At 58.7% G+C, this 112,894-nt stretch carries 100 protein-coding genes and 22 pseudogenes (2 of these 122 running past the window's edge); 68 read left to right on the top strand and 54 right to left on the bottom strand.

The features are described 5' to 3' along the window. From WGT02_RS23595 to WGT02_RS23575, 5 genes and pseudogenes are all read left to right on the top strand, one after another. Window positions 1-378: the end of an ABC transporter ATP-binding protein gene (locus WGT02_RS23595; RefSeq protein ID WP_024316004.1), read on the top strand. 723 nt of this gene lie to the left of the window's left edge; only the last 378 of its 1,101 coding nucleotides appear in the window; its start codon lies beyond the left edge, outside the window; it ends in the stop codon at window positions 376-378. A gap of 78 nt (window positions 379-456) precedes the next feature. Beyond that, window positions 457-1,461 (top strand): LacI family DNA-binding transcriptional regulator, encoded by a 1,005-nt coding sequence (locus WGT02_RS23590; protein ID WP_024316003.1) that lies wholly within the window; start codon window positions 457-459, stop codon window positions 1,459-1,461. 180 nt (window positions 1,462-1,641) lie between these two features. Beyond that, window positions 1,642-1,788, top strand: coding sequence for a hypothetical protein (locus WGT02_RS23585; RefSeq protein ID WP_263623043.1), 147 nt, complete (start codon window positions 1,642-1,644; stop codon window positions 1,786-1,788). Window positions 1,789-1,920: 132 nt separating this feature from the next. Next, window positions 1,921-2,668, top strand: a pseudogene (locus WGT02_RS23580) (HEPN domain-containing protein); the annotation flags it as partial. A gap of 286 nt (window positions 2,669-2,954) precedes the next feature. After that, a complete protein-coding gene (locus WGT02_RS23575; RefSeq protein WP_225039976.1) occupies window positions 2,955-3,527 on the top strand; it encodes a PfkB family carbohydrate kinase in 573 nt (190 codons plus the stop codon). Here the strand turns inward: WGT02_RS23575 and WGT02_RS23570 are convergent. The 3 genes and pseudogenes from WGT02_RS23570 to WGT02_RS23560 all read right to left on the bottom strand — a co-directional run bounded on the left by WGT02_RS23570 (window position 3,457) and on the right by WGT02_RS23560 (window position 6,207). After that, a pseudogene (locus WGT02_RS23570) lies at window positions 3,457-4,709 on the bottom strand (Zn-dependent hydrolase). The gene WGT02_RS23575 and the pseudogene WGT02_RS23570 sit on opposite strands and share 71 nt — an antisense overlap. Window positions 4,710-4,718: 9 nt before the next feature. Then, window positions 4,719-5,363: a TenA family protein gene (locus WGT02_RS23565; RefSeq protein ID WP_208247031.1), complete on the bottom strand. Its 645-nt coding sequence runs from the start codon at window positions 5,361-5,363 to the stop codon at window positions 4,719-4,721. A 1-nt stretch (window position 5,364) separates the two neighbouring features. Beyond that, window positions 5,365-6,207, bottom strand: coding sequence for a BtpA/SgcQ family protein (locus WGT02_RS23560; RefSeq protein ID WP_208247029.1), 843 nt, complete (start codon window positions 6,205-6,207; stop codon window positions 5,365-5,367). A gap of 25 nt (window positions 6,208-6,232) precedes the next feature. Here WGT02_RS23560 and WGT02_RS23555 point away from each other — a divergent pair, with 25 nt between their 5' ends. Further along, window positions 6,233-7,144: a ribokinase gene (locus WGT02_RS23555; protein ID WP_037124808.1), complete on the top strand. Its 912-nt coding sequence runs from the start codon at window positions 6,233-6,235 to the stop codon at window positions 7,142-7,144. A gap of 24 nt (window positions 7,145-7,168) precedes the next feature. Here WGT02_RS23555 and WGT02_RS23550 read toward each other — a convergent pair whose 3' ends face one another. The 8 genes from WGT02_RS23550 to WGT02_RS23515 all read right to left on the bottom strand — a co-directional run bounded on the left by WGT02_RS23550 (window position 7,169) and on the right by WGT02_RS23515 (window position 13,740). Continuing rightward, window positions 7,169-7,939, bottom strand: coding sequence for a glutamine amidotransferase (locus tag WGT02_RS23550; RefSeq protein ID WP_208247027.1), 771 nt, complete (start codon window positions 7,937-7,939; stop codon window positions 7,169-7,171). Between the two features lie 30 nt (window positions 7,940-7,969). Then, window positions 7,970-9,034 (bottom strand): phosphotriesterase, encoded by a 1,065-nt coding sequence (locus tag WGT02_RS23545; RefSeq protein ID WP_208247026.1) that lies wholly within the window; start codon window positions 9,032-9,034, stop codon window positions 7,970-7,972. Between the two features lie 7 nt (window positions 9,035-9,041). Continuing rightward, window positions 9,042-10,043 carry an ABC transporter permease gene (locus tag WGT02_RS23540; protein WP_208247024.1) on the bottom strand — a complete coding sequence of 334 codons (1,002 nt, stop codon included), beginning with the start codon at window positions 10,041-10,043 and terminating at the stop codon, window positions 9,042-9,044. Then, entirely contained in the window at window positions 10,040-10,858 is an 819-nt protein-coding gene (locus tag WGT02_RS23535) for an ATP-binding cassette domain-containing protein (RefSeq protein ID WP_037124801.1), read from the bottom strand. Before WGT02_RS23535 ends, WGT02_RS23540 begins: the two co-directional genes overlap by 4 nt. Next, window positions 10,855-11,802, bottom strand: a complete 948-nt coding sequence (locus WGT02_RS23530) for a substrate-binding domain-containing protein (protein WP_208247022.1) — start codon at window positions 11,800-11,802, stop codon at window positions 10,855-10,857. Before WGT02_RS23530 ends, WGT02_RS23535 begins: the two co-directional genes overlap by 4 nt. 38 nt (window positions 11,803-11,840) lie before the next feature. Beyond that, a complete protein-coding gene (locus tag WGT02_RS23525; protein WP_037124797.1) occupies window positions 11,841-12,863 on the bottom strand; it encodes a LacI family DNA-binding transcriptional regulator in 1,023 nt (340 codons plus the stop codon). Between the two features lie 293 nt (window positions 12,864-13,156). Next, complete coding sequence (locus WGT02_RS23520; protein ID WP_208247019.1) at window positions 13,157-13,486, bottom strand: type II toxin-antitoxin system RelE/ParE family toxin; 330 nt, start codon at window positions 13,484-13,486, stop codon at window positions 13,157-13,159. Further along, window positions 13,486-13,740: a type II toxin-antitoxin system ParD family antitoxin gene (locus tag WGT02_RS23515; RefSeq protein WP_208247017.1), complete on the bottom strand. Its 255-nt coding sequence runs from the start codon at window positions 13,738-13,740 to the stop codon at window positions 13,486-13,488. The genes WGT02_RS23520 and WGT02_RS23515 overlap by 1 nt, the downstream gene beginning before the upstream one ends. Window positions 13,741-14,180: 440 nt before the next feature. On the opposite strand from WGT02_RS23515, the gene WGT02_RS23510 reads away from it, so the two are divergent. The 4 genes from WGT02_RS23510 (at window position 14,181) to WGT02_RS23495 (ending at window position 16,787) form a co-directional block, all read left to right on the top strand. Continuing rightward, window positions 14,181-15,062, top strand: a complete 882-nt coding sequence (locus WGT02_RS23510; protein ID WP_208247015.1) for an NmrA family NAD(P)-binding protein — start codon at window positions 14,181-14,183, stop codon at window positions 15,060-15,062. Window positions 15,063-15,086: 24 nt separating this feature from the next. Continuing rightward, on the top strand, window positions 15,087-15,461 hold the full coding sequence (locus tag WGT02_RS23505) for a hypothetical protein (protein ID WP_208247013.1): 375 nt from the start codon (window positions 15,087-15,089) through the stop codon (window positions 15,459-15,461). Between the two features lie 64 nt (window positions 15,462-15,525). Next, window positions 15,526-16,242, top strand: a complete 717-nt coding sequence (locus tag WGT02_RS23500) for an SDR family oxidoreductase (RefSeq protein ID WP_208247011.1) — start codon at window positions 15,526-15,528, stop codon at window positions 16,240-16,242. An 83-nt stretch (window positions 16,243-16,325) separates the two neighbouring features. After that, window positions 16,326-16,787, top strand: a complete 462-nt coding sequence (locus WGT02_RS23495) for a MarR family winged helix-turn-helix transcriptional regulator (protein ID WP_208247009.1) — start codon at window positions 16,326-16,328, stop codon at window positions 16,785-16,787. A 473-nt stretch (window positions 16,788-17,260) separates the two neighbouring features. Here the strand turns inward: WGT02_RS23495 and WGT02_RS23490 are convergent. From WGT02_RS23490 to WGT02_RS23470, 5 genes and pseudogenes are all read right to left on the bottom strand, one after another. Next, window positions 17,261-17,433, bottom strand: a pseudogene (locus WGT02_RS23490) (alpha-ketoacid dehydrogenase subunit beta); the annotation flags it as partial. Between the two features lie 261 nt (window positions 17,434-17,694). Beyond that, window positions 17,695-18,711, bottom strand: a complete 1,017-nt coding sequence (locus WGT02_RS23485) for an ABC transporter permease (protein WP_208247007.1) — start codon at window positions 18,709-18,711, stop codon at window positions 17,695-17,697. Next, on the bottom strand, window positions 18,708-20,237 hold the full coding sequence (locus WGT02_RS23480; protein WP_339151218.1) for a sugar ABC transporter ATP-binding protein: 1,530 nt from the start codon (window positions 20,235-20,237) through the stop codon (window positions 18,708-18,710). The genes WGT02_RS23485 and WGT02_RS23480 overlap by 4 nt, the downstream gene beginning before the upstream one ends. A 29-nt stretch (window positions 20,238-20,266) precedes the next feature. Further along, window positions 20,267-21,277, bottom strand: a complete 1,011-nt coding sequence (locus tag WGT02_RS23475; protein ID WP_208247004.1) for a sugar ABC transporter substrate-binding protein — start codon at window positions 21,275-21,277, stop codon at window positions 20,267-20,269. A gap of 149 nt (window positions 21,278-21,426) precedes the next feature. Continuing rightward, window positions 21,427-21,529 (bottom strand): annotated as a pseudogene (locus tag WGT02_RS23470) (erythrose-4-phosphate dehydrogenase); the annotation flags it as partial. Between the two features lie 761 nt (window positions 21,530-22,290). On the opposite strand from WGT02_RS23470, the gene WGT02_RS23465 reads away from it, so the two are divergent. The 8 genes from WGT02_RS23465 (at window position 22,291) to WGT02_RS23430 (ending at window position 29,158) form a co-directional block, all read left to right on the top strand. Next, on the top strand, window positions 22,291-23,364 hold the full coding sequence (locus tag WGT02_RS23465; RefSeq protein ID WP_208247002.1) for a 2,3-butanediol dehydrogenase: 1,074 nt from the start codon (window positions 22,291-22,293) through the stop codon (window positions 23,362-23,364). 410 nt (window positions 23,365-23,774) lie between these two features. Next, on the top strand, window positions 23,775-24,077 hold the full coding sequence (locus WGT02_RS23460) for a Dabb family protein (protein WP_208247000.1): 303 nt from the start codon (window positions 23,775-23,777) through the stop codon (window positions 24,075-24,077). Next, window positions 24,074-24,334, top strand: a complete 261-nt coding sequence (locus WGT02_RS23455; protein WP_375679492.1) for an ATP-binding cassette domain-containing protein — start codon at window positions 24,074-24,076, stop codon at window positions 24,332-24,334. The genes WGT02_RS23460 and WGT02_RS23455 overlap by 4 nt, the downstream gene beginning before the upstream one ends. A 228-nt stretch (window positions 24,335-24,562) precedes the next feature. Continuing rightward, complete coding sequence (locus WGT02_RS23450) at window positions 24,563-24,853, top strand: YciI family protein (protein WP_113236894.1); 291 nt, start codon at window positions 24,563-24,565, stop codon at window positions 24,851-24,853. 45 nt (window positions 24,854-24,898) lie between these two features. Beyond that, a complete protein-coding gene (locus WGT02_RS23445; RefSeq protein ID WP_208246996.1) occupies window positions 24,899-25,969 on the top strand; it encodes a maleylacetate reductase in 1,071 nt (356 codons plus the stop codon). 19 nt (window positions 25,970-25,988) lie between these two features. Further along, window positions 25,989-26,921 carry an intradiol ring-cleavage dioxygenase gene (locus tag WGT02_RS23440; RefSeq protein ID WP_208246994.1) on the top strand — a complete coding sequence of 311 codons (933 nt, stop codon included), beginning with the start codon at window positions 25,989-25,991 and terminating at the stop codon, window positions 26,919-26,921. Between the two features lie 337 nt (window positions 26,922-27,258). Further along, on the top strand, window positions 27,259-28,056 hold the full coding sequence (locus WGT02_RS23435) for an SDR family NAD(P)-dependent oxidoreductase (protein WP_208246992.1): 798 nt from the start codon (window positions 27,259-27,261) through the stop codon (window positions 28,054-28,056). 217 nt (window positions 28,057-28,273) lie between these two features. Beyond that, entirely contained in the window at window positions 28,274-29,158 is an 885-nt protein-coding gene (locus WGT02_RS23430; protein WP_208246990.1) for a sugar phosphate isomerase/epimerase, read from the top strand. A gap of 296 nt (window positions 29,159-29,454) precedes the next feature. Here WGT02_RS23430 and WGT02_RS23425 read toward each other — a convergent pair. Together WGT02_RS23425 and WGT02_RS23420 are read right to left on the bottom strand one after the other, a co-directional pair. After that, window positions 29,455-30,358: pseudogene (locus WGT02_RS23425) on the bottom strand (LysR family transcriptional regulator). A gap of 143 nt (window positions 30,359-30,501) precedes the next feature. Then, window positions 30,502-30,726 (bottom strand): annotated as a pseudogene (locus tag WGT02_RS23420) (hypothetical protein); the annotation flags it as partial. A 292-nt stretch (window positions 30,727-31,018) separates the two neighbouring features. Here WGT02_RS23420 and WGT02_RS23415 point away from each other — a divergent pair. The 3 genes from WGT02_RS23415 (at window position 31,019) to WGT02_RS23405 (ending at window position 33,868) form a co-directional block, all read left to right on the top strand. Next, window positions 31,019-31,873, top strand: a complete 855-nt coding sequence (locus WGT02_RS23415; RefSeq protein WP_208246984.1) for a sugar phosphate isomerase/epimerase — start codon at window positions 31,019-31,021, stop codon at window positions 31,871-31,873. 2 nt (window positions 31,874-31,875) lie between these two features. Further along, window positions 31,876-32,790: a LysR family transcriptional regulator gene (locus WGT02_RS23410; RefSeq protein WP_208246982.1), complete on the top strand. Its 915-nt coding sequence runs from the start codon at window positions 31,876-31,878 to the stop codon at window positions 32,788-32,790. Window positions 32,791-32,914: 124 nt separating this feature from the next. Beyond that, a complete protein-coding gene (locus WGT02_RS23405) occupies window positions 32,915-33,868 on the top strand; it encodes an SDR family NAD(P)-dependent oxidoreductase (RefSeq protein ID WP_208246980.1) in 954 nt (317 codons plus the stop codon). On the opposite strand, the pseudogene WGT02_RS23400 reads toward WGT02_RS23405, so the two are convergent. Both WGT02_RS23400 and WGT02_RS23395 read right to left on the bottom strand, forming a co-directional pair. After that, window positions 33,809-34,931, bottom strand: a pseudogene (locus tag WGT02_RS23400) (metallophosphoesterase). The gene WGT02_RS23405 and the pseudogene WGT02_RS23400 sit on opposite strands and share 60 nt — an antisense overlap. A gap of 99 nt (window positions 34,932-35,030) precedes the next feature. Further along, window positions 35,031-35,417 (bottom strand): hypothetical protein, encoded by a 387-nt coding sequence (locus WGT02_RS23395; RefSeq protein ID WP_024319068.1) that lies wholly within the window; start codon window positions 35,415-35,417, stop codon window positions 35,031-35,033. A 341-nt stretch (window positions 35,418-35,758) separates the two neighbouring features. Between WGT02_RS23395 and WGT02_RS23390 the strand changes: the two genes are divergently transcribed. The 14 genes from WGT02_RS23390 (at window position 35,759) to WGT02_RS23325 (ending at window position 49,313) form a co-directional block, all read left to right on the top strand. After that, entirely contained in the window at window positions 35,759-36,529 is a 771-nt protein-coding gene (locus tag WGT02_RS23390) for an SDR family NAD(P)-dependent oxidoreductase (protein WP_024319067.1), read from the top strand. A 283-nt stretch (window positions 36,530-36,812) separates the two neighbouring features. Then, window positions 36,813-38,141: a histidinol dehydrogenase gene (gene hisD / locus WGT02_RS23385; RefSeq protein WP_024319066.1), complete on the top strand. Its 1,329-nt coding sequence runs from the start codon at window positions 36,813-36,815 to the stop codon at window positions 38,139-38,141. Window positions 38,142-38,145: 4 nt separating this feature from the next. After that, complete coding sequence (locus WGT02_RS23380; protein WP_208246976.1) at window positions 38,146-39,159, top strand: zinc-binding dehydrogenase; 1,014 nt, start codon at window positions 38,146-38,148, stop codon at window positions 39,157-39,159. 36 nt (window positions 39,160-39,195) lie between these two features. Beyond that, window positions 39,196-39,927: a histidine utilization repressor gene (gene hutC, locus WGT02_RS23375; RefSeq protein WP_024319078.1), complete on the top strand. Its 732-nt coding sequence runs from the start codon at window positions 39,196-39,198 to the stop codon at window positions 39,925-39,927. A 32-nt stretch (window positions 39,928-39,959) separates the two neighbouring features. Next, the gene (locus tag WGT02_RS23370) at window positions 39,960-41,249 is read left to right on the top strand and encodes a hypothetical protein (RefSeq protein WP_024319079.1); all 1,290 of its coding nucleotides are present in this window, start codon (window positions 39,960-39,962) and stop codon (window positions 41,247-41,249) included. Window positions 41,250-41,252: 3 nt separating this feature from the next. Continuing rightward, complete coding sequence (locus WGT02_RS23365) at window positions 41,253-41,657, top strand: alpha-hydroxy-acid oxidizing protein (RefSeq protein WP_024319080.1); 405 nt, start codon at window positions 41,253-41,255, stop codon at window positions 41,655-41,657. Between the two features lie 131 nt (window positions 41,658-41,788). Next, entirely contained in the window at window positions 41,789-42,805 is a 1,017-nt protein-coding gene (locus tag WGT02_RS23360) for an ABC transporter substrate-binding protein (protein WP_024319081.1), read from the top strand. Between the two features lie 24 nt (window positions 42,806-42,829). Continuing rightward, on the top strand, window positions 42,830-43,690 hold the full coding sequence (locus WGT02_RS23355; protein ID WP_208246974.1) for an ABC transporter permease: 861 nt from the start codon (window positions 42,830-42,832) through the stop codon (window positions 43,688-43,690). Window position 43,691: 1 nt separating this feature from the next. After that, entirely contained in the window at window positions 43,692-44,474 is a 783-nt protein-coding gene (locus WGT02_RS23350) for an ABC transporter ATP-binding protein (protein ID WP_024319083.1), read from the top strand. A gap of 60 nt (window positions 44,475-44,534) precedes the next feature. Then, on the top strand, window positions 44,535-45,716 hold the full coding sequence (locus tag WGT02_RS23345; protein ID WP_208246972.1) for an amino acid aminotransferase: 1,182 nt from the start codon (window positions 44,535-44,537) through the stop codon (window positions 45,714-45,716). 879 nt (window positions 45,717-46,595) lie between these two features. Then, window positions 46,596-46,910, top strand: a complete 315-nt coding sequence (locus WGT02_RS23340) for a helix-turn-helix transcriptional regulator (protein ID WP_024319179.1) — start codon at window positions 46,596-46,598, stop codon at window positions 46,908-46,910. Further along, window positions 46,907-47,278 (top strand): SRPBCC domain-containing protein, encoded by a 372-nt coding sequence (locus WGT02_RS23335; RefSeq protein ID WP_024319180.1) that lies wholly within the window; start codon window positions 46,907-46,909, stop codon window positions 47,276-47,278. Before WGT02_RS23340 ends, WGT02_RS23335 begins: the two co-directional genes overlap by 4 nt. Window positions 47,279-47,322: 44 nt before the next feature. Then, entirely contained in the window at window positions 47,323-47,946 is a 624-nt protein-coding gene (locus WGT02_RS23330; RefSeq protein WP_208246970.1) for an ATP-dependent Clp protease proteolytic subunit, read from the top strand. A 306-nt stretch (window positions 47,947-48,252) separates the two neighbouring features. Next, window positions 48,253-49,313, top strand: a protein-coding gene (locus WGT02_RS23325) for an IS630 family transposase (protein ID WP_208245220.1) whose coding sequence is annotated in 2 segments (ribosomal slippage) — window positions 48,253-48,745 and window positions 48,745-49,313 — 1,062 coding nt in all. Because the reading frame shifts where the segments join, the coding sequence is not laid out codon by codon here. 40 nt (window positions 49,314-49,353) lie between these two features. Here WGT02_RS23325 and WGT02_RS23320 read toward each other — a convergent pair. Then, window positions 49,354-50,085 carry a hypothetical protein gene (locus WGT02_RS23320; RefSeq protein WP_141652651.1) on the bottom strand — a complete coding sequence of 244 codons (732 nt, stop codon included), beginning with the start codon at window positions 50,083-50,085 and terminating at the stop codon, window positions 49,354-49,356. A 1,205-nt stretch (window positions 50,086-51,290) separates the two neighbouring features. On the opposite strand from WGT02_RS23320, the pseudogene WGT02_RS23315 reads away from it, so the two are divergent. Beyond that, window positions 51,291-52,241, top strand: a pseudogene (locus WGT02_RS23315) (IS630 family transposase). Window positions 52,242-52,256: 15 nt separating this feature from the next. Here the strand turns inward: WGT02_RS23315 and WGT02_RS23310 are convergent. Next, window positions 52,257-52,555, bottom strand: a pseudogene (locus tag WGT02_RS23310) (transposase); the annotation flags it as partial. Window positions 52,556-52,889: 334 nt separating this feature from the next. On the opposite strand from WGT02_RS23310, the gene WGT02_RS23305 reads away from it, so the two are divergent. The 13 genes and pseudogenes from WGT02_RS23305 (at window position 52,890) to msuE (ending at window position 68,463) form a co-directional block, all read left to right on the top strand. Beyond that, on the top strand, window positions 52,890-53,474 hold the full coding sequence (locus WGT02_RS23305; protein WP_024318178.1) for a TetR/AcrR family transcriptional regulator: 585 nt from the start codon (window positions 52,890-52,892) through the stop codon (window positions 53,472-53,474). Then, window positions 53,471-54,073, top strand: coding sequence for a 2-hydroxychromene-2-carboxylate isomerase (locus WGT02_RS23300; RefSeq protein WP_024318177.1), 603 nt, complete (start codon window positions 53,471-53,473; stop codon window positions 54,071-54,073). Before WGT02_RS23305 ends, WGT02_RS23300 begins: the two co-directional genes overlap by 4 nt. Window positions 54,074-54,179: 106 nt before the next feature. Then, window positions 54,180-55,555: pseudogene (locus WGT02_RS23295) on the top strand (FAD-binding oxidoreductase). 42 nt (window positions 55,556-55,597) lie between these two features. Continuing rightward, window positions 55,598-57,907 (top strand): molybdopterin guanine dinucleotide-containing S/N-oxide reductase, encoded by a 2,310-nt coding sequence (locus tag WGT02_RS23290; RefSeq protein ID WP_024318176.1) that lies wholly within the window; start codon window positions 55,598-55,600, stop codon window positions 57,905-57,907. Window positions 57,908-58,082: 175 nt separating this feature from the next. Next, on the top strand, window positions 58,083-59,735 hold the full coding sequence (locus tag WGT02_RS23285) for an ABC transporter substrate-binding protein (protein ID WP_208246969.1): 1,653 nt from the start codon (window positions 58,083-58,085) through the stop codon (window positions 59,733-59,735). Window positions 59,736-59,768: 33 nt separating this feature from the next. Beyond that, window positions 59,769-60,779, top strand: a complete 1,011-nt coding sequence (locus WGT02_RS23280; RefSeq protein ID WP_024318174.1) for an ABC transporter permease — start codon at window positions 59,769-59,771, stop codon at window positions 60,777-60,779. Further along, window positions 60,776-61,624, top strand: coding sequence for an ABC transporter permease (locus tag WGT02_RS23275; RefSeq protein WP_024318173.1), 849 nt, complete (start codon window positions 60,776-60,778; stop codon window positions 61,622-61,624). The genes WGT02_RS23280 and WGT02_RS23275 overlap by 4 nt, the downstream gene beginning before the upstream one ends. Beyond that, window positions 61,603-63,311 (top strand): annotated as a pseudogene (locus WGT02_RS23270) (ABC transporter ATP-binding protein). Before WGT02_RS23275 ends, WGT02_RS23270 begins: the two are co-directional and overlap by 22 nt. Next, window positions 63,308-64,399, top strand: a complete 1,092-nt coding sequence (locus WGT02_RS23265; RefSeq protein WP_208246965.1) for an LLM class flavin-dependent oxidoreductase — start codon at window positions 63,308-63,310, stop codon at window positions 64,397-64,399. Before WGT02_RS23270 ends, WGT02_RS23265 begins: the two are co-directional and overlap by 4 nt. Before the next feature lie 140 nt (window positions 64,400-64,539). Next, complete coding sequence (locus WGT02_RS23260) at window positions 64,540-65,643, top strand: LLM class flavin-dependent oxidoreductase (RefSeq protein WP_024318171.1); 1,104 nt, start codon at window positions 64,540-64,542, stop codon at window positions 65,641-65,643. Continuing rightward, window positions 65,643-66,839: an acyl-CoA dehydrogenase family protein gene (locus WGT02_RS23255; RefSeq protein WP_208246963.1), complete on the top strand. Its 1,197-nt coding sequence runs from the start codon at window positions 65,643-65,645 to the stop codon at window positions 66,837-66,839. Before WGT02_RS23260 ends, WGT02_RS23255 begins: the two co-directional genes overlap by 1 nt. 2 nt (window positions 66,840-66,841) lie before the next feature. Then, window positions 66,842-67,825, top strand: coding sequence for a ketopantoate reductase family protein (locus WGT02_RS23250; RefSeq protein ID WP_024318169.1), 984 nt, complete (start codon window positions 66,842-66,844; stop codon window positions 67,823-67,825). A gap of 53 nt (window positions 67,826-67,878) precedes the next feature. Next, window positions 67,879-68,463 (top strand): FMN reductase, encoded by a 585-nt coding sequence (gene msuE / locus WGT02_RS23245; RefSeq protein ID WP_208247908.1) that lies wholly within the window; start codon window positions 67,879-67,881, stop codon window positions 68,461-68,463. Window positions 68,464-68,575: 112 nt separating this feature from the next. Here the strand turns inward: msuE and WGT02_RS23240 are convergent, their stop codons facing one another. From WGT02_RS23240 to WGT02_RS23225, 4 genes and pseudogenes are all read right to left on the bottom strand, one after another. Then, on the bottom strand, window positions 68,576-68,905 hold the full coding sequence (locus WGT02_RS23240; RefSeq protein WP_024318167.1) for a hypothetical protein: 330 nt from the start codon (window positions 68,903-68,905) through the stop codon (window positions 68,576-68,578). Window positions 68,906-68,916: 11 nt separating this feature from the next. Beyond that, window positions 68,917-69,339: pseudogene (locus WGT02_RS23235) on the bottom strand (hypothetical protein); the annotation flags it as partial. Window positions 69,340-69,403: 64 nt separating this feature from the next. After that, the gene (locus WGT02_RS23230; protein WP_208246952.1) at window positions 69,404-70,237 is read right to left on the bottom strand and encodes an IS5 family transposase; all 834 of its coding nucleotides are present in this window, start codon (window positions 70,235-70,237) and stop codon (window positions 69,404-69,406) included. Then, the gene (locus tag WGT02_RS23225) at window positions 70,171-71,838 is read right to left on the bottom strand and encodes a peptidoglycan-binding domain-containing protein (protein WP_208246950.1); all 1,668 of its coding nucleotides are present in this window, start codon (window positions 71,836-71,838) and stop codon (window positions 70,171-70,173) included. Before WGT02_RS23225 ends, WGT02_RS23230 begins: the two co-directional genes overlap by 67 nt. Before the next feature lie 423 nt (window positions 71,839-72,261). Here WGT02_RS23225 and WGT02_RS23220 point away from each other — a divergent pair. After that, a protein-coding gene (locus tag WGT02_RS23220; RefSeq protein ID WP_208245220.1) for an IS630 family transposase occupies window positions 72,262-73,322 on the top strand; the annotation gives its coding sequence in 2 pieces (ribosomal slippage) (window positions 72,262-72,754 and window positions 72,754-73,322; 1,062 coding nt in all). 386 nt (window positions 73,323-73,708) lie between these two features. Here WGT02_RS23220 and WGT02_RS23215 read toward each other — a convergent pair. Continuing rightward, window positions 73,709-74,769, bottom strand: a protein-coding gene (locus WGT02_RS23215; protein WP_112334090.1) for an IS630 family transposase whose coding sequence is annotated in 2 segments (ribosomal slippage) — window positions 73,709-74,277 and window positions 74,277-74,769 — 1,062 coding nt in all. Because the reading frame shifts where the segments join, the coding sequence is not laid out codon by codon here. 103 nt (window positions 74,770-74,872) lie between these two features. Here WGT02_RS23215 and WGT02_RS23210 point away from each other — a divergent pair. Continuing rightward, window positions 74,873-76,180 carry a hypothetical protein gene (locus WGT02_RS23210; protein WP_208246948.1) on the top strand — a complete coding sequence of 436 codons (1,308 nt, stop codon included), beginning with the start codon at window positions 74,873-74,875 and terminating at the stop codon, window positions 76,178-76,180. Between the two features lie 361 nt (window positions 76,181-76,541). Here the strand turns inward: WGT02_RS23210 and WGT02_RS23205 are convergent, their stop codons facing one another. Further along, window positions 76,542-76,718 (bottom strand): hypothetical protein, encoded by a 177-nt coding sequence (locus WGT02_RS23205; RefSeq protein WP_208246946.1) that lies wholly within the window; start codon window positions 76,716-76,718, stop codon window positions 76,542-76,544. 456 nt (window positions 76,719-77,174) lie between these two features. Between WGT02_RS23205 and WGT02_RS23200 the strand changes: the two genes are divergently transcribed. Further along, the gene (locus WGT02_RS23200; protein WP_208246944.1) at window positions 77,175-79,199 is read left to right on the top strand and encodes a hypothetical protein; all 2,025 of its coding nucleotides are present in this window, start codon (window positions 77,175-77,177) and stop codon (window positions 79,197-79,199) included. Here WGT02_RS23200 and WGT02_RS23195 read toward each other — a convergent pair. Beyond that, on the bottom strand, window positions 79,088-79,372 hold the full coding sequence (locus WGT02_RS23195) for a LexA family transcriptional regulator (RefSeq protein ID WP_225039569.1): 285 nt from the start codon (window positions 79,370-79,372) through the stop codon (window positions 79,088-79,090). The two genes, WGT02_RS23200 and WGT02_RS23195, sit on opposite strands and share 112 nt — an antisense overlap. Window positions 79,373-79,400: 28 nt before the next feature. Between WGT02_RS23195 and WGT02_RS23190 the strand changes: the two genes are divergently transcribed. From WGT02_RS23190 to WGT02_RS23180, 3 genes are all read left to right on the top strand, one after another. Next, the gene (locus tag WGT02_RS23190) at window positions 79,401-80,516 is read left to right on the top strand and encodes an IS630 family transposase (RefSeq protein ID WP_208245192.1); all 1,116 of its coding nucleotides are present in this window, start codon (window positions 79,401-79,403) and stop codon (window positions 80,514-80,516) included. A 95-nt stretch (window positions 80,517-80,611) separates the two neighbouring features. Continuing rightward, on the top strand, window positions 80,612-82,189 hold the full coding sequence (locus WGT02_RS23185) for a hypothetical protein (protein WP_024318163.1): 1,578 nt from the start codon (window positions 80,612-80,614) through the stop codon (window positions 82,187-82,189). Between the two features lie 58 nt (window positions 82,190-82,247). Further along, window positions 82,248-83,282 (top strand): patatin-like phospholipase family protein, encoded by a 1,035-nt coding sequence (locus WGT02_RS23180; RefSeq protein WP_024318162.1) that lies wholly within the window; start codon window positions 82,248-82,250, stop codon window positions 83,280-83,282. Window positions 83,283-83,417: 135 nt separating this feature from the next. Here WGT02_RS23180 and WGT02_RS23175 read toward each other — a convergent pair. Beyond that, window positions 83,418-83,595: pseudogene (locus WGT02_RS23175) on the bottom strand (DUF3606 domain-containing protein). A 161-nt stretch (window positions 83,596-83,756) separates the two neighbouring features. Here WGT02_RS23175 and WGT02_RS23170 point away from each other — a divergent pair. Together WGT02_RS23170 and WGT02_RS23165 are read left to right on the top strand one after the other, a co-directional pair. Next, on the top strand, window positions 83,757-84,011 hold the full coding sequence (locus tag WGT02_RS23170) for a DUF982 domain-containing protein (protein ID WP_029710602.1): 255 nt from the start codon (window positions 83,757-83,759) through the stop codon (window positions 84,009-84,011). A 160-nt stretch (window positions 84,012-84,171) separates the two neighbouring features. Beyond that, a complete protein-coding gene (locus tag WGT02_RS23165) occupies window positions 84,172-84,465 on the top strand; it encodes a hypothetical protein (RefSeq protein WP_225039978.1) in 294 nt (97 codons plus the stop codon). Between the two features lie 65 nt (window positions 84,466-84,530). On the opposite strand, the gene WGT02_RS23160 is transcribed toward WGT02_RS23165, so the two are convergent. After that, window positions 84,531-84,854, bottom strand: a complete 324-nt coding sequence (locus tag WGT02_RS23160) for a hypothetical protein (protein WP_024319051.1) — start codon at window positions 84,852-84,854, stop codon at window positions 84,531-84,533. A 489-nt stretch (window positions 84,855-85,343) separates the two neighbouring features. On the opposite strand from WGT02_RS23160, the gene WGT02_RS23155 reads away from it, so the two are divergent. Continuing rightward, window positions 85,344-85,511, top strand: a complete 168-nt coding sequence (locus tag WGT02_RS23155; RefSeq protein ID WP_208246942.1) for a hypothetical protein — start codon at window positions 85,344-85,346, stop codon at window positions 85,509-85,511. A 57-nt stretch (window positions 85,512-85,568) separates the two neighbouring features. Here the strand turns inward: WGT02_RS23155 and WGT02_RS23150 are convergent. The 3 genes and pseudogenes from WGT02_RS23150 to WGT02_RS23140 form a co-directional block, all read right to left on the bottom strand. Beyond that, window positions 85,569-85,844 (bottom strand): annotated as a pseudogene (locus WGT02_RS23150) (hypothetical protein). A 9-nt stretch (window positions 85,845-85,853) separates the two neighbouring features. Then, window positions 85,854-86,153, bottom strand: a complete 300-nt coding sequence (locus tag WGT02_RS23145) for a DUF982 domain-containing protein (protein WP_024319049.1) — start codon at window positions 86,151-86,153, stop codon at window positions 85,854-85,856. Between the two features lie 77 nt (window positions 86,154-86,230). Next, window positions 86,231-86,707, bottom strand: coding sequence for an Hsp20 family protein (locus WGT02_RS23140; protein WP_024319048.1), 477 nt, complete (start codon window positions 86,705-86,707; stop codon window positions 86,231-86,233). A gap of 278 nt (window positions 86,708-86,985) precedes the next feature. Here WGT02_RS23140 and WGT02_RS23135 point away from each other — a divergent pair. After that, window positions 86,986-87,886: pseudogene (locus WGT02_RS23135) on the top strand (amylo-alpha-1,6-glucosidase); the annotation flags it as partial. 39 nt (window positions 87,887-87,925) lie between these two features. On the opposite strand, the gene WGT02_RS23130 reads toward WGT02_RS23135, so the two are convergent. Then, window positions 87,926-88,150 (bottom strand): hypothetical protein, encoded by a 225-nt coding sequence (locus WGT02_RS23130; protein ID WP_024319046.1) that lies wholly within the window; start codon window positions 88,148-88,150, stop codon window positions 87,926-87,928. 215 nt (window positions 88,151-88,365) lie between these two features. On the opposite strand from WGT02_RS23130, the gene WGT02_RS23125 reads away from it, so the two are divergent. Then, window positions 88,366-88,842 carry an Hsp20 family protein gene (locus tag WGT02_RS23125; protein WP_024319045.1) on the top strand — a complete coding sequence of 159 codons (477 nt, stop codon included), beginning with the start codon at window positions 88,366-88,368 and terminating at the stop codon, window positions 88,840-88,842. Window positions 88,843-88,933: 91 nt separating this feature from the next. Further along, window positions 88,934-89,443, top strand: coding sequence for an Hsp20/alpha crystallin family protein (locus WGT02_RS23120; RefSeq protein ID WP_024319044.1), 510 nt, complete (start codon window positions 88,934-88,936; stop codon window positions 89,441-89,443). 311 nt (window positions 89,444-89,754) lie between these two features. Here WGT02_RS23120 and WGT02_RS23115 read toward each other — a convergent pair whose 3' ends face one another. Beyond that, complete coding sequence (locus WGT02_RS23115; protein ID WP_208246940.1) at window positions 89,755-90,093, bottom strand: transposase; 339 nt, start codon at window positions 90,091-90,093, stop codon at window positions 89,755-89,757. 113 nt (window positions 90,094-90,206) lie between these two features. Here WGT02_RS23115 and istA point away from each other — a divergent pair, with 113 nt between their 5' ends. Next, on the top strand, window positions 90,207-91,679 hold the full coding sequence (gene istA / locus WGT02_RS23110) for an IS21 family transposase (RefSeq protein WP_208245170.1): 1,473 nt from the start codon (window positions 90,207-90,209) through the stop codon (window positions 91,677-91,679). Continuing rightward, entirely contained in the window at window positions 91,676-92,572 is an 897-nt protein-coding gene (istB, locus tag WGT02_RS23105; RefSeq protein WP_208246937.1) for an IS21-like element helper ATPase IstB, read from the top strand. The genes istA and istB overlap by 4 nt, the downstream gene beginning before the upstream one ends. Window positions 92,573-92,618: 46 nt before the next feature. On the opposite strand, the pseudogene WGT02_RS23100 reads toward istB, so the two are convergent. The 3 genes and pseudogenes from WGT02_RS23100 to tnpB all read right to left on the bottom strand — a co-directional run. After that, a pseudogene (locus WGT02_RS23100) lies at window positions 92,619-93,165 on the bottom strand (IS5 family transposase); the annotation flags it as partial. A 682-nt stretch (window positions 93,166-93,847) separates the two neighbouring features. Further along, window positions 93,848-95,416 (bottom strand): annotated as a pseudogene (locus WGT02_RS23095) (IS66 family transposase). Between the two features lie 74 nt (window positions 95,417-95,490). Next, window positions 95,491-95,763 (bottom strand): IS66 family insertion sequence element accessory protein TnpB, encoded by a 273-nt coding sequence (tnpB, locus tag WGT02_RS23090; RefSeq protein WP_231052124.1) that lies wholly within the window; start codon window positions 95,761-95,763, stop codon window positions 95,491-95,493. 104 nt (window positions 95,764-95,867) lie between these two features. Here tnpB and WGT02_RS23085 point away from each other — a divergent pair, with 104 nt between their 5' ends. Further along, window positions 95,868-96,035, top strand: a complete 168-nt coding sequence (locus tag WGT02_RS23085; protein ID WP_225039980.1) for a hypothetical protein — start codon at window positions 95,868-95,870, stop codon at window positions 96,033-96,035. A 2-nt stretch (window positions 96,036-96,037) separates the two neighbouring features. Here WGT02_RS23085 and WGT02_RS23080 read toward each other — a convergent pair. After that, window positions 96,038-96,217 (bottom strand): annotated as a pseudogene (locus tag WGT02_RS23080) (transposase); the annotation flags it as partial. A gap of 131 nt (window positions 96,218-96,348) precedes the next feature. Here WGT02_RS23080 and WGT02_RS23075 point away from each other — a divergent pair. After that, complete coding sequence (locus tag WGT02_RS23075) at window positions 96,349-96,720, top strand: hypothetical protein (protein WP_024318952.1); 372 nt, start codon at window positions 96,349-96,351, stop codon at window positions 96,718-96,720. Window positions 96,721-96,859: 139 nt separating this feature from the next. Here WGT02_RS23075 and WGT02_RS23070 read toward each other — a convergent pair whose 3' ends face one another. The 4 genes and pseudogenes from WGT02_RS23070 to WGT02_RS23055 form a co-directional block, all read right to left on the bottom strand. Next, window positions 96,860-97,969, bottom strand: a complete 1,110-nt coding sequence (locus WGT02_RS23070) for an AI-2E family transporter (protein ID WP_024318953.1) — start codon at window positions 97,967-97,969, stop codon at window positions 96,860-96,862. A gap of 308 nt (window positions 97,970-98,277) precedes the next feature. Then, a pseudogene (locus WGT02_RS23065) lies at window positions 98,278-98,638 on the bottom strand (DDE-type integrase/transposase/recombinase); the annotation flags it as partial. Next, window positions 98,639-98,989, bottom strand: a pseudogene (locus WGT02_RS23060) (transposase); the annotation flags it as partial. A gap of 864 nt (window positions 98,990-99,853) precedes the next feature. Further along, a pseudogene (locus WGT02_RS23055) lies at window positions 99,854-100,691 on the bottom strand (SDR family NAD(P)-dependent oxidoreductase). A gap of 97 nt (window positions 100,692-100,788) precedes the next feature. Here WGT02_RS23055 and WGT02_RS23050 point away from each other — a divergent pair. Continuing rightward, the gene (locus WGT02_RS23050) at window positions 100,789-101,310 is read left to right on the top strand and encodes a hypothetical protein (RefSeq protein ID WP_024318958.1); all 522 of its coding nucleotides are present in this window, start codon (window positions 100,789-100,791) and stop codon (window positions 101,308-101,310) included. A gap of 364 nt (window positions 101,311-101,674) precedes the next feature. Here the strand turns inward: WGT02_RS23050 and WGT02_RS23045 are convergent, their stop codons facing one another. From WGT02_RS23045 to WGT02_RS23030, 4 genes are all read right to left on the bottom strand, one after another. Continuing rightward, a complete protein-coding gene (locus WGT02_RS23045) occupies window positions 101,675-102,097 on the bottom strand; it encodes a type II toxin-antitoxin system VapC family toxin (protein WP_208246931.1) in 423 nt (140 codons plus the stop codon). After that, a complete protein-coding gene (locus tag WGT02_RS23040; protein ID WP_024318960.1) occupies window positions 102,094-102,348 on the bottom strand; it encodes a type II toxin-antitoxin system prevent-host-death family antitoxin in 255 nt (84 codons plus the stop codon). Before WGT02_RS23040 ends, WGT02_RS23045 begins: the two co-directional genes overlap by 4 nt. A gap of 258 nt (window positions 102,349-102,606) precedes the next feature. Continuing rightward, window positions 102,607-103,032, bottom strand: a complete 426-nt coding sequence (locus tag WGT02_RS23035; protein WP_225039982.1) for an HlyD family efflux transporter periplasmic adaptor subunit — start codon at window positions 103,030-103,032, stop codon at window positions 102,607-102,609. Continuing rightward, window positions 103,026-103,301, bottom strand: a complete 276-nt coding sequence (locus tag WGT02_RS23030) for a plasmid pRiA4b ORF-3 family protein (protein ID WP_263623045.1) — start codon at window positions 103,299-103,301, stop codon at window positions 103,026-103,028. Before WGT02_RS23030 ends, WGT02_RS23035 begins: the two co-directional genes overlap by 7 nt. Window positions 103,302-103,747: 446 nt before the next feature. Between WGT02_RS23030 and WGT02_RS23025 the strand changes: the two genes are divergently transcribed. Beyond that, a protein-coding gene (locus WGT02_RS23025; RefSeq protein ID WP_112334169.1) for an IS5 family transposase occupies window positions 103,748-104,511 on the top strand; the annotation gives its coding sequence in 2 pieces (ribosomal slippage) (window positions 103,748-104,063 and window positions 104,063-104,511; 765 coding nt in all). 167 nt (window positions 104,512-104,678) lie between these two features. Here the strand turns inward: WGT02_RS23025 and WGT02_RS23020 are convergent. From WGT02_RS23020 to WGT02_RS22995, 6 genes and pseudogenes are all read right to left on the bottom strand, one after another. Beyond that, window positions 104,679-105,893, bottom strand: a complete 1,215-nt coding sequence (locus WGT02_RS23020) for an IS701 family transposase (protein WP_208244986.1) — start codon at window positions 105,891-105,893, stop codon at window positions 104,679-104,681. Continuing rightward, window positions 105,844-107,160: an amidohydrolase family protein gene (locus WGT02_RS23015; protein WP_225039984.1), complete on the bottom strand. Its 1,317-nt coding sequence runs from the start codon at window positions 107,158-107,160 to the stop codon at window positions 105,844-105,846. Before WGT02_RS23015 ends, WGT02_RS23020 begins: the two co-directional genes overlap by 50 nt. A gap of 9 nt (window positions 107,161-107,169) precedes the next feature. Then, complete coding sequence (locus WGT02_RS23010) at window positions 107,170-108,519, bottom strand: 8-oxoguanine deaminase (protein WP_024318463.1); 1,350 nt, start codon at window positions 108,517-108,519, stop codon at window positions 107,170-107,172. Between the two features lie 36 nt (window positions 108,520-108,555). Then, complete coding sequence (locus WGT02_RS23005) at window positions 108,556-109,752, bottom strand: amidohydrolase family protein (RefSeq protein ID WP_208246929.1); 1,197 nt, start codon at window positions 109,750-109,752, stop codon at window positions 108,556-108,558. Window positions 109,753-109,770: 18 nt separating this feature from the next. Further along, window positions 109,771-110,808 carry a questin oxidase family protein gene (locus WGT02_RS23000; protein ID WP_024318461.1) on the bottom strand — a complete coding sequence of 346 codons (1,038 nt, stop codon included), beginning with the start codon at window positions 110,806-110,808 and terminating at the stop codon, window positions 109,771-109,773. Continuing rightward, a pseudogene (locus WGT02_RS22995) lies at window positions 110,805-112,254 on the bottom strand (FAD-dependent oxidoreductase). Before WGT02_RS22995 ends, WGT02_RS23000 begins: the two are co-directional and overlap by 4 nt. A 218-nt stretch (window positions 112,255-112,472) precedes the next feature. Between WGT02_RS22995 and WGT02_RS22990 the strand changes: the two are divergent. After that, a protein-coding gene (locus WGT02_RS22990) for a sugar ABC transporter substrate-binding protein (RefSeq protein WP_024318459.1) crosses the window boundary here: on the top strand, window positions 112,473-112,894 show its beginning. It continues 865 nt past the right edge of the window; the window shows 422 of its 1,287 coding nt (coding positions 1-422); the start codon lies at window positions 112,473-112,475; the stop codon falls past the right edge of the window.

Genomic DNA, 112,894 nt, shown 5'->3' with positions numbered 1-112,894 from the left:
GTCGATCTCGACGTCGCCTCGCCCGCCGAACTGGTGGATGCGAAGAATGACATCCGCATTTCGGTTCCGCAACACCGGCAAGTCGAACTGGCGAAGTCCGGCCTTCGCTCCGTCACCCTCGGGCTCCGGCCGGAACATATCAGGCTGCTGGCCGCTGGAGACACACGCACGGGAGCAACGAGCTTCAAGATCGAGGTGTGCCAGTTTCTGGGCTCGGAGACGCTTCTCGACATCACGCACGGGGCCTGCCGGGTCATTGCCAGAGTGGGGCCGGAGGAAACCGCAAGGCAGGGCGAGGAGCGCATCTTCGCGTTCGATATGGCTCACGCCCATTTCTTCGACCCCGATTCGGGGAATAATGTAGCGTTGGATAGATGACGGGCTTGTCTGGTCGAGGCCGCGCCGACTCGATAGACGAGGTGTTTAGAAACACGATTTGACTGAGAAGCAAGGTAAATGGCCACGATTGCCGATGTTGCAAGGATTGCCGGAGTTTCGCAATCCACCGTATCCCACGTCATCAATGGGACGCGATTTGTCAAGCCGGAAACGGAACAAGCGGTGCGTGATGCTGTTGCGCGCACCGGATATACCCCCAACACGCTTGCCCGCGCGTTGGCCCGCTCATCGAGCAACAGCGTCGGCATCGCCATATCAGCGATATCAAATCCCTACTTTGCCGATATCATCCGTGCCGTGGAAAGCGAATGCGCCGCCTGCGGCATGACCGTTTTCCTCGCCGATACGCATGACACACCCGAAAAGGAGCTGGAGGTCGTTCAGGCGCTGCACCAGTTGCGCGTCGACGGGATTATCATCGCGCCCTGCTCGACGGACGGATCTGGCGCGCTTCGCTATCTCGAAGATCATGGCATCCCGACCGTTCTCGTCGACCGGCTGGCTTCCACGAAATTCGATCAGGTCGGCGTGCAGAATGCCAAATCGATGGAGGTTTTGGTCGAGCATCTCGTTGAGCTGGGCCATACCCGGATTGGCATGATCCCGGGGCACACCGGTTTCGCCACGACCTCGGAGCGCATCGATGGTTTCGTGAACGCCGTGCGCCGCGCGAAATTGCAAGCTAGCGAATGCACTGTCGCGCCGGGTTCGAACGATGTGGACAGCGCGGCAAGAGCCACGATTGAGATGATGAGCCGTGCGGTATGTCCGACAGCACTCGTTGCCGGCAACAACATGACGACGATCGGCATTATGCGAGGACTGAAATCGCTTGGCAAACATGTTCCGGACGATATCGCACTCGTTGGATTTGACGATTTCGAATGGGCCGATTGCTTCGAACCGCGCCTGACTGTCATCGCTCAACCCTGCATCGAACTCGGCCGTAGGTCGGCCAAGCTCCTGCTCGACCGGATAAAGGATCCGGGCAAGGCGCCGAAGACAGTGAGGGTGAAAACAAGCCTTATCGTTCGCAACTCGTGCGGATCGGCAAATCGCTGATGTCACGAACGTCGCCTGCCGGACGGAAACATATTGCCGGCAGAACGTGGACACCTAGTCCACGATCCAAGAGTTTCCGGCTGTACATGGAGGAAAATCCTCAGATCGAGTTCTGCGATGCAAGCAAATCTTCGAAGAGGCGTACTGTATCCGCTCTTTGACCTATAGGTAGCCGTTGATATGCTAGCGTTCGATCACATCAAAGACCGCGTCAAATCGATGCATATTGCCCGTTGCGACGGCGCCATCGTCGGCGCCGGTTCAGTCGTCACCCGCGACATCGCGGAAGGCGCAACGGTGGTTGGAAACCCCGCGCGGGAGGTCTGACGGACAAAGCCGCCACTTCGATGATGGGCTCGAAGCGAGTGCCACTGGCGCCGCCGACGGCGAAGGTCGCGTCAGATTGATCCTACCAATCAGCTACCTCCGGCGAAGGGATGCAAGTCTTAGCCGCCTCCCTACGGATCCTACGCCCGGGGTGACTGGGTCGAGGATCGCCTCAGCGGCTACCGCTCCGACTACGACCTATTGATCGTCGTCAACAAGAAGTCCTTTGCCGATGAGCATGACCTCTGGGAAGGCATCGAAGAGCAGCTATTGAAAGAGCAGATCGGCCATCGCATCGACACACCGGTCGTGCCGATCGTCCACACACTCCAGGACGTCAACGATCAGCTCGCCCGCGGACGTCCCTTCTTCGTCGACATCGCCAGAGACGGCATCGTCCTCTACGAGCAGCCTGGCCATCCGCTGGCGGAGCCGAAGCCGCTGACGCCGGAGGAAGAGAGCGCGGAGGCGAAGAGTTACTTCGAACAGTGGCACCAGTTGTCTCAGGAGGCACGAAAGATTGCGGAATTCAGCATTTCCAATGGCTTCTGGCGCGACGGAGCATTCATGCTGCATCAAGCTACCGAACGCGCTTATCATTGCGCCCTGCTGACGCTCACTCTCTATAGTCCCAAATCGCATCGAATAAAGGTGTTGCAGCTCTCAGGCCGAGGGGGTAGACAGCCGACTAATCGCCGCTTGGCCGCGCGACAATCGTTCTTCACGTCGATGCTTCGAGCTGCTGTCCAAAGCCTACGTCGAAGCGAGATATTCGTCGAAATACAAAATCACCGCGGAGGAGCTCGCCTGGCTTGTTGAGCGCGTGAAGGCGCTGGAGGCTGTTGGCGAGGTGATCTGCCGGGAACGGCTTTCTTTGTAGCCATTAATCTTACCGACAACCCGCAACTTGCTTCGGCGGTGGCATTTATGGACCGTCGCCGCCGTCCATTCCAGAGGGATGATACGCGAGTTTGGTATCAAAATACCACATTGCGGCGTAGGAGTTATTATGGAACTTTGGAAAGAACTTTACAGCGCTGGGCTTCCAAGCATTGATCGAATACCTAAGCTATTAGCAAAAACTTCGATAAAAATTGGAATATCGTTTCTTTGACGCCTGCGAAGCCCGCCCATACGCTTGGAGCGCTTCAATTGGCAGGGAAACGATGAAAAAAGGCCGTCCCACGATTACGGATGTTGCGCGCGCCGCCGGTGTTTCGCTCGGTACCGTGTCCAATTTCCTCAACGGGACGGTGCCGGTCAAAGCGGAGACAGCCGAGAAAATTCAGGAGACCATTCAGAAGCTTGCCTATTGGCCAAGCGTGTTCGCGCGTTCGCTGCCGATGATGTCGGCGCGCAAGGTCAAGGCGGCGGAGGGCAATCCGCGGCTGCTCGTCGTCGGCCATATCTGCGTCGATTATCTCTGCCGGGTGCAGGTCCTGCCGCACCGCGACGATCGCGTGGCCGCAAACCATATCGACAAGGCGCTCGGTGGCCCGGCCGCCAATCTGGCCGTCGCCGCCGCGGCCGTCGGCTCGCCCTACGGGCTTCAGGTGGATCTCGCGACTGCCGTCGGCGACGATGCCGACAGCGAATGGGCGATGGCGGAACTGCTGGCGCATGGCGTCAACGTCGAACTGGCCGAATTGAAAATATTTCAATCCAAAATCATGAGTGCCCATTTTTGCTCTCGCAGGCAATCGCGAGCGTGGCCTGCGCAAGCCCATCGCAGCCGATGACGGCATGCGCCCGTTCGACATACTCGGCCTCGTTGTGGCTGAGCCCATCGCGGCACGGAACGAAGATCATCGCGGCCGGCGCGACGCGATTGACGAACAGCGCATCATGAAAGGCGCCTGACAGCATCCGCGTACTTTTGACCTTGCGCGCGCCTGCTGCCTGCTCGATCGTCTGCTGCAACGCGTCGGAAAAAACGCAGGGTGCCATATCGAAGGATCGGGCGATCTCGGCGTTGCAACCCTGCCGCTTCGCTTCCTCCGTTATGCGCGATGTCACGAACCGTTCGATCTCGTCCAGCCGCGATGGTTCGGGATGACGCATATCGACCGTGCAGCGGACCTGATCCGGGATCGCATTGACCGAGCCGGGCTCGGCCGAAATCCGCCCAACGGTGAAACGGGCGTCCGGATCGGCCGGCATCACCGCCTCGTAGAGGCCCGACAGTGCGCAGGTCAGCGCGTGCAGCGGGTCGCGGCGATAGGACAATCCGGTCGTGCCTGCGTGGGCGGTCTGTCCGGTCACCGCCACATCAAGCCAACGCGTGCCCTGGATGCCCTTTACTACGCCGATCGGGATGTCGTTCGCCTCGAGCGAAGGCCCTTGTTCGATATGGACTTCGATATAGGCGTGAAGCGGAAAGCCGAGACGCAGCATCTCGGCCTCCGGCAGGCTCGCAATCGTCTTCGCCAGTTCCTCAGCAAAGTCCGCGCCATCGGTAGCGACTTTGCCCCGCCAGGCGGAAGGGATCTCGCCCGCCGAAAACGCCATGGACCCCATGCAGCCGGGCGCAAAGCGGACCCCTCCTCGTTGGTCCATGAGACCACGACGACGGGACGCTCTGTCTCGATCCCCGCATCCTCCAGGCTCTCCAGCACCTCGAAGGCGGAGAGGGTGCCGAGCGCGCCGTCGAACCGGCCGCCGGCCGGCTGGCTGTCGAGATGACTGCCGATGACCACCGGCGCGAGCGTATCCTTCAGGCCCTTGCGGCGGAGGAAGAGGTTGGCCATCGGATCCTGGAAGACGAGGAATCCCCTCGCCCAGGCAAGCTCGGCCAGAAGCCGCCGCGCGCGTCGATCGCCTTCTGTCAGCGCCTGATGGTTGACGCCGCCCTTCGCCGTGCCGCCGATGGCGGCAAAATCTTCGAGCCGGGCATTGAGACGATCGCCGTCGATATCGAGCATGGCTTTACCTCAGAGATAGGGAGCGTCGTGGAAGGCGATCTCGAGCGCCTGCGCGCGGCCGAAGATGCCGCTGAGGCGGGAGCGTTCCTCCACGCTCATGCCCTCGCCGGCCGCATCCAGCTCCACCTTCAGCCACAGCGCCTGGGCGGCGAAGTCCTCGTGCGCGTGTAGGTCCACCCACTCCTTGAGCAGCGGATCGCTCATCTCGTGGCGGGCGGCGTCCTTCGACCAGGTCCAGTACATCCACTCGGCGGCGAACATGGCCGCCACCGTGTCGAGATAGCCGCCATCGCGGGAGATCGCCAGCATGCCGTCGCGGAACGCGGCTACTTCGGGCATCGTCGTGTCATAGGCCGCGGGATCGATGCCGCGCTCAGTGAAGGTCTTTTCAAAATAGGCGATCTGCTGGTTGGCCAGCGCATCCAGAACGCCGATCAGCCAACGCTTCTGGGCGATCGTCTCAGCCTTGGCGGCGGCAAAGGCAAAGATCGAGATCGCCGTATCGACGAAGGCGCCTTCGAAGACGAGGTAGCGTTCGAAGACCTCCTTCGAAAGCTTGTTCGCCTTGATGTCCTCGACGAAGCGATGGGTCACCATCGCATCGAAGACGGCGGCATTTTCACGCAGGATCTGCTCGGACAGTGTCTCGGTCATATCAGCCTTCCAGACCCGGACGCGCGGCTTCGACGAAGGCCTTGACGCGCGAGAGTTCCACCGGATTCCACCAGACGCCGCCTTCCTTGAGCGAGGACGCGACGATGACGCCGTTGGTGCGCTTCAGGATCTCGACGACGTTGTCCTTGGTAACACCCGAGCCAACGAGCAGCGGCAGATGTGTCGCGGCGCCGATTGTCTCGATTTCCTCCACGGTCGCCGAATTGCCGGTTCGCTGACCGGTGGCGATTACCACATCGGCGTCAAAGAAGGCGAGGTCGCGGGTCAGTTCCTCGATCGTCCGGTCGGCGGTGATCGCGTGGGCGCCATGCTTCACATGGCTGTCGGCGAAGACCTTGATGTGCTCGGCGCGCAGAGCCGATCGGTAGCGCATCGCTTCGGCCGCGCGGCCTTCCATAAAGCCCTCGTTGGCGACATAGGCGTTGGCCCACTGGTTGACACGGATGAACTTGGCGCCGCCGGCCATGGCGATGGCGAAGGCGGGGATCGGGGCGTTTGCGAGCACGTTGATGCCCATCGGGATGCCGGTCGCCCGTCCGATCCTATCGGTGACGACGGACATGAAGGCGGATGTCTCAGGGCCGATATCCTCAGGCTTGGAGAAGGGAATGTCCCCGTGGTTCTCGATGATCAGACCATGCAGCCCGCCTTCGATCAGAGCTTCGGCATCGCGCATTGCCACGTCGTAGATCGCGTCCACGGTCGCGCCGCGGTAGCGGGGGGCACCGGGAAAGGGCGAGCAATGGATCATCCCGATCAGTGCCTTGTCAGTGCAGAATATTTCCCTTATGGCGCTTGAATTATTATCCGAAATCGTCTGCATTTTCGTTTCCTTTCGAAGGCCAGCCATGCCTGCCAATGTTCGTGCTCATGTCATCGGTAACGTCGCTGTCGACGAAACCATATCCGTGTCGACCATGCCGGAAGCCGGGGCTTCGATCCTCGGCCGCGAAGAAACGCGCGACCTTGGCGGCAAAGGTGCGAACCAGGCCGTGGTCATGGCGCGCACCGGCCTGCCCACCACCCTCGTCGCGGCCGTGGGCGAGGATTTCCGCGCCCAGACCATTCGCGATCAACTGGCGCCGGAACCGGTCGAAGCCAAGCTGATCGCGCTTGCCGGCCGTTCCAGCGACTTCTCCATCATCTTCACCACGCCTGATGGCGAAAACGCCATCGTCACCACCACGGATTCAGCCGGTTCGCTGACGCCTGAAGAAGCCATTGCCGCGCTTGACACTGCCGCTGCCGGCGACCTCATGGTCCTGCAGGGCAATCTCAGCCAGGCAACCACCCTCGGCCTGCTCCAGGAAGCCCGCCGCCGCGGCCTCGTCACCGCCTTCAACCCCTCGCCTCTCAGGCCCTATTTCGACGCCTTCTGGCCGCTCATCGATATCGCATTTCTGAACCGGGGCGAGGCGAAGAGCCTCACCGGTTCGTCCGATACGGCAGCGACCGAAAAGCTGCTGCAATCGGGCGTGCGCCACGTCGTTCTGACGCTCGGCAGCGACGGAGCGCTGCTCGCAAGCCGGGCGGCGGCCATTGCCACCATTCCGGCCGTGGCCACCAAGGCGATCGACACCACCGGCGCCGGCGACACCTTCATGGCGGTGGCGCTGGCTTCGGCCGCGGTGCGCGGGGTCGAGCTCGACACCCGTGCCATCGGCCACGCGGCATCCGCCTCAGCGCTGACAGTCAGCCGTCGCGGCACCCGTTCGGCCTTCCCGACCAGCAGCGAACTTAAGGCCATCCTGGCTCACTGAGGGACGCCAGAGGCCGTCAATGCCTCAGCGCTTGTCGCTCAGCCAGCCCAGAATGTTCTTCCAAAGGCGGCCGTAGCCTTCCCATTCACAGAAGGCGGGCGACAGCCAGTGCGGCCCGATATCGGACGTCCAGGCAGCGCTTCGCCCGTTGCCGAACGTCCCGGTGACGAGCAGCGGATGGCCGCCCTGATCATCCGGCAGGCGGGCGACGACTTCGACGTCGGCGCGGTCGCGCACCTCCACCTCGTTGACGCCAAGCAGCAGCGGCCATTGACCGCCCATGCCGGCAACCGTCGGATGGTCCGCCTTGGTGATGACGGCTCCCGTGCCTTCGGGAATCTCGACGCGGTCGTCATAGGGCAGGCAGGTGACGGGGAGAACATCCTCCACCGCCGTGCGGCGCCAGCGCGCCTTGCCGTCGATGCCTTGGAAGGAGAAATAGCCGCCGACCATCAACAGGCCGCCGCCCTTTTCCACCCAGGCCTTGATGAGCTTCAGCCGGTTCGGCACAGTCCTGGAATGCAGCCAGACAGCGGGCGGCAGCAGCAGCGAGTTCGCGCCGATATCCGACAGGATGATCACGTCATAGACGTCGAGCCCCGCCATATCGAAGGGAAATTTTTCGACCGCCTCATGAGCTGGCATGTAGGTCAGCTCATACTCGCTGCCTTCGAGTACTTTCACCAGCGGCTCGGCGCCGAGATGGAAGGTGACGCTGCCGAACTGATCGAAGCCTTTATAATGGGTGGCGGAGCTGACCCAGCTCTCGCCAACGAGGAGGACTTTCTTGGTCATGGTCTTTCCATTTCTATCGTCGTTTTGACATCAGGCCTTGGCCTGGAATACCGATCTCGGATTGTCGCGCATGAGAATGTCGAGCTGTTCATCCGTCAGCCCATGGCGCTTCAGGCGCGGCAGGAAATGCTTGACGATATACGCATAGCCATTGCCGCCGTACCGCGTCAGCATCATCTTCAGGAAGACGTCGTGGGAGAGCAGGATACGATCGATATATCCCTGCTCCACCAGCTTGACGATGGCACGCGCTGCTTCCTCGTCGCTCGGGCACTGAACCTGCTGATCGGCGTAGAAGAAATCCATGCCGATCATGTCATATTCCAGCAAGGCGCCTCGCGAGGCGAGCTCGCCCTGATAGGCAAGATCATCATGCGACGGGTTCATGTGGCAAAGCACGGTGTGGTGAAGGTCCGCCCCCTCTGCCGCCGCGATATCAAGCACCCTGTGGCCCAGCCGGAACCAGCCGGGCAGATGCACCATCAGCGGAAGACCGATGCGCGCCTGCGCCCGCGCCGCCGCCCTCAGCGACTTCTCTTCCTGATCGGTGAAATCCGAGGACACTCCGATCTCGCCGATCAATCCGACCTTGATGTCGGTACCATCGACGCCGGCGGTTGCTTCCTGAACGATCTCGTCGGCGATCTGGTCGATCGTCATGCCGGCGACCTTTGCCGGATGTGACGAGCCGAGATAGTAGCCGGCGCCCATGATGATATTGAGCCCGGAAGCCTGCGATATCCGCTTCAGCGCCCGGGGATCTCGGCCGATACCCTGGCAGGTCGGCTCGACAACCGTGTGGCCGCCATGTGCGGCGAAATCCTTGAGCTCGGTGATGGCCAGCGGCTCATCGTCCAGCGTGATGTTGTGCTTGTTGACGAAGGGATCCTGGCGCAGCTCGCTTAAGATCTCGATGCAGACGAAGCTGTCGGCGAGATACTGGCGCTCCGGCGTCTTAGGTGCATGCCACCAGCAGCGGCAGTCGTTGAGAATATGCTCGTGCATCAGCGTGATGCCGAGAGCGGAAGCAGGGATTGCACCCACTACCGTCATCACCTTGCCCGAGCGCACATGCGCTTCTGAAAGTTCGCTCATGCCGACCTCACTTCCTCTTTCCGCCGAAGCGGAAGTTGGTCGTAAAGATCTTGGTGTTGAGCCAGATTGCCACGAGGATGATGGCGCCAGTCACGATCTGCGTGAAGAAAGGCGAGATGTGCATCAGGACCAGCCCGTTGCCGATAACGGCGATGGTGAGCGTCCCGAGCACCGTGCCGAGAATGCTGCCGCGTCCGCCCATCAGCGATGTGCCGCCGAGGACCACGGCCGCGATGACCTGCAGTTCGAAACCGACGGCTGCGTTGGACGAGCCCGAGCCGAGACGGGCGGCGATCAGAAGTCCGGCCAATGCGCAGGCAATCCCTGACACCATATAGACCGAGGCAACGATCCACTTCGCCGGCATGCCGACGCGGCGGGCCGCCTCGAGATTGGAGCCGACCGCGACGACCTGCCGGCCGTACTTCGTGTAGGCGATGACGACGTAGCCGATCACGGCCACAAGCACGGCTATCAGTGCCGGAACCGGAAGCCCGAGGAACTCGCCCCGGCCGAGCCAGAAAAAGCCGGGCGCATCCTTGATCGGGATCGAATATCCCTGCGTCAGCCACAGCGCGAAACCTCGCAGAATGGAGAGGCCCGCAAGCGTGACGATGAAGGCCGGGATGCCCTGATAGGCAATGAACCAGCCCTGGGCGATGCCCATCAGCGCGCCAAAGGCGATCATGCCGATCACTACAGTTGGCCATGGATAGCCCATGGCCATGATGATCGCCGCCACGGCATTGACCAGCGCCACCTGCGAACCGACGGAAAGGTCTATGCCGCCGGTTATGATGACAAGCGTCATCGCAACCGCGACAACCAGGATAGGAGCCGCCTGGCGCACGACGTTGAGGATATTGCCGAGCGTCAGGAACGTGTCCGTGGTGGCCGAGAAGAAGACAAGGCAAGCGAGGAAGAACACGGTGATCGACAGCACCTGCGCGTGTTCGGAAAGGAAGTCGGCGACCGGCGATCCGGTCGCGCGTTCGGTATAGGCGCTCAATGCTTCTGCCCTCCGACGATGAGCTGCACAAGATCCTGCAGGTCGGTCTTGGCGATATCGCGTTCGGCGACCTTGGTGCCTTCGTACATGACGGCGATACGGTCGCAGACGCGGAAGAGATCCTGCAGACGGTGGGTGATCAGGATGACCGAGACCCCTTTGGCCTTCACCCGGTTGATCAGGTTGAGCACGGCCTCGACTTCCGCCACGGCAAGAGCCGATGTCGGCTCGTCCATGATCAGCACCTTCGGATTGAAGGACGCGGCGCGCGCGATCGCGATCGCCTGCCGCTGACCGCCCGACAGTTTCTCCACCTTGGCTCCAAGCCGTGGGATGCGGATCTCGAGCGCATCGAGCATGGCGCGAGCCTCGGTCAGCATGCGCGCGCGGTCGAGGAACGGCCCCTTGGTCAGTTCGCGGCCGAGAAACAGGTTGCCGACCACATCGACATGGTCGCACAGGCTGAGGTCCTGGAACACCATTTCGATATTGCGATGGCGGGCGTCTGCCGGTCCGCTGAAGCGAACCTCCTGTCCGTCGACGGCGATCGTGCCGTCATCGGGGATATAGGTGCCGGAGATGACCTTGGTCAGCGTCGACTTGCCGGCTGCGTTATCGCCGACCAGTCCCAGGCATTCGCCGGGATAGATGTCGAGATCGACGCCGCGCAGCGCCTGATGCGAGCCGAAATTCTTGCGAATACCCTTCAAGGAAATGCGGGGCTGGCGAATGCCGCCTTCGCCGGACTGCCGGGGGAGGATTTCTCCGCCCCCGGATCCTGCGACAGCGGTTGGGTGCTGTCCGTCAGAGATCATTTGAAAACGGCCCGGTAGGGTTCGACGTTCTCCTTGGTGACGATAGTGATCGGCACTGAGATCGTCTTCTCGACGCTGCCGCCGTCCGAGATCTTCTTGAGGGCATCGACGGCCGCCGCACCCATGGCGGAAGGATCCTGCTGGATCACGGCGGTGACATAGCCCGCGTCGATGCCGGCAATTGCCTGGGCGGTCAGATCCCAGCCGAAGATCTTGACACCAGACTGCTTGCCCTGGCTTTCGACAGCGGCGATGGCGCCCATCAGCGCCGGCTCGCCGGTGGCGTAGACGGCGTTCATGTCGGGGTTGCCGGTGATGAGGTTTTCAGCGGCGGCAAGCGCGTTGTCCTGGATGTTCTGGCCATCGACGACGCCGGCGGTGGTGACGCCTTCAACACCCTTGACGGTCTTTTCGAAGCCTTCCTGGCGGACATTCTGGATGAAGGAGTTCAGTGCGCCGACAACGCCATACTTGGCCTTTCCGTCCATGTTACTCTTCACGTAGTCGAGGAAGAATTTGCCCATGTCGGCACCGGCCTTGGCATTGTCGACGCCGATCTGCGCCTTCTGTGGGCCTTCCGGGAGAATAGCATCGATGGCGACAACGGGAATGCCCGCGGCAGCCGCCTGCTGCACAGCAGGCATGATGCCGTTAACGTCGATGGCAACGACCGCGAGGCCGTCGACCTTCTGCTGGATATAGGTTTCGATGGCGCTGTTTTGCGCGGCCGGGTCGTTGTTGGCGTTGAAGATCACCAGCTTGGCGCCGGCCGCGTCGGCCGCCTTTTGCGCGCCTTCGTTCATCTGGTTGAAGAACAGCGCCTGCTGGTTGATCTGCACAAGCGCGAAGGTCTTTTCAGCGGCAAAGGCACTCCCGAACGAGATACCGGCAAAGACCGTGGTTGCGAGTGCGCTCGTAAACATCCTGCGTGTCAGAATAGTCATGTCTTGTTCCTCTGGTTAGGTTCATCTTCGTTGCTTTTTTATTGTTTCGACGGCGGTGCAACGGAGTTCCGCACGACGATTTCGACCGGCAGCAGTTCCTCGGAGCGCAATGTGTCCGGCTCCTGCCAGTTTGTTTCAAGAAGCAGCGCCAGCGCCCGCTCGCCAAGCGCCCGGACAGGCTGGCGTATGGCGGTCAGGGGCGGTGCGAAGAGATGCAGGGGGCTCACATCGTCGAAGCCGATCACCGAAACCTCGCCGGGAATAGAGACGCCCTCGGCGCGGAACACTTCGATCAACCCGATCGCAATCTCGTCGGAACTGGCGAAAATGCCGGTTGCCGGCTTGCCCTCGTCGATAAAACGGCGCGCCGCCTGCCGGCCGAACTCCACCGTGAAACTACCCTCGTGGCGTGTCAACTGGAACGGCTCCCCCCGCTCCATGAGCGCACGCTCCAGGCCCCGGGAGCGACGGCGCGTGCTGATCATTTGCTGCGGGCCGCCAATATATACCACACGCCGATGGCCATGCTCGGCAAGATGCCGGCCCGCGAGATATCCGCCTTCCTCGTTGTCGCAGAAAAGCTTTGGCACCATTGCGTCCGGCACGTCTTCGTCGACGATGACCACTTTTCCAGTCTGGTTTATCAATGCACCCAGTTCGCCGTCGTCAGGGTGATTGGTAACGAAGATGAGACCGTCGACATGATTGCGGGCAAGCGCCGTCACGTACGAGATTTCACGGCCGGGACGGTTGAGCGTCGCATGCAGCGACAGCGCGAGCCCGCGCTTGTCCGCCTCCTGCTCGACCGCGGCGACAAGCGTGGCGAAGAAGGGATTGGCGATGTCGGGCACTACGAGACCGATCGTATCCGATCGGCCGCGGCTCAGACGACGGGCATGCGGATTCGGCTCGTAACGAAGATCCCGGATCGCCTTGTCGATACGCTCTTTGGTTTCCGGAGGAAGCTGGAGCGAACCGTTCAGAAGCCGTGACACGGTCGCCACCGATACGCCAGCGGCGTCGGCAACATCCTTCAGGCTTGTAGCACGCTTGCTCGCCATAACGTCTCCATGCCCAGGTGTCGGTCGGGCATTGTAAAGCGATTTACTAAACCGCTTTACAATGGCATCCACAAGCTGCGCGTCAAGCGCAATATTTAGGCATGGAGAAAAATTAGGCGAAAGCAGGGACTCCGCGCATTGGCCATGACTACTGAGATTATTTCCCTCGAAACAGGATACACCGGTCTTGATGGGATTCGAACTGTAGGCCCTGGAAATAAAAGCACAGGATAACAGCGATACAAGGAATGTCAGATGATCTGACACGCGTCACTTTCCAGGCCTTAATGCCCTCACCCAACTGTGCTTGTTCGTTCACTCAGCGAGGCGTAAACAGGATCGCTGGCCCAGTCTTCATGTCCATGGCGTATTCGGATCACGAAAACGGCTCCGTTCTCCTCGATCCGGTAAACAATAAGATGGGCCTTGAACGAGTGAATTCTAACTGGTGGCGAAATCTCTTCTCGCTCACGCGCCATTCGCGGGTTGGCGGCAATGAGATCGAGCACAGTGAACAGGTCGTCATGATATCGCCTAGCCTGTGCGGATCCGAACATGCGTATGCCTTGTTCGGCGATCGCAATGATGTCCTCTTCCGCTTCGACTGAAAGGCTAAAAGGCATTATCTGCTGCCGCGCGTTGTTTCCTCGCGCGCTGCTGCCGCCGCAAAGAGTTCGTCCTTCGACCGGGTACCAACACCGCTGTTGACACCGTCATCAACGAAACGTTGCATGGCGGCAATCTTATCATTGCGAACCTGGTCCCTGCGAATCAAGTCGCGCACATAATCACTGGCATTGGAATATCGCCCGGTCTTTGCTTGCGCCTCGACCCAATCTTTCATCGGGTCGGGAAGAGATACGTTCATCGTAGCCATTGGAGCCTCCATAGTGCGAGCAGATTAGCTGAACTTGGCAAAGTTTGTCAAACTAGTCTCGCGCTGTAGGCGCACAGCTCGGCTAAGTGCATTCTCCATACATCGCGTGCATCGCCGCAATAAGGCGCTCTCGGTGGCGTAGAACGCGGATCTTCAAATGACCGCCTTGAAAGGGTTCAGACCTTCGACCCTGTAGTTATTATCCGGCAGTACGAGCAAAAAGTTCAGACGGGGATAGGGACTTAATAATTCCAATCGTCTTCCACGTTGGCGACAGCTTTACCTTATGACGTAGGAACGCCCCGGCCCCGAGAAAAAGTCGTCATTCGGAAGAACCAACCCGAAAGCCTTTTGCAGATTAGTCTACCTTGACAATGAAAGCATATGCTCCTACTTGTTCGGTATTAAGAGCATATGCTCTCATTAAAGGAGATATGGCAATGAACGAGACTGACATCCTGGTAAGTGGTGCAACGGGACGGACCGGCGGCGCTGCGATCGACGAGCTTCTCAAGATGAGCAGGAAGGTTCGAGCCTATGTTCGCTCGGACGACGACCGTGCCAAAGCGCTGCGGGAGCGCGGCGTCGAAGTCGCGGTCGGCGACTTCACCGACATCGATGACATCCGTGCGGCCATGGAGGGCATTCGGTCTGCATACTTTCTGCACCCCATCGCGCCGGGAATTCTCGGCGCCGCGGCCTATTTCGCACAGGCGGCGAAGGAAGCGGGCGTCTCCGCGATCGTAAACATGTCGCAGATCTCGGCGCGTCGAGAATCCACCAGCCATGCAGCGCAGGATCATTGGATTTCGGAGCGCGTCTTCGACTGGTCGGGCGTCGCGACCACGCATCTGCGTCCCACCTTCTTCGCCGATTGGCTCGTCTATCCGCATTTTGCAAGGGAGATCTGGGCGTCTAAGAAGATCGAGTTCCCGTTCGAGAACGGCCGCCATGCACCGATCAGCTCGGATGACCAAGGCCGCGTGATCGCCCACCTGCTGGCGAAGCCGGAAGGTCATGGAGGCAAGATTTATACCCTTCACGGCCCCGTCGAAATGAACCACGCCGAGATCGCCGCAGCGATGTGCGATGTTCTAGGAGCCAAGATCGAATACGCGCCGACCTCGATCGAAGCCTTTAAGGACAAGATGGAGACGCTCTACAAGTTCCCGCCGTTTCTGGTGCAGCACCTTGTGGAGGTCGCCCAGAACTACCGCGAGGGCATCTTCTCCGGCACCAATGACGTCGTCGAGCGCGTCACGGGAACGCCTGCCCTCTCCGTTACGGAATTCATCGCCAAGAACCGTGAGGCCTTCCAGTAAAGGCGAAAGCCAGGAGTAACGATTATGTCGAGCACTCATCAAGAACGCCATCCGTTCCTCGACGACCTGACCGCAGAAGCGGAACTGATCAGTTCCGTGCTGCGTGGACCGGTGATCGGTCGCGACGAAATCCGGAGTGTCGTTGATGCCGTCGGCACTTTCTACGCCGAGCAAACCCCGACCTTTATGGAGATCGTCGGTTCGCGGACGCTTCTGGAATATGAAGCGCTATTGACCAGCGGCGAACGCCTGAATGCGGCCGTCATCATCGATCGCCACCCGGATGGCTCCATACCGCGCGTAAGCGTCCGTATGGCCCCGGTCCATGCCGTCGTGTCGCTCGCCGGCCACCTCAAAAGCGCGCTATCCGGTCAGCTGCCCAAGCAGCTTTTCCTCTGAATCCAACAGCCCAGTTGGCCTCCGCCGGAGTAGCGGATCGGCCACCCTAACAAGGTGACGTGTCATGGAAATCAACAACGCAACGGTCTTCATTACAGGTGCAAATCGCGGCCTGGGCCTGGCCTTCGCCCGCGAGGCCGTCCGGCGCGGAGCGAAGAAGGTCTACGCCGGCATGCGCAACAGAAATGGCTTCGACGAACCCGGCGTCGTGCCAGTCCGCATCGACGTCACCGATCCGACGTCGGTCGCCGCCGCAGCCGAGGCTGCAGCAGATACAACGATCCTGATCAACAACGCGGGTATTGCCGCGCTGATCGACAATCCCTTGGCGGCCGATTTCGAGGCGCAGTCGAAGGCGTTGTTTGACACCAATTACTATGGCGTGGCGCGGGTCACCCAGGCGTTCGAGCCTGGCTTGTCCAAGGTGCCCCATACCGCCATTATCAACGTCCTTTCTGATATCGTATGGCTGCCACGGCCCTACCTGACACCCTACGCCGCGTCCAAGGCCGCGGCCTGGAACTATACGAACCAGCTCCGATTCCACCTCGCGGAACGCGGCATCCAGGTGCTGGGTCTTCATGTCGGATTCCTGGACACGGATTTGACGAACGGTATCGACGTGCCGAAGACCAGCCCGACGGACGTGGCAATGCAGACCTATGACGCGCTTGCCGCCGGAAAGAGCGAGGTCGTGGCCGACAAGGGCACGGCTCTGCTAAAGAGCACGCTGGCGGACGAGATCCCCGGTTACATCATACCCCCGCCGGGATTGTTCTGAACCACGGCGCGATGGGAATAGAGAATGGTGTCTTCCGTGGACCGCGTGAAGACGCCCAGAAAGTGGATTTGAAAGGAATGGAAATGTTGTCGGCAAATCAGCCTCTGGGAATCGACCAGTGCAACTGCAACGCCATGCGTAGGGCGAGCCGGCAGATCACCCGCCTCTATGACGCTCACCTCGAGCCGGTCGGGCTCCGCATCACGCAGTTTCTCATCCTCGCCGCTCTGGCTGAAGCTGAAAGCGCGACCGTCATTGCGCTGGCCGAGCGCCTCGATGTTGAACGCACGGCAATGGGGAAGATGGTCGGTTTCCTGGAGAGAGACGGCTTCGTCTCCATGAAGCCCTCCCCGACCGATGGCCGCTACCGGGTCATCGAACTGACGACTGAAGGCCGTCTTTTACACGAAAGGGCGTCGCCCCTGTGGCTGGCCGCCCAGCAGGAGTTCTCGAACCTGAACGGTGCAGCAAACGTAGCCTCACTTCGAACGGGACTGAACCGGATCGTGGTCGGCAAACACGCTGCGGCATCTTCGGGCGATTGACGCAGGTCTTGCCCAGGCCCTCAGTAGGGGGCCGGTTCCGTGTGAAACCGCAAACGCAACGGCTCTTGACCGGATTAGAACCGGTAACCCTGCCCTACACGATCGGAGCTCTTGAAGGGATCCGAACCGGCGACACACATATTCGATTCGTCCACAAAACCGCCTAAGGTGCGGACAAATCTCAGCTTTTGAGGCGTAAGACTATTTATGGAACTGGTAAGGGCCCGCACTACGTTCGGCATCGCCCCGGGGACAAACAACGGACCTTGCTTGGTAGCCTCTAACCGAAATGGCGACGAAATTTGCCGCATTCCGCCCCCAACGCTGTTATTGAATTAAACGTTATAGTACTCCGCGCAACGCCCGCAAAAGTCGCTCGCGTTGCAAAATACCTTCCCACTTGGTGGGATAATATCTGAAAAAATACGCGCTCAGAAATGGTGGCACGAGATGGCTCGATGGAGGAGTTCGTTTCAACTGCCCACAACCATCGCGCACAGCGCCGCTTCGATGTCGGCCTCTTTCGCGAACGCGGCCTCTTCAAGGATCTTTGACACGCTAGGTGAAGCCTCTGACCCGTGCACTCTCATGATCGGATGATCCAGCCAGTCGAAAACCCGCGTTGCAATTCATCAGCGAGCCACCCCAAAATGGGGGGAATGACCTGAGATATGGGTCTTTGGCTCACGGTCGTCAGCTTTGCTTTCGACACAGGCATCTATGAATTTCAACCCGTCCGCCCCGTCTTCGACGGTGGCCGAAGAGCTGCATTTTCCCGCAACCGGCGCCGTGCAATTTCACGCTTGCTCTGCTCCGCGGAGTATCACATGTGGGACCGATGGATCCCCGATCCAAAAATGGCGGCCGATGGGCCGCCATTGGCAATACTTGTTATTCGACCAGCCCGTTAGTTGCCCTTATCGGCTCCGCTGATTTTGCTGATGTACAGGGCGACGAGGATGATGCCGCCTGTCGTGGCGTTGATCCAATATGCGGGAACTTGGGATAGAACCAAAACATCCTGAATTAGAACGAGCAGCAAAACACCGCCACACGCACCTGCGATCGTGCCTCGCCCGCCGTTAAGGCTGACGCCTCCGAGAACAGCAGCAGCAAATGCATTGAAGATCAGATTTTGCCCGAGTGAAGAAGGAATGGACGCAATCCGCCCTGCCTGCAGCAGCCCTGCCAGAGCAGCGAGAACGCCTGCGACGATAAATACGCCCATCAAGACACGCTCGACTGGAATGCCTGCGACGCGGGCGGCTTGCTGGTTTCCACCGACTGCATAGAGCATCCTGCCAATCCGGTGCCGGGACATGAAGACGGTAAGAATGGCGAGCAAAGCCAAGGCGACCAGGAAGGATACCGGTACGCCCAGGAACGTCGAATCGCCCGGGAAGGTCAGCAGCACAGGCAGGTCCGAGAGCGTTTCGCCGCGGGTCAACCCGAGGCTAATACCGCGCAACAGGATCAGCGTCGCTAGGGTTGCGATGAATGCGTTGAAGCGGAGATAGATTACTAGCACGCCATTGAACGCACCAATAAACGCGCCAACTGCGAAGATCACGATCAGTGCAAGTAATGGCGAGTTTGCGAGATTAAGGCCCGAGCCTCCTGCTTCGAGAAGGCAATACACACCTACCATCGGCGCGAGGCCAAAGGTGGATTCGAGCGACAAATCAAACTTCCCGGCTATCAGGACCAAAGTCAGGCCCATCGTAAGGACGCCGAGTTCGCTGGCTTGCTGCACCACACCGTAGAAGTTATCGTATGACAGGAATGCGCTGTTAAGCAGGGTTCCCACGATCATAACGACAACGAGAACCGGCAAGATCGCCCATTCAGGCTGGAAAAGATCGCCGAGGAGCCGGCGAGAACGTAGATTCGCTCCGCTTGCGGTTGTTGTTTGAGTGTGGGTCATGTTTCCTCCCGAGATGTATGAAAGCCTTCCATGGCGGACACGAGCTCTTCCTCGCTCATGCCGCTCTTTTCGACGACTTTCTTGCCGCGAACCCAGACCTGAACGCGGTCGCAGAACGCAAGTTCTTCGGGTTCGTCACTAACAAGTATGACAGCGAGGCCTTGGCGGCGGCGCTGTTCGACGATGTCGAGGATCGTAGCCTTCGACGCAATGTCCACGCCGGCCGTCGGGTGCAGAAGAATTAGAACGCTTGGATTGGTGCTTAGGGCCGAGCCCAACAGCACCTTCTGCTGGTTGCCACCGCTCAACTCACCGACATTTTGCCTGACCGAATGACAGACGACGCCGAGATCGGAGCGATTGTCCTCCGCGAATTTGCGCCGTGCTTTACCATTCATCAGGAAACGACTTGTGAACGCCTTCAGACTTGGCAGAGTCATGTTGTCTTCAATGGACATCCCACCAACCAAGCCCGTCTTGATGCGATCTTCCGGAAGAAGCGCGACGCCACTTTTGACCGCCGTCGGGGGTTTCCAGGGCTTTAAAACATTCTTTCCATTCAAAACGATCTCTCCCGACCACTTTGAATAATGTCCCGCTAAGGCAAGGGCGATTTGACGAGTGCCAGATCCGGAATGTCCCGCAAAGCCGATGACCTCCCCTGCTTTGAGCGTCAAGTCCACGCGATCATCGCAGGCATCGAGCTGCAAATTCGCTTTGAGCACGACGGGCGTCGACGGAGCGAGGGATGGTCGAGATACCTTTTCGCTAGCCGTCAGGGCTTTGCCGGCGCCCTCTTCGCCTACCATTGCGGACACGATGTCAGCCGTTGTGAGTTTTTGCGCGTCACCATGTAGGACGTCGCGCCCGTTTCGCAGCACCGTGACAGCGTCACAAACCTTTGGAACTTCGTCGAGGTGATGAGAGATGAAAAGGAAGGTAATTCCCTTGCCACGCAGTTCATTTACCCGCTCGATCAGATGGTCGATTTCGCTGGAAATCAGCTGCGCAGTCGGCTCGTCCAAAATCACGAACCTGGAGCCCTGGCTAAGGGCGCGCGCAATTTCCACCATTTGGGCTTCCCCGACCCCAAGGTCTCGGACCGGGGTGGTGGGGAGAATCGGAATGTCCCAGCTCTCGAGCGCGGCCGCCGCTTGACGGTTGAGGCCGCGCCACGAGATCATCTGCTTGCCTTGATATCGTCCGAGGTAGAGATTCTCCGCCACGGTCAGATCCGGAACGAGAGTTCGATGCTGGTAGACGCAAGCCACTGCTTCGCGCCACGCATTTCGATCGCTCAGAGCGGGCGGAGCTTCGCCGTTCAGGAGAAAGCTACCTGAATCAATTCCTCTCAAGCCGGTGAGGATCGATACAAGCGTGGACTTGCCAGCACCATTCCGACCGATCAGGGCGTGAGACTCGCCTCTCTTGATCGAGATGGACAGCCCGTTCAGAGCAACGGTCCCTCCGAAGCGCTTTACGGCGCCATCGATCGTGACGAGTTGTTCTGACGAGCTGGCCAGCATGTTCGGTACCTCAGGACGAATATTCATGACTACTTCGCGTTGCCCCAAAGGCTCGCGTCATCGACATTCTTCTTCGTCACGACCGGCGAGGGCAAATTGTCGACGAAAAACTTGCCGTCCTTGACAACAGTGCTGTTGTGATCGGTCGGTCCTTCTTTCATCTCCTTGCCGTCCAGAGCGGCTTGCAGGTAGATGACACCATACTTCGCGTAATCGGTGACCGGCTGCGAAACCGTTGCATCCAGATAGCCGTCTCGGATCGCCTTCAGGGCACTCGAACCACCGTCGATGGCGGCGATTGCAATGTGGCCGTCCTTGCCAGCCGGCACCAAGCGGCTGCGAGACTTCAGTGCTGCAGCGACCGGATCATAGTAGAGCGTGTCGGTAGCGAGGTAAATGCCGCCGATATCAGAGTTGCCGCTCATGACCGTCGAAGCGACGTTTGCAGCCTGCGGGCCTTCCCAACTGGCTGTCTGCTCGATCACCTTAGTGGTGGATACTTTTTTGAAGGCCTCGTCGAAACCGGTTTTGCGATCCCGGCCGTTTGTCGTCGTCAGGCCGCCGGTGATATGCAGGACAGTTGCTTTCTTATCCGGCATTGCAGCGGCAAGCGCCTCGGCGGCACTTGCACCCATTCCGAGATTGTCGGCGCGCACGACGGCGTAGACGTCACCAGCTGCCGGCTTGTCGTCTACGATAACCACCGGAACGTTCTTGCTTTTTGCGTAGTCCAGGGCAGGCTTGATTGCTGCGCGGTCAACCACGCCGGCGAGAATGACGTTAGCCCCCGCGCTGATCAGGTTGCGGAAATCGGTGACCTGCTGGCTGGCGTCGCGGTTCGCGTTGGTCGTCTGAACCACATCACCGCCGGATGACTTGGCCTGATCGGTCGCGGCGTTCACCAGTACCGTAAAGAACGGTGTGTTGAGCGTCGGCATCGAAAGGCCCAGCTTCATCGTCTCAGCGAAGCTAGGGCTTCCGGCCATGATGGCTGACATGCAGATAGTGGTTGCGAGAGTACGTTTAAGGGCGTTGATCATTTTTTCCTCCTCTTCCCTCTTTACATTCATGTCACTCGCATGAAGTGGGATAAAGGCGGGCAACGGGGAAACAGTTTTGCGTCATGCGGGAAGACGCGGCTACCGAAAACCGGCATTCGGCGACACGTTGTAAGGAAGATGGCAGGAGCGAGACCAATGGCCTTTGCGGCACCCGTCGACGTCGGGATCATGGACAGGGCTGCGGCGCGGGCGCGATACAGGTCCTTGTGCATGGTCAAGCGTCGGCTGGTCGATGCCGCGGTGTAAATATCACCGCCACGATCATGGATTGTACATTTTTGCGCGCTGATGTGGCGCGGATCACCGCGCCTGGGCAGACGACCGGCTAGCTAACAAACAGACAAGATTGGTATCGGCGCATGTCGCGTTGAGCGAGGTAGCAGCGTACCTCTTCCGAGAACCAGGCGGCACCGCAGCCTAGGTACTCGACAGTTGGAAGAAGCAAATCCGTTCCGCGGCGCGGGAGTTAGTCGTTTGGTTTAGCGTTGCAGTTTGTCTGACGCGACACGAAGCCGTGCGACGCTTGCGGCCGGAATTTGTAATCCGCGTTCTACGTCATCGATTTCACTAGTTGCTAGACCGTCAAGCCTGACATCGCTTCGGTACTGTAGCCTAGCTCTGACCGCACGGATGTCAGCCAATTGCCGAGATCTCGGTCTGCAAGCGAGGAAGTGTCACTAGACGTTTTGCAAGGCCGCCCCCGTCGTCTACCAGGCTATTTTGCGAGCACATTAACACGCCAAAACGGCGCGATATTCCCTTCCAAGAGAGAATATGTTTCCCGGTCGGCGAAGGCACCTGCTCGGGCATGACGTTGCAAGGCGAGGCATAGAACCTCGCCTTATTCGCGTTCCAATCTAATTTGCTGCCGGTGGGAAAGTGTTTCTCGATTATCGATCTTTTTCCCACTTGCCTCACGCCTATTATCGCAAAAATATCAGTTGCCCCGTGTGATAGTCAGGGACGAGACACCGGCATTGTGGAGGAAGGCGATGAGAGCAGTGCGCTTGTACGACAAGCATGACGTCCGTGTGGATAGAATTCCCGAGCCCACCGAGATCGGCCACGGCCAGGTACTGGTTGGTCCAACCCTATGTGGAATTTGCGGAACGGATCTGCACGAATACGAGAGCGGCCCCATCTTCACGCCCAAAATTCCAAACGCCTACAGCGGCGCGCTTCTCCCGCAGATCCTTGGCCATGAGTTTGCGGCCAAGGTGATTGCTGTCGGGGAGGGAGTTGAAAGCATCAAGCCGGGCGACCGTGTGTCGATTCAGCCCCAGATCGGTCCGCGGTATGACTATTTCGGCCGTCGTAACCTCTCTTTCCTCGGGCCGAGGGCATCAGTTGTCGGACTGAGCTGGCCTTGGGGAGGCATGGCGGAGCGGGCGATCGTCAACGAATACAACACCATTCGCATGCCCGACCAGATCACCGACCAGCAGGGTGCTCTCATCGAACCGGCGGCCGTCGCGGTACACGCAATCGATCGGGCGAGCGTTCAACCGGGAAGCAGCATTTTAATCACCGGCGCAGGCCCGATCGGAGCTCTGATGGTACTGGCGGCGCGAGCGGCCGGTGCGACCCGAATATTCGTTAGCGAGCCCAATGCCAATCGACGGAAGCGGCTTAGCCAGATTTCTTCCGAAGCGATCTTGCTCGACCCGACAACGCCAGCCTTTTTCGATGAGATCAAAAACAACACCGAAGAAGGCGTTGGCGTAGACGCTGCCATTGAATGCGCAGGCAATCCCCGAGCGCTCAACTCGTGCATTCAGGCCGTCAGAGCGCAGGGTGTCGTCGTTCAGGTCGGGCTCATGGGAGTGAAAGCAGAGATTGATCCGTTCGATCTCACGATGCGCGACATCACGCTACGCGGTTCGCTCAATTACCCTCTGACTATATGGCCGCGGATCTTTGAAATGATGCGGACAGGCCTCTTTCCAGCGGAGAAGATCGTTGATGACGAAATTCCGATGGAGGACGTCGTAGAGAGAGGCTTCAAAAAGCTTCTGGATCCCGCCGGCGGCAAGATGAAGATACTGGTTTCGGCGAAGTCTCACTGACGTCGCCGGCCACCGGGTTCTGGAACTCCCCGCTAGATAACCAATAGGTTGCGAAAGGTAAGGGCGCATCCACCGCCGATGTTGTTCACAAAGACGCTACCAGCATTAGTTGACTTCGTATTTTCCCACCTGGCGGCTGCATCGTCCACAGCCGCTTTTTTTGCCAAAGTGGTGCGAAATCTTCCCAAAAGTCGGGAAAGACATTCCCGAAACCAACTCTTTTTCCCGGCCCTCCAGGTCGTATTGTGGGAGCAACTCGCGTGGAGGCTCGAGGAGTGGAGACGATCCTCAGACCAAGACTATCGCGTGAGTGCTTGGGTCGAGCCGCGCTGATGCCGAGTCAGGCAGGATGGACTTGGATGGCGCCATCCATAGACGAACGGCAAACGGGCATTTTTAAAGGATTATCCATGATCAAACACATCGTGATGTGGAACGTGCGCGGGGAGGATACGGAGCAGAAGCTCGCGGCCGCCACGGATGTCAAGGCGCGATTTGAAGGGCTACTCGGCCAAATACCGGGCCTACGCAGTTTAGAGATTGGCATCGATGTCAGCCGCGTTTCCTATGCATGCGACGTCGTTCTCTACTCTGAGTTCGACGATGAAGAAGCACTCGCAGCTTATGCCGAGCACCCGGCCCATCTGGAAGTCCGCAGGCAGCTCGATGGTGTCCGCACCGCACGTTTCCAGGTGGACTATCCTGCGAAATGACCAAGCTTCGGGAGGAGCGAATGTCAGAAAGTTCTGAGACGACGGCAAACACAAGTCTGAGCGTTCGTGGTCTGCGAAAGACTTACAGTGGCGTTGTTGCGATCAAGAATATTGGTTTCAAGCTAAGGACTAGCGAAATCCACGGCCTTTGCGGCGAGAATGGCGCCGGCAAAAGCACACTAGTCAAAGTTCTGGAGGGCTTGCCGCTCCGGTTGAAGGAGACATCATCGGTTCCAACTGGAGCCTCGAAGGCGTGACCGCCATCGAGGCGGGCAGGACACGAGCGTGCTCCAGTCGCCAATTGACAACGGTCAGTACGCTGCCCAGGCCGTTGCAGATCTGCTCGACGCCAAGACTGGCGAGAAAACCCGTTTCCTGCAGCACGAAGTCATTATGTCATGGATTGCTACGCCGCGGCTGGGAAGAAGTAATTAACCTCGTGGCAGCCGGCTACGCTGGCTGCCACATCCACAAGGAGAATTCGCATGCGTTTCGTCGTTCACTGCATTGATCATAAGGATGGCCTCCCGAAGCGGCTCGCCAACTATGATGCTCATAAAGCTTATCTCGGTGCGCCCGGCGCAGTAAGCACGGTCATCTCCGGTCCTCTTGTCGCCGATGACGGTGAAACCATGATCGGCTCGATGTTCGTCTTCGAAGCTGAGAAAAAGCAGGACGTTGTCGACTTCAATGCAAATGACCCGTTCAACAAAGCGAATGTTTGGGCGGAGGTTCGAATCCACCCGTTCCTCATGAGGGTGGATAATCGCGCATAGACCTTGGCCTACGCATAGGCAAATCGCAATCAACGGAATCCGAAAATGCTGTCTTTCACCTATAACGGTCAACCAGCTCGAGTGATCTTCGGATCGGGCACTCTGGCAAAGCTTCCATCCGAAGTTGAACGGCTCGGTCTCAACAAGGTCCTGGTTCTGGCAACGCCACCGCAGGAGGAGGACGCGAAGCGGCTGGCTCAGCTCATCGGTAATCGTTGTGCTGGGATCTTCGCAGGCGCGGTCATGCACACGCCGGTCTCAGTTACCGAAACAGCCTTGCAGATCGTGAAAGACAAAGACGTCGACGGTTTGATTGCGGTCGGTGGTGGCTCAACGACGGGTTTGGCAAAGGCCCTGGCATTGAGAACCGATCTTCCGCAGATCGTCGCGCCAACGACCTATGCCGGATCTGAGATGACACCGATCCTCGGCGAAACTAAAGACGGCAACAAAGTCACGCAAAGCAGCCCCAAAATCCTTCCCGAAGTCGTCATCTACGATGTCGACCTGACAATGACCTTACCCGCCGACATGTCTGGTACCAGTGGCATAAACGCGATCGCCCATGCCGTCGAGGCACTGTATGCCAAGGAAGCCAACCCGATCGTCACGATGATGGCGCTAGAAGCGATCGGAGCGCTTTACGAAGCTCTTCCGATCATCGCCGATGACCCGGGCAATCGCGACGCGCGCGCCAAGGCTCTCTACGGCGCGTGGCTGTGCGGCATTTGCCTTGGCTCAGTTGGGATGTCGCTTCATCATAAGTTGTGCCATACCATCGGTGGGACTTTTGACCTTCCCCATGCGGAAACCCATACAATCGTCTTGCCCCATGCACTGGCCTACAACGCGCCGGCCATCCCGGACGTGATGAAGAGCCTGTCGCAACGGCTGAATACCGACGATCCCGCGCGCGCCCTGTTCGATCTCGCAGGTCGCATCGGCGCCAAGAGGGCTCTGCGGGATCTCGGCATGCTCGAGTCCGGCATCGAGACGGTAACGGATCGGGCTCTCGCCAACCCATATTGGAATCCCCAACCGCTGGAGCGGGCTTCCCTTCATGGCCTGATCAGCCGTGCCTATACAGGCGATGCTCCCCGGGTGGATGGTGCGTAAGAATATTCAGGAGGAAAGAATGTCCGAGGAACAGCACGTCAGAGCCAAGGCACCCAAGTATCCGTATTTTACGGAGGAGGACTCCGTCGATGTGGTCAACGCCCGGATGGGAACAGACATCGATCCGCGTTTACGCGAGGTCATGGGAACGATCGTCAAGCATCTTCATGCCGCCGTGAAGGAAATCGAGCCGACCCATGAAGAGTGGCTGGCGGGGGTCAAGTTCCTGACGCAAGTCGGTCATATGTGCACCGACTGGCGACAGGAATTCATTCTTCTTTCAGACGTCTTGGGCGTATCGATGCTGGTGGACTCGATCAATCACCGGCGCCCGAACGGTGCCACCGAGAATACAATCCTTGGGCCTTTCTACGTCCCGGAGGCCCCGCGCTACGCTTCAGGGACCAACATTTGTCTTGATGGCAAAGGCGAGCCGCTTGTCGTCAAAGGCCGGGTCCTCGATACAAAAGGACAGCCGGTCGAAGGGGCGCTCGTCGATGTCTGGCAGACGAACGACGATGGTTTCTACGACGTCCAACAGAAAGGCGTCCAGCCCGACTGGAACCTGCGCGGCGTGTTCACGACGGATCAAAATGGTGAATACTGGTTCCGTTCGTCGAAACCGCGCTTTTACCCGATCCCGGATGATGGTCCAGTCGGTAAGCTTCTGGGCTCGCTCGGCCGTCACCCTAACCGGGCAGCGCATATACACTTCATTGTGAGCGCCGAGGGCTACGACCCCGTTATTACCCACATCTTCTCGCCGGATTGCCAATTTCTGGACCAGGACTCTGTTTTCGGTGTCAAGGACTCCCTCATCGCAGATTTCGAGAGCGTTTTGGACGAGGAAAAAGCCCGCGAGTTGCAGTTCACCTCACCATATTGGGCCGTGAACTGGGATTTCGTTCTGGCGAGTAAGAAGAACGAAAACAGCGAGGTGCCGCAGCCATGACCTCACCAGCGGGACGGTTTCCCCTCCCCGAGATGATCGTCGTGACCGGGGCGTCGTCCGGTCTCGGACATGAACTGTCTCCTGTTGATCGCTAATGGCGTGGCGGCTGTGAGCAGTTTTTAGCGACCTGATCGGCGCGACAGCCGGAGGGGCGAATTCTTGAAACTGCAGAAGCCGCGTAAGCAGCGCTTTTCCTGCTGTCCAGCGGCGCGACCGCCTAGCGCGGCACCGAGATCATTGCCGATGGCGGCCTGACCACGAGCTTTGATTTCCGGATCGGAGCCGAAGGTGCATCAGTCTGACAAGACCAAACCATTTGACATTTGGAGGAGATGAAATGGAAACGGGCCTCAAGGGAAAAGTGGTGTTCATCACGGGGGCGGCCGAGGGCATCGGTCGCGCAACCGCCATTGCCTTTGCGAAAGAAGGTGCAACCGTCGGACTGCTGGATCTCAACGAGGGTCAGCTTCAGGACGTCTCATCCGAGATCTCCAAAATCGGGGGACAGGCCAAGATTGCCAAGGCGGATCTGTCGACAAGCCACGGCGTAACAGCCGGCCTCGTTACGCTTCTCAGCGAGACGAGCGGTGTGGTCGATGTCCTGGTTAACAATGTTGGCTCAGGCGCGATCCGGACCTTTGAGCAGTTGACCGACGAAGAATGGGATAAAACTTTCCAGCTCAATTTCATGAGCTATGTTCGCGCCACCCGGCACCTGCTGCCGATACTGCGCGAGCGCAAGGGGAACATCGTCAACAACGGATCGGACCTTGCCCGTCAGCCAGAACCGGTTCCAATCGACTACTCCACGTCAAAGGCTGCCGTCCTTGCCTTGACCAAAGGCCTTGCCCGCGCAGAAGGCACCAGTGTGCGTGTCAACGCGGTTGCCCCTGGTCCGATCTGGACACCATTTTGGACAAAGCCAGGCGGCTTTGCTGAGACGATGGGCAAACACTACAATATGGAACCGCAGGCGGCGGTCGAACACGAGATGAAGCTTCGACAGCTTCCGCTTGCACGCCTCGGCAATCCGGAGGAGGTCGCCAGCGTGATAGTCTTCCTGGCTTCAGACCTCGCGTCCTTCGTCACCTCCGCGGTTTGGGGCGTCGATGGCGGGAGCATCCGTTCAATCTAGCACCGGTATCCCGAACTTCGCCCACTGCAAACTTCGCGGACCCACGCCATAAGATGGGCATGTGCCCGAAACCTGCGATCTGTAGTTTTTTGTAGAGTTCATGGATACCCACTGAGTATTTTTCGCACCTTTATAAATCCTGGCGAAACAATAACTTGAGGGGGACTTCGCCATGGCGCCTTGCAGCGCCGATAGATAGAACAACTGGAGATACCCAATGAATAATCAAGCGCCCGATTTGCTTGCGTCCTATTTCACGCTTGCCGGCGACATTTACCCGTTCGGACCAACAGAGATCAGCCCGATTCCGTTTCGCGACCGTGTCGAAGCCGCCGCCAAAGCGGGCTGGAAAGGTGTTGGTCTCATCCATGCCGACGTGAAAGCTACGGCCGAAAAAATCGGCTACGCGGAAATGCGAAAGATCGTCGAAGGTGCAGGCATCAAACACCTGGAAATCGAATTTCTGGGCGACTGGTATAAGGATGGTGCCGCCCGCGCGGCCTCTGACGAGATGCGACGCGAGCTCTTCCAAATGGCGGAAGAGCTGAAAATCCGCGACATCAAGATTGCGCCCGGTCTTGGTTCCGATCTGTACAATCCGACTGAGGAAGAGATGACGCCCGACGTCCCGCGCATGGCAGAGGCCTTTGCGCAGCTGAGCCGAGAGGCTGCCGAGCACGGAACGGGTATTGCGCTTGAAATCATGCCGTTCAGCAATGTCCGCACGTTGGAAATCGCCCTCGCAATCGTCGAACAAGCCGACCAGCCAAATTGCGGCCTGTTGATCGACATCTGGCACATGGCCCGCGGCGGTATCTCCTACGAAGACTTGGCGAAGATTCCGTCGAAGCATGTTAGTTCGATCGAGCTCGACGATGCCGATCAGGAAGTTGTCGGGCAGCTGTGGGAAGATACGATCTATCGGCGAAAGCTCCCAGGCGAGGGCGTGCTCAATCCTCCCGCTTTCATCGATGCCGTAAGAAAGATTGGTTATCAGGGCCCGTGGGGCGTTGAGATCCTTTCGGAAACCCTTCGTAGGTTGCCGATCGAGGAGATGGCGAAGCGCGCATATGACGCGACGGCGGCACAGTTCAGAATTTAATAACGCACCCCGGGGCGTAATGCGCCCCGGGCGTCGGAAAGAAGACATATAGATGCACACGCCAGTTAGAAGCCGGTGTCATCGGGACTTGTACCTAGCAATCGCATAAAGCCGCTCGCCCCGAGAGCTCCTGCACCTCGTGGGCGCAGGCCCACGAGGTAAGTCACCTGTCCTTGAACGCCTCGCGGACGTGGAGCCAGTTGTTGTCTCCTGTACCTACATCCGACAGACGGCTCTGACAGATAGGCGCAGAGGAAATAGTCTGGCCTTCGCCAGCGCCTTTATTTGCGAGCGCATTAGTCGAGACGCCCACTGCCGGCAACTTCGATCAATCGGTCGATGACATGCCTGACCTTCGGACTAAGATGCGATGTCCGCGGCCAAAGAGCGTGAACATCGACGTAACACCGAGAAAAATTGTCTAGAACGGGAACCAGCTCTCCGCAATCGAGATGTCGTCTGATGATCGACATCGGCATCTGGCAAATACCGAAGCCTGCGATCGCTGCGTCGACAATCGCGTCGCCATCACCGAGTTCAAACGTGGCCGGAGGCTGGATTCGTTGTTTTGTTCCTTCGATCTCCACCCACCAACTGAGCGGCCTGCCTCTTCGGTAGCCGACAATGCAAGAGTGGTCACGGAGATTGTTCGCTTTCGGGCGCGCCATTGGCCGCGACATATTGGGGTGATGCACAGGTTACGAGTCGATGGGGAAGCTTACGCGCTATTAGGCCGTCGCAGTTGTCAAGTTCACCGAATCGGATCACCAGATCTACGCCTTCAGCGATAGGATCGATGACATGATCGGAAAAGCTCATCGTTAACTGCAGGCGTGGATATGGACGCGCTATTTCCAGCAGGATGGGAAGCATGATTCTCCGGCCAAACGATACCGGCAGGTCAACGTGCAGGCGTCCCGTCAGGTTGTGTCGGCTCGTGGTCAAGGCAGCTTCAACGCCCAGGATCTCATCCAGCGCGCTTGCGCAGGTAGCGAAGTAGGACTCGCCGTCTTCGGTCAACGCGATGCGGCGGGTTGTTCGGTTGAACAACTGCATTCCAAGACGATTTTCCAGGCGCGCGATGTTCTTCCCCACGGCCGATTTCGTTACGCCAAGCTTTTCCGCCGCTGCCGTGAAGCTTCCTGCCTTGGCCGCAGTGACAAAAGCGACAACCCCTCCGAGATGATCGAACTCTGACACCGCAACCCTCACACCGCAGTTTGTAGATTTGGCGGACACTATCCAGTAGATCGTGGCTCTATGTCAACCACAGGGCTTTTATGTGTCGCCGTTCAATTGGCATAAGGAGCTTTGGATCGAGGGCAGCGGCGAAGCCGGTGCTATCAAGGCCCACCAGAGTCAGCACAGGAGCGCTTGCGGCCTTTAGCGGTTTTCAAAGCGCTCCCACGCACCCGGATGCCTTGGCCGACCCAGCGACAGTTCGAGAGCCGTCGTTCCGGGCTCCGCGCACCGGACATGCCGAGCGGATGACCGAGTGGAATGGCGCCACCATTCACGTTCACGCGCGCATCGACATCGGAGATGCCAAGGTCACGCAAAGTCGCAAGGCGCTTCCTCTGCCCGCCTCAAAGACAAAGCCAATCCGCCGCATTTGACCGAGGATTCCCGCCAGTGGTCACGAGTCCGTCCTATCGAAGATTGTCGAGTTTATCTCTCCTTACTGTATTCTGATGCGGTATTTACATGCCTGAAGTAAACAGTAGCTTGGTCGTGGCGGTCTGAATGTCAGAGGCCATTCGCTGTGAGACGACGAAACAGTTCCGACCGCAGGGCGATACGCACAGCCCTCGGTACGATCCATCTCCACACGCTAGGCCGATAACTGATGAGGAGAAAAAGATGAAATTTTCCCGTGAACAGCGCGTCATGTGGCTGTCCCAGGTTCGGAGCATACCATTCCGGCAGCGCGTGGAGTTGAGCAGCAAGGCTGGCTTTGGTTGGTTGAGTACATCGCCAGTCGATTTCGATCAGACGGTTGCGTCGGGCCTGAGCGCCAAGGTACAACGGCAAATCGCCGCAGATAACGGCGTGAAATTGAGTTATCTCGATCCGCTGACGAGCTGGGTTCCTGATTGGCGTCCGGTAAATGAAGATCCCGACATTCTTCCCTACCTGGAACGTTCGCCCGAATCTTTCCTGCGCGTCGCGGAAGACCTTCAGGTCGACAAGATCCACCTGATTGGCACGTTCCCCAAGGGCCGCTACAGCATTGAAGAACTCACGCAACACTTCGGGTCCATGGCCGATCGAGCCGCGAAGGAAGGATTGCGCGTTACCTTGGAGGCTATGCCGCTTTGGGGTTTCGCAACGTTTGAAGAGGCGTGGCAGGTAGTTAAGGGGGCCGGCCGCTCGAACACTGGCATCATCTTCGACACCTGGCATTATGTGCGCGGAGGTCGTAAGGACGAGCTCCTGTCTGAAATTCCTTCCAGCGCGATTGATACGGTCCAGATCGCTGATGGCTCGCTGGTATGCCCGCCTGGCCGATCGATGGCTCGCGACTGCCTCTTCCATCGCGTGCCAATCGGCGAGGGGGAAATCCCGAACGGCGAAATCCTGGCGCTTCTTGCGAAGAACAATCTGATCCCGAGTGTAGGACCAGAGATCTTTTCCAGCGCACTTGATAGCCTGCCTCCCGAAGAGGTATTCGCGCGGGTTATGCCGGGGTTCGAAAGGGTCATCGAGGCTATTTAGCCATGGACCGTTGGAACGAAATTGAGGTCTTCACCCATGTCGCAGAGCTCGGTAGTGTCAGCAGGGCGGCCGAAGCTTTAGGCATGTCTGTCTCTGCGACCAGTCGCCACCTCATAGCACTGGAAGAGCGGCTGAAAATCAGGTTGATCCAGAGAACCACCAGACAGTTGTACCTCACCGTGGAAGGAGAGAAGTTTTTCGCGCAAAGCAAGGAATTCCTTCAGGGTATGAAGGAGGCGGAAGTAAACATCTCGGATGTGGCGCTCAATCCGACCGGTCTCTTGCGCGTGAGTGCGTCGCTATCGTTTTGCCTCCTTCATCTAAACCCGATAATTGCGCAATTCACGAAGGAATACCCGAAGGTAACATTCGACGTCGTAGCCTCGAACCGCTACTACGACATCATTGAAAATGGCGTCGACGTTGCAATTCGCACCCGGCGCGTTGAGAGCGACTCGTCGATTACGATCAGGCGGCTCGCCGAAACTCGCCGCCTGCTCGCGGCTTCGCCCGAGTATCTCGCTCAGAGAGGAATACCGGCGCATCCAATCGAACTGAAGGACCACGATCTCATTCTCTACACGCTTGCCGATAACTGGAACCAGTTCGCGTTCAGGCGCAATGGCGAGACATTGACCGTTCCCGTCGATGGCATGATTAACTCGAACGATGGCCAAATCATTGTCAAGGCGGCCCTTGATGGTCTCGGAATCCTGGCCCAGCCGACATACATTATCGCGGAACACCTTTCATCAGGCCGCCTCGTGCGAGTGCTCGACGATTGGGACCTGCCTCGCCTGACCATGAATATCGCCTTTCCCACCAAGGCATTCCTCCCGGCAAGGACCCGGCTATTTATCGATTACCTTGTCCGGAGCTTCAAGGACAGTGACTACGAAACTCAGTGGACGAGCTAAGCTTCCCATATTTCGGGAATATGTTTCTCTGTATTTGATCTTTTTGCCGGACGACGACGGACTCATAACGTCTTTGGATTTCGGCTGTGTGCCGTAATGAAGGGCTGACATTGGAGGAGTTCACATGCGTCTTGAGGGCAAGGTCTGCATCATCACCGGTGCGGCCCGCGGTATCGGTCGCGCGACGACGGAGCTTTTCGCCAAGGAGGGCGCGAAGGTTCATGCTTGCGATCTGAGCTTCGATGAAGCTTTCGAAGCGGGAGGCATTATCACCCATTCTCTCGACGTCACCGATTTCTCAAGTTGGGAAATGGTCGTCGACGGTGTGATTGCAAGCGACGGCCGGGTTGATGTCCTCTTCAACAACGCCGGGACGGTGCATTCCTACGACGGGATCGCAGAAATCTCGATAGAGGATTGGCACAAGGTCATCGCCGTTAACCAGACCGGCCCGTTTTACGGAATGAAGGTGGTTATCCCGCTTATGAAGGCGTCCGGAGGCGGTTCGATCATCAATACCTCGTCGATCTGGGGCATTGCTGGCGCGGCGGGCGTTTCGGCCTATACCGCCTCAAAGGCCGCCGTCAGGCACATGAGCAAGAACGCCGCCCTCACCTATGTCGGCGACAACATACGCGTCAATTCCATCCATCCAGGCATCATCAGCACGCCCATGATCGCTGCACAGGACGATGGAATCACGCAATCGATCGTCAATATCACGCCAATGAAGCGGCTTGGCCGTCCGGAGGAGATCGCCTACGGCGCGCTTTTCCTCGCCAGTGACGAGTCAAGCTACATGACGGGCGCGGAACTGGTGATCGATGGTGGGTACAGTTCCTTGAGGGCTAAGCGGGGTCTCCGAATGATTGACGGACCGCCGAGGCATGGTCTTTTCGCCGTTAGGTTCACAAATGAACATTTGTGCGTCGCTTTCGCAACCTCGGAATCCGGTCAGGCACGCACCTGCGCCTTCCTCGGCGACAGGCGCAAAACCCAATTACGGGCACGCCTGCAATCACTTCGTTCTCGCGCGAAGGGTGATACTGGTCAGTTCCGATGGTATGCCGAGCCTTAACGCGAACCCAGGCCATAGGGCTGTTCCGTTGTTTACATACAACGTCATGGCTCCGATTTGGTATCGCCCCGAAACAAAGCCTCCGTTGGCACGCGCGATCAAACGGTCGAGGCCGAGAACCATTCCTCCATGTGTATGCCCCGACAGCTGAAGCGCCACACCAGAGGCGGCCGCTTTCTCGGCCATCATCGGCTGGTGATCGAGCAACAAGATGGGAGTGTTCGCAGGAACTGCCTTGATCGCCGCGGCAAGGTCCGGCGGTGGAGCGGTATGCCCGCGGGCTGACAAAGTCGGTCACGCCCGCCAGTACGATCTCCGCGTTGCCTCTCTTGAGGGATACATGACTGTTGGACAGCATCCGCATTCCCAAAATATCGAGATGGCGCATCCATTCTTGATAATCGAAAAAATATTCGTGGTTCCCGGGGATCGCATAGACACCGTCATGTGCCCTCAATCCCGAAAGCGGCGCGACATCGTTTCTGCGGTGGGCCACGTCACCGTCGATGAAATCCCCGGTGATGACGATCAGGTCCGCATCGAGCGAATTGGTCCTTAATACGACCTCTTTGGTCCATGCTGCTGGGAACAGACGGCTGATGTGAAGGTCGGTCAATTGGATCATCCGATAACCATCAAATTCGGGAGGCAGTCCTGCGATGGGGATTTCTATGTCGTTGAGCGGTGGCACCCTGATTGCCTGGCTGACTCCGTACGCTGAAAGGCCAAGAGCCAAAACTCCGATGGCATATCGCATACCTGCCGGGGCAGAGGGGAAGCCTCCCTTGAATGGAATGATCGCGAGTGAGACCGCATCCAGCGCAATCTGAAACACTGCAAGCAATACGATTGCGCCGAAGAGGACATTGAAAACAATAACCAAAGGGCGCGGAAACTCTGGGTCGAAGACCGAGCCGGAAGAGAGGCGACTAACCAGATGAAATTGCGAGGCTACCAACAAGAGGATCGCCAGGGATGCTTTCGTGGACCAAATCCATGGCAGTGGCTGGATGAATCGTACCACGATGACCAGCCAAGGAATTCCGAAAATGAGGTGGAACATCAGATACTTTCATACGGGTGTGCCGTGGCCACAGCTTATAAGGTACTGTCAGCCCAATGGGCTGACAGGCCAAACGTTCGTCGCAATGCTTACGCCCGATCAGCGTGGACGATGCTGCTGGATGAGCTTTCCAAATTTCCGCAGACCGATTGCGTCGGCAATGGACGGCGAGATGGCGTTCGCGATCGTGAGCATCTTGAGCATCCCACCCCCCATGACATGAGCCTGACGTCTCTGGCGGATGGTGGCGAGGATTTCGCGCGCGACTGCGTCGGGCTCGGTAATGGCGACTCCCATCTTGCGCCACATGTCGAAAAACCCGGACTCCGACTCGGTATTTGAGGGCACAGGCCCGAAGAAAGAAAGCATCGCTTTGGTCCCGGCAAGAGCAGCGCGACGGCGCGCGACTTCTGGTCGCCCGATCTGATTTTCGGATGATGGCGTGTTCTGGTGAACGCGCCACCATTTGCCCGCTTCAGTCAGCATAATACGGGAATTGTCTATGTCGCCTTGAAGCGATCGGAACCTGCGACCACCTCTTTCCCAACTATCTGAAATCCCACATCTTCACCTTGATCGCACCGATGTGAAGCTGAAAGCCATCCACAATCGGGCGTTTGATTCGATCGGCAGATCCTGGGCAATCAATCTCAAACCCAATGATTGTCTCTGCGGCTGCCGATCGGGATTTCTGAGCGTAATGTCCTGTGGCAACTTTTGCCATGGCGCGTCTTTCAGGCACAAATCGGAATGTCTCTCTTTATCAATACATGTATAGACATTATTGTTGAACGGTGGTTCTATCCTGCAAAAGCAAGGGGATCATCATGGCCAATACGATGTTCGATCTGGCAGGAAGAGTGGCAATTGTGACCGGTGCGAGCCGCGGCCTGGGCCAATGGATTGCGCTGGCGCTTGCCGAAGCGGGTGCCGATGTTTGCGTTACGGCGCGCGATCAAAATTCGCTAAGCGAAACCAAAGGGAGGATCGAGGCCCTTGGCAGGACCTGCATCACGAGCGCCCAGGATGTGACAGACATCTCGTCCATCGACGAAACGCTAAGCAAGTTCGAAAACATCACTGGCGCTGTCGATATCCTTGTCAATAATGCCGGCTACGAACAGGTATCTCCCTCGCTCGACGTCGATGAACAGATCTGGGACAGGATCATCGGCACCAACCTCAAGGGCGCGTTCTTCTGGTCGCAAGGCGCGGCGCGGCGGATGTCAAAACAGCCTCGGGGCGGAAGCATCATAAACCTTTGCTCACTTACCTCCTATATCGGCATCCCGACCGCCGTGCCCTACGGCTCCTCGAAGTCGGGACTGCTCGGTATGACCCGAGCGCTTTCGGCCGAATGGGCGCCGCTGGGCATCCGCGTGAATGCAGTGGCACCGGGCTATTTCCGCACAGCGATGACCGAGGGTTTTTATCAGGACGAAGCCTGGTCGGCCAAAATGCTGGGCAAGATCCCACAGAAACGGTTCGGTGATGGTTTCGACATCGGCGGCGCCGTCGTCTTCCTCGCAAGTGGCGCATCGGCCTACATCACCGGCCAATGCATCCCTGTCGACGGCGGTTTTTTGGCGTCGATCTAGAAACGGAAGACGACGCTTGACAGCACACGAATGATCATATTGTCTATAGATGTATAGACAACTCTAGACAACAAAAACGGGAACGAAGTCTTCGACTTCCTGGGAATGTGCCGGATAGCCATATCCGGCGTCCTCGCACGAATAGCTTGCAGGGTATTGCGCCGGTGGCCACCGACGTGCGGTGCGTTCCAGCATGACCTGTGGGCAACTTGGATCGTCGTGCCGTCAGCGCGCGGACGACTGCGACTGTGTGCGCCACTGTGCGCCAAGAAGGATATGAGCAATGACCGAAGTCACTTTTCATGAATATTCCGATCTTGGACCGGATGAGAAGGCCGCGCTCTTGCGACGGTCCGAAACAGACATCTCCGGCTTCATCGAGAAAGTGGCACCAATCCTTGAGGCCGTACGCACCGAGGGTGACCGTGCGGTTGCCCGCTTCGGCCGTGACCTCGACAAGGCAAATATTACAGAAGCGACGATCAAGGCAACGGAGGCGGAATTCGACGCCGCCTTCAAACTCGTTAGCGAGGATGTGATCGAGGCCATCACCTTCGGCATCGAGAATATTCGTCATTTTCATGAAGAGCAGAAGCCGGAAGCCATGTGGCTGAAGGAGATCAAGCCAGGCGCCTTTGCCGGCGACCGCTTCACCCCGATCAAGTCCGCCGCCCTCTACGTTCCGCGCGGCAAAGGTTCGTTTCCGTCGGTCACGATGATGACCTCCGTCCCCGCCGTCGTGGCAGGTGTTCCGAACCTGGCGATCGTCACTCCGCCTGCCCCGGACGGTAGCGTGGACGCCGCAACGCTTGTGGCAGCGCGTCTAGCAGGCGTGCAAACTGTCTACAAGGTAGGCGGCGCTCAGGCAGTCGCAGCTGTTGCCTACGGGACGGAAACAATCAAGCCGGCACTGAAGATCGTTGGGCCGGGAAGCCCTTGGGTGGTGGCAGCCAAGCGGAGCCTGTCAGGCATCATCGACACGGGCCTGCCTGCTGGCCCTTCGGAAGCAATCATTTTGGCGGACGACACTGTCCATGGCGGCCTTGCCGCGCTCGATCTCCTGATCGAGGCCGAGCATGGTCCCGACTCTTCCGCCTATCTCGTGACCCATAGCCGCCGCGTGGCCGAGGAGGCCATCGCCGCTCTGCCTGAGCATTGGGCACGTATGACCGAACAGAGGGTTCAGTTCTCGAGCGCTGTCCTTTCAGGCAAATGCGGTGGGATCATCCTCACCTCCTCGATCGAGGAAAGCTACGACTTCGTCAACGCCTACGCGCCCGAGCATCTCGAAATCCTGTCGCAGGATGCCTTCGCCCATCTCGGTCACATCACCGAGGCTGCGGAAATCCTCATGGGTCCGCATACGCCTGTCAGCATCGCCAATTTCTGCCTCGGTCCAAATGCCGTGCTGCCGACGAGCCGCTGGGCGCGCACGTTCGGCCCGCTGTCGGTGACCGATTTTGTGAAGCGCAGTTCGATCGGCTACGTGACAGCGTCGGCCTATCCCGAGTTTGCGAAGCGTGCCCATACGCTTGCGGAGTATGAAGGCTTCTCATCTCACGCGCATGCGGTCTCGGCGGTCCGCGACAACTATCTGCCAAAGCGGGGCTGATAGGATGAAGGCGGTACGGCTTTACGACGCGCTTGATCTTAGGGTCGAAGAAGTCGACAGACCTCTGTCGCCCCCGGCAGGTTACGTGACGATCGATGTTCGCGCCGCGGGCATCTGCGGCTCGGACCTTCACAACTACAGAACCGGCCAGTGGATCAGCAGGCATCCATCCACCGCTGGACACGAGTTCTGCGGTCGCGTCTCCGCACTTGGAGAGGGCGTCGAAGGTCTCGCGATCGGTGACCTCGTCGCAGCTGACTCCCGCTTTTACTGTGGCCAATGTGAAGCATGCAGATCAGGCCGCACCAATATCTGCGAACATCTCGGTTTCGTCGGCGAGGTATGCGACGGAGGATTTGCGGAGCAGGCCCAACTACCCGCTCGTCTGGTTTTCAAGCACGAGCCGTCACTTGATCCTGCAGTGGCGGCCATGGCCGAACCTTTGGCCGTCGCCCTTCATGCGGTACGACGGCTCAATCCGCCCCAAGGCGAAGCGATTATTCTCATCGGTTGCGGGACAATCGGCGGTCTCTGCGGTTTGCTGCTTTCACATCTCCACGATGGGAAGCTGTTGTTTGCGGATTTGAATGACAGTCGTGCCGAGATGGTGGCCGGCCTCTGCGGAGGCTCGGTGGTCTTGCTGGATAAGTCGCAAGCAAGGACCGCTCTCGGCAACGCGCGACTGCGTTATGCGGTGGATGCAACGGGGAGCACAAAGGCCATCGCGCAAGGCATCGAACTTCTGGACGGGGGCGGCGCCTTCGCTCTTGTGGGCATTAGTCATGGGAAACTGGATCTGGATCCCAATGTCCTGGTCGAGCGCGAGATTTCCCTGGTTGGCTGCCACGCCTTTGAAGACGAACTCGTCGACGCCATCGCGCTGTTGCCAAAACTGCAGTCCTCACTTCTGCAATTCAGCGAGGTCCTGAGCTCACTCGACGAAATTCCTGACGCGTACCGCCGACTGATCGATGGTCGCTCAACCAAATCAAAAACGATCATTCGAATAGCCGATTGATCGAGCACACGCCTCGGCGTGAGACGGAGATAGAAATTGCCCGGTCTTTCAAACACCGCGCTACCGCTCTACGAAAAGGTCAAGGACTTCGTCCTCGACAATATCGGAAACGGCAACTGGCCACAGAATGAAAAGCTCCCGTCCGAGCATAAATTGACGTCTTCGCTCGGGGTTTCTCGCATGACGGTCCATCGCGCGCTTCGCGAACTGACTGCCGAAGGCTATCTGCGCAGGGTCCAGGGCGTCGGGACATTCGTGTCGCCTCCCAAGGCGCAATCGACCCTCATCGAGATCAGCAATATCATCACCGAGATCAAAGCGCGTGGAAGCCAACACCGCGCGGAGGTGATCCTGCTGGAGCGGATCGAGCGGCCGGATCAAATGCTATTGGACGCGTTCGAGTTCAGAAAGCTTTGCCCCATCGATCACTCGCTGGTCGTTCACTACGAAAATGGCGTCCCTGTTCAACTCGAGGAGCGTTACGTCAATACAGAGCTGGTCAAGAACTATCTCGATCAGGATTTTACGTCCATCGGCACCTACGATTACCTTCAGCACAGCACACCCCTAACCGAAGTCGAGCATCTCATCAGCGCCATCCCGGCGACTGAGAGACATGCACGCCTCCTGCACATTCGTGAGCGCGACAGCTGCCTGGTCCTCAACCGAAAAACGTGGACGGGGCAGGCGATCGCAACGGTCAATACCTTCACCTATGTCGGCAGCCGCTACTCGCTCGGCAGCAGATACTTGCCGCCCAAAAAATGAAAACCTTCGCGTCATTCCAGGAGTGAGAGATCATGGGGCAGCCCAACAGTCGGACCGCAGCCATCCGGGAAAAAGCCAACAAGCGCGACGGCAGTGCCGAAGCTCTTCTTGCCGACCTGTTGCGAGATCTGTTTGGGATCGAAGCACGTGATCTGGCGATCAACCACGACCAATACAGCCTCAATTCGCTGAATGGCTTCTTTGAGGCCGACGGAAAGCCGTACTTCTTCAAATTCCATCAGGAGGAAAATGAGGAGGAGATGAGCGGCGAGTACTATCGCGCCGATATCCTTGCCAAAGCCGGCCTGCCGGTAGACCAGCCGATCATGATGTCGACTCTTCCGGGCGAACAGATCCTCGTCTACAGACGCAGGACGGATCCGCGCTTTTCTGATGTTCTGCGCGCGCTCGACGAGCTTCATGATAAGGAAATGGCAAGCCAGGCCGTGGATGCGGAGCGCCGGCTCAATGAGGCCGTCCTGTCTGTCTACCTGAAGACACTGCATCCGGTCACGCTTGAGCAGGTCGCAAAGGAGCCGGTCCACCGGCTGTTCTACGACAGGCTGGTCACTGCGCCCGACGGGACGTATCCCGGTGGTCGGCTGGCGAGCTTTTATGTCGGTAAGGCATTTGAATTTCCCGGCGTCACGCTTTCCTGGGATGCGCTCTCGAAAGCCCGCTTTGTCATCAATGGCATCGAATACCGCAACACGCTTGGGGAGCTGTTCGACGCCGCGCATGAAAGACTGAACCCTGTCCGCCTGGCAGACAGTGGCGGGGTGACGGCACATGGCGATGCCCATAACGCTAATGTCTGGTTCGAACGGCAGGAAGGGCGCGCGAGCCTATCATTCTTTGATCCGGCCTTTGCCGGCGAGCACATGCCGACGCTTCTTGCAGAGGTGAAGACGACCTTCCACAATATCCTTGCCCATCCTTACTGGCTCTATGATCCGGCTCTTGCCGAACAGAAATTCAACGCGACAGCCAAGTACGAGAATGGCCGTCTCTTTGCGGGTTTCGACTGGACACTAAGCCCGGTTCGAGCCGCGCTTCTGGAAACGAAGGCCGAGGCAATGTGGAAGCCGTTGCTTGCAGGCCTCAAGCAGCGGGACATGCTTCCCTCCGACTGGCGAGAGGTCGTCCGACTCGGGCTTTTTCTCTGCCCGACACTCGTCATGAACCTGCGGGCCGGTGCTACAAGCCACAATCCGACATCCTCCCTGATCGGTCTTTCTGTGGCTATGATGGTAGGCTCGGAGCCTGACGATGGCGCGGACCTGGTAACCCGCTTCCTCGCAACGATAGATCCGGAGGGGTAGATTGTGACGATCGTCAATATCGATGACCTCCGGCTGGCCGCTCGCCGGCGATTGCCTAAGCTCTTCTTCGATTACATCGACGGTGGCTCCTTTGCGGAGGAAACCTATCGTCGAAACAAGGACGATTTCTCGCTTTTGCGGCTGCGTCAGCACGTTCTCGTCGACTATGCCGAGCCTGATCTGTCGACCGAATACCTCGGACGGCGACATTCTCTTCCCTTTATGCTGGGACCGGTCGGTCTCCTGGGTCGAGCCCATGCGTACGCTCTTGCAACTGCAGGCCAGGCTCGCGTCGACCGTGCGATCGAGACATTGCGTCGCGTGTTCTCGATTATCTTGGCTTTGATGGGTGTGAGCTCGATCGCCGACCTAAAGGAACGTGGCTCGCACCTTATATTCAAGCAATGACCACTAACGCCGGTGAAAGGAAATAAGCACCCACACGCGATATCCGCCCACCATGACCTTCATGGTTGGGCGTAAAGCTTCAGAAAATGCAAGCTATGTGATCCATGAAATCATCAAAAGAGGGGTTCCCAATGAACTACAAATCCATCAGCAAGCAGTTTTCCCGCGCAGCGATCGCGCTCGGGATTGTTGGCGTCCTCGCTACCGGGCAGGCCGGCGCTCAGGATCAAATCCCATCGAAACCGGAGCCGGGCACCTTCAAGATCGGCATCGAGCCATGGCTCGGTTACGGTCAGTGGCACGTCGCCGCCAGCAAAGACCTGTTCAAGAAAGCCGGCCTTGAGGATGTCGAGCTTGTCAACTTCAGCGAAGACAAAGACATCAACGCAGCACTTGCCAGCGGTCAGCTCGACGCTGCCAATATCGCCACGCACACGGCCATGGGCATGGTCGCCGCCGGCCTGCCGGTGAAGATCGTCTCACTTCTCGATTTCAGCCTGAAGGCGGACGCAATCCTTGCCGGAAGCGACATCAAGAGCGTCGCTGACCTCAAGGGTAAGAACATCGCCTTCGAGGAAGGCACGACAAGCGACATCCTGCTGAACTACGCGCTTGCAAGCAACGGCATGACGATCAACGATATCGTCCGTGTGCCAATGCCCGCAGCTGATGCCGGAACGGCATTGATTGCAGGCCGTGTTCCCGTCGCTGTCACCTACGAGCCTTACATTTCAACGGCGCTGGCCCAGGACAAGAATATCAAGCTGCTTTTTGAAGCCGGCAAGGATCCGGGCCTTGTCTCCGACGTCCTCGTCGTTCGCGAGGAGGTGCTGAAGCAGAAGCCTGGGCAGGTTCTGGCCATGATCAAGGCCTGGGATGCGGCTCTGGCCGACTACAAGGCCAATACCGAGGAGGACCGCGCCATCATCTCGAAGGCCGTGGGCGCCTCCCCGGATGATCTGAAAACGGCCTTCGACGGTGTCCAATACTATACCTCTGCTGAAGCAGCCAAGGCCTTTGCCGGTGACTTCAAGACCAAGACCTTCGCCGACGTTCTGAAGGCGGCCAAAACAGCCGGCCTCGTGACCCAGGACGTTTCCGCCGACAGCATGATCGACACATCGTTTGTCGATGCAGCGAACAAGTGACCTCTGGCCACCAACGGGACCGTAATGTCTAGCTCAGAATTGTCGTCGACACCGAAGGAAAGGCCCCGCGCGCAATCGCGCGCGGGCGTCGGTAGACCACCCAGTGCCTTTCGGATCGGGGATCCGATCAGTGGTCAGTCGTTTTTCCTGATTGCGGTTGCTGTTTTTGCCCTGCTCTTCGCCGTGTGGTGGGTTGCTACCGTCACCGGTTGGGTAAAACCGATTTTCCTGCCCTCGCCTGGAGCGGTGTGGGTAAAGATGGTAGAACTGGCGATGGATGGCACGCTGTGGACCGATGCGGGGATCAGCATCTATCGCATGCTCGTCGGTTTTCTTATTGCATCGGCCCTGGCGATCCCGATCGGGATCATGATCGGCTGTTTCAAGACCTGGGAAGCGGCCATCGAGCCCTTCGTGGACTTCGTCCGCTATATGCCTGTCGTCGCCTTTGTTCCGCTGACCATTCTGTGGGCCGGAACAAGCGATATCCAAAAGTTCGTCATCATCTTTATCGGAACCTTCTTCCAGCAGGTGCTGATGGTCATGGACAGCGTCAAGCGTGTGCCAACCGACTTCGTCGGACTAGGCCGCACGCTCGGCATGTCGGAGACCAAGATCCTGCGCCGCATCGTCCTGCCGTCCGCCCTCCCCGGCATCTGGGACACGCTGCGCATCAGCCTTGGTTGGGCCTGGACCTGGCTTGTGCTGGCAGAACTTGTCGCGGCGACATCCGGCCTCGGCTATCGCATCGTCGTCTCTCAGCGATATTTCCAGACGCAGACGATCATTGGTTACATCTTGCTCCTTGGCTTGCTCGGTCTGATCACAGACCAGAGCATGAAGGCCCTCGAGCGTGTCTTCTTCCGTTACGCTTCGAGGCATTGAGATGAGCGAATCCAAACTTAAGATTGAGGGTCTCGACAAGTGGTATGGTGGCAGGAAAAACCGCGTTCATGCCCTCAGCAGTATCGACCTGGAACTCGCCGACAACGAGTTCGTCTCCCTGGTCGGCGCATCCGGCTGCGGCAAGAGTACGCTGCTGTCTATCGTCGCCGGACTTCAGGGCTTCGACAATGGCGTTCTTCTGACGGACGGTGCGCCGATCGTCGGCCCAGGGCTCGATCGCGGCGTTGTCTTCCAATCCTACACACTGCTGCCGTGGCTGACTGCACAACAGAATGTGGAATTTGCCCTGCAGGCGGCCGGACTACCGACAGCTGAGTGCCGGGATGTCGCCCGTCATCACATTGAACTGGTAAAGCTCGCCAAGTTCGCCGATGCATTTCCATCTCAACTGTCGGGCGGGATGAAACAGCGTGTCGCCATTGCGCGTGCCCTATCCTACCGCCCAAAAATGTTGTTGATGGATGAGCCGTTTGGCGCCCTCGACGCTCTGACCCGTCACCAGATGCAGGAGCTCCTGACCCAAATCTGGGAAGAGCATCGGCTGACCGTTCTTTTTGTCACCCACGATGTCGAAGAAGCCGTCTATCTATCCGACCGTATCGTGGCGATGAGCATCAATCCAGGACGCATCAACGCGACCTTCCATGTCGGCCTCGCCCGCCCACGCAGCCAGGATATGATCGCCTCGTCAGAATTCGTTGCGCTTCAAAAGAAGGTGCTTGCTGCAATCCGCGCCGGCTCGCAAAGCGAATTGGAACATTGATTCCGCCAATGGGGGACGCTGAAGCAGCTCCGCACTTGATCTCAATCCAAAGGAAAAGCCATGTTCGAGACCCTCTCCGCCGCCCCGCCGGACAAGATCCTCAACCTCTCGATTCTGTACAAGAACGACGCGCGGCCGACGAAAATGGATCTCGGCGTCGGCGTCTACAAGAATTCGCAGGGCGCGACCGTCATCATGCGGGCCGTGCGCGAGGCCGAGAAGCGCCTTTATGAAAGCCAGACGACGAAGACCTATGTCGGCATGGCGGGCGATGAGGGTTTCAACAAGGCTATGCTGCAGCTGGTCTTTGGCGAAAGGGCCGACCTCTCGCGCATGTTCGCCTGCCAGACGGCGGGTGGCTCGGGCGCGCTGCGCACGATCGCCGACTTGCTCGCAAAGGCCCGGCCTGACGCAACCATCTGGCTCTCCGATCCGACCTGGGCGAACCATGTGCCGATCTTGAAGGCTGCAGGCTTCAAAACCGCGACCTATCCCTATTTCGATCCCGCAAGCGGCACGGTGAAGGCCGATGCGATGCTAGAGGGATTGAAGCAGGCGAAGGCCGGTGACATCACTCTCCTGCATGGCTGCTGCCACAATCCGACCGGCGCCAATCTGACGATCCAGCAGTGGGCTCCGGTCGTGGATCTTCTCGTTGAACGCAACCTCTTCCCCTTCGTCGATCTTGCCTATCAGGGCTTCGGCGATGGTCTGGAGGAAGACGCCGCCGCCGTTCGCCTGCTCGCCAGCAAGATGCCGGAAATGGCTGTCGCCACATCCTGCTCGAAGAACTTTTCGGTCTACCGCGACCGCGTCGGCGCCGTCATCCTGATGGGCAAGGACGCAGAAGGCGCAAAGATCGCCGGCAGCCAGGCGCTCGCCACGACCCGCGTGCTGTATTCCATGCCGCCGGACCATGCCGCCGCCGCCGTCCGCATCATCCTCGAAGACGATGCGCTGTGCGCCGACTGGAAGTCCGAACTCGAAGCCATGCGGCTTCGCATGCTCAACCTGCGCAAGGGCTTTGCCGAGGCGCTCCGTCGCCAGTCCAACTCCTCGCGCTTCGACTTCATCGCCGACCACCGCGGCATGTTCTCGCGCCTCGGCCTGACCGAAGCGCAGGTCGACCGCCTGCGAGACGAGTTCGGGATCTACATGGTCGGCGATTCCCGCTTCAACGTCGCGGGCCTCAGGGAAGACCGGCTCGATGACCTCGCCAAGGCTGTTGTTTCGGTGCTCTGAGCCTGAGACCTTTGCCAGCTCAGTTGATGAAGGTATGGCGCGTATTCTGCTGATTGGAACTGATACCTCAGCAAATTGAAGCCTCAACGCCATTCGAGATCGTGGCAACGAGCTCTGACAGCGAGGATCGTCTTAAGTAGATTTGAAGTTCCGACTCTCCATATCATTGAACGACGAGCTTCTGCGATGAGCCGCAACCCACGCTCTTGAAGGGAATCGAACAGCTGGCGACCTAACTCATTGCTAGGAAATCAGTGCTTGAAGCAGTTCTCTCGGCGCCACTGTAGAAATCGAGGATGTGGCCGCTCGCGGTTCTCGCTATGCCATACCAAGCCACAAAGGACTAAAGCCTCAAAGCTCGATCGCCATGAAGCAGCGGCCGCAGCGCCTGGAACTCTTTGGCGAGGAATTCAGACAGGACCCTAATGCGGCTTGTGTGGCGAAGTTCGCTATGCGTCAGGGGTCGATGCCATTTGCGACGGCTTCGGTGAGCGTTTGGAAGCTATTCACCTGCAGGGCGGCGCCGGCGTATCGGCCAGTTTCCTTCGGCTGGCCACTCCAGCGGCTGGGCGACCCGAAGCAGATCGGTGTGACCTTGGCAGTGGCGGGAACGTTGCAGGCAGACGCCGCGACCTTCTCCAAGCTTCGCCCGGCAAACTACCGATCCGCCATATCTGACCGCCTCGGCCGGGCAGCATAGGCGGCGCGATGACCCAGCTTCGTTCTCATCCCCGTCTCGTTCGTAAACTCCGGGAAGCGCTCGGTGATCAGCTGTGTGTCGTTCTCGACGAGTGCAGTATCGCAATCCGGCCACCACGAAATCCCGGTCCGGCTCCAGGCAGGCTTGCGAATCGCATAAGTGTGTGCTTATGTGTAATCATGATCGAACATGATATTTTCCGCGCTCTGGCGGATCCGACCCGCCGCACGATTTTCGAAAAGCTCGCGAAGGGCAGCATGAATGCCACCACGCTGCGCCAGGGCATGGATATCAGCCAGCCGGCGATGTCCCAACATCTCGCCGTACTGCGAGCGGCAAGGCTGGTGCGTGAACAAAAGGAGGGCCGCTTCGTGAACTATGAAGTCGATCCGGACGGGCTGGCTCTTATCGCGCAATGGCTGGCGAAATACCGCGCCTACTGGCCGGCTCGCATCGACGCTCTCAAGCTCTTGCTGAAGGATATGGATCAATGAACGACGTGAAGGCCGAGGTACAGGCGAAGGTGCAGGAAAGCGGTTTCGAGCAGAGATACGAACTGGACGCGTCGCCGGAGAAGGTCTGGCGGGCGATCAGCATCGCGGAATTCCGGGAGAAGTGGCTGCCGAGGGAGGCGCTTGCCGATCCACGCTCGCTCTCCGAAACGCCGTGTAAGGAAATCCGCTACAAATTGCGCGACGATACCCCGCCCCATCTCGAAAGCACCGTCACCTTCACGATCGCCCCGAATGGATCGGGCGGAACCAGCCTGCGGATCGTCCACGAGCTGACCGGGGCGACCTTCGAGCGGCTGGCGAAAACGGTCGCCAACGGCAACAGCCCGACTCTCATGCTCGCCGCCTGACGCGGCAAGCCCTCCCGAAAATCTCGAATGATTGGAGTTCGCCGATGCGCGAAGCAATGCAACTCGTCCCTATGGTCGTCGAACAATCCAGCAGAGGAGAGCGGTCTTTCGACATCTATTCCCGCCTACTTCGTGAGAGGATCATCTTCCTCAACGGGGAGGCAAACGACACGGTCTCGGCGCTTGTCTGCGCACAATTGCTGTTTCTCGAAGCCGAAAACCCCAAAAGGCCGATCCATCTCTACATCAATTCGCCAGGTGGCGTCGTAACCAGCGGTCTCGCGATGTACGATACGATGCGTTACATTCACGCCCCGGTGCATACGCTGTGCATGGGAACCGCCCGCTCGATGGGCTCGTTCCTGTTGATGTCCGGCCAGCCGGGCGAACGCACTGCGCTTCCCAATGCCAGCATCCATATTCATCAGCCGCTGGGTGGATTCCAAGGACAGGCATCGGACATGCTGATCCATGCCGAGGAAATGCAGAAGACCAAGCATCGCATGACACGGCTCTACGCCGAGCATTGCGGCCGCACCTACGAAGAATTCGAGCAAGCGATGGATCGCGACCGCTTCATGACGGCGGAAGAGGCATTGGAATGGGGCCTTATTGACCGCATTCTGCAGGTTCGGGCAGTTGCCACCGACCACGTCGGCGCGACGTGAAACGAGCCCGGCGCAATCCGGCGCGACCGCTACTTCGCGAACGCACCTCACGCGCGGGTTTCGATCGAGCCTCTTTGCATTCACCGGTCTTGAGTGGATATGAACCGACGTGCCGCGCTCTTGCCAAAGAAGCTATTGTATCCAAACGCTTATTATTCCCTTTGCGTGGTTTGACTTCACGTTGATCAAGAACCCCCACCTCGAGCTGCGCCCCGGCCCTGATACCAGCGTGAGCGATCTCTGACTCTTTTTGAGGTTTCCAAATCAGTTGAGTTCTGAATCAATACCGCAAACGGAGGTTTGCGGATGACATCAGGAATTCCACTGCGCGATGACTTCGACGGCTTCGCTCTTCGGGCGTTGGCCAAAGGCACGAAGGATGCGGCACAGGCTCGGCGGCTTCTTGCCCTTGCCGAAATCTATGATGGCCATTCCCGCAGCGATGCGGCCAGGATCGGAGGCGTGACCCTGCAAATTGTCCGCGACTGGGTTATTCGCTTCAATGCGCGTGGCCCGTCGGGGCTCATCAATGGCAAAGCACCCGGCAATCAAGGAAAGCTTTCCGACGTGCATCGCCAGGCTTTGGCAAAGATCGTCGAAAGTGGCCCGATACCGGCGGTGCATGGCGTTGTGCGCTGGCGGCGCAAGGATCTTGCTCAATGGCTGTTCCAAGAATATCGGATATCCGTCGATGAAACGACCATTGGCCGCGAATTGAAGGCGCTCGGCTTTGCAAAGCTGTCTGCCCGCCCGCGCCATTACGCCCAGAACGAAGGCGACCTGGAGAGTTTTAAAAAAAGTTCCCCGCCACACTGGCAGCCATCAAAGGCAGGCTCCCGAAGAACGTCGAGATTGAGCTCTGGTGGGCCGACGAAGCTCGGATAGGCCAAAAGAACAAGATCACCCGGCGATGGGCACGCAGGGGAACAAGGCCTTCGGCACCACACGATCAACGCACGATGTGGACCTATATCTTCGGCGCTATCTGCCCCAAGAAGGGCAAAGGTGCGGGTCTCGTTCTTCCCTACTGCGACACCAGCGCCATGAACCAGCATTTGATCGAAATCAGCCAGGCCGTCGATGACGGCGCTCATGCCGTGCTGATCGTTGATCAGGCGGGGTGGCATGTCACGCCGAAGCTCGATGTGCCCGACAACATCACACTGCTCTTCCTGCCGCCACGCTCGCCCGAATTAAATCCCGTCGAGAACGTGTGGCAATTTCTGCGTGACAACTGGTTGTCCAACCGGATCTTCAAAGATTACGAGGACATCGTCGCCCATTGCTGCGACGCATGGAACAAGCTGGTCGCTCAGCCGTGGAAGATCATGTCGATTGGAATGCGTGACTGGGCGCACCGGTTTTGATTAGCGCTCGTTGGTATGAGACGGGTACGCATCCCGTCCGTCAGCGCGCCGGTATGACGTGGCGCTGCGCCCTCGCGACGGTCGCCGGCACGCGCACAGATTGCGCGGCCCCAAGATCATGGTCGTAGTCGCCGAGGTGAAATTGCAATCCGTTCAGGATCCGCTCGCAGGCGTCGACGATCTTCTTGCGGTCCTTAATCGGATTGCTGTGAAACAGCTCGTTGCGTGTCTCCTTAATGACCCGCATCGTGTCGTTGAACATGGTTTTCGTGAAAGTGAAGCCGAGAACGTCCGTAGCGAACATGTTGCGGATCAGAGGCCAATCTGCCTGCATAATCGTCCAGAGGTCACCCAGAGTAAGGCAGTAGTAGAACTCGTCGGTCTTGTTGTTGCCGGTAACATTGTTGATATGCTGCTGATTGACCATATTGTCGAAGACTCGCCAGACAGCTTTCACGAAGGCTGGATTGACGGGCGTACCGAGAATGTTGGGAAAGGCAGTATAGCTCTGCCCGTTCTGCCGGGCATTGCGGACCAGCGTCCACCACTCCATCCGCCCGAAGCGTTCCTCTAAGTAGTCGGCGAGCACCGAGCGCAGTGCGTTCTCCACCGCGAACACGAAGGGGTAGATCGACGAAAATTCTTTCACCTTGCGAGTATAGATCTTGTGGATCACCAGCCTCTGCTCAGGTATGGGTATCTGCTGTAGGGCCTGGACCTGAACCCCTTCGTGGATACTGTCGCGTAAGAGGGTCGGGTTAAGGGTGCGCATGTCCGCCTTGAAGTGATCCACCTGCTGCGGGGTGGGGACGAATGTCAGTTATTCACCCAGTAGATGTGATGTCGGCACATGCCGCTTGGTGATGCTGGACACTTGCTCTCCCTTGCAATGCGAGTCTCTTTTCCCTATAACAAAGCTACTCGCTGAGTGGTGGCACAATGGTGTTGCGAGCCCATGGCCTTACCATGGCACTTGGAGAGTCTAAACGGAATTCGGCTAGGCGTGGTCTTCACAGACTGCGCCTTTAGTCGTTCAGGGATATTGCTGGACTTTGGTATGCAACGATTTGGCATCCTTGAAAGGGGTCGAACCTACGACCCGGTCGTTCAGCTTTATAAATATGCGAACTTTTGCAATTAATTACCCTCCGCTTTGGCAGGCCTGGGACCGTCAGCGGTCCAGCAGGTTTGGCAGTATAGATCTGGAGCGCATGCCGGTACTAGGCTGCGTTATGCCGGCATGCGTATGCGATTTCGAGAGTGAACTGGACGGCTAAACCTGTGGCTTTCTAACAGTTCTCCCTTGCGACAAGGCGGCAGGCTTATAGCTTGCATCGAAGCGCGTATAGCGCGACGATCAGGATGAGATGCCGTATTGCCTCGTTTGTGAATGTTCCTGGTCTCCTGGACCATTGCCTCACAAGATTGCTCCTTTCCGCTGTGAGCGTTCAAGTCGCGGAGAGTTGAGCTGTTTCGGAATTTGCGCCGAAGATCATGGCATGGGCTTTATTTCGACGCCACTCTTTGACGCGCCGTTGCACTGTTCGCAGGAGTCCGTCGGGGTACTCATTCGGATAACGCGCTTGAAGCCGCTAGAGCAACTCGCGGCCTGTCCGCCAAGGTTCCTCCTCAAACCAAGAGCGGAGATCGTCGGTCACGCGGATGAGCGGGTCTGGTCTACGTCGCTCTCGGCGCAGTTTTGGTTTCGCTTTGGCCGTCGGACGGATTTCGCCTTCCGTCCAGGCGTGGCTCAGGTTCTGCAAGAACGTTTCGATATCCGGCGTGGCTGTTGACAGCGAGGCAATTGCTGGCAACCTCGACAAGACGCTGCTGCGCTGTTCGAATATCGCGCAATAGTTTCACAGGATCCAACTGATCGCAGATGTGCGATAGCTAGAGCATCGCACTTGAATTGAGAATCGAGTGGGGTTTTCACGAGGGTATTGGTGTGATTCACTGCGGTTGGAGGTGAATCACATGGGTAAATCTCATTCTGTTGATCTTCGTCAGCGTGTTGTTTCCATGGTCGCTAGCGGCCAATCACGGCGAGCCGCTGCCCGTCATTTCGCAATCAGCGACAGCAGTGCGATCAAGCTGCTGCAACGCCGGGAGCGGACTGGGCTGATAACCCCCGCGCGTCAAGGAAGGCCACCAGGTGCAGGGAAACTGTCGGCGTTTCGCGATTTCCTGGTCGCACAGGTCGAAGGCAAACCGGATATCACCATGCCAGAGCTTGCCCGTCGCCTTGAGGATGAACATGGATTGGTTATTCCACCATCGTCCGGTTTTTGATAACGCAGGGATACACATATAAAAAAACAGATAATGGCGTCGGAACGCGCTCGCGCTGATATCCGAAAGGATCGTGATGTCTGGATTTCGAAACGCCAACCCCGGATGCGATTTGAACCGCATCGACTTGTTTTCTTGGACGAAACCTCGGTGAACACAAAGATGGTGAGACTGCGTGGGCGCTCCCCGCGCGGCGAGCGTCTCATCACGGATGCGCCCTTTGGCCACTGGGGGACACAGACATTCATTGCAGGCTTGCGCTGTTTCGGTCTTACTGCGCCCTGGATTATTGACAGGCCGATGAACCGGGAAATCTTCGACACCTACATCGAGACCCAGCTTGCGCCGACACTCGAACCAGGCAATGTCGTCATCCTGGATAATCTTCGCGTTCACAAGAGCGATAAAGCCAAAGCCTGCCTCAAGGAAGTTGGTGCGTGGCTCCTGTTTCTGCCGTCTTATTCGCCAGATTTGAACCCGATCGAAATGGCCTTCGCCAAAATTAAGGCCCATCTCCGAGCCGCCGCCGCTCGCACGTTTGACGCACTCTCAAATGCGCTCGGATCCATCTGCAACCTCTTCAACAGCCAAGAATGTCGAAACTATTTTACAGCCGCAGGCTATGGGTTCGATTAAAGGTACGGCGCTCTAATTTCGGACTTCGGTTGGTGTTCTCGGATCTGCCAAGAGCCTCTGATAGGGCGTTGCAGGAGGATGATAGATCTTTTTGACCACTGCGCCATCGCGATGCTTCTCCCGCAGCTTAAAGGATGGCTGAAAGAAGTTATGAAGAAGCGCACCGATCGGTAGAGATCGGTCAGGGTCGCAGCGGCCTCGACCCCCTCATAGCGATGATAACCAACAATGCGGCGAACGATCGACCCATTCTTCTGCTCGACGAAAGCCCGATCATTCTTGCGGTAGGGACGGCAACGCGTGAACTCGATAGAATTTCGATGCAGACTTTCGACAGCATATCGGCCGCGCTTCGATCCATGGCGATGCGCCGGTTTGGGGTACACTAGAGATAGTGAGCCTCGAAGGCTGCACAAGCCGGCAGAGATCGCTGTAGAAGACGATCCGATCCAATATAGTGCCACCTTCCTGACGATCTTCACGCAGGTCCAAAGACGCTTCCACAGGCATCAGAGCAAAAAATATTTCCAACGATGCATCCAAACGGAATGACCTGTCTTTCTCTTATCGGTTGGCGCGCATAGAAACCTCTCTTGCTGCACTCGCATGTCAGGGCGCACGTTTTGAGAAGGCTCCGCAAGCAGTTCGATGAAAGCTTCAATTTCAGATCACATCCTCGCGTCTGCCGGCGCACTCTTCTACCGCGAAGGCATCCGCGCTGTCGGCATCGACCGCATCATCGAAGAAACCAAGGTCGCCAAGGCAACGCTCTATAGGCATTTCCCGTCCAAGGATCATCTCGTGGCGGCCTATCTTCAGGACCGTCACGAGCGGGTCATCCGCTCTCTGGAAGAGGTTTTGAACGAAGTCCCGAGCCCGCGGGATCAGCTCAATCTCATCTTCGAGCGGCTGCATGAGAAGGCGGACAGCCCCGAGTTTCGTGGATGCGCGTTCGCCCTGGCGGTGGCCGAGCACGGCGATTCAGAACGCGTTGTTACCGTCGCGCGCGCCCACAAGGCGACCGTCAGCCAGATGTTTCGCGCGCTGATGGAAAGAGCGGGTGTAGAGGCCGCCCAGCCGGCCGCTCATCTTTCTCTCCTCTACGAAGGAGCTCTGGCGACCGTCGCCGTTGGTCGCGATCCCCAGGCTGTTCTCACCGCCAGAGACTGCGCTCTCTTCGTATTCGACACCGCACTTTCTTCGATCAAGACCGCTGAAAAAGGCAGAGCATGACAAAGGCAATAGACTATTTCTTCGGCATCGGTTCACCCTGGTCCTTCATTGGTCTTGATGCTTTTTCAGAACTTGCATTGAGACATGGAGCGTCGATCCGACCACATCTGATCTCGGTGATCGAGGACAACGGCGGGATCTATTCCCGCAACCGGCCGGAAGCCCGGCGTGCCTACTGGACCAAGGACTTGAAGCGCTGGGCATTCCTGCGCGGCAAGGCGCTGAACTTCGAAAACCGTGCTGCCCTGTCCGATCCCACGCCCGCCGGCTTCATGGTCATCGCCGCCATCGAGGACGGCTTGGACTGGCTCGGGCTCACCCGCGCGCTGCAGACGGCATTCTGGACGGACGCGGCGGATATCGGGCGGAGCGAGGTGCGTCAGGCGATCGCCAGTTCTGTAGGGATCGACGGGGCGAAGCTGGAAGAACGCGCTCAGGCCGAGGCCACCCAATCGATCTGGAGATCCAATATCGAAAGCGCCAGGAACTCCGGCGTCTTCGGCCTTCCGACGTTTCGCTACGAAGACGAACTTTACTGGGGGCAGGACAGCCTGCCTTTCCTTGAGCGCCACCTGAACGGCGAGAAGATCGCCGTCTGACGGCTCACTTTTGAGACTTGGTACCGGTCAATCTGCATCCATGCCTGATCGTGACGGCATGGCGCGATTTCGGCTGGCACGGTCAGCACCGAAAAGGACGTGAAAGATGGGTATCCTATCCGCTGAGCTATCGGGCCAATTGCAGGCAAGGTTCGGCGATCGCTTCTCGATCTCGCAGGCGCTGCGCGAGCAGCATGGCCGCGGCGAGTCCCATCACACACTGGCAATCCCGGATGCCGTGGTATTCGCGCAAAGCACCGACGACGTAGCCGAAACCGTCCGGCTCTGCGCCGCGGCAGGCGTGCCCGTCATCGCCTCGGCGCCGGAACCTCGCTCGAGGGGCACCCGACCGCAGTGCGCGGTGGCGTTTCGATCGATCTTTCGCAGATGTCACAGATCATTCGCGTCAGCGCCGAGGATCTCGACTGCACCGTCCAGGCCGGTGTCACGCGCGAGCAGCTCAACGCGCATCTGCGCGACCAAGGCCTGTTCTTCCCGATCGACCCTGGGGCCAACGCGTCGATTGGCGGCATGGCGGCGACACGGGCATCGGGCACCAACGCCGTGCGCTACGGCACCATGCGCGAAAATGTGTTGTCGCTGACCGTCGTGCTGCCAACGGGTCAGATCATTCGCACCGGTGGCCGGGCGCGCAAATCGTCTGCCGGTTACGATCTCACGCGCCTCTTCGTCGGCTCGGAAGGCACGCTCGGCATCATCACCGAAGTCATCTTGCGGCTCCAGGGCGTTCCGGAAACCATTTCGGCAGCCCTCTGCTCATTCGAGAGCGTGGAGCAGGCGGTGAAGGCCGCGATCGCGATCGTGCAGCTTGCCATCCCTATCTCGCGGATAGAGCTTTTGGACCGCGGCCTGATTGCTGCCTCCAACGCCTATTCCGGCCTCTCGCTGAAGATCGAAGATACCCTCGCCTTCGAATTCCACGGGTCTCCTGCCTCGGTTCAGGAGCAGGTCGAACTGGTTGCGGAAATCGTCAAGGATCACGGCGGCAAGGATTTCGAATGGGCCAATGCGCCAGAGGAGCGAAATCGCCTCTGGAAGGCCCGGCATAACGCATTCTACGCAGTCGTCTCGCAGAGACCGAATGCCAAGGGCTGGTCATCCGATGTCTGCGTTCCGGTATCGGAACTCAGCGGCTGCATTCTCAGGACCCGCGCACTGTTGCAGGAGTGCAGTGTTCCGGCTGCCATTCTCGGCCATGTCGGCGACGGCAACTATCATGTAGTCTTCGCCGTGGATCCCGAAAACACGGCGGAACTCACCGAGGTCGCGGCCATCAACGAGGCGATGGTCGAACACGCAATCTCTGTCGGCGGAACCTCGACCGGGGAACATGGCGTCGGCACCGGCAAGATCGGCTATCTACGTCAGGAACACGGAGACGCCGTCGAGCTGATGGCCCTGCTGAAGCAAGCCATCGATCCCCAGGGCATCATGAACCCCGGCAAGATCCTGCCGGTGTGAGTGTTGCCGATCTTTCCAACGTTGTTCACGGGAGACGGTGCGATGGACGGCTTCAAACCCCACAGCTCTCATTGGGGCGCATTCTTTGGACGGCATCAGGGCGAAGCCCTCGAAATCCGCCCGCATCCCGCCGACCCACACCCATCTCCCCTGCTCGGCAATCTGCCCGCAATCGCCCATAGCCCCGCCCGCATCCGGCGCCCGGCCGTCAGGCGCGGCTGGCTTCAAGGCAGGCCCGATAATGCCGCGAAACGCGGGAGCGACGGTTATGTCGAGGTCAGCTGGCCGGAAGCGCTCGATCTTGTCGCCAACGAGCTTCGCCGTGTTCACGCCGAAGCCGGACCGCGGGCCATTTTCGGCGGCTCGTACGGCTGGTCCAGCGCAGGGCGGTTTCATCACGCCCAAAGCCAGATCCATCGTTTCCTCAACGTGCTCGGCGGATATGTCAGATCGGTCAATACCTACAGTTCAGGCGCGGCGATGGTCATCATTCCGCATGTGCTCGGTCCTTACGATACCTTCGACCGAAAGAGCGTCACCTGGGACGCAATCGAACGCAGCAGCGAGCTGATCGTTGCCTTCGGCGGCATGGCGGTCAAGAACACCGACGTCCATGGCGGCGGCATCAGCCGGCACGTCGTGCGCCCGGCGCTGAGCGGTGCCCGTGCGCGCGGCGCCCGCTTCGTACTCATAAGCCCGCTCAAGGATGACATTGCGAGTGATCTCGATGCCGAATGGCTGCCGGTCACCCCTGGAACCGACGTCGCGCTCATGTTGGCGATCGCCTTCGTCCTCGTCAGCGAGGGACGTCACGATCGGGGATTTCTCAACCGCTATACGACAGGCTATCCACGCTTCGAGGCTTATCTGCTGGGACGCGAGGATGGCGTCGAGAAGAGCCCGCAATGGGCAGCCGGTATCTGCGGTATCGCGACCCAGACGATCGTGGATCTGGCGCGGCGCATGGCCAACGCCCGAACGCTGATCACCGTCAGCCATTCCCTGCAGCGCGCCGACTACGGCGAACAGCCGGTCTGGATGGGGATCGTGCTCGCGGCCATGCTCGGCCAGATCGGGCTCGATGGCGGCGGCTTTTCCTATTCGCTCGGCGCGCTCGGCAACATCGGCAAAAGCCAGCTCGCCGTTCCCTTGCCGACGCTCAAGCAATTCCACAATCCAGTGCCGGATTTCATTCCCGTCGCACGGATCGCCGACATGCTGCTGAACCCGGGCGAAGCGTTTCACTACAATGGCCAGGCTCTGTGCTATCCCGACATCCGCCTTGTCTACTGGGCGGGCGGCAACCCGTTCCATCATCATCAGGATCTCAACAGGCTTCGTCAGGCGTTCAAGAGGCCCGAGACGATCATCGTGCACGAGACGGCCTGGACGTCCTCGGCACGCCACGCCGATATCGTCCTGCCCGCGACCACGACGCTTGAGCGTGACGATATCGGCGCGGCCGACCATGATCCGATAATGATCGCAATGAAGAGGCTGATCGAACCAGTCGGCGAAGCACGCGATGACTATGAGATATTCGCAGATATCGCAGAGCGCCTCGGCAAGCGCGGCGAATTCACCGAGAACCGGTCGAACCGCGAGTGGCTCGCTTTCCTCTTCGAGAAAACACGCGCGGCACTTGCCACCGCTGGTCACCCCGCGCCGGATTTTGAGACGTTCTGGGAGATGGGCGAACTGCAACTCCCGGTAAAACCTGACGATGGTGGCCCTGCGCGCGCATTCCGGACCGATCCGGACGCCAATCCGCTGCCCACGCCATCGGGCAAGATCGAGATCTTCTCCGAAACGATCGAAAGCTTTGGCTATGACGATTGCCGCGGCCATTCGCGCTGGTTTGAACCGGACCCGACGGCGAAGGCGGCGGAGGGCCGCTATCCACTCTATCTCGTCTGCAATCAGCCGCACTCGCGCCTGCACAGTCAGCTGGACTACGGCGACTTCAGCCGCTCCACCAAGATCAACGGCCGCGAACCGGTGCGCATCAACCCGGTGGATGCGGCAGAGCGTGGCATTTCGGATTGCGATATCGTCAGGCTGTTCAACGCCCGCGGCAGTTGCCTGGCGGCTGCGGTGATCAGCGCGGATGTGAAACCTGGAGTGATGCAGCTTGCCACCGGAGCTTGGTTCGAGCCTGATGATGCCGATGCCGAGATCGCCATGTGCATTCATGGCAACCCGAATATCCTCACCCGTGATGCCGGCACGTCGCAGCTTGCCCAGGCCTCGACCGGACAGCTGACAAAGGTCGATGTCCAGCGCTATGCCGGAGAATTGCCGCCGGTGCGCATTCTCGACGGGATGGCGTTCATCGAGGAACAGAACGCCTGAGCGATGAGCTCATCGCGCTAGCAATTGCTGGAAATCCTGATCCTCGTGCTTCAGATTGCGCTGATAAAATAATCTACAAATTTGGTCGAAAAAGAACAACCAGTCTTTCTCGAAATCGATCCACTACCATAGGCTCCTGTTCGTAGTCAGCCCGGCAACCAAACAGGACCGCTTCATGAACGACCGCTCTTTCCGCCCTCTTCTTTCCCGTCGTCGTCTGCTGACCGCCACCTCTGCACTGGCATTTGCCGCTCTGGTCGCGACAGCTAGTGTAACCCCGGCCCTGGCTGAGGACGGAGCGCATGATGGCGGAGACGTCGTGTTCCTGATCGACTCCCTGGGCGACACCTGGATCCCCAACAACAGCGCGATCTCCAGTTTTCAGGGCCATATCTGGGGTCATGTAACCGACAAGCTTCTCTACGTCGATGCCGATGGCAAGGTCAGCCCGTGGATCGCCGAACGCTGGGAGCAGAACGACAATGCGACCGAATTCACCTTGCATCTCAAGACCGGCGTGACTTTCTCCGATGGCAGCCCGCTGGATGCGGCAGCCGTCGTCGCCAATCTCGACATCTGGTATGCCGGGCGCAAGAGCGAGGGCATCAATCCAATCGGCCTGTTCCCCAAAACCTACGATCATGCCGAAGCCGTCGATGCGGCAACCGTTAAGGTTTTCTTCAAGAAGCCGACCCTCGGCTTCATCCCGACGCTCGGCTACCACGGCTCGATCCTCATCTCCCCGAAGACCATCGCCTCGCCGGCAAGCGCCCAGGCGGACCTGGGCAAGACCTCCGGCAGCGGGCCTTATGTCGTCGAGTCCTGGAAGGAGGGCGACTACGTCAAGCTCGCCAGGCGCAAGGATTACAACTGGGGCCCGACAGCGGTCGGCCAGACCGGTCCCGCCCATCTCGATACGATCACCTACAAGCTCGTCTCCGAACCGTCGCTGCGCGTTGCGGCAGTCCAGTCCGGCCAGGCCGACGTCGCCTACAACGCGTCGCCTCAGGAGCTTGAATCCCTCAAGTCGGAAGGCCTGACGGTGGCGACGCCCCGCTATCTCGGCTTCGTCAACGGCTGGGCTGTTAACACCAAGCTTGCCCCCTATGACGACGTGAAGGTTCGCCAGGCGCTTCAGGCCGGCATCAATCGCCAGGAAATCATCGACACCGTCTATACGCCCGACTGGAAGCTTGCGACCTCCTTCATCCAGAGCAACGTTCCGGGTGCGACCGACCAGAGCGCGCTGCTGGCCTACAATCCTGAAAAGGCGGAGAAGCTTCTCGACGAGGCAGGCTGGAAGAAGGGCTCGGATGGCATCCGCGTCAAGGATGGCAAGCCGCTGTTGCTGACGCTGAATTCGAATCCCTACCTCGCAACATCGAAGTCGATCGACGAACTGATTTCGCAGCAGCTCGGCAAGATCGGCTGGAAGGTTAATATCCGCGCCTATGACGTGGTCACGTTCGGCCAGAAGGTCAAGTACGGCGGCGCCGGAGTGCCTGCCTATGAGGTGACGCGCTCCTTCATCGACGCCGGCACAGTCGCCGGCATTCTGACCAGCGCCAACAATGGCGAGAACTGGTTTGCGCTCGACGAGAGCGACAAGACCCTCAACGATCTGCGCGACAAGATCGCCGGCGCCGGCTCCATCGACGCTCGCAAGCCGCTTCTCGACGAGCTGCAGAAATACGTCCTCGACCAGGGCTACTTCATTCCGCGAACGCAGATCGTCCAGCGCATCTACGTGCAGACGCCGAAGCTCAAGGGCGAAATCTACAACGGCGTCGCCTATGCCAGCTACTACACGGCAACGAAGAGCGAATAGCCCGGCATTTCAACAGACACAGAGGTGATGGGCATGAGCAAAGCCTATTTCAACTATGCCCGAAAACGGCTGCTGCAGGCGATCGTCGTGATCCTGCTGTCTTATGTCTTCACCTTTGTCGTCGTCAGCATCCTGCCCGGCGATCCGATTACCAATGTCCTCAACAACCCGCAAAACGGCTTCACGCCGGATGAGATCAAGGAGATCATCGCTGCGCAGGGACTGGACAAGCCGATCCCCGTGCAGCTTTGGAACGCCTTTTCCGGCTTCGTGACAGGGGATCTCGGCCTGTCGATGCGGACCAACAGACCAGTGGCGACGCTGATCGGCGAGGTTCTGCCATCGACCCTCGTGCTTGCCTCGGCCGGCCTTGCGGTCGCGCTTTTCCTGGCAACGATCATCGCTTACGGCACACAATTTTTGCCCCGACGCTACGGACAGGGTCTGCTGCGCGGCTTCCCCTCGCTGTTCCTGTCGGTTCCGAACTTCGTGATCGGACTGGTGCTGATCCACCTCTTCGGTTTCCAGCTCGGCGTCTTTCGCGTCATCGAGCCCGACAGCTTCTGGGCAACGATTTTCGCAGCGATCGCCCTCGGCATTCCGATCTCGGCGCAGATTGCCGAAGTCCTGATTGCCAATCTCGACCATGAGTCCGGCCAGGACTACGCCGCAGTCGCACGCGGCCGGGGACTTGGCCAGATGCGGCTCTTCGTCATGCACCTGCTGAAGCCGTCATCGCTGCCCGTCATCACGGTCGTCGCTCTGACGATCGGCGAGTTGCTCGGGGGCTCGCTGATCACCGAGACGGTGTTTGGCCGCAACGGGCTTGGCAGCCTGGTGCAGCGGTCGGTCAGCACTCAGGACCTGCCGGTCCTACAGGCCGTCGTTTCGCTCGCGGCGGTGGTCTTCGTCGTCGTCAACTTGATCGCCGACCTGACCTACCCGCTGCTCGATCCTCGCGTGAAACTCCTCGGCACGCAGCCGCGTCGCCCGACGACCGCTGATGACAGCTCTCTTCCCATATCGAAGGCGGTGACCCCATGACGCTCGCCTCGATTTCTTCCATTCCGCGTGTGCCGCTGATCGGCCGCCTAACGGGCCTGCGTGTCCCGCCAGTCGTGATCCTGTCGTTCCTGGTCGTCGCCCTGGCGATCGCCTGGTCCTTGGCGCCTGGCCTCTTCACGAGCTACGATCCGGTGAACGGCACCCCCGCCCAGAAATTGCTCGGCCCAAGTGCAGCGCACTGGTTCGGCACCGATCATCTCGGCCGCGACCTCTACGCACGCGTCGTCTATGGCACGGCCTCATCGGTGGCGAGCGCTCTGATCGCGGTCGTGATCGGCGTTGTCGCCGGCGGAATTATCGGGCTGCTGGCCGGTTTCTTCGGCGGCTGGGTGGACACTGTCTTTGCCCGCCTCGTCGATGTCTTGCTGGCAATCCCCAAATTCCTGCTTGCCGTCATCGTCGTCACCGCAATTGGTTTCGACACGACCAATGCAGCAATCGCGACGGGCGTCTCCGCCGTTGCCCTTTTTGCCCGGGTGATGCGCTCCGAAGTCATCAAGACCAGGCAGGCGACATTCGTCGAATCGTCCTTCCTGCTCGGCGGATCGCGCTGGCACATTCTGTGGCGCCACGTGCTTCCGAACGCATCGCGATCGGTGCTGCCGCTTGCCGTCCTGCAGTTCGGCGATTCCATCCTGGTGATCGCCAGCCTTGCCTTCCTTGGCTACGGCGACCCGCCGCCTGCTTCCGATTGGGGCCTGCTGATCTCGATCGGCAAGGATTACCTCAAATGGCCCTGGCTGGTTTACGCCCCGGCCCTCGTCACGATCGCAACCGTTCTCTCTGTAAACAGGATCAGCCGATGGCTCCGCAAGACAGACTGACCACGTTTTTGAATCGCCCATCTTCCCCGTTGCTGCGGGCCGAAGGATTGTCGGTGGCCTACGGTACCCACAAGGTCGTGACCAGTGTCGGCTTCGAGCTTGGACGCGGCAAAAGTCTCGCGCTGATCGGCGAATCCGGATCGGGCAAATCGACGATCGCCCGCGCCGTCCTGCGGCTGCTTCCCGCAACGGGGCACGCCACCGGCCGCGTCGAATTCGATGGCCAGGAGCTTCTGGGGCTTCCTGAGCGCCGCTTTCGCCCGTTCAGGGGACGCAGGATCGGCTTCGTACCGCAGGACCCCGGCAATTCTCTGAACCCGGTTCGCACCATCGGCGCGCAGGCAATGGAAGCCGCCGCACTGCTGGACGAACCGGACAAGGCGCTTCGCAAGGCGCTCATTCTGGAGACATTCGCGCAGGTCGGGCTCGACAATCCGCAGCGTGCCTATGACTCCTACCCCCACCAGCTTTCCGGCGGCATGCTCCAGCGCGTTCTGATCGGTCTCGCCGTTCTGCCGCGGCCGTCGCTGCTGGTCGCAGACGAGCCGACCTCCGCACTCGATGTGACGATCCAAAAGCGCATTCTCGACCTGCTGTCGAAGCTGCAGGAGGAGCTGCAGATCAGCCTTCTACTGATCACCCATGACCTGGCGATCGCAGCCGAGCGCGCGGATTCTATTGTCGTCCTCAAGGACGGCGCGATCCAGGAAGCCGGAAACACCGCTACAGTATTCTCCGCCCCTTCCTCGTCCTACGCCAGAAAACTCCATGGCGACGTGCCGGCGCTCAATCCTGACCGTTACAGGCCATTGCGAGAGCCCGGTTTCCGGCACCTTGTCGCGAGGCGCGAAAAGGCACCGAAGATCGAGGTCAGCGGCGTAACAAAGAATTTCACCGTCGACGGCAAGGTTCTGACCGCCGTCAACGACGTCTCGTTCGAGGTTCAGGCGGGCACGACGCATGCGCTGGTCGGGGAATCCGGATCCGGGAAGACGACGGCCATCCGCCTTCTGCTCGGGCTGGAGCAACCCGATACCGGAAAGATCGCCGTTGGCGGCGAACAGGTGAACGGTCGGTCCCCCGAGCAGCTTCGCTCTGTCTGGCGGCACCTGCAGCTTGTCTATCAGAACCCGTTCACATCCCTCGATCCGACCTGGACCGTCGAGAAAATCGTGCGCGAGCCGCTGGACCGCTTCAGGATCGGAACACATCAGGAGCGGGCACTCGCGGTGCACAAGGCGTTCGCAGATGTCGGGCTGGGCGGGCATCTCTTGTCCAGCAAGCCGGCCGCCTTGTCGGGCGGCCAGCGCCAACGCGTTGCCATCGCCCGGTCGCTTGTCCTGAAACCCGATGTGATCGTGCTTGACGAGCCTACCTCGGCGCTCGACGTCAGCGTTCAGGCCGACATCGTCGAAGTGCTGCTGTCGCTGCAGGTCAAGCTCGGCCTCACCTATGTTTTCGTGTCGCATGATCTGGCGCTGGTGCGCCAGCTTGCCCACACGGTCTCTGTCATGCAGCGCGGTCGCATCGTCGAGCACGGTACTGTCGGAGAGATCTTCGACACGCCCCGCCAGCCCTACACCCGCTCGCTGCTGGAATCGATCCCATCCCGTCAGGGACCGCGCGCTTTGCGCGAACCCAGCCCCTGCAGCAGCGGCAGATCTTCAATGGGGAAAAGATCGCATGACCGTCATCGCCCCCGCCCCGACACCGTTGGCGTCATTCCGTCCGAGGAAGCGGCTCGGGTTCAACACGCGTGTCTCGTTCACCGATGAAATCGGCCCCGCACACGGCTTGCGGGAAGGCATCGAGCTTTTCAAGGCGGCCGAACGTCTGGGCTACCAGTCAGGCTGGGCCTATCAGCGGCATTTCGACCACTATCTATCCTCGCCGCTGCCCTTCTTCGCCGCGGCAGGTCAGCATACCAGCCATATCGTGCTGGGTTCTGCCGTCATTCCGATGCGTTATCAGGACCCTATCCTGCTGGCGGAAGCCGCAAGCACTACCGACCTCCTGATTGGGGGCCGATTGGAACTGGCGATCTCGACCGGCGCCAACGCAGCCTTCGATGCCGTCTTCGGCACGGTCGACACCGACGCCAGGACGGAAGCCAAGCGCCGTCAGGCGCGCTTCCTGTCCGCGATCTCCGGCGAGGTTCTGCACACCGTCGCAGAACCAGGCCAGGGTGTCGCGGAAGGCAGCCAACTGAGGGTGACACCGCACAGTCCGACCCTTCGCTCGCGCATCCGTCAAGGTTCCGCCAGCCTCGGGTCAGCGATCCAGGCCGCCGAACTCGGCATCGGCCTGATCGCCGGAACCGTACAGCACGACCACGCCGAGGGTGAGAGTTTCGGAAGCTATCAGGCCCGTTGCATCGAGGCCTTTAGGGCCAACTGGCGAAAGCAGCGGACGAGCGAGCCGCCGCCTGTCGCCGTGGCGGCTTCGGTCCTGGTCGGCACGACGCCGGAGCTTCGCGAGAAATACGCAGCCTATGATCTCGAGCGCCGTACCCAAGGCATCGCCGCATCGCGGCCGAAGGGCGCTCTCGAACCGAGCTCGCGAACCAACCAACCGCCTGGAAGCCAGATCTCGCCCGTCTTCCACGGGACAGCGGATCAGGTAATCGAAGCGGTGCTGAGTGATCCTGGGCTCGCTGCGGCCGACGAGATCGTTTTCTTCCTGCCGCCGGCCTTCGGCCTCGCCGAGAATATCCAGCTGCTGACCGACCTTGCCGGGACCATCGCCCCGAGCCTCGGCTGGTCACCGGACTGGTAAAACCTACACCGGATCTTAAAGCAGGGAGCTGCGGGTTAGAGATATTTTCTATAGTTTCAGTAGAAATAGAAAGACCTGTCTTCCTTAGCCTTTGGCTGCCGCCTAACTTTCGACCACCATCGACAATCAGAGGAGCTCCCATGTCCGCGGAATTCATCAGCGTCAGCTTTCCCAACGCCTCGAACGATCTCAATCCTCTTCCCGACGCTCCGGTCGATCCCCGCTATCTCGAGCGCTACTCGCGCGCCCTCGACGACTACGGCTTCAACTACACGCTGATCCCATACTCCTCCTCGTCCTTCGACCCTTTCACGATCGGCGCCACGGTTCTCGCGCATACGAAGAACATCAAGATCATCGTCGCGCTGCGGCCCAATACCGTCTACCCGACGGTTGCTGCCAAATCGCTTGCCACCCTTGATCAGTTGAGCGGCGGCCGCGTCGTCGTCCACTTCATTGCCGGCGGCAGCGATGACGAGCAGGCCCGCGAAGGCGACTTTCTCAACAAAGAGGAGCGGTACGAGCGGCAGGAAGAATATATCCGGATCCTGCGTCAGGCCTGGACGTCGGAAGAGCCTTTCGACTTCGATGGGAAATATTACCAGTTCAAGCAGTTCCGCAGCGCGGTGCGCCCAACGAACGGGCTGATCCCGATCTCTGTCGGCGGCTCTTCTGATGCCGCGTATCGCATCGGGGGATCACTGGGCGACATTTTCGGGCTCTGGGGCGAGCCGCTGGCGGAAACCAAGCAGCAGATCGAACGTATCTACGCCGAGGCGGCAACGGCAGGCAGGACGGACCGGCCGCGGATCTGGGTGACCTTCCGCCCGATCGTTGCGGAAACCGACGAACTGGCCTGGGAGAAGGCACACCGGGTGCTCGACCGTCTCAAGGACAACCGGGAAAAGGGCCTTCATCGCGCGCCGCCCTCTGCCCCTCGCCCCGCCAATGTCGGATCGCAGCGGCTCCTTGATATCGCCGCGCGTGGCGACGTCCATGATCGCGCACTCTGGTATCCGACGGTCACGGCGACCAACGCCTCCGGCGCCACGACCGCACTGGTCGGATCACCGCGCACCATTGCCGATTCCATCCTCGACTATATCGATCTCGGCGCCGACCTGATCTCCATCCGCGGCTATGACAATTTCAACGATGCCGTCGATTACGGACGCTATATCCTGCCCCTCGTGCGCGAGGGCATACGCGAGCGGGAAGAGGCAAAGAAGAAGGCCGCCGCCTGATGATCGCGCGCGAGACGGCTTTCGATCCACGTCTGCTGAGCGCGACGACGCGCGCTCTTGCGGACGCAGCTCCCGAGGCGGACCGGACCGGGGATTTTCCTTGGACGGGTATCCGGGCGGTTCATCAAAGCGGCCTGCTCGAAAGCACCGTCGCGGCGAGATATGGCGGCGCCGGCGCAACACTCCACGAGGCCGCAACGATCCTTGCGGCCCTCGGCCGCGGTGATCCATCGGTCGCGCTGATCAGCGCCATGACGATCTTCAATCACCTCGGTCAGGCAACGAAAAGCCATTGGCCCGAGGACCTCTACAAGCGCCTGCTTACTCAGGCCAGGCAGCATCCGCTGCTGCTCAATGCCGCGCGTGTCGAACCGGAACTCGGCTCGCCCGCCCGTGGCGGCCTGCCGGCGACGGTTGCCCGTCGTACCGCATCCGGTTGGTCGATCACCGGCCGCAAGCGCTTCGTCACCGGTGCGCACGGTCTGACTCATTTCCTGGTCTGGGCACACACCGATGAAACACCCACCCGGGTCGGAACATTCGTCGTTCCGAACGAGCTTCCCGGCATTCGCGTCATCGAGAACTGGAACAACCTTGGCATGCGGGCCTCCGGTTCTCATGATGTCGAATACACCGACGTGGAAATCCCGCTGGAAAATGTCATCGATCTGGTCGATCCATCCGTTGCGCAACAGGACAACCGCGCGCACGCTGCAATCACGCTGGCGCTGACCGCGCTCTATCTCGGGGTGGCCGAAGCGGCACAGGAGGCGTTCATCCGCTTTGCTCACGAACGTGTTCCGACCAACCTCGGCCATCCGATCGCCCGCACCGAACGCTTCGTGACGCTTTCCGGCGAAATCGACCTTCTCGTCTCCGGCGCCCGGCAAATCATTTTCGATGCCCTGAAGGACAAGCAAGCCGAGGCAGAAAAGCACATCCGGGCCCGGCTGCTTGCAGGCCGGCAGCTGCGCGACGCGGTGCAGATCGCCGTGCGTGGCATCGGCAATCCCGGCCTCGGGAACGAACTGGGGCTGGAGCGCCATTTCCGGGACATTCAATCGGTGCTCGTCCATGCCCCCCAGGAAGACACCTCCATCTCCATTCTCGGGCGCGCTGCCTTCGAACGTTGGAAGAGCGAAAGCGACGCATCATCGGCGCCTCCGGTCAATCTCACTGTGTTGAAGACGGCCTGAACATGACACGCTACATCATCATCGGCGCCGGTGCAGTCGGCGCGAGCCTCGCGGCCGAGTTCGAGATCCATGGCATCCCCTATGTGCTCGTTGGGCGCGGCGCCCAGATTGCCCATATCGCCGCTCACGGTCTCTCGTATCGCCGGCCGGGCGGACACCGTGTGCTCCGGCTCACCACCGCCGACACGGCTACGCCACCGGCGCTTCAGCCGGATGATATTCTAGTCCTTGCGGTCAAGGCACAGGATGTCGAGTCGGCCACGGAATTCTGGGCCTGGCGGCAGGTCGAGGGTGCAGGCTTTGCATCCGAACTGCCCCTCGTGACATTGCAAAACGGGCTGGCTGCAGAAGACATCGCACTGAGGCGCTTCGATCGTGTCTATGCTGCCAGCATCCGCATTCCGGCGCGCTACACCGTCACCGGCGAGGTCGTTGTCGGAGGCGAGCCGAATGTCGGCATCGTCGCCCTGGGACGCCACCCCGACGGGCTCGACGACACGGCCTTGTCGATCGTCGCGGATCTTTCAAACGCGGGCTATCTCGCCGAAGCGCGCCCCGACATCCGGCGATGGAAGGCGGCCAAGCTGGAGCATAACGTCACCAATGCGGTCGAGCTTTTCGCAGGCCCTCCCGAAATCCGTTCAAAGGCCGCAGCCGGCCTGGCGCAAGAGGCACGTGCCGTTCTCATGGCCGCCGGTTACGATCCGGCGGCCCCCTCGGAGTGGAAAATCGACATCTCATCCTGGCGGGTCGCACCAGAGAGCGGCATCAAGCCCGGCCAGCAGTCGACCTGGCAAAGCTTCACCCGCGGGACTTCGAGCGAGGTCGATTATCTGAACGGCGAGATAGTCCGGCTGAGCCGCATCCACGGCGTAGCGGCCCCTCTCAACACCGCGTTCCAACAAGCAGCAGCGAGGCTTGCGCTAGAGGGCCACGCGCCGGGCACCAGGGGTATCGCCGAGGTCTTGGACGGCGTTGCCCTTTAAGGCAAACGAAGCTTTAAGACTGCATCGAGAGGAAAAACACGAGAACACCAAACATCGTCGGGATTGCAGGGAGCTTCAATCGGCCTTCGAAAACTCGGTCGCTGGTCAGCCATGTCGCCGAAGTCGTAAGTGGCCGGTATGGCTTTAATTTCGACGTCTACGACATGATTGATGTCGGGCCATCGCTTGGCGCTGCCCTTTGGCGCAAGCAGCTCGATGAAAAGGCTCAACATGTGCTGCAAGAAATTGTCGCCGCCGATGCCCTTATCATCGGCGCGCCGACCTACAAGGGCTCATATCCGGGCCTCTTCAAGCACCTGATAGACCTCATCGATCCGCATGAGCTGAAATCTAAGCCAATCCTCATCACCGCAACAGGCGGCGGCGATCGTCACGCGTTGATGGTAGAGCACCAACTTCGCCCCCTCTTGGGCTTCTTCGTGGCTCACACCCTGCCAACAGCCGCCTATGCATCGGATCGCGATTTCATCGACTATGCTGTCGCTTCCGAGCACCTCAGCAAGCGCATTGAGGAAGCGGTAAACGAGATGGGTGTCTTCTTCCCCGGACGAGTGCCGGTGGAATATGCCGGCAAGATAGATATCGTCTCCTGCTCCTCCGACGAGAGCATGCCCTGAAGTGGAAGAGCCCAAGGTATCGGCGAAGGACGAGCCAACGACGCGCTCGAAGCTGCTCAGAACGTCGCCCGCCCCATCGCCACCGCTTACGGTATTGGTCGTCAGGTTGACGTCAACCGCAGCGCTGGAGAGCGAATAGCGAATAGTCAATCGTATCGAGCGTGCCAACTCCACCGTTAAGGTTGTCAGCAGAAGAAGAAGCAAAGAAAGTATCGTTGAAGTTCGATCCCGCAAATGCTTCGATGCTGCTGAAGATATTGTCCGCGGCGTCGCCAGTGTGAACCCCGGTCTGCAGATTGAGAGTGAACGCTCCCCAATGGCTTCCAGAAGCGCGGTCGCGAGCCGGCCGGCGGACGGATTTCATGAGCGATCCGGAAGTCATCGCCAAGAAGTAGAAGGCGCTGGCGCATGTCCACCTCTTCGGGCCGCCGGGAACAAACATACGCCACTTGCCTATCGCAGCACTTCATCTCCAGGCATCACCGCTGTAAGGAAGCGGTAAGAATGGTTGGCAAGGTAGCGAGGATCGGCCTTTATCAACTGCATGAACTTTCTGTGCCCATCCTTTGTTCGCCCGACCAAACAGCCAGCGCTTGTGCGACCAAGGTCATCTTTTGGCGCGTCGTAGCCCCAGTGCTGATTGATCGCGAACAGACCGGTGTCTAGTTCATCGCCAGTTCTCTTGAAATCCTTGTTCAGGTCGCGACAAACCGTAATGGGCTCAACTTGTACCAGAGCCTCGTGTGCTGAGGCCGAGTTTGGATGATGGGTTCCGACCACCCATGCCTTGTACTGGTTGAAAGCGATCCGGGCAGCGCCTTTTGGGTTCATTGGGTTCACTGTCCAAAATTTCCCGGGTTCGGTGGTTCCTTCCCATATGGAATTCTGCAGTTTTACCTGCCCATCAGCTCCCACACTAAGAGTCGGACTCGAAAAGAGTTCAATGGTAACAATACCTTGCGAGACGTCTAGTGATGAGGCGGATATGGGCGATCATGATCCATGCCTCGGCTGAAGCGATGGAGTTTTCGACGTCCTTCGCCAATCTCCGGCACCTTCCAAGCCATGCAAATGTTCGCTCGACGACCCAACGGCGTGGTAGCACTTCGAAGCCTTTGGTCTTGTCGCTGCGCTTGATGATTTCGACCGTGAAGCGACCGACCTTCTTCAGCTTCCGTTTCAATTTGTCGCCCGCATAGCCACCGTCGGCGAAAACATGCAGCAACCATGGCCATCTGTGACAAATGGATTTCAGTAAATCGGGAGCGCCATCGCGGTCCTGGATATCGGCGCTGTGAACCATGAGGCCAACCAGCAGGCCGAGTGTGTCGACGACGATATGGCGCTTGCGGCCCTTGATCTTTTTGCCGGCGTCGTAACCTCGAATGCCGCCGCTTTCGGTGGTTTTGACGCTTTGGCTGTCGATCACGCCTGCCGTAGGACTGGCCTCTTTGCCTTCCAGTTCGCGCGCCGCCATCACTAGATGGTGGTTGATGCGGGCCCAAAGCCCAATACCCCGCCACGCATAGAAGTATCGCTGAACCGTCGAGCACGGCGGAAAGTCCTTTGGCAGCATCCGCCATTGGCAGCCGGTCGAGGCGATATACAAAAGCGCATTCATGACCTCACGCAGCACCGTTGTTCGCGGTCGCCCAAGTCGACGGGGCGCAGGTAGGAGCGGCTCGACAATTCGCCATTCTCTATCCGTCATATCGCTTGCATAGCGTGCTGCTCGCCGGGCATATTGCCGACGGGTGGTTTCGGTCCAGGCCATCGTGAACTCCATCGAATCTTCGCAAATCCGAAGGAATCACAACCTGTTGAAATCACCCACTTCTTTTTGAGGCAGCCTCTAAAGAAAATCCGGAGGTCGTTGAACTTATTGGGTGCATCGTCATTCAGTGTTCCGTCCTGGTTCGCACCTTCGAGATAGACGATGTTCTTGCAATCCGGATGGCGAGAAATGAAATACTTTCTGTTTCGCATGTAGCTTATAACTTTGTCGAACCAGGTTCCACTCGCAGCGATCTCGGGAAGGAGAACGGCTGGGGAAATAAGTCGCTCGGCCACAGATCGGTTGAACCCATTTTTGAGCGAGATATTGTTGCTCGCACAGAACTCGGTCAAAGCCCAAGTTGATACCGGTCCAAAACTTCCATCGGCGGGAGGATCGAGGTAGCCTAGCTCGGACAGCCGCCATTGCACGGCCTTTGCTAACCCGGTATTGCGGCTCATCTCTGACAGGACGATGGGCGTGCCATCGTATTGAGAAAGTTCTTTGGCTGCATCGCTTCCTAACAAAGGAGCTTCGACATCAGCTGCCTTTCTATAGCGTTCCGGCTGAATATGCTCTTGGATGTAGCTGTTAAGCCAGTTTCGATAGGCCTGTGCGGCATTACCGCCGGCGGCATCGAGGTATTTCTGGGCCTTCGTCGAACCTACTTGTTTCGCCAAATCGCTGAACGTGTAGCCCTTGTTTCCCCGCAGAAAAGCCGTCGCGCCCCCAAGGCCTTCGTGGTGCGCAAGATAGATGAACTGAGCCTTTTCGTCGTCACCTGTCTCGTCGTCGACTAGGCCAGCGGCAATGAGGGCCTTCAGGTTGGAAGCTCCGTATTCTGCTGCCGCGACGATTGACATTTTCGGTTCGAACCGCAGCTTGAGCAATTTGTCTTCGCTGCCAGGAGATATCGCGTTGGCGTCGGTGACATACCCTTCGCGCCTCGCATGTTCATTCAAGTAAGTTCGGCTTTTTTTGGCTTCTCCGAGCCAGGTCGCGGCCAGGAATTGGGTTAATCCGGCTGCGGTGCTCGTGGAAGCTTTGCTATTCCTATCCCATTCACCATTTGCGAGCTTTGCGGCCTCCGCGTTGATCACTGCCGCTAGGGCCGCCGCGTCTATTTCAGTTCGCTCTTCAGCGAGAAGCAAGTGAGGCCGATAAACATCATTTACTCCCAGCACTAACTCACCCGCAGCTTCTGGCTTGGCATCGGCGTCTCCCTTTGGGACCGTAGGTGACGATGTTGAAGCGGTGTTCAGCCACCCTGACTCGACCGTTCCGTCCTCGATCAAGACATCGACCTTCTGCCACGGCGGCAGCGACAGACGAATAGTCAGGATTGAGCCCTTAACGCTTCTGGACTGGCCATCCGGTTCGTCGAAGAGATCAAATGTTATAGCTTCTGACTTTTTAAGAATGGCGGAGTGAACCCAGCCAAGAAACTGCCGGCCATCGCGAAATAGCGAGATTTTCATCCACGGTCCGATCTCCCGCAGGGCCGAGACCTGTTCCCCTTCCAAAAGTCCCGTAACGTCGATGGAAGCATCATCAGGGTCCGGTCGCAGGACCGCAGCTTCGGCAAGCGTATAATCAACCACAATCGCCCTCCCCGGGCGCAATGTACGCCCAAGCCTTGTTCGCCTGCGTTTAATATGGTACTTTTTGCAACCTACTCGCAAAAGTTACTTATGTCACGCAGAAACCTTCTTATAGAATACCGTAAGAATGTCTCGCTCGCGCGACGGAGACTGGTCTATGTTTCAGCAATAGATCGAATGGCTGACTTAGGCTTCGTTTTTAAAAGAAATCATCTCCGTGTTATTGGCGCGGTAGTCGGCACGTAGGAGATGTTTGCCGTGAGAGTTCCCGTTAGCTCACGAGTTGCAAGCATTCGTAGTGACATCATTCAGCGCTTCGATAGCAGGTTTCAGCCCTCATACCAGCGTGAGCGATCTCTGACTCTTTTTGAGGTTTCCAAATCAGTTGAGTTCTGAATCAATACCGCAAACGGAGGTTTGCGGATGACATCAGGAATTCCACTGCGCGATGACTTCGACGGCTTCGCTCTTCGGGCGTTGGCCAAAGGCACGAAGGATGCGGCACAGGCTCGGCGGCTTCTTGCCCTTGCCGAAATCTATGATGGCCATTCCCGCAGCGATGCGGCCAGGATCGGAGGCGTGACCCTGCAAATTGTCCGCGACTGGGTTATTCGCTTCAATGCGCGTGGCCCGTCGGGGCTCATCAATGGCAAAGCACCCGGCAATCAAGGAAAGCTTTCCGACGTGCATCGCCAGGCTTTGGCAAAGATCGTCGAAAGTGGCCCGATACCGGCGGTGCATGGCGTTGTGCGCTGGCGGCGCAAGGATCTTGCTCAATGGCTGTTCCAAGAATATCGGATATCCGTCGATGAAACGACCATTGGCCGCGAATTGAAGGCGCTCGGCTTTGCAAAGCTGTCTGCCCGCCCGCGCCATTACGCCCAGAACGAAGGCGACCTGGAGAGTTTTAAAAAAAGTTCCCCGCCACACTGGCAGCCATCAAAGGCAGGCTCCCGAAGAACGTCGAGATTGAGCTCTGGTGGGCCGACGAAGCTCGGATAGGCCAAAAGAACAAGATCACCCGGCGATGGGCACGCAGGGGAACAAGGCCTTCGGCACCACACGATCAACGCACGATGTGGACCTATATCTTCGGCGCTATCTGCCCCAAGAAGGGCAAAGGTGCGGGTCTCGTTCTTCCCTACTGCGACACCAGCGCCATGAACCAGCATTTGATCGAAATCAGCCAGGCCGTCGATGACGGCGCTCATGCCGTGCTGATCGTTGATCAGGCGGGGTGGCATGTCACGCCGAAGCTCGATGTGCCCGACAACATCACACTGCTCTTCCTGCCGCCACGCTCGCCCGAATTAAATCCCGTCGAGAACGTGTGGCAATTTCTGCGTGACAACTGGTTGTCCAACCGGATCTTCAAAGATTACGAGGACATCGTCGCCCATTGCTGCGACGCATGGAACAAGCTGGTCGCTCAGCCGTGGAAGATCATGTCGATTGGAATGCGTGACTGGGCGCACCGGTTTTGATTAGCGCTCGTTGGTATCAGACGTTGCGGGTCCCAAACAGCTATTGGAGGCCTGGTCCGCAAAATACTATTTGAATCTAAATTCAAAGTTGCTAATATAAATTGAGTAACAGGAGCGCGACCGATGACTAGGATTGTATTGGCCTTGGTCGTCTACAGCATAACATTTGCTACACCCTGCGCGTTCTTTCCACATTGGAACGCGACGCTAGTCATGGCACAAGCATGTCCGAATGGTGTTTGTCCCAATAGATGAGGCGCGACAATGGCCGAATTGGTGTCGTCACTCCAGTTCTGGGTCGGGGCTGCGCTATTGATGTGCTTCCAAATTGGCAAGTACGGTGAGCTAAACGACCAAGATGACGACCTAATACCAACATGCATTGATCAAAACCGATGCGCCCACTCGCGCAGTCCAATGGACATTATCTTCCAGGGTTGCGCGACGAGTTTGTTCCAGGCGGCACAGCAGTGAGCGACGATGTCCTCGTAGTCTGTGAAGATGCGGTTCGACAGCCAGTTGTCCCTCATAAACTGCCAGACGTTTTCGACAGGGTTCAATTCAGGCGAACGCGGCGGCAAGAACAGCAATGTGATGTTGTCAGGGACGCTGAGCTTCGGCGTGACGTGCCATCCGGCTTGATCGAGGATGAGGACCGCGTGAGCGCCGTCATCGACTGCCTGGCTGATTTCCAGCAGATGTTGATTCATGGCGTCGGTATCGCAATAGGGCAATACGAGGCCCGCGCCCTTACCTTTCTTGGGGCAGATGGCACCGAAGATGTACGCCCACATCGTCCGTTGATCCAGCGGCGCTGAAGGTCGGGTGCCACGGCGAGCCCATCGGCGGGTGATCTTGTTTTTCTGACCTATGCGCGCCTCGTCGGCCCACCAGAGTTCGATCTCGGTATTCTTCGGGAGGCTGCTTCTGATGGCTGCCAATGCGGCAGGGAACTCTTTTTAAAAGCGTCCACTTCGGGTTCATTCTGGGCGTAGTGGCGCGGCCGGGCAGACAGCTTGGCAAAGCCGAGAGCCTTCAATTCGCGACCAACCGTGGTCTCGTCCATCGAGATCCGGAATTCCTGGAAGATCCATTGGACCAGATCCTTGCGCCGCCACCGAACGACACCGTGGATAGCCGGGATCGGACCACGCTCTACAATCTTGGCCAAGGCCTGGCGCTGATCATCATTCAGCTTGGGCCGATTGCCGGGAGCCTTGCCGTTGAGGAGCCCGGCCGACCCGTGCTCATTGAAACGAACGACCCAGTCGCGAACAATCTGCAAGGTCACGCCCCCGATCCGGGCCGCATCTGTACGCGAGCCGCCGTCATAAATTTCCGCCAACGCCAGAAGCCGCCGCGCTTGAGCGGCATCCTTGGTCCCTTTCGCGAACTGCCGCAGAGCAGGACCATCAAAATCATCGCGCAATGCAATCGCCGAACCCATTGCAAACCTCCCGTTTGCCCCATGGATTCAGATTTTCACCGATTCGGGAATCCCAAGTGAGTCGCACTCTGCGCTCGCTGGTATAAAGCCGTGGTACGGCGCAGTGCCGAACTTGCGCGTCCGGCATTTCCTTGGGTTTCAAAAGTACCTCGCAACGCTCTTGCTGTTTCTTGCAGTCACCTTTGCCGGATATGTCATTGCCTGCCTCGTCTCTCCGTCAATCATCTCCGGATGGCTGCGTGTCACGGCAGAGGCTGACAAGATGAAGGCATACATCGACTCGGTGCCCTACCCGCTCTTCATTGCCGCTGCTTTCATGGGTCTGACCAACCAGTCAATTCCGGGCTTTTCGAAGATTGCGAACCTTCAGCGAGACGTGTTCCATGAACTTGTGGGAGTTCCGCGGATCGTGGCGACAACGGCAACTGACATTTCAGTTCAGCTCTGGGCCAAGCTTCCTACCGACGCCGATCGACTAAGAGAGATTGAACTCTGGGCTAGCCCGACCTGGGAGGCCTCCATACGTAATATCGCCGACCTCTCCTTCTACGACGCGGAACTCAAGCGACGCTCCAACTCCTTTACAAACTTGAAGAGCAAGTCGTCAGCAGAATCCATGGCGCTGTTTAGGGAAATGATCTACGTGATGGCGATCGCAGCCGTCAGAAAAGATGGTGGCGCCGCCTTGCGGACACTCGCCTCCAGGCTTGGAGTGGATCTTCCGCCCAAGCCCAATCCGTTTAGAGGCTTGATAGTTGCTGGGCTTTTTTCGATCGTTGCCTTGTCGGTGCTTTGTTTCGCTGTTCCCATGCTCGCGCCGATCGTTGACGCCCTGAACGGAGCGCAGCCACTCACGTTCTGGCCTAATGGAGGCGAAGCTTTGAGGGCGTCGAGCATATACGTGGTAGCTCAATGCTTCCCGGTACTCTTGGCTTCCACGTTCCTTTTCCTGTCGCTGCCACCAGGCGCCGCCGGCACGGAAATTACCGTCAGGAGCCTCACAGAGAAACATGCAGGGAAACTCGTGCTCATTATTCTGCTAGTTCTGGCATTCGATTATGCTCAGCTGATTTCCGATTATGGAATCTATAATCCCGCGCTGACGTCGTCACCTGGCAAGATCTTCGGTGGATGGCTGCCTTATAACATTGTTCACTCGATCATTTCCGTGGCGATCTGCGTGGTGCTGCTTCATTATGTGGCTCGTGGCCAAGCAAAGACGCCAGGTGTGTCAACCGCATATATTGCGGTAATGACGGGGGTCGCGATCGCGACCGCCAGTTTTTATGCTATAATCAGATTACGCTTCGACTTCAGAGTCCCACTAGCCTTCGATTACATATTGATTATTGGTCTGTTAAATGCGGTAGCGGCAATGATCGCGCTCTTCATGTCGCAGTCGCTCTACTAGATGGCAAGACAAGTTGAACAGATACCTCGTGTGGTGGAGCCAGTCCCGAGCCCTCCTTCTGGCGCGATAGCGAAACCGGCGATACCAACACCTTAAACGGTACAGTAACATAGCAACGGCCTATCCTCGACGTTGCCTGGTGGGGCCGAACCCGCTTCGCTTGGCAGGACGAAGTTCGATGCGCTTAGTTTGCCACTTTGGGCATTCACCTTCGCACCCACAATCAAGGCTAAATCGTCCACTCCTGTAAGGGTACTCGTGCCAGGACGGCGGGTCGTCGACCTGAAGATTGGCGTCCTGCTGCCAAGCCCCAACCAGGTGGCGCTCGGGTTTGAATAGATAGCCCGATCCATCCGGAAGCTCAATCGAGAAAGGCACTGCGTCCAGCGCGGGGCGGATTTTCAGGCATCAGGAAGCTGATGGTCGTGTCAACGAACTCTACGGGTCCCGATTTCGCATTTGCACGAATGTCGTACGCGGCGTCGCGTAGCTTGTCCGGATAACCAGCATGACCAATGACGCCGCCATCAAAGATCATAGCGAGCCTTTTCCACGGCCGAGTGAAGCAATTGCACTCGAAGATCATCAAATCCTCGACGTGACTTTAAAGTTGCTTATCCGGCCGCCACTTCGAACTGAAGGGCAAACTCGCTTTCCATTCAGAGCTACCCCCCTCTCAGCGTAACCAACTAGGTTGTTGCGGTGTTGAAGACCCGGGAACCGCTTCTTCGTTTGCAACTCGCCGGCGTTCAGGAAGTCGAGCGTAGATGACACCATTCGAGCTGCTGACGGTCGCGCCGACAGCTTTGGGGGCGTCAATATTGACAGCATTTCGCCTTGGAGAACTGCAGCCAATATTGACGGCCCAACGTAATTTCCGACGGGCGTATATTACCAAATTTACAGTACGCCGTAAGTTGAATTCAAAGCTCCCATTATGCTCGCTCAACTAGAAGATATTTGCTATATTCACCGGAGGCAGAGGGTCAAACCAATGGCTGACGGAAACTATCCGCAACCGGCAATGCGCCGGCTACGTGTTTACGCATTCGATCCGCAAGCATCCACTAGACTGGATAGTGCTGGGGTCAATGTTGCTACGATCAAGCTTCCATGGGAGCAGCCTTATGAGGAGCCTCTTTGCCCCGGGCCCGTCAACGATTATTTGGAAGTAATCGACGTTGATCCCGTCAGCGGGCAATTTTACGAAGCTGTCGACCTCAACGATCCATATCTGCTGGCACAAGATGGCTTGGCTCCCTCAGAAGGGGATCCGCGGTTTCATCAGCAGATGGTTTTCGCCGTCGCCATGAAAACTATTCGGACGTTTGAACGCGCCCTCGGTCGCCGTGTATTCTGGGCGCCGCGTTACGTTCCCAAGTCCGAGCGTAAATCCAAGAGCGATATCTATAGGCCAGTGCGTAAATTACGCATATATCCTCACGCGCTTCGCGAACCAAACGCCTATTACAGCCGCGAAAAAAAGGCGCTGCTTTTTGGATACTTTAAGGCCAACGCTCAAAGCGCTGGGGCAAGCTGGGTGTTTACAGCCCTGTCTCACGATATCATCGTACATGAGATGACACATGCAATTCTCGACGGGTTGCATCGCCGTTTTGCGGAGCCGACAAGCCTCGACAGCCTTGCTTTCCACGAAGCCTTCGCCGACATTGTCGCGTTGTTCTCGCACTTCACGCTTGAGGAGGCCGTACGAACGCAAATCGTCAAGGATGGGGGGCGCCTTGACAACCGGTCGCTGTTGAGCGGCCTCGCTAAGCAGTTTGGGGACGCGATTGGTCGGGAAGGAGCTCTTCGGGAGGCGATCGACGAAGAGCCTGGCAAGGCCGCTCCGATCGTGCTCACTGACGACATGACAGAGCCACACGAAAGAGGCTCCGTACTCGTGGCAGCAGTTTTCGATGCCTTTCTGTCGATCTATGAGAAGCGGACCGCCGACCTTCTACGCATTGCCGGCATTCGACCCAATGCCCAACACGCGCAAGACCTTCATCCCGACTTGGTGACCCGGTTGACACGCGAGGCGAGCAAGTCAGCTGAGCACGTTATGCGGATGTGTATCCGCGCTCTCGATTATATGCCCCCGGTTGACCTACGCTTCGGTGACTTTCTGCGAGCCATCATTACGGCTGACCAAGATCTTGTTCCCGATGATGTGCTGGGCTACCGGCTCGCAATCATCGAAGGATTTCGCAGGCGGGGCATCATGCCGAAGGACTGCCTGTCACTGGCGCCGGACAGCCTGCTTTGGGAGGCACCACAGCATGTTCTTTCAGTTGACCGTGATCTGATTAAGCTCGATCTTGAAGCAAAATTCAGCCGCGAGGAGGCAATCAATGTTGCCGAAGCAAACGCGCTGGCTGTCTGGAAGTGGATGATCGAATCGGACGATCTGCATTCTGGCAATGGAATGCCCCTGACCCCAGACGCATCTCAGGATGCGAAATGGCAGGAGGTTTGTGGCGTCGTCTTCCACCGTGATCTCATTCCCAGCGACAACCGCGAGACCATTCTAAGCCGACCGAAACTAAAAAACGGCGTGAGCCCAGGCATTGAAATTCATTCCGTTCGAACCACACGGCGTACGGGGCCTGATGGGCAGGACCTGCGACAGCTCATCATAGAGATCACTCAGACAAGAAGGGGCTTTTCTGATCGCGACGTTCAGATACAGCAAGACTGTCCCAGTGCGGGCAATGCCCCCCAGGCGGCGGAGTTCACGTTCCGCGGTGGCGCTACGCTGATATTCGATCTTCGTGAAAGGAATCTTCGCTACACTATTCGCAAGCGCGTGACCGACGACGCACGGCTTGATGCACAACGAGACTTTCTAATCAATCAAGGCATTGGCCAACTAGTACCGCGCCACAGAGATTATGACGGGTTGGGTTATCGTAGAATGGGCAAGTCTTCTGGTGGGATGAGAAGTTGGATGCTGCGTGCTGCGCCTGGCACGCGGGATATAAATCCTGCCTTCTCGAGGGTCAGCACCATCTGGTGAACAGACGGAGCCGTAACGGCGAAGTGGCGACGCATGTCGGCTTCGGCCGGAGGCTGTTTGAAGATGCGGCTGTAGGCGTAGATGAAGGCCAGGTACTGGCCTTGGACTTGCGTAAGGCCATGTCTTGCCGTTGCGGCTTGCGGGTCAAGTGAGGGACTCATTTTCGGATTCATCTGCGTCTCCGCGCTGAAGGAGGTGTCGATGAATATAAAGTTTCACGTAGAGCTTAGCCAATCGGAACGTGATCAACTGGCCGTTTTGTTGAGCGGGGGACGCCATGCGTCGCGCAAGATCAAGCGCGCCCAGATCCTGGTGGCGGCGGACGAAGGCTTCAGCGACGAGGTGATCGCGGCAACCTTGAACGTCAGCGGATCGACGATTTACCGGACCAAGCGCCGGTTTGTGGAAGCCAATCTGGAAGGCGCGCTCAGTGAAGAACCGCGCCCGGGTGTTGAGCGCAAGCTATCGAGCAAGGAGGAGGCGCTGTTGGTGGCGACCGCCTGCTCAAAGCCGCCGCCCGGGCGAGCCCGCTGGACCCTGGAGCTTCTGGCCGATGAGATGGTCCGACTCACCGATCATGACGAGTTGTCCTCGGAGACCGTACGTCGCCGGCTGGCTGAGAATCATCTCAAACCTTGGCGCAAAGACATGTGGTGCATCCCAAAGCTCGATGGGGAATACGTCGCGCGCATGGAGGATGTTCTCGACCTCTACGCAGAGACGCCTGATCCACAAAGGCCCGTGGTCTGCTTCGACGAGAGCCCGACCCAACTCATCGGCGAAGTGCGCGAGCCCATTGCGGCCAAGCCTGGCCAGCTTGAACGCTACGACTGCGAGTATCGCCGAAACGGCACGGTCAATCTGTTTGTCTTCATGGACGCCCACCAGCCCTGGCGCAGGGTGAAGGTCACCGATCGGCGAACCAACCAAGACTTCGCCCAGTGCATGCGCGAACTGGTCGACGTCGATTATCCCGACGCCCCGATCATCCGCGTGGTGATGGACAACCTCTCCACCCATTCCGCCGGGGCGCTTTACGACGCATTTCCAGCCCCGGAGGCTCGAAGGGTGCTGAAGCGACTGGAGTTCCACCACACGCCCAAGCACGCCAGTTGGCTCAACATGGTCGAGATCGAGATCGGTGTCCTGCGCAGCCAATGCCTCGACCGTCGTATCGACAATAAAGACACCATAATCGCCGAAGTCGCAGCCTGGGAGCAGCAACGCAACGCTAATGGCGCAAAGATCCAATGGATGTTCACAACCGAAAAAGCCCGCCAAAAGCTCCGCAAAGCTTACCCCGTCAAAGAGTCATAATCTCTGTGGCGCGGCACTAGGTTTTGCTTACACGGAAGCCGACACCCTATCCGGCTCGAGCGAACCTTTTGCACTCGTCCACCGCGGAGCATGAGATGTCCAAGCTCAAGTCCCTTAAAATCAGGATGTATCGGGGAATCCTCGGCGACTGCTTCCTACTTCAGACGACCGTCGTTGACGAAGGCAATGAGGAAGTTCGAAAGATCCTTATTGATTGTGGTGTTTTGCAAAACATTCCTTCGGGCGAAGAATTGATCCGCAAGCTTGCTAGAGAGGTTGTCCAGGAAGTTGGGATTCTCAAGTTGCAGGAGATTGTCGCAGGCCCCGAGCGAATCTCAGCGGTCGTAGATGATTTGATAGAGACTGTCGGAAGCCGGATCGATTTATTGATCCTCACACATGAGCACTTTGACCATCTTTGCGGCTTTGCTGTTAAGAAGGATGTGTTCCTCGACAAGAATCTGGAGATAGGTGAGCTTTGGCTCGCTTGGACCGAGGATCCAAATGACGAACAAGCGAAAACATTACAGGCTCGGTTCAACAAGGGCCGACAAGCGCTTATTTCTGCCGTGAAGCTTACCGAAACACTCGGTGCGGATACGCCTGCGCGTTTACAAAGCGTGGCTTCGCTCGCAGCATTCGCCGGCCCCGGCGACCAGCCGAATGCTTCCGACGAAGAGAAAGCAAGCGGCCGGATGAGCACGGGTGCGATTATCCAGATGATGAAGAACAAGGTCGGCGCGGCCAAGACGCGATATCTCGAACCAGGGGAAGTGATCGATCTAAAAGCATTCGGGCTTATAGCATATGTCCTTGGTCCACCGCGGGACGAAACACTCTTAAAGAAGGATTCGCCATCCAGCCAAAACAGCGAAGTCTACCTGATGCGACTGGATGCTGTCGCGGCCGTTGAAAGTAGCCTCGCGTCACAGCTAGCACTTCAAAAAGATGCAGACGCACCGGCATCGACAAATGACGGAACCCCGTTTGCGCGACCACATCAACGCCCGTTTAAGAGCCAGGTCACAGCAGAGGCATACGGACCCGAGACATTCGCTCGGGCACTCTATGCCGATCCAGCGGAGAGTTGGCGGACAATCGATGACGAATGGTTGGGTGCAGCGGAAGCTCTCGCGCTCAAAATGGATTCGGATACCAATAATACCAGCCTCGCGCTTGCTTTTGCGCTGCCCGACGAGCAAGTCCTGCTTTTTCCAGGCGATGCTCAAGTGGGCAACTGGCTCTCTTGGAACAACCAGACCTATCCGCACACTGCAGCGAAAGGCATTACCCCTACCACTGCAGAGGAACTACTCAATCGTGTGACCTTCTACAAGGTTGGCCATCACGGAAGCCACAACGCCACACTCAAGACGCTTGGGCTTGCGAGGATGATCGATCCCCGACTAACCGCCGCAATTCCGGTTGTAGAAGCCGTCGCAGCCATACAAGGCAAGGGTCGTTCTGAGCCGGGGGCGGGATGGAAGATGCCGTACGGCAAGATGTACGACGACCTCCAGAAGCGCACAAAAGGCCGCATCTTGCGCGGCGACGGTGACATTGAAACAGAAACGCTTGCTTTCCAATCCAATCCCACCCACCCGGAGAGGCCTGTAACGGTGACATATGAGGCGAGTGGCCTTTGGACTGAACTTCACTTGCCGCTTGAGTGAGCATTTGATCACAACGAAAACGACCATCATCGGCAGCTAACTAAAACGGGGAACGACAATGTCTGTGAATGTAAACGGGAGCCAAAAGAAGATCGGCCTTGCTCTTTCCGGTGGTGGCTTCAGGGCGGCCGCATTTCATCTCGGAGTGTTTACGGAGCTCAATGCTCTAAAGCTGCTCGACAAGGTGGATCTAATCAGTTGCGTTAGTGGCGGCAGTATTGCGGGAGCGTTCCTAGCGACAAACTGGGGACAGCCCGACGTGCTCGATAAGCTCAAGAAATATCTAACCACCAAATCGATCGCGATCTCCTCCTTTGTTGGCGGCCTCCTTAGTCCGTTCGAAAGCCGCTTGGAAAAGCTAGCTGAGACATATGACCGCGATCTTTTCTTTGGCAAGACGCTCTCTTCTCTACGGAACGGCCCCCGCATTTATCTGAATTCGACTAACCTCGCGACGGGCAACATGTTTTTCTTCGTTGCTGGGCACGCCCTTGCCGATGGCGAAGACACGGGAGAGACAATCGGAGAACATGAGAGCGGAACGGTTGCCGCGAGCGAGTTTCCAATTAGCCGCGCAGTTGCCGCCTCTTCAGCTTTTCCGCCAGTATTCCCTCCCCTGCGAATTGATGCTGACATATATCCAAACGCAATGACGGAGTACGTTACACTCACGGACGGAGGCGTTTATGACAACCTTGGCGTAAACCCACTCCTACGCCTGAAACGAAATCCTCTGGACTATTGCATTGTCAGCGATGGTGGCCTGCCCTTTGCGGTCAGTAGCGAACCTACGGAATCGGGAACCATCGTTCTAAGGGCAGCGCTGAATATCCTGATGGAGCAGGTACGAGGACTGCAGTTTGCTCGCCTTCAGCTGTCCTTCGATGCCCAAAAAGGGCCGAGACCGCTCTGGTTTTCGATCGACAGTGCAATCGGACAGGAGCGCGACGGCGATGCCGCGTTTGCCTCTGCGATCGCAACTGATCTCAAAGCGCTCAGTGCACCTGAGATGGACGTGCTGATCCGGCATGGCCGATCGTTGGTGCGCGCTCGCTTGACCCAGTATGCCGCTGAGTTGTTGGCGCTCGAATGAAGAGATGCGAGCGAACTCTTTAGTAGGGCGCCTTGAAAGACGATCCCGAGTTACAGGCGATGTTCTTTCCCGGCTTTGTCTCACGGATAGCTGGAACATCGTCCCGTGCTCGCTGAGCTGGATACAACCCGTATCTTATTTCAGCTTTGACGCTGCCTTGTCAGCCGCGTCACGGTCGGAACCGTGCTGCTTGATTATGCGCTTCGCGCCTCGAAATGCCATGCTTCTTTGCGAAGTAGGCCACCTCATACGGTTCGCTCGCTGAGACACGGTTTCGATCGGCCGCTCCGCGCTTGAACTTGTCATCTGTCATGCATGATCTCCTCTTGCCGAAGCAGAACGCCTGAAGGAATCCAAAGTTCCAGACGCACACCGACTGCGGCGGAACCTGTCGCCGTGGGCAGAGTTCGATGAGATCGCCTTACGAAGTCCAGGCGATCGAGAGCATCATGGAACAGTGAGCCTGTGTCGGGGATGGGATGGTTGGTCGTAATCGTGAGACGCAACGAGGCGGTCTACGCGATCGCCTCGGCAGAAGAGGCGCTCGGCCTATTATTCTCTGATTGGCCAGTTAACAGCGGGCTCCCCTTCATTCTGGCGATGGAAGCGTGCGCAGGGGCCGCGAGGGGCGCCATTGCCGAAGAAGAAGCGCAGTTCGCCTTTCTTGCCGCCGCGATGGATGCGCAAGTCCCATTCGACTTCCCTAGCAACCCAGAGTTTCGCGATTAACTGCGTCATCGGACAAAGCCGCACGTGCTGGACAGCAGCATGGTCTTGGACTGACGCGGAACAAAAGACCGGCAATCGCATTTTAGCGATCAGAGGCTTTGCCTCGACCTTTCCTTGTCTTCAACACTAGCTCCGCTGTCATGGCGGAGCCTCTTTCGCGATGGCAAACGCGATGTTCTTCATGGAGGATGTTGTGATGTCTCGAAAACAATTCAGTCGCCACGATGAACCCTTGGATTCTGATGACCTGCGCAAATGTCGTGCAGTTCTCGATGCGATTTGCGGAGACTTCAGAATAGAGCCTGGCTCCGAAGAGGCGAATCGCATGGCCGCGATGACCATCGAGCTTTATCGGCAGGGCGTGCGCGACGTGAAGCAGCTGCAGCAGATTGTCGATGCCGCACGCGGTCTCAATCTTAGCCGAGAGGGGACCAGGGGGTTCGGGAAGTTCTGAAATTCGCTTTAAGGCCTCTTTAAAGGTCTACATGCTGCCTCGAGTGCCTTCGACGGCGAGCCGGTCTAGCCGAAGATCAACCCAAGTCTGTGATCTCGTATACCGCCGCGTTGTCTTGCTCCTCTCGTAGTCCCTTGTAGGACGCGCTGCTTGTAGGGCAGTGTCGGCAACATCCTGTGCGGCCCGATCAAAAGGAACTCAGCGCGAGGGCGCTTATTCATCAGAAGCGCGGTCACCATGATGCCGGCGCCGCCCGTCGTCTTGGAATTCTTTTTCGGCGCCAGGCCGAAGACGTTTCTCACATGGCGCTTCTCATCGATCGAGCCGAAGATCGCGCGGACGATATCGCAAAACCATTCTCCGGCCGCGTCATCCGTGACGGCTTTCATGGAAGAGCTTCAACCGCTTTCGCTATGGAGTGGCGGTGCTTCTGATGCGCCACCCACATCTCCGACCCTATGCCCATAGCGCCCATTGGTGGATCGAAGATATCGAGAACTATGCTGACGCCGTCCGGTTCCCCGACAGGTTGCGTGCTGCTAGCCTATTGGGAGCCTATGCTCGGATTATGGAAGGTTATCTTCGGCGAATAAGGACACCGTATGGCGGAGGACAGGCGCGCCCTGAGCCTTACGGCCACTGGAAGCCTTGGGCTGGCCGGCACGGTGGAAGTTTACCCCCATGCGCACCGATAAACTCGAAGAGAACATCCTCGCTCTGTTGAACCGTGGCGAAACGCGCGGCGGCCTTAACGAGTGCCGGGAGCGCGATCGTGCTTATCGGTGGATCTCGGATTTCCGGCGTGGCCGCTATCGAAGCGAAAACCAACGCCGGCCATCGCGCTCAGTGCCCGACGGCAGCTCTTGCGAGCGAGATTGATGTCGAGACCGCTCCCGGGGATGTTCGTCGCCTTTTCGCGCTGGGCCAATATCGTCGCACATTACACCGAGGCGATCGCCGCCGCTAATAGAGCCGGTGCGACTAACGCTCGCAAGCCGGAGCGAGTAAACGTGCCAGCACTCTGGCGACGAACATCGCTCGCTTGATACGCCATCAAGCGGCTTGGGAAGTCGACGAGACAAAGGGCCCTAGAGCGTCTTCCGTCAGGTATCGTAGCACCGATCGAGTTCTCTGAGGGCAGACTGAACCTCATCATCGAAACCGGCTCCGGTGTCCCTGGAACGTGACGGAGGCACGCTTTCGAATCGATCGCGTAAAAGTCCGAAGCCCATGCCGCGAGGATCGTTCGCTTATCGTCGACAGAAAGTGCGGGCGCCCCTACCACAATCGATTGGCCGTCGAAGCCCTTGCGGCGCTAGAACTGTTGGCCCGATCGTCATGGCATTGCTGGCAGCCTGCTCCAACATGTTGTCCATCATCGCTTTACCTCAGCGTACGTGCGGATCCCTGTCCCGGCGCAGGCGAGACGCGGCGATGACGTTGGTTTCCGGCGCCAGCAGATCGTGCTTTTCAGCAAAGGCGGCAAATAGGCCGCGGGCGGTCTCCGCTTCGATTTCACCGCGCAGCGCTGCTCCGCACGCCTTAAGCGCTACTGAGTGCGCGTTATCTCTGAGCGCCGCCGGCCACTCGACGAGATGCCGGTAGGCGTCCATCACGCTGCGAACCTCTGCCGGAAAGCCGAGGCCGACAAGAATGAAAACAGGCTGTTTGAACATATCGGGTTTCATAATGCTCTCCTTCCCAACCCGCGATGTAGACGGGCGCCGCCACAGCGACGCCCCCTCCTTGATGGGTTCTGCTTAAATTAAGCGGCGTTCTGCGCTTCGATCTGCGCGGGAGAAGCCGACGGCTCAAGAGTCGGCGCAGTCTCGATGTCGATTTTACGCGGCTTCATTTCCCCCGGAACCTCACGAACGAGATCCACGGACAAGAGACCGTTCTTTAGGTCCGCTCCGTTCACCCTGACATGGTCGGCGAGCTCGAACCGGTGTTCGAACGGCCGGCCGGCTATGCCGCGATGAAGGTAGGCTTCGGCAGCCGCCTCCTGCTTCTTGCCGGTTACGGTCAGAAGGTTGGACTGGAATGTGATGTCGAGATCGTCCTGGGCGAAACCTGCCACCGCGATCGAGATCCGATAGCTGTCATCGCCGGTCTTGACAATGTCATAGGGCGGCCAGTCGCTGATCGAGCGGGCGCGCTGAGCACTTTCGAGAAGATTGAAGACCCGATCGAAACCGACGCTGGATCGGAACAGCGGTGCATAGTCGTAGGATGTTGCCATAGCCATATCCTCCTTGAAGCAACATGGGTACGGAGCGCCGAAAGATGGCGCTTCCAGCAAGGCCAGCTTTATCCTCAGCGGCTGGCGGCTATCGATTTGGTTTTTGAGAATTTCGGATTCAAGAGCTGCGCCTGAGAAAATTTAGGGTGTCTTCAGTCCTAGCGAACCGCTCGATCGAGCTCAAACTGCAGCTATATTCTCTATATAGCGCAGGCTTTCACAAAAGGCGGCGCAGATCGCCGCCGTCGGTCCAACCGCGGAATTCAAAGCCGGCAAAGACGGAAGAAGGGTTGGTCAACCAGGCATGGAAGGATAGCCACGACTCCATTTTCCACGCGGACGGTACGCTGGCCAAGGGGTCCGATCGCGATCGCCGAAGTTCAGGCCTATGTCTATGGCGCCTTTCATGCGGCCGCCGAGATCTTTCGGATCCTCGGCCGGCCAGAACGGGCCGCGGGCTTCTTAGCGCGGGCGGAGGGCCTGCGCCGCGCCTTTGATACAAGCTTCTTCGACGAGGAACTTGGCACATACGTGCTGGCGCTCGACGGGGACAAGCGACCCTGCAAGGTCCGCTCCTCCAATGCCGGCCATGCCCTGTTCACCGGCATCGCCTATCCCGAACGGGCCGCGCGGCTCGCCCTCACCTTGATGAGTGCCTCATCCTTCTGTGGCTGGGGCGTCCGCACTATTGCCTCCACAGAGGCGCGCTATAATCCCATGAGCTACCACAATGGGTCGATCTGGCCGCATGACAATGCCCTGATCGCCAGCGGCCTTGCTCGCTATGGCTATCGCACTGAAGCCGCGCGGATCTTTGAGGGACTATTTGCCGCTTCGACCTATATCGACTTGCGGCGGCTTCCCGAACTCTTCTGCGGCCTGCCGCGCCGGCGCGCGCAGGGACCGACCTTCTATCCGGTCGCCTGCTCGCCGCAGGCATGGGCAGCGGCAACACCTATGTCGTTATTGCAGTCGTGCCTCGGTCTCGAGTTCGATCCGAATGCCTTGCAGATCAGCTTGAACGAGCCGCGGCTTCCGAGCTTCCTCGACGAGGTCACGTTGCGACATCTGCTGATCGGCAATGGTTCGGCCGACATTGCTGTTCGACGCTCCGGTCGCAATGTCGTGGTGGACGTGATCGATCGCAAGGGCGATATCCGCGTGCTGGCGACGGCATGACCGGTTGGGTCGATCGCGCCCGGGCAGCGGCAAGTAATATTATCTATCCTGCTCTTCCTCGTCGGCGGATAGCAGATCAACGAGCGCGGCAACCCTGCCTGTCGGCAGACGGCGACCTTCGCCCATCAAGGCTTCGTCGTTGCTGGCCCACGCAAATGCCTCGGCGAGTTCAGCCTGCGTAGCCCCTGTCGCAATGACCTCGGCCACCAGCGTTTCGTCGGCAGGCCCAAGGACGGCGATGACGTCGTCTGAAGTCATTGTCATAGCCATTTGCTCCTCTCTACCTCGGCTCAGATATGGTGGCGCCTCGGAGAGAATTCAATTTTCCGCTGGGAACTCCCACCTCTCTTGAAACCGTAAGGCACTGAATTATATTAGTATTGTCGGTCGCCCAAATGGGGGTCGGCATAAGGTCCAGGAGACGCCGGTCGCTCTTGGCGTCTCCTTGTATCCATGTTGCTTATAAGGAGGATATGGCTATGAGGACAAACCTCGATTTCTCTCCCCTCTTCCGGTCCAGCATCGGCTTCGACCGGATGTTGAACGCGCTCGAGGCTGCTAGCCGCGCCGAGACGATCGACACTTGGCCGCCTTACGATATCGCCAAAACTGGCGAGAATGATTACCGCATTGTCATGGCAGTGGCGGGCTTGTCACAGGACGAACTGGCGATCACCCAAGAGCAGAACATGCTCATCGTCGCGGGGCAGAAGGCGAACAGCGATGACGTCGAATATCTGCATCGCGGCATCGCCGGCCGTTCGTTCCAGCGTCGCTTCGAACTGGCCGACCACGTCAAGGTCGTGGGTGCGGGTCTCGTCAACGGTCTGCTGACCATCGATCTCAAGCGCGAAATCCCTGAGGAGATGAAGCCGCGCCAGATCGAGATCCGAACCGGCCAGGGAATGCCGAAGGCCGAGACCAAGCAGATCGAGGCCAAGAAGCAGGCGGCTTAAGCCTTCCGCTAGCAGTGGGCAAAATATGGCGCCGGGCATCCGGCGCCGGCAGGAAAGCTTTTCCACCGAACCAACTGAAAGGAGAAGAACCATGAGTGTTCGTGATCTGATCCCCTGGAGCCGCAACAATGGCAACCAGGTTCCAAGTCTCTTGCGCGATAACGACCGTGATCCCTTCCTGTCGCTTCATCGCGAGGTGAACCGTCTGTTCGATGACGTCTTCCGCGGCTTTGGCTCCGGCCTGCCGTCCTTCGGCAACAGCGCCACGTTCGGGGGCGGCTGGCCGAGTGTCGAGATCTCAGATACCGACAAGGAGATCAAGGTGACGGCCGAAGTCCCCGGCCTTGAGGAAAAGGACATCGAAGTCCTGCTTAATGACGGCGTGCTGATGCTGAAGGGCGAAAAGCGCTCCGAGAGCGAGGACAAGGATCGGCAGTTCTCCGAGCGCTACTACGGCCGCTTCGAGCGCCGCATTCCGCTCAGTGTCGAGGTCAAGGAAGACCAGGTCGACGCCACCTTCAGGAACGGCGTGCTGACTGTCACCTTGCCGAAGACGGAGAAGGCGCAGTCGCAGGTCAGGCGCATCGCCATCAAGAGCTGATCGAGACGAATGCACGGCGGCGGCCTGGTGGCCGCCGCCGCGCATCCTTCGCCAACATGGGAAGGACAAATAATGGAGAGAGCTGTCAGACACACACACATAAGCAACGGCTTCCGGTTTGCGCGTCTCGAACGATACCGGCGGAGCTATCGACCCTCCGCAGCGTTGAGCGCGGCCCCGAAGCTGGGCATTTCGATCGCCGACGGCGTTGACGCCAACCTTTTGAAAGGCCTGACTACTGCAATCACAAAGAAGAAAGCCGTCTTCGAGGCATCGTAAACTTAATTGCAGTTAGGGTCAGGACTCACTAATCAGAGCCAAAAGATCACGGCCGCTGCTATGCATATGCTTGAGAAAAAGGTGTGGGCGCAGCGGTCGTATCGAGTGTGAATACGACGCCAGTCTTTGAGTTTTCCGAACATGTTTTCGATCTTGTGACGTTGCTTGTAGAGCACAACGTCATGCGGGATTGGGACCTTTCTGTTGGCCTTTGACGGAATGCAGGCGGTGATTCTGCGATCAGCCAGCGCGTTTCGTGCGCGGCGACAAACAAGGTGAGACTCAGCGTCAATCAGGATGAGACTCGGCGGCGGGGGTGTGACGAAGGGAGGGCGTAGCCCGACTGGAGTTACACCCCCGCCGCGGCGCAATTTTTCGGCGTCTCATGATCGCGGTTGGCCCGGTAGCGTCGGTGATTTTCTGAGAATGGAGAATCACCTTTGTGCCGGGTCGCCATGTAACCGATCATCAGACGAGGCTTTTTATGAAGTACCGACAAAACAACCCCATTGAGGTCGCTGCCGCCAAGGCGTCGATCAGCCGGGCGACGGCTTACCGCATCGAGAAGGATGCGCGTCTTCCATCGCAGACCAAGCCGCCGCGCGACCGGCGTCGCCCCGATCCCCTTGAGCACATCTTCGACGCCGAGGTTGTTCCGCTCCTCAAGGCCGCGCCCGGCATCCGAGCGGTCGCCGTTTACAACGAGATGCTGCGGCGTCATCCAGAGCTGTCAGAAGGTGTTCGCCGTACGATTGAGCGTCGTATCCGATCATGGCGGGCTGTTCACGGTCAGGAGCAGGAAGTGATCTTCCGTCAGATGCACGAACCCGGTCGGTTAGGACTGTCGGATTTTACCGACATGGGCAGCCTCGGCGTGACGATCGCCGGCCAATCGCTCGATCATCTGCTTTATCACTTCCGGCTGGTCTGGTCGGGCTTCGAGCATGCCCATGTCATCCTGGGTGGAGAGAGCTTCGTCGCTCTGGCCGAGGGGCTGCAGAACGCCCTGTGGTCGGTTGGCGGTTCGCCGCTCTATCATCGCAGCGACAGCTTATCGGCCGCCTTCCGCAACCTCGATGCCGACGCCAAGGTCGATCTGACGCATCGCTACGACGAACTGTGCGCCCATTATCGCATGACGCCGACGCGCAACAACAAGGGCGTCGCGCACGAGAACGGCTCGATCGAAAGTTCCCACGGCCATCTCAAGAATGCGATCCGCGATGCTCTGCTGATGCGCGGAACCAGGGACTTTGGCGACCTCGGATCCTATCGCGCCTTCATCGATGAGATCGTCAGCCGCCGCAATGCCGCACATGGCAAGCGCATCGATGCCGAGCGCACGCATCTGCAAGCTCTTCCCGATCGTCGCACCACCGACTTCGAAGAGGTCATCGTCACCGTATCGAGCACCGGCGGCTTCGCCTTGCGCAAGGTCTTCTACACCGTGCCTTCCCGTCTGATTGGCCACCGGCTGCGGGTGCGTCTGTTCGACGATCGCCTCGACGTCTTCATCGGCGGCACGCATCTGCTGACATTACCCCGAGGCCGCGCCCATGCGAGTGGCAAGCACGATCAAGTCGTCAACTATCATCACGTCATTCATTCCCTGCGCAAAAAGCCGATGGCGCTTTTGGGGCTCGTCTATCGCGACAAGCTCTTCCCCAGGCCGGAATATCGCAGGACTTTCGACGCGCTCATCGAGCAACTGCCCGAGCGGCAGGCTTGCAAGATCACCGTGGAACTGCTTGCCTTGGCTCACGATCGCAGTTGCGAGCGTGAACTGGCCGAGGAGCTTGCCAAAACGCTCGACGCCCACAAACTGCCTGATCTGGCGGCTTTGAGAGCGGTCTTCAGCCCGGACCCGGATCAGTTGCCGATCGTTCATGTGCAACTCGCGTCGCTCAATGGTTATGAAGCCCTGATCGGCACGGCCTATGCGGGAGAGGTCGCATGAAGAGCAACATCCACACAGTCGATGAAGCCCGCCTCGGCATCATGCTCAACGAACTGAGGCTGCCGACGATCAAGACGTTCTGGCACCAATTTGCCGAGCAGGCCGATCGGGAAGGATGGCCTGCTGCCCGTTTCCTCTCGGCCATCGCCGAGCATGAATTGGCCGAACGCGCCCATCGCAGGATCGAAAGACACCTCGCCGAGGCCCACCTGCCACCCGGAAAGACGCTCGACAGCTTCGCCTTCGACGCTGTTCCCATGGTCTCCAAGGCCCAGGTCATGGCGATTGCAGCCGGCGATAGCTGGCTCGCCAAAGGCGCCAATATCCTGATGTTCGGTCCGCCCGGCGGCGGAAAGAGCCATCTCGCCGCAGCCGTCGGCCTCGCGCTAATCGAGAACGGCTGGCGCGTGCTCTTCACCCGCACGACCGATCTCGTCCAGAAGCTTCAGGTCGCGCGGAGGGAGCTTCAGCTCGAAGCCGCCATCGCAAAGCTCGACAAGTTCGATCTTCTCATCCTCGACGACCTGGCCTACGTCACCAAGGACCAGGCCGAAACGAGCGTGCTCTTCGAACTCATCTCCGCAAGATATGAGCGGCGTTCCATCATGATCACCGCCAATCAGCCCTTCGGAGAATGGAACCGCGTCTTTCCAGACCCGGCCATGACGCTTGCCGCGGTGGACCGACTTGTCCATCACGCAACAATCTTCGAGATGAATGTCGAAAGCTACCGGCGGCGTTCGGCCATGGAAGCCAAACGCCAGCGCGGCAGACCCGCCTCATTCGCGACAATCAAAAGCTCTTCCCAGCTTGTCGCGGAGCGGCAATCAGGACACGATGAAACTCTTGCCAGCGACAATCAACATGATAACTTCGCTCCAACCGCGACATAAGAATCTCATCCAGATTGTCGCTCGCGTCTCATCCTGATCGTCGCGCTATAGCGTTTCGAAACCAGTCGGCGTCGTATCCCTTGTCTGCAAGCATTGCTTTGGCCTTGGGCAAGGCTTTGAGCATAAGAGCGGCCCCTCTGTAATCGCTCATCTGGCCTTCGCTTAGCAACATGACCAAAGGTCGGCCCTGGCCATCGCAAACCGCGTGTAGTTTCGAATTCAAACCACCTTTGGTCCGCCCGATACGTCTAGGAACATCCCCTTTTTTAGCAGGCTAGCTGCCGTCCGATGTGCTTTCAAATGGGTAGCATCGATCATCAATTGTTCCGGCTTGCCGCGTTTGGCTGCGAGTTCGGCTAGTCTAAGATTCGACTGAACACACCAAGCCTGCTCCATCGGATGAAGCGATTATAAATCGTCTTGTGGGGACCATATTCTTTAGGCGCGTCGCGCCAGCGCAATCCGTTCCGAATAACGAAGACAATACCACTGATGATCCGGCGGTCGTCCACTCGCGGAATACTGTGCGACCATGGAAAGTATGGCTTAATGCGGCGCATCTGCGCCTCGGACAACAGCATCAAATCACTCATGGCAGCGCCTCCTTGCGCAACCATTGAATCAATCCGTCGAAGACGACGCAAGTGGAAATGCCACTCCCCTGTTGGCCCGAAGCCGCCCCACATCCCACGATCCGCAAGGACCGCAATGGGTGGAAAGCGGTCAGACGCTGACCTCATTACTCGATGGATGCAGGTCTGCCTTGCACACGCTCCCGAACCGTGAAAGCACCGCCTTTGCGTTTGGCCCGTCTGGCTAAGGTGGTGCTGGTTGTGCGGAACGAGAGAAGCATGTGCTGCGGCAATACCGGTCTGTTCGTGACTATCGTGCCGTTATCGCAGGACCGTCCAATCTGGGTGTAATCACTTGCGTCTCTTTCGCACCATGCATCGATTTCGGCTCGCAACCTACCCAGATCGTAGGGTGAGAATATCCCGTTGTGCTCAAGTCTTGGAAGGGACATGAGGAATCCCCTTGTTGGGGCGAGAGCGCTTCGCTCTCAAGCAGCAACGCCCGTTCAGTGGTTGCCGACAAGTCACTCTATACCTTCAGTTCAATCATGTAATGCAATTTAATGACGCGAAGACTTTGCCGCTGATAACCGTCATTGGCGCTTCGCGGACGTTATAACCATTGCTGGCCTGTCGTGTTCGTGCCCCCGTGGGCGGAACTGCTTTCATAGTTGGGCGTTTTTGTCAGTTAGATCGTAAGCGGTTAGCCGACCACGCTCGACTCGAAGTTCCAGGGCATTAGAGTGTCGATATCCTGCGCGGGCCATCCGTTGGCCATGCGAACTAAGGTCTGTGTCAGCCAGGCGAGCGGATCGACGTTGTTCATTTTAGCTGTCTGCAAAAGCGTGGCGATCGTGGCCCATGTGTTGCCACCGCCTTCGCTTCCGGCAAATAGACTATTCTTCCGTGTGATCGTTTGGGGACGGATTGCGCGCTCGACGATATTGGAGTCAATCTCGATGCGGCCGTCACCGAGAAAGCGATCCAGAGATTGTCGGCGGGTCATTGCATAGCGGATCGCCTCCGCGGTCTTGGACTTGCCAGAGACCTTCGCCAGCTCCTTTTCCCAGATGTCAAAAAGGTTGGCGACAATGCACGGATGTTGGCATCCTTTCCCCGGATCTCGTCCTCGACCTTCCACAACTCGGTCATCGCCTTCACCGAGGCTGTCGCGGCCTGATTGATACCACCGATATGGAGTTCGTAAAATTTGCGCCTGACATGCGCCCAGCACCCTGCCAACGCGATGGTCTCCTTGCTGCCGGCCTTGACCTGCTCTTTGACCATGCTCGTATAGGCGCCGTGCCCATCCACCTGGAGAATGCCGTTGAAGCCGCTCAGGTGACGGGCCACACAGCGCCCGCCTCTGCTGTCTTCAAATCTATAGGCGACCATTGGTGGCCCTGATCCCCCGAACGGCCGATCATCACGTGCATAGGCCCACAGCCATGCCGTCATTGTTTTTCCCGAACCAGGCACCAGGGTCGGCAATGTCGTTTCGTCGGCAAAGATCCTTTCACCTGCTTTGATTTTCTCCAGGATGTAATCCGCAAGGATCTTGAGCTCGAAGCCGAGATGTCCCATCCATTGAGCCATCAACGAGCGGCTCAGCGTCACGCTATCGCGCAGGTAGATTGTTTCCTGACGGTAGAGCGGAAGGCCGTCGGCATATTTGGACACGGCGATGTAAGCCAGGAGCCGTTCGCTCGGCAGCCCGGCTTCGATGATATGGCAAGGCGCTAGAGCCTGCAGCACACCGTCACGCCCTCTGAATGCGTATTTAGGCCGGCGGGTAACGATGACCCTGAACTTCGGCGCGATGACATCGAGCCGCTCGGATCGGTCTTCGCCAATCAAAACCTTTTCCAGCCCTCGGCATTCTTCGGGGATTTCAGGCTCGATGACCTCCTCAATGCGCTCGAGATGGGCGGCAAAGCCCTTGCGCGGGCGTGCTTCCCGCTTCGGCTTGTCTTTCCGTGACTGGTCGAGCTCGCTGTCGATCGCTGCCAGACCGGTCTCGACTTCCTCGAACGCAAAGTCGATCTGATCGTCGTTGATCCCCAGTCGCAGCCGTTCCGAGCGCGTGCCTTTCTGAGCCCGCTCAAGCACTTTCACAATCGCAGTGAGAGGCTATCCGCTCGTCCGTATCCTTCTTGAGCGCCTCAAGCCGGGTGATCTCCGCTCGGGCAGCGGCGCCTTCTGCGCTCATGGCGACGATCATCGCCTTGAGTGCATCAACGTCGTCAGGAAGGTCCGAAGCAGAGAACGCCATAGCAGGAAGTAGATCACAAATTGTGATCTTTTCCTAGCGTTTACAGCAACATGCGTCGGATTTCTTGGAGGGATTCAGCCTGTCGAAAGCGGCCTCCTGATTGCCGCCGGGAGGATCCTCTTCCAGTCCATTCCGGCCAGAAGGGCCATGAGCTGGGCATGATCCAGACGGATGCGCGCCGCCGTCGCAGCCGGCCAGCAAAAGCCGTTTCCTTCGATAACTTTCGAATAGAGACAGACCCCACTGCCATCCCACCACACGATCCGGACACGGTCCTTCCGCTTGGAACGGAACACATAGAGGGCGCCATTGAACGGGTCGAGACCGCCATCCCTGACCAAAGCCATCAACGAAGCCGCTCCCTTGCGAAAGTCGACCGGTTGGCAGGAGACGTAAACAACAACGCCAGACGCAATCATGCCTTGCGCACCGCCCGTAGGATCTTGGCAAGATGATCCGGCTCGATATCCCCGGCCACGCGCACCACGACGTCACCCATGACGATTCCACCGGCGAACTTGCAACAGCTTCGACGCGCGCGAAACTAACCCTTTCATTAGCCTCTTTCGAAAGGGGCACAACCGATCCCGAGGCCAATGCCTTGCGACGCCAGCCGTAAAGCTGCGAGGGATCTAGCCCCTCAGCGCGGGCGATCGCTGATACATTCGCCCCCGGCAGCAATGTCTCCGCAATCAGCCGAGCCTTCTCAGCATCCGGCCAATCTCGTGGCTTGCGCCTCGTCCGTATTGGTGTCGCCGTCAGAACCTCAAAGGCACGAGCCTGATTCACACTGTCGCTCATAGGTTTCTCCGCATGATTCATGCCGAAAATGAGCGATCTTTCGATGCCGCGCTACGTGGGATGGCCTACCCGCTTACGTTAGATCGGGTACTGCTGGCATTCCGCCGGCACTGCCGAATGGGAGAAAAATCATGAGAACGATATTGATCGCGATAGGTGCGTTAACTGCTTTAGCCGGGTCTGCTTTTGCGGCCGAGCCTGCCAAGACGGTGGACACGAAAATGGGCAAGATCCTGGCTACTGAAAATGGCATGGTCCTTTACACCTTCGACAAAGATACAAAAGGCAAATCCAACTGCGATAAGGATTGCCTGAAGAAGTGGCCGGCGTTCCACGCCGGAGCCAAGGCCAAGGCAGAAGGCGAATGGACTCTAGTCAAAGCTGCGGATGGCAAAGAGATGTGGGCCTACGAGGGCAAGCCGCTCTACACCTATGTCGAGGATAAGAAAGCCGGTGAAGCCAACGGCGATGGCGTTGGGGGAGTTTGGCACGCGGCCAAATAGCTGAACCGGCGACCGTTTGAACGGGCGGTCGTCGGATCGCCTTGAACCGCAAGACCGACCTCTGGAACTACATATCCCTTCTCTACGGCTTTCGCCGACAACCCGGCCTCCGCCGAATGCTGCTCCATTCCTCGCGACATCATCTACTAGATCCCAAATGCTGGTCAGAAGCAGGGATCGGGGACGCAGATTGTATGCGGTCTTTAGTTTGCGCTGCAGCCCACTCGAGAAAAAGGTTGTAGGCAACCGCCAACAAGGTCGGCCCGAGAAAAAGCCCAATCAGGCCGAACGCCAAGACACCGCCAATAAGCCCAAACAGGCCGAGCAGCACAGGTAGGTTGCTGTTTTGGTTAAGCAGATACGGTCGAAGGAAATTGTCAATGCTGCTGACGAGAAGCAAGCCCCAGATCGCGATGAAGATGCCCCATCCTACTGATCCTTGCAGGAGCAACCAAAGGGCAACCGGTCCCCACAAGAACGGTGGTCCGACGGGCACAAACGACAGCGCAAAGGTCAGGCAGCCCAATAACAGCGATTGAGGTACGCCGGCGATCCAGAAACCGATGCCAGCCAGTAGGCCTTGCGCAAGGGCCGTTCCGATCATTCCGTAGATGACACCCTTCACGGTCATGCCGATTATCGTGAGCAACCTCTTGGCACGAGGACCTGCAACGCGCTCACTGATCTGACGCATGAAACTGATCATGCGTCGGCCGTGCAGGAACAAAAAGAAGGTGATGAATATGCTTAGCCCGAGTTCGAGGAGGCCGGTGCCGAAAGCTGCCCCGCCAGCGAGAGCAATATCGGTGACAGGACCGGTCAGCCTCTTGAGCTCGACGATAAATGCAGGAGCGTCGTCAGTGAGGTTTTCCCAGTAAGCAGCCACGCTCTCGCCAACAATCGGCAGGCCTCTCACCCAGTTGGGTGGCGCGGAAGGACCCTGCTCCAGGACGCGCGTTATTCCCCCGGCGAGTTTGGTTATGTCGTCGGCGAGCGCCGTTACGAGGACAGCAAGCGGTGCGACCACAACAATGACCACCAATATCGTCATAGCTGCGGCAGCCGGCGCTCGGTAGCCCCCGACAGCACGTTCGCATTGGCGGTAGATTGGCCAGGTCGAGAAACAAATTACTGCGGCCCACAGGATTGCCGACAGGAAGGGCCAAAGCACAAGTGTGCAACCAACAGTCAGTAGCAGAAGGGCACCGATACCCAGAGCTGGTTCAATCAGTCGGCTAGGTGGCACCATGATTAGTCCGCCTGTTCCCTTGCGACGCCGTTCCATCTGCAAACACGAGGCGTGATCTTGAGCGCGGTTAGCATAGCGGTCGATGGCTACCGTGTGGCCGGCACGCCGGACGGAGATCATCTTGCTCCCTAGTTTAAGGTTGTCAATTTCCGCTATTGGCGGCGCTTTTGAGACCTTGGTCTAAATCTCATAATGGCGGGAAGTTGCCGTTCGTGGCCTAGTCCGAAAGCGATGGCTCGTGGCAGTTGATGCCAGATTAATAGGTCCTGACCCTAGGTCACGGGGCATATGCCTACCGATTTTATCGTTCACGCCCGAGCGATTTTCGCCCATAGGTTCATCGCCGCTGCGCGCAGTTTGCGATGATGGCTGGATATAATGTCGTGGCGCGAGATGCGGAAGAGGTTGGCAATCGGGTCATGGATGGAGACGAAGCGCTGGAGATGTCGGGCTGACTTGAAACGCTTCATAATCCGCTCGCGCCGTCGCGTCGGTTGGTGGGAGTTTTCAGCCCGGTTGTTAAGCCCCTTGTGTGACCGATGCTCGATGCCCGGCATAACGCATCAGGCGCTTGGCCGCCTTCGCGTTGCGGCGGCTCTGCACGAGAACGTCAATCACAAAGCCGTCCTGATCCACCGCACGCCAAAGCCAATGCTTCTCGCCACGGACCAGGCGCACCGAGGACAAGCCTTTATCCGACTGCAGCATAAGCCACATGCCCTTCAGCCAAACACGCAAAGGAAGCTTTGTGGAATGCAAAGGCGTGTGTGTCGTCACCGTGAACTGGAACCGGCAATCGCCGCTCGAGCATTGATAGAGACCCGGACGCGCATGCCGCTTGCCAGTATCGCGACCGGCGATCGCGATCGAGCGTTTAACCACAGGCAGGGCAAACTCTCCCACCCGGCCACACCATGCTTTCCAGCAACCGCTGACATTGCTCTTCATCGCGAAAAAGGCCATGATCATATCTTCCGCGGTCCGAATGTTGGTAAGCGCTGCTAGCATCGTTTCCGTCATTCTTTATCTCCTTCGGATCATGTCCGAAAAATCGCATGGTAAGCCCTTGGAAAACAAGGCAATTGCTGTCTTTGGTTGATAAAGGCCTCGTACGATTTCGAACTGCTCTTGTTCCGACCCCAGCTCGGCAGAACCCTTGAAGCCGTGAAAAAAGACGAACGCACCGCGAAGATCGTCGTCTTCCGGTAGCTCAATCCTATAGTTGCCGCCAGTAACCATGCACGGACGATCGCCTCCACAGGAAGCCGTCGCGGATGCGCCTCCGGGAACGATGAACATGATCAGTAGAATGCAACCCAAATATCGAAACATGTCGTCACCTCAACATCGCCCAGGCAACGATGCTTAGTGCCCTTCCCCGGAGCTGACAATTTGCTCGGCTATCACATCAACGAGAGGTGAAGAGGCCTGGTGATGTAGAGAACAAAATCCTGAATCCAGCAACAGATAGATGGTGCGCACGGGAGAAGTGCGCCCCTAGGCTCTCTTTGATTTTAGTCGGTTCGCCGCCCTGCTTCATCCAAGTAACTCAACTGAACCCTTTTATTGCTTGGCCAGACGAGGGAAGCTAAACAGCGGTTTTTTCGGATGCTGGTCAGCCAACCTGCTCAGTTGGTTTCACGCCGGTTATATCCGGGTCAGCGTAGCAGATAGGAAAAAGGCCCGAGCATGCGAGGCTCGGGCCAAGAGTCTTGGCGACACAGCGCGGGAGGAAATGCCGCGGCAGTCTTGAGAGTAGTCGCCGATGGTTTAACGCTTAGTAACCATCTAACGACGCATGACAGAAGCAATCAGGACACGCCAGCGCTTTCAGCAGAACGCCTTTGCCGCCATTCAGGCTAACCCGTCCGTCCAAGGGCAAAGTCAGAGCTTCTGCTGCTCAATTGCGGTGAAGCGCAACGCCCGTCCATCGGCTGCAACTAAGCTCTCCATGTCCTTTTCGAGCCCGTCGCGATCGTCAACACCGCGCAAAAGACGACCAGCAAGCACGTCGAAACGGCCAGCAGCGATGTCTGTGATCAGAAGTGCAGCGCGTGAGGGATCGATGTCGACGCCATCGTCAAAGAGCTGCTGGATGCCAGGCAGGTAGGTTTTACCGGCCTCGGAAAACAGCTGCATTTCGGTCATCGCGCTCCGGACAAGCCCCGGATCGACTGCGAAGGCGCGCACGTTATGAGCGATCGTCGTATCATTGAGACACTCCGTCAGGCGCATGATGGCCGCTTTGCTCGATGCGTAACCGGAGCCGTGGGGGAAGCTGTTGCCTGTTCCACCACCGACTAGGTTGACGATCCGGCCCTTGCCGCGCGCCAGCATTGTTGGAGTTGCCGCGCGGCTGGTGTGGAAGGTTCCGCGCAGATTGATCTCTACATCCCGCCACCAGACGAGCGGATCACATTCCCATACAGGACCGAAAGCCTGGAAAGAGCCATGGTTGTTGACCAGTGTTTCGACTGGACCCAATTCGGATGCAATCCGGGCAAAAGCGCTTTCGACGGCGCTGTATTCGGCAACGTCGGTCGTCACAGCGATCGCTCGCCGGCCCCCGCCTTGAATCAGCGAGACAGTTCTCGATCTCGGTCGCTGTCCGCGCAAGCACAGCGACCTTGGCGCCCTCCCGCGCCTGCTGCAGTGCAATCTCCCGACCAATCCCCCTACCGCCACCGGTGACGACAGCTACGGTGTCCGTAAGCCGGGCCATTTTTGTACTCCTCGTTCTGTTGTAGGTCGGTTTTTGCAAGTCGATCTTATGTAGACGATCACCTCTACTTCAGGAAGCCCCGGCCGGAGTGGCCCGCATGGCTGTGCTGCCAACTCGTCGTCGCCATCGCCTCGCAGAGCCAGCCCGAGGGATGGCGATCCCGTTCCGAGCGCTGCAGGCGCGGCTGCTGACTGGTTTGGGCGCAGAAGCGTTGCGGGGGATTCCTCCGTGCGCGGATCTTATTTTGTCGGCAAAAGGTGGGTCGGCCCTCGAGTCGTGGTTTCGCGACTGGGTGGCGTTCGCACAAGGTCACAGGGGCGTCGTCAACCTCATGGCGGCGGCCCACACCAACCCGCAGTCCGCGCTATATGCGGCCTGTGCGTCCGTACATTCCGCGAGCGCGCGGCTCCTGCTCCGCGCCCAGTCCGACGGCTCTGCCCGTCATGACATGAACGGAGACGACCTGTTCGCCCTGATGACGGCGCTGGGCTGGGCGATCGACCAGCCCTCCTTCGCTCCGCCGGCCGATCAGCTCGTGCGTCTGATCACGGACGCCGTCCTTGCGGAGCGACAAGGCGCGACAGATGCGATTGACGCGCCCATCCGATCACGCGTCTGAGGCAGTTTCATGTGAAGATAGGGCCTCCACGACCGAGCCTTTTCAGTTCAGCGCGCTGATGCCGTTTCGATGATGTCTGCACCGCGCCAAAGAGCCTTGACCCGATCGACAAACCATTTGCCTGCCGGTCCAGAGGCTGCGACGTCTGGTGAGACACCGATATAGTCAGCATGTATCCATCAGCCTTACTATCGGAAGAGCGATGATGCCGATGCTCGCCGGACCGCCGTGACCTACGTCTCGCGCGGATTGGTTCGACTTGCTCTTGAACGGATTCGAACCGCAGACCATACGATCCCAAAAAGGTTCTGGGGTGATCTAAGGAATCTAAAAGGACATCGCTGGCGGGTGCCCGCGCCCGATTTCAGTCTTGCCACGGGTCGACTACGATCACGCCGGTATCATCGAAATCCTGAACATTACGCGTGACTACAGTTAAACCGTGAACCAGCGCGGTAGCGGCGATCAAAGCATCAGCCTCGTTGCGGCGGTCTGGAATATGTAAGTGGGCACAACGCGTCGCTATCGCGTCATCGATTGGCAGAACTCGCTCGGCGAATTCAGGACGAACACGGCTATCCATCCATCCCCGCAAGCGAGAGCCCTGGGAAGCGTCGCGACGCTGGATGGTTAATATTCCGCGCTCAATTTCCAGGATCGTAATTGCGGAAATGAACAAGTCATTGGAATCTTGCGCACCGACCCACTTCGTCACATTGGCATCTGCTTTACCGTCTCCAACTTTGCGCAACTCGGAGACGACGTTTGTATCTAGCAGGTACTTCAAGACAGATCGACCTCGCGAGGTGCAATTTCGGCTCTCAGTGGATCTAATTCGATCGTCGACAAACCAGGCATTGAAAGAGTATCGACGAGATTCCGTCGCTTGCCGGTCAGGCGGACGAATTCGCTGTACGTCATCAACACATGGGACGGCTTCCCGCGATCTGTAATAACTACAGGTCCTCTTTTGGCAGCCTTCTTTGCCTTACTGACGTCGTGGTTCAACTCCCGGCTAGACAAACTTGTGATGCTCATAGAATGCCTCCATGTAGGAACATACCTACATATATGATATTATTGACTGTGGAGCAATATACAAGATAGCCGCCTTGAAGGGCTACGAACGTTGGATCCCGTAATCGGCCAAGGAAATATCTGTTTCGCGCTAATTTAGGAGCAGCGTTGAGCTGCTAATCTATCCAATGTCGGAGAACTTCTGTGGCTCATTTGGTTCTCGCGATCCTCAGCCTGCGATTCACCCAAAAATGTGGCCACATGGGCCCGCGCGCCCGCTTATTCTTCAACAAACGCTCGTTGCATCGAGTCCAGAACTGGCTTTGATAGGTACTCAAAGAAAGTGCGATCCCCGGTCGTGATAAAGGCCTCGACCGGCATGCCTGGGTGCAGATCATTCGCGGTTATGGCCGCCGAAAGCGGATCGGCTATCCTCAACAGCGCCCTGTAGTATGGTTGGTGTGTTGTCTCATCGATCAATCGGTCAGCCGACACCTGTTCAACGACCGCATCAACTTCGGGCGTCAATCGAGCATTGAGAGCTGTTAGTCGCAGTCGCGCTTCTTGTCCCTTATGGACGGCATCAATGTCATTTGGCTGCAGTCGTGCCTCTACAAGCGGCCGCGAAGTTGTCGGCAGTATTTCCATCACCTTTTCACCAGGACTGATGACGTTGCCAACGAAATTATAAATCGAACTCACCACGATGCCGTCGGCGGGGGCCCGGATGTGCATGCCGGATAGTGAGCGCCCGGTTTGACTGGCTGGCGCTCCTCCAGCCGGATCTCGTGCCCCCAGGGAATGTTGAGGTCGTATTCGTACAGGAACCGGCTGCCTTTGCGCAGCTTCAATTCGCCAAGCGTCATGGCCGGGGAACGGGCACCCGTCTCCCACGAGCCGTACCGCGCCGTGTGAATGATGAATTCGTAAAGGTGGATGCCTTCCCCACCCCATCGCGACCTGAAGGACGCCATGAAACTCGCGCAACGTCATCGTCGAGGCTACCTGAACCCTACGCCACACCATCGGGTTCACGTCCTTTAGCCAGATGCGAAATTGCAGGATAAAAACCTCATCCTCCGAGGCGGGCGTATTCCCGCTGCTCTTTGCTGACTTCCGTTTTGCCCTCTTCACCCGCCGGCTCCGCCAAAATTCAATGACGACGACATACTCCGCTCCATCCCGACCCACAAATCCTCATGCTCCCCGTGTTGCCACGTGCCATGTTGACGAGCACGCCTTCGGGGCCAAGTGCCTCCAGAACTTCGCGCGAGATGATCCGGTCGTTGATGCGTTGCCGGGCGCGATCACCTAGCGCGAAGCGTGTGCGGTGCCTAGCCTTGGTCTAGGGCGTAAACCCATTAATGTTCTTGGCGTTTTGCGTGCCTCGTGATTCAAGGCTTCCGAATGAGGAGCCATGATGACACGCCGCCGCTACGAACTCACGGACCAGGAATGGTCGATTATTTCGCCACTTCTTCCCAACAAGCCGCGCGGCGTTCCCCGTGTCGACGACCGACGGGTGTTGAATGGCATCCTTTGGCGCTTCCGAACAGGCTCTCCTTGGGCGGAAGTTCCTGAGCGGTATGGGCCGCCAACCACCTGCTACAACCGCTTCGTCCGCTGGCGGAAGGCTGGTGTCTGGGATCGGCTTCTTGAAGCGGTTTCAGAAGCTTACGATGGCGACATCGTCATGATCGACTCGACCTGTGTTCGCGTTCACCAGCACGCGGCCACGGGAAAAAAGGGGATCAAGACGATGGTGGCATGGGACGTTCCCGCGGCGGGCTCACGAGCAAAATCCACGCGCTCGTCGATGCTGAAGGTCGGCCCGTCACGCTCCGTCTGACCGGCGGGCAGATTGCTGATTGCACTGAAGCCGATGCGCTGACTGACAGCCTCGGCGAAGGCGACATCCTGCTTGCCGACAAGGGCTATGACAGCAACGCCATCCGGGCTAAGGCGGCCGCGCGCAAAGCCTGGGCCAACATCCCGCCCAAAGCAAATCGGACGGGCTCCTTCTCATTCTCGCGCTGGGTTTATCGGCAGCGAAACCTCGTGGAGCGGTTTTTCAACAAGATCAAACAGTTCAGAGGTATCGCCACACGCTACGACAAGCGCCCGGAAAACTATCTCGCCGCTGTCAAACTTGTCGCGGCGCGCATCTGGTGTCAGAGTTTATGAGTCGACGCCCTAGCATTACAGTTGTATTTTAGTTTTGAGGTGAGCTCGTCGAGCGGCCGCCTGATGGGCGCGCCTCCAGCATGACCATGCGATGACGTAGGCGGGGCTTATGCGACGCTGAGCGAGTCTTATGGCGATGCGCCGGACTTCCTGGATAGACCAGCGGATCAAGTCCTGATGGTCGGCATCCGCGGTCTTTTTTGGGGCGTCGCGTCATTGGCGCGGTACCGGATCACCGCCATCATGGCGAAGGCAAGCATGACGAGGGAGACGTGGCGATGCCAGCCATGCCATGACCGGGTTTCATTGTGATCGAGTCCGAGCTCGTTCTTGGCGGTCTCGAAGCTGTCTTCGATCGCCCAGCGATGGCCTTCAACGGAAACGAGCGTCTGGATGTCCGTCCCGGCCAGGCACCATGTGGTGAAGAATGCGAGATCACCGTCGCTGATATTGCGCCGGATCAGGAGGCCACGGGTCCAAAGCCCAGATGTCGTCTCGTTGTATTCGTCGGCATCGAGGTCGGCGAGTTCGCAATAGGCCCAGTCATGAAGCCGCGCGCCTTTGGTGCCCTCACCGGCGGAAAGACGTTGCCATGCACTTGGATCGAGATCACGGGCGATCTCCTGCGCTGTGCCGGCGACCGGAGGCTTACCCGACCAGGAGCCGAAATGGTGGTCCGATTTAACCCCAAGAACGTAGCCTTTGCAGGCTCGACGCAGGGTCCCTTCAACGTCCCCGACGCCATAGACCGCATCTGCGGCCACCCATGAAAACGGCACATCGGCTGCCAGCGCACGCCGTATCATCTCGACAGCCAGGCCTGGCTTGGTAGCGAAGGCTGTAGCCTGAGGAACATGAGCTGCTGCCAGCCTTGCCGGATCGCCGGTCCAGCTTTTGGGCAAGTACAGGGCCCGATCGATAAAGGCATGACCGCGAACGGACACATAGGCGGCGAACACACCGATCTGGCAGTTCGTTATCTTGCCAGCCGAACCTGTATATTGACGTGCAACACCGCACGATGTCTTGCCCTGCTTGAGGAAGCCCGTCTCGTCGATGACCAGGACCGCATCATCCGTGGCGAGGTTTTCTACGACATACTCTCGCACGATGTCGCGAAGTGCGTCCGCGTCCCAGCGCCCGCGCCCCAGAATGGCTTGTTGCCGCCACGGGCCGGGATCACCGGCCGCCTCAGCACGCATCCAACCTGTCTTACGCCGCTCGTCACCCAGCAAGCCGTCCAGGAAAAGGTTCGCAGAGGCTGCAACTCGCTCCTGCGTAAACAGTCTGCGCATGCGAGCCTTCACGTCGCGCAACGATGATGCCCAAAGCTCAAGCGTAGTCTCGATTGATGCACCTGTCATCCATGACCTCCGAATCATGGAGACCCATAGATTCAGACCACAGATAGATATGCAACTGTAATGCTAGGAAAAGCTGCGGCCGCGGGCGAAGGAAGCTCCGACGACCATTTTTCCAGCCGGCGCTCGCCGGGGCGATTGTCGCGACGGCATCGGCAGCCGAGGGGGCGTCGAAGAGGACGATATCTGCCGCGCTGCCGATCGCAATGTCGTAACCCTTTCTTCCCAGGAGGGTGGCAGCCTGCGTCGTGATCATGGCGAAGACACCGTCGAGGCCATCGGCGGTGCCGATCTGGGCAACGTTCGCGTAGAGATTGGCCATGCGCAGCAGGTTGACGTCGCCGAACGGCGTGAATGGATTCAGGACATTGTTGGTAGAGATGGTCGTGACAACACCGAGCGCTGCCAGGCGGTGAGCGGGTGTCACGCCGCGTGGAACGAGATGGGTCGCATTGCGGCCCGTCAGGAAGAGATCAGTCGACGGCAGGACGGTCAATGCGATGCCGGCCTCGGCAAGACGGCGGCCGATCGGCTCCAGCTCTTCCGGTGGCAAGGCCGAGAGCTTGGTGACATGGCCGACCGAGACGCGTCCCTGGTAACGGCGTGCGACGGTCTCGGCGATGACGACAGGGAGATTGGAGCCGGCGGGGTCGAGGTCGAAATCAAGGTGGAAATCGACGGCAACGTCGTTTCGCATGGCGAGGTCGAAGATGCAGCGGATGTGTTCGGCGGGTTCGGGATCGGTGTAGGGGCAGCCTCCCACCAGATCGGCACCCGCCTTCAGCGCCTGTTCCAGCATCGCCTCCGTGCCGGGGTCATTCGTCAGGCCTTCCTGAGCGAACGCGCAGATTTCGATGTCGATGAGGCTGATATAGTCAGCCTTCAGATGTTTGATCGCCTCGAAGGAGCGGAAGCCGACGCGCGGGTCGATCTCGACGAAGGTGCGCAGGCGGGTTGTGCCGTTGAGGATTGCCTTTTCGACGACTGCGGCAGCACGGACATAGACATCTTCCTCGGTGAAGGCGGCCTTGGCTCGAGAAGTTTCGCTGATGGCTTCGGCGAGTGTCCCGGTGCAGAGATTGCAGCGGCTGATGATACCGGCCTTGTCGAGGTGGATGTGGGTTTCGATGAGGCCTGCGCAGGCAAATCTTCCCCCGGCGTCATGGTGCGGCGCATCGCAGACGAAACGAGGCGCGATCGCCGCGATGCGGCCTGTGTCGAAGGCGATGTCGGTCGGCTCGGTCAAGCCGGCCATTCGGGCATTGCGGATGACAAAATCGATCGCCATGGGACCTCCTCAGACCGACAGAAGGAAATTGCGGGCGACGCGGTTGTGATCGGCGATCAGCGCCTCGATATCGACGTTCGCGGGTATACGGTCGGTAACGCGCCATTCGCCTGCGATCATGACGCGGTCGGCCGTGGTGGCGCCGCAGAGCACGAGGGCTGCCAGCGGATCGCCGGCACCGGAGAAACGCAATTCGTCGAGCTTGTAGAAGGCCAGATCCGCCTGGCGGCCGGGCGCGATGATCCCGATGTCGTCGCGGCCGAGCAGCCTTGCCGAGCCAGCGGTGCCCCAGCGCAGCGCGTCGAGATGGGTGACCGCTTCGGCGCCGTAGATCAGCCGGTTGAGCATTAAGGCATGGCGCACACTTTCCATCAGGTTGGAATTGTCGTTGGAAGCTGAGCCGTCGACGCCAAGGCCGACAGGCACCCCGGCGGCTTCCAGCTCGCAGGTGCGGCACATGCCCGATGCGAGCACCATGTTCGAGGTCGGGCAATGGCAGACGCCAACGCCGTGCCGGCCGAGCTCGGCGATCTCGGCATCATCGAAATGAATGCCGTGGGCGAGCCAGGTGCGGGCGCTCAGCCAATTGCAGCGATCGAGATATTCCACCGGCGTGCAGGCGAATTTGCTGCGGCAGAATTCTGCTTCCGCCCTGGTCTCGACCAGATGGGTGTGGAGCCGGCAATCGTAGCGTTCCGCCAGCGCCGCCGTTTCGCGCATCAGTTCCAGCGTGACGTCGAAGGGCGCGCAGGGCGCAAGCGCCACCTGCGTCATCGCCCCTTCGGATCTGTCATGATAGCGCCGGAGCACACGCTCGCTGTCGGCAAGGATCACGTCGTCGTCCTGCACGACATTGGCCGGCGAAATCACGCCTTGCTGGTCCTTGATATTGAGACTGCCTCGCGTCAGCGTGATGCGCATGCCCAGGCGAGCCGCCTCCTCGGCTTCGACATCCATGGCGTCTTCGAGACCGGCAGCATAGAGATAGTGGTGGTCGGAGGTGGTGGTGCAGCCGGAGAGGAGGAGCTCGGTCAGCGCGAGACGGACGGCAAGACGGAAGGCTTCGGGCGTCATGTGCTTTGCCCAGATCGGATAGAGCGCGCGGATCCATGGCCAGAGCGATTTGTTGATCGCAGCCGGATGGGCGCGCGTCAGCGTCTGGAACATATGGTGATGGGTGTTGATGAGACCGGGGATGACGACATGCCGGCCGGCGTCGAAGTGTGCATCGACGGGGGTCGAAGGCTGCCGTCCAGCCGCGACCAGCTCGACGATGCGGCCATTCTCGATGACGATGCCGCCCTCGGCGCCCTCAGCCATGATGGCGAGCGGCGATTGGATCCAAAGTCGGCCCTTCATCTGCGGTGCTCCCAGCGCCATACATTGATGGAAAAATCAGACGACGAGCCGGCCCCCGCGGGCGATGATGGCGCCGCCGCGAAATACGATGCGATCGAGGGGACGGGAAGCGACGGCTTCTGCCAGCGACGCGGCGGGCAAAATAACAAAATCAGCAGGTGACCCGGCCTTGAGCGGGCCGACGGAGCGGCCGAGGATTTCGGCCGGCGCTTGAGTCGCCAGGCGGAAGGCCGCCGCCAGATCCTCATCCGAACGGAAATCCTGGCGATCGCAGAGGATGCCGACACGCTCCAGCATGTCGCCATTGCCGAAAGGCGACCAGGCGTCGCGGATATTGTCGTTGGCGCAGAAGAGCCGGACACCGGCGGCGGCAAGCCGCTTGACCGGTGGCATCGGCACGGCTCCTGGCGCGCTGGTCATGATCGCCACGCCCGATCTGGCGAGTGCGGCGGCAGTGCGGCCGAATTCGGCATCGTCCAACTCGCCGAGGCAGAAAGCGTGGCTGACGACCACCTTGCCTTCGAGGCCGAGTGCTGCCGTGCGATCGGCGATCTGGCGAAGTTCGAAGGCGCCGAGTGCACCGCCATCATGCAGATGGATATCGAGCCCGACACCGTATTTGCCGGCGACGGAAAAGATCGCATTGAGATGGCCGGTCACATCGTTGTCGATCCCGGCGGGATCGAGGCCGCCGACGAGATCGGCGCCAGCGGCGATGGCCGTATCGAGCAGCCCGGCCGTGCCGGGATCGCGCAGCACGCCGGATTGCGGGAAGGCAACGGTCTGGATATCGACGAGATGACCATGGCTCTGCTTCAGCGAAAGCACGGCCTCGAGGCCTTTCAGGCCGACTTCGGTATCGATGTCGACATGGCTGCGCACGAAAAGTGTGCCGTAGGCTGCAAGCTTCTCCAGCAGGGCGCCGCCGCGGGCTTCGACCGGCAGCGCCACCGTGCGCCGCAGGGATTTTTCCGCCTCGATGCGCTTGGCGACCGTATCGCCCGGAATATGCGGGATGAATGGCACGCCAATCAGCGTCTTGTCGAGATGAATATGGCCGTCGACGAAGGGAAGGCAGAGAAGGCCGCCGGCACCATCGAAACGCGGCACTACGGGGTCGATGCCGGCGGCCGCATTCGGGCCGATCGCGGCGATCCGGTCATTGTTCAGAATAAGCGAGACGATCTCGCCGGCTTCTGTCCTGGCGTTTTCGACTACGAGGCTCGGCGTCATTAATTCTTCCATCATCCGCTATGCAATCAGCCCGACCCGGCGCGCCGCGACGACGCGATAGAGCGGATCCTTCCACACCTCTTCCTCCTGCAAGGCAGAAAAGACCAGGCTGACATCGTGTTCGTCGTCCGAGGATACCGCGGCGCGTTTGATCTCCGCCCAGGCGGGCGCCTGTCGTCTGCGCATTTCTTCCAGCGCCTCGGCGGTGGGGAGGGCTGGAAAACCGATCTTCGGCACCAGCGAGGCGATCACCTGCCAGAAGGCGCGGTAGAAAGGCTCGGCATTTTCGAGGTGCGGAGAGACGAGGCGCAGCCAGTGCATACCGGTGACGGAATGGAGTGCGGAGAAATCCATGGTTCCGGCAAAGAGGGCAAGCGAGGTCGCGGCCATACGGCGCGGTGTATCGGCATTGAAGGCAAGGCGGTCGATAACGGGGCGGAAGCCCGGAAGTGCGGCGACGGCGCGGATATTATGCCAGAGCAGATCGGTTTCTGGCTCATAATCGCGGATGCCTTCAATATTGCCGACATCGGCAAGCACCCTCCCCGGATCATCCGTATCGGGCGCGGCACCGGTCGCGGATGGCAGCGGCAGATAGCAGGCCGCCCAATAGCCGAGCGCAGTGCCAACCTCCTGGTCGTCCTTCTTGAGCACACCATAGGCAAGGCGCATCAGCGGATGCGTGGCGCTGCCGGCAAGGCCGTTCACCATGGCGGGCAAATAGGTACGGATGACGGCATCGATGCCGAGCCGGCGGGTTTCGGCGATGAAGAAGGCACGGTAATCCGCCTCACGCGTGCGATCGCCGAGCGCCTCGGCCCATTGCGCCCTGACAACCGGGGCAATCGGCGGCGGCACGGGCGGGAGTGCATGGCTCTCGTGATATTGCTCGTACCATTGTTCCAGCCGTTCCGGCGAGGCGCCGAGGCGATCGAGCGCGATCAGCACCATCGGAACATGGTTGGCCAGCAGATAGGGAAATTCGACGCTATCCTCGCGTGCCCGCAAAAAGACGGTCTCCAATCCCGAAAATTGAACGGCGGCAGCCTGTCTCATGCCAAAACCTCCCTTGATGTCGTGACGTCTTCGTCTATGCCGGGATCGAAATGCGGTTCGTCATAGGCGGCCAATGCTGCAAGATACCGGTTGGAGTCCTCGATGAACAGCGCTTTCACCAAGGCGCTGACGATGCGTGGCACACCGTATTTGAGACCGGTGACGCCATTGCTGACCGGGCCGAGGCTCGCCAGCGCGCCGGTATTGAACATATGGATGCGCGAGACCCAGCCGGCTTCGGCATATCTAGGCGTGAGTTCAAAACCAGGGCCGAGATAGGGATGGTCGGCAAGCAGGGCGTTCTCCTCTCCCTGTGGCGGTTGGAAACAATCCTTCCAGAACGCTGCGGCCCCGACGAGGCCGGCAAGCTCGGGCCGGAGCGCGAAATTAATCTCGTAACCGGTGCCGAGCAGGAGATGATCGGCATGACAAGTGCCGTTTGCGGTCGTCAGCTTGACTTTGCCGCCGTCCATCGAGAGTTCACGGACACCACAACCGAGCTGCATGGTGAAACCAGGGTGGCTACGGGCCCGGTCATATTGCTCCTGGGTCGGTGGCACCTTGAAATTGAAGTAGAGATGGGCGAACCGCCAGCGCTCCAGATCCGGCAAGTCGGCGAAATGGCCGAGGAAGCCGGGAAAGTTTGTCCAGGCGAGAACCTCGGTGCGCGGCAGATCGGCGCTTCGCGCAAACATCGTCACCTCTCGGGCGCCGGTTTCCAGCGCCGCCACCGCCCAGTCGAAGCTCGACGTGCCGCCGCCAAGGATCGCGACATCCCTGCCCTTGAGGAAATCAATCGCTATCGACTCGTTGCTATGTGTCCAGGCGGATTTCGGCAGCGCCTTGACCATCGCAGGTATGCGCGGGCCGCCGCAGCCGTCGATGCCGGTCGCCATCACCAGCTGGCGGCAGGTGACCGTGCGGCTGGTGCCGTCACCCTTTGACAGCGTGAGAGCGAGTCCGCCCTCCCCCTGATCGATCGAGGAAAGCGTCGTGTCGTTTTCGACGTCGATGCCGACGGTCCTTTGAAACCAGATGAGATAGGCCATCCAGTCCTGGCGGCCGATCTTGTCGAGCGCTTCCCAGGCGTCGGCGCCATTCAGCGCCTCGTACCAGGAACGCAGCGTCAGGCTCGGGATGCCGAGATCCGGGCCTGAGAGATATTTGGGCGAACGCAGGGTCTGCATGCGGGCGCAGGTGATCCAGGGGCCTTCGCGGCCCTCCTCGCTCTGATCGATCACATGAACGGACCTGATACCGCGCCGCTTCAGGGCGAAGGCGATACAGGCCGGAGAGGCCAGCGCCGCAGATCACAACGGAATGCAGGTCGTCGCGGTCTTCATCGCCCAGCGTCGACCAGCCGGCGCAGAGCGCCTCAATGCGCGCCATTTCATCATGGGCGCGGCGTTCCAGCTCTCTCAGGCGCTCATCCGGCGTGGTCTTCATGAATGTGCAGCTCGCCGCGTTGGACAGGACAGTATAGACGCGCAGGGAATGATCAACTCCCTGCTATTTTTTATGCAACGCGCACAAAATATGGACATATCTGCGCGAATATGTTCTAATTTGTGATTTTTAATGTTTGCGCTTTTTTGTCAAGTGCGCTTGAGTGCGATTTTGTTTGATGTATAGTGCCTCAAGCCAATCAAAAAAGGGGAGCAAACATGAAATCGCTCAACAGTCTCACACGGAAATTGGCGATGGCGGGCCTCGTCTCGGTCGCATTTGTGGGCTCCGCCATCGGCGCCGACAAGAAATATGAGGGCATCACGCTCACGCTTGCCTCGCAGAACGACCAGTTCGCCGCTGTTCTGGCTGCCATCGCCCCTAAGTTCACCGAGGAGACGGGCGCCAACGTCAAGGTCGACATTCTCGATTACGGCTCGCTGCTGACCAAGACCACGACCGATTTCGTCGGCGGCACCGGCGGCTACGACCTGGTGACGATGGATATCGTCTGGGCGGGCCAATATGCAGAAAACAAATACACCGTCGATCTCACCGAGTGGATGAAGCGCGACGCCGCCGAACTGAAGCTCGACGACATCTATCCGACGCTTCTCAACGCGCTTGGCCACTGGGGAGA

This window comes from Rhizobium sp. T1470, assembly GCF_042140505.1.
GTDB classification, from domain to species: Bacteria; Pseudomonadota; Alphaproteobacteria; order Rhizobiales; family Rhizobiaceae; genus Rhizobium; species Rhizobium favelukesii.
The sequence above is the reverse complement of the archived record's forward strand: the minus strand, read 5'-3'. Positions and strand labels throughout refer to the sequence as shown.

What these genes read in the sequence shown, in the direction of transcription:
- WGT02_RS23010 (WP_024318463.1), bottom strand. Translation starts at nt 108,519, where the DNA reads ATGAAGGGCCGACTTTGGATCCAATCGCCGCTCGCCATCATGGCTGAG.
- WGT02_RS23250 (WP_024318169.1), top strand. Translation starts at nt 66,842, where the DNA reads ATGACACGCTACATCATCATCGGCGCCGGTGCAGTCGGCGCGAGCCTC.
- WGT02_RS23120 (WP_024319044.1), top strand. Translation starts at nt 88,934, where the DNA reads ATGAGTGTTCGTGATCTGATCCCCTGGAGCCGCAACAATGGCAACCAG.
- WGT02_RS23050 (WP_024318958.1), top strand. Translation starts at nt 100,789, where the DNA reads ATGGCTGTGCTGCCAACTCGTCGTCGCCATCGCCTCGCAGAGCCAGCC.
- WGT02_RS23415 (WP_208246984.1), top strand. Translation starts at nt 31,019, where the DNA reads ATGAAATTTTCCCGTGAACAGCGCGTCATGTGGCTGTCCCAGGTTCGG.
- WGT02_RS23530 (WP_208247022.1), bottom strand. Translation starts at nt 11,802, where the DNA reads ATGACTATTCTGACACGCAGGATGTTTACGAGCGCACTCGCAACCACG.
- WGT02_RS23510 (WP_208247015.1), top strand. Translation starts at nt 14,181, where the DNA reads ATGAACGAGACTGACATCCTGGTAAGTGGTGCAACGGGACGGACCGGC.
- WGT02_RS23405 (WP_208246980.1), top strand. Translation starts at nt 32,915, where the DNA reads ATGCGTCTTGAGGGCAAGGTCTGCATCATCACCGGTGCGGCCCGCGGT.
- WGT02_RS23445 (WP_208246996.1), top strand. Translation starts at nt 24,899, where the DNA reads ATGCTGTCTTTCACCTATAACGGTCAACCAGCTCGAGTGATCTTCGGA.
- WGT02_RS23330 (WP_208246970.1), top strand. Translation starts at nt 47,323, where the DNA reads ATGCGCGAAGCAATGCAACTCGTCCCTATGGTCGTCGAACAATCCAGC.
- WGT02_RS23265 (WP_208246965.1), top strand. Translation starts at nt 63,308, where the DNA reads ATGACCGTCATCGCCCCCGCCCCGACACCGTTGGCGTCATTCCGTCCG.
- WGT02_RS23355 (WP_208246974.1), top strand. Translation starts at nt 42,830, where the DNA reads ATGTCTAGCTCAGAATTGTCGTCGACACCGAAGGAAAGGCCCCGCGCG.
- WGT02_RS23450 (WP_113236894.1), top strand. Translation starts at nt 24,563, where the DNA reads ATGCGTTTCGTCGTTCACTGCATTGATCATAAGGATGGCCTCCCGAAG.
- WGT02_RS23455 (WP_375679492.1), top strand. Translation starts at nt 24,074, where the DNA reads ATGACCAAGCTTCGGGAGGAGCGAATGTCAGAAAGTTCTGAGACGACG.
- WGT02_RS23230 (WP_208246952.1), bottom strand. Translation starts at nt 70,237, where the DNA reads ATGGCCTGGACCGAAACCACCCGTCGGCAATATGCCCGGCGAGCAGCA.
- WGT02_RS23335 (WP_024319180.1), top strand. Translation starts at nt 46,907, where the DNA reads ATGAACGACGTGAAGGCCGAGGTACAGGCGAAGGTGCAGGAAAGCGGT.
- WGT02_RS23380 (WP_208246976.1), top strand. Translation starts at nt 38,146, where the DNA reads ATGAAGGCGGTACGGCTTTACGACGCGCTTGATCTTAGGGTCGAAGAA.
- WGT02_RS23125 (WP_024319045.1), top strand. Translation starts at nt 88,366, where the DNA reads ATGAGGACAAACCTCGATTTCTCTCCCCTCTTCCGGTCCAGCATCGGC.
- WGT02_RS23300 (WP_024318177.1), top strand. Translation starts at nt 53,471, where the DNA reads ATGACAAAGGCAATAGACTATTTCTTCGGCATCGGTTCACCCTGGTCC.
- WGT02_RS23155 (WP_208246942.1), top strand. Translation starts at nt 85,344, where the DNA reads ATGTCGAGACCGCTCCCGGGGATGTTCGTCGCCTTTTCGCGCTGGGCC.
- WGT02_RS23485 (WP_208247007.1), bottom strand. Translation starts at nt 18,711, where the DNA reads ATGACCCACACTCAAACAACAACCGCAAGCGGAGCGAATCTACGTTCT.
- WGT02_RS23200 (WP_208246944.1), top strand. Translation starts at nt 77,175, where the DNA reads ATGGCTGACGGAAACTATCCGCAACCGGCAATGCGCCGGCTACGTGTT.
- WGT02_RS23590 (WP_024316003.1), top strand. Translation starts at nt 457, where the DNA reads ATGGCCACGATTGCCGATGTTGCAAGGATTGCCGGAGTTTCGCAATCC.
- WGT02_RS23560 (WP_208247029.1), bottom strand. Translation starts at nt 6,207, where the DNA reads ATGCAGACGATTTCGGATAATAATTCAAGCGCCATAAGGGAAATATTC.
- WGT02_RS23515 (WP_208247017.1), bottom strand. Translation starts at nt 13,740, where the DNA reads ATGGCTACGATGAACGTATCTCTTCCCGACCCGATGAAAGATTGGGTC.
- WGT02_RS23305 (WP_024318178.1), top strand. Translation starts at nt 52,890, where the DNA reads ATGAAAGCTTCAATTTCAGATCACATCCTCGCGTCTGCCGGCGCACTC.
- WGT02_RS23555 (WP_037124808.1), top strand. Translation starts at nt 6,233, where the DNA reads ATGCCTGCCAATGTTCGTGCTCATGTCATCGGTAACGTCGCTGTCGAC.
- WGT02_RS23550 (WP_208247027.1), bottom strand. Translation starts at nt 7,939, where the DNA reads ATGACCAAGAAAGTCCTCCTCGTTGGCGAGAGCTGGGTCAGCTCCGCC.
- WGT02_RS23460 (WP_208247000.1), top strand. Translation starts at nt 23,775, where the DNA reads ATGATCAAACACATCGTGATGTGGAACGTGCGCGGGGAGGATACGGAG.
- WGT02_RS23020 (WP_208244986.1), bottom strand. Translation starts at nt 105,893, where the DNA reads ATGATTCGGAGGTCATGGATGACAGGTGCATCAATCGAGACTACGCTT.
- WGT02_RS23260 (WP_024318171.1), top strand. Translation starts at nt 64,540, where the DNA reads ATGTCCGCGGAATTCATCAGCGTCAGCTTTCCCAACGCCTCGAACGAT.
- WGT02_RS23040 (WP_024318960.1), bottom strand. Translation starts at nt 102,348, where the DNA reads ATGAGCATCACAAGTTTGTCTAGCCGGGAGTTGAACCACGACGTCAGT.
- WGT02_RS23545 (WP_208247026.1), bottom strand. Translation starts at nt 9,034, where the DNA reads ATGAGCGAACTTTCAGAAGCGCATGTGCGCTCGGGCAAGGTGATGACG.
- WGT02_RS23360 (WP_024319081.1), top strand. Translation starts at nt 41,789, where the DNA reads ATGAACTACAAATCCATCAGCAAGCAGTTTTCCCGCGCAGCGATCGCG.
- WGT02_RS23190 (WP_208245192.1), top strand. Translation starts at nt 79,401, where the DNA reads ATGAATATAAAGTTTCACGTAGAGCTTAGCCAATCGGAACGTGATCAA.
- WGT02_RS23170 (WP_029710602.1), top strand. Translation starts at nt 83,757, where the DNA reads ATGGGATGGTTGGTCGTAATCGTGAGACGCAACGAGGCGGTCTACGCG.
- WGT02_RS23340 (WP_024319179.1), top strand. Translation starts at nt 46,596, where the DNA reads ATGATCGAACATGATATTTTCCGCGCTCTGGCGGATCCGACCCGCCGC.
- WGT02_RS23290 (WP_024318176.1), top strand. Translation starts at nt 55,598, where the DNA reads ATGGACGGCTTCAAACCCCACAGCTCTCATTGGGGCGCATTCTTTGGA.
- WGT02_RS23005 (WP_208246929.1), bottom strand. Translation starts at nt 109,752, where the DNA reads ATGACGCCGAGCCTCGTAGTCGAAAACGCCAGGACAGAAGCCGGCGAG.
- WGT02_RS23075 (WP_024318952.1), top strand. Translation starts at nt 96,349, where the DNA reads ATGAGAACGATATTGATCGCGATAGGTGCGTTAACTGCTTTAGCCGGG.
- WGT02_RS23505 (WP_208247013.1), top strand. Translation starts at nt 15,087, where the DNA reads ATGTCGAGCACTCATCAAGAACGCCATCCGTTCCTCGACGACCTGACC.
- WGT02_RS23180 (WP_024318162.1), top strand. Translation starts at nt 82,248, where the DNA reads ATGTCTGTGAATGTAAACGGGAGCCAAAAGAAGATCGGCCTTGCTCTT.
- WGT02_RS23535 (WP_037124801.1), bottom strand. Translation starts at nt 10,858, where the DNA reads ATGATCTCTGACGGACAGCACCCAACCGCTGTCGCAGGATCCGGGGGC.
- WGT02_RS23205 (WP_208246946.1), bottom strand. Translation starts at nt 76,718, where the DNA reads ATGATCTTTGATGGCGGCGTCATTGGTCATGCTGGTTATCCGGACAAG.
- WGT02_RS23140 (WP_024319048.1), bottom strand. Translation starts at nt 86,707, where the DNA reads ATGGCAACATCCTACGACTATGCACCGCTGTTCCGATCCAGCGTCGGT.
- WGT02_RS23500 (WP_208247011.1), top strand. Translation starts at nt 15,526, where the DNA reads ATGGAAATCAACAACGCAACGGTCTTCATTACAGGTGCAAATCGCGGC.
- WGT02_RS23395 (WP_024319068.1), bottom strand. Translation starts at nt 35,417, where the DNA reads ATGCTGACTGAAGCGGGCAAATGGTGGCGCGTTCACCAGAACACGCCA.
- WGT02_RS23130 (WP_024319046.1), bottom strand. Translation starts at nt 88,150, where the DNA reads ATGACAATGACTTCAGACGACGTCATCGCCGTCCTTGGGCCTGCCGAC.
- WGT02_RS23370 (WP_024319079.1), top strand. Translation starts at nt 39,960, where the DNA reads ATGGGGCAGCCCAACAGTCGGACCGCAGCCATCCGGGAAAAAGCCAAC.
- WGT02_RS23575 (WP_225039976.1), top strand. Translation starts at nt 2,955, where the DNA reads ATGAAAAAAGGCCGTCCCACGATTACGGATGTTGCGCGCGCCGCCGGT.
- WGT02_RS23410 (WP_208246982.1), top strand. Translation starts at nt 31,876, where the DNA reads ATGGACCGTTGGAACGAAATTGAGGTCTTCACCCATGTCGCAGAGCTC.
- WGT02_RS23275 (WP_024318173.1), top strand. Translation starts at nt 60,776, where the DNA reads ATGACGCTCGCCTCGATTTCTTCCATTCCGCGTGTGCCGCTGATCGGC.
- WGT02_RS23240 (WP_024318167.1), bottom strand. Translation starts at nt 68,905, where the DNA reads ATGTTTGTTCCCGGCGGCCCGAAGAGGTGGACATGCGCCAGCGCCTTC.
- tnpB (WP_231052124.1), bottom strand. Translation starts at nt 95,763, where the DNA reads ATGGCTTTGGTCAGGGATGGCGGTCTCGACCCGTTCAATGGCGCCCTC.
- WGT02_RS23185 (WP_024318163.1), top strand. Translation starts at nt 80,612, where the DNA reads ATGTCCAAGCTCAAGTCCCTTAAAATCAGGATGTATCGGGGAATCCTC.
- WGT02_RS23000 (WP_024318461.1), bottom strand. Translation starts at nt 110,808, where the DNA reads ATGAGACAGGCTGCCGCCGTTCAATTTTCGGGATTGGAGACCGTCTTT.
- WGT02_RS23390 (WP_024319067.1), top strand. Translation starts at nt 35,759, where the DNA reads ATGGCCAATACGATGTTCGATCTGGCAGGAAGAGTGGCAATTGTGACC.
- WGT02_RS23525 (WP_037124797.1), bottom strand. Translation starts at nt 12,863, where the DNA reads ATGGCGAGCAAGCGTGCTACAAGCCTGAAGGATGTTGCCGACGCCGCT.
- WGT02_RS23565 (WP_208247031.1), bottom strand. Translation starts at nt 5,363, where the DNA reads ATGACCGAGACACTGTCCGAGCAGATCCTGCGTGAAAATGCCGCCGTC.
- WGT02_RS23165 (WP_225039978.1), top strand. Translation starts at nt 84,172, where the DNA reads ATGGCAAACGCGATGTTCTTCATGGAGGATGTTGTGATGTCTCGAAAA.
- WGT02_RS23465 (WP_208247002.1), top strand. Translation starts at nt 22,291, where the DNA reads ATGAGAGCAGTGCGCTTGTACGACAAGCATGACGTCCGTGTGGATAGA.
- WGT02_RS23475 (WP_208247004.1), bottom strand. Translation starts at nt 21,277, where the DNA reads ATGATCAACGCCCTTAAACGTACTCTCGCAACCACTATCTGCATGTCA.
- WGT02_RS23280 (WP_024318174.1), top strand. Translation starts at nt 59,769, where the DNA reads ATGAGCAAAGCCTATTTCAACTATGCCCGAAAACGGCTGCTGCAGGCG.
- WGT02_RS23480 (WP_339151218.1), bottom strand. Translation starts at nt 20,237, where the DNA reads ATGCTGGCCAGCTCGTCAGAACAACTCGTCACGATCGATGGCGCCGTA.
- WGT02_RS23145 (WP_024319049.1), bottom strand. Translation starts at nt 86,153, where the DNA reads ATGAAACCCGATATGTTCAAACAGCCTGTTTTCATTCTTGTCGGCCTC.
- WGT02_RS23070 (WP_024318953.1), bottom strand. Translation starts at nt 97,969, where the DNA reads ATGGTGCCACCTAGCCGACTGATTGAACCAGCTCTGGGTATCGGTGCC.
- WGT02_RS23585 (WP_263623043.1), top strand. Translation starts at nt 1,642, where the DNA reads ATGCTAGCGTTCGATCACATCAAAGACCGCGTCAAATCGATGCATATT.
- WGT02_RS23350 (WP_024319083.1), top strand. Translation starts at nt 43,692, where the DNA reads ATGAGCGAATCCAAACTTAAGATTGAGGGTCTCGACAAGTGGTATGGT.
- WGT02_RS23285 (WP_208246969.1), top strand. Translation starts at nt 58,083, where the DNA reads ATGAACGACCGCTCTTTCCGCCCTCTTCTTTCCCGTCGTCGTCTGCTG.
- WGT02_RS23345 (WP_208246972.1), top strand. Translation starts at nt 44,535, where the DNA reads ATGTTCGAGACCCTCTCCGCCGCCCCGCCGGACAAGATCCTCAACCTC.
- istB (WP_208246937.1), top strand. Translation starts at nt 91,676, where the DNA reads ATGAAGAGCAACATCCACACAGTCGATGAAGCCCGCCTCGGCATCATG.
- WGT02_RS23085 (WP_225039980.1), top strand. Translation starts at nt 95,868, where the DNA reads ATGATCCGGCTCGATATCCCCGGCCACGCGCACCACGACGTCACCCAT.
- WGT02_RS23255 (WP_208246963.1), top strand. Translation starts at nt 65,643, where the DNA reads ATGATCGCGCGCGAGACGGCTTTCGATCCACGTCTGCTGAGCGCGACG.
- WGT02_RS23160 (WP_024319051.1), bottom strand. Translation starts at nt 84,854, where the DNA reads ATGAAAGCCGTCACGGATGACGCGGCCGGAGAATGGTTTTGCGATATC.
- istA (WP_208245170.1), top strand. Translation starts at nt 90,207, where the DNA reads ATGAAGTACCGACAAAACAACCCCATTGAGGTCGCTGCCGCCAAGGCG.
- WGT02_RS23030 (WP_263623045.1), bottom strand. Translation starts at nt 103,301, where the DNA reads ATGGCGTCCTTCAGGTCGCGATGGGGTGGGGAAGGCATCCACCTTTAC.
- WGT02_RS23430 (WP_208246990.1), top strand. Translation starts at nt 28,274, where the DNA reads ATGAATAATCAAGCGCCCGATTTGCTTGCGTCCTATTTCACGCTTGCC.
- WGT02_RS23495 (WP_208247009.1), top strand. Translation starts at nt 16,326, where the DNA reads ATGTTGTCGGCAAATCAGCCTCTGGGAATCGACCAGTGCAACTGCAAC.
- WGT02_RS23015 (WP_225039984.1), bottom strand. Translation starts at nt 107,160, where the DNA reads ATGGCGATCGATTTTGTCATCCGCAATGCCCGAATGGCCGGCTTGACC.
- WGT02_RS23435 (WP_208246992.1), top strand. Translation starts at nt 27,259, where the DNA reads ATGGAAACGGGCCTCAAGGGAAAAGTGGTGTTCATCACGGGGGCGGCC.
- hisD (WP_024319066.1), top strand. Translation starts at nt 36,813, where the DNA reads ATGACCGAAGTCACTTTTCATGAATATTCCGATCTTGGACCGGATGAG.
- WGT02_RS23520 (WP_208247019.1), bottom strand. Translation starts at nt 13,486, where the DNA reads ATGCCTTTTAGCCTTTCAGTCGAAGCGGAAGAGGACATCATTGCGATC.
- WGT02_RS23440 (WP_208246994.1), top strand. Translation starts at nt 25,989, where the DNA reads ATGTCCGAGGAACAGCACGTCAGAGCCAAGGCACCCAAGTATCCGTAT.
- WGT02_RS23195 (WP_225039569.1), bottom strand. Translation starts at nt 79,372, where the DNA reads ATGAATCCGAAAATGAGTCCCTCACTTGACCCGCAAGCCGCAACGGCA.
- WGT02_RS23320 (WP_141652651.1), bottom strand. Translation starts at nt 50,085, where the DNA reads ATGCGCACCCTTAACCCGACCCTCTTACGCGACAGTATCCACGAAGGG.